This window comes from Colwellia sp. KS18-150 (assembly GCF_057551365.1).
Genome location: NZ_BAAJMC010000003.1, coordinates 57672 through 173014 on the forward strand (window position 1 = coordinate 57672; position 115343 = coordinate 173014).

Sequence of the window (115343 nt, forward strand, 5' to 3'; positions counted from 1 at the left end):
CCAATGAGCTTACAGCAGCTATTTAAAACAGGATCTTCGGCTCTCCGCCAAAGCAGGTGTTTAATTTGCGAGTGAGTGAACTGACTATATTGCTTTGCCAATTCACTACTAGGTATCCAGCTATCAAGCTGAATTATGAGGGGGATTAAGGTTGTATCTATATTGTTGGTCATTAGTTTAGTCTCAGTAATTACGGTGTATTCTGGTTGAGACTTCATAATAAACATAAATTATATTTTAAAAAGATGACATTTGAAGTGTGATTCAAATGTCAGAAAATCTACTCAACTCAGTCAGGATAATAGAGTTGGCATTTCGATTTCCAAATACTTCACCATTGCTTTTATTTGCCTTACGCTTTCTGCATCACAGTTATAAAAAATAGGTGTATTAGACTCAATAACATTATTTATCCATTCTGACTCCGTCTTAGCGATTACTTTCACCTTATGATCAAGAATCTCGATGGACTCCGTGAATCGACTATGTCGATATCTAGGAATCAACTCTCGGGCTTGCTCATCAGAAAGCTTGGTTATGCTCTCAAACCATTTAATGTGACCGTCAATTTCATTCTTAGCATTCTTATATGTTAATTCCAGCGAATCTTTTAAGGATTTCATGACAACCTTGTCTTCTTCTTTTAAACTTATACATAGTTTGTCTATTGAGTTTTCAAGGTGCTTGATATGACTTTTACCTTCAGGATCAAATAATTTAACTATCCTTTGTACATGTCTTTCATTTATAGAAAATACTTTTGCGGTTTGTTTTACCGAGGTATGTTTTCTGTAACAATAAAGCAGCCTAATATATTCCGGAGACAAATTTTTGTTTTGAGCATTTCTTTTAAATGGTTTTCTCATCTGCAAAAGTTCATTTAACCAGAGAAAAACGTCTTCCTCTAGTGAAATATATAGCTCTTTTCTTGCATCGGTTTCACTTCCCGTTAAAACTTTAGAACAAACGTCAATGAGCAACGTCTCTTTGTATTTATTTAACTTCTCGATTTCAACTTCATTGCTATCATATAAATCTTTAATTTTTATTCTATGCACTAACGTATCCCTCCCATTACATCGTTAATAACATTTGCTTTGTGGCCTGTCGATAAATGGATATATCTCTTGGTCACATCTAATGTTTTATGTCCTAATATATCCGCAATTTGACCTATTTGTATATTAGCCATTGCTAGATAGCTTGCAGCTGTATGTCGTAAGTCATGAAACTTAAAATTGTCTATCTTGGCTTCTTTTAAAGCTGTACGCCAATGACAATCAAAGTTTCTGAAATATTCATTAAATTTAGATGGATGATTGAAGACAAATCCTCCACCAATTTCACGATATTTTGACAACTCATTTAAAACATCATTAGTTAATGGGAGTATTCTTGGTTCACCGTTTTTAGTTATACCTACAGAGGCGGTTTTGGCAATAAAATTAATATCTGACCACTTAAGTTTAATTAAATCACCTCGCCTTGCACCTGTCGTGATAGCCAATAACACTAATAAGTAAAGTTTATCCCAATAGGATTTTTTCACGACTTCCAATAAAATAATACGTTCTTCGTCAGAAAGGTAACGACAACGAGCATTATCTTCCTTTTGTTGTTTAACTTGTCTTGCAGGGTTTTGAGTTATTTCATATTCATCAGCTAAATATGTGAATACTGCACTTATGGCAGCTTTGAATCGATTTAATGTAGCAGGAGCGTAACCATCAGTATTTAAGGTAGCCATACCTTGCTTAATGTGTGTACGATTAAATTTACCAATTAAAGTGTCACCGTATGCATCAGACCAAAAGCCTAGCCTTTGTTTCATACTGGAACATTTACCAGAGTACTGTTTTAAATATTCTTTAATTGCTTGCTGGATTGTTAGGGATGTTAAAACATTATCAGTCAAATTATCAGCCAATTGATCATTAACTGTTAGTTGCGCTATATATAATTCAGCTTCTTTTTTACGACAGAATACCTTACCTATGCGCTTTCCATTTTTCATGAATTGCACGCGATAACGCTTGCCAGATTGACGAGTTAATACTTGGATAGATGCCATGTTATTTCCTTAATGCACATATTTGCACATATATAGTTAGAAATAACCGCAATTTTTGAGACTAAATGTTCTAATAATAATCATTTCAGCCCTCGACCAATAAGGGCTGTAATAATTTGGTACCGGAAGACGGACTTGAACCGTCACGCCCGAAGGCAACGGATTTTGAATCCGTCGTGTCTACCAATTCCACCACTCCGGCAACACAATGACTTCTCTGTTAGCACTGAGCTAAAAGAAGTGTTGGCATTATACGAAAAAAATAATGCATAGCAACTGTTTTCTTTATTACAAACAGTGGTTGCACGTAATTCCACCACTAAAGGTTTATATTGTTTAGTCGAGAAACGCTTTAAGCCACTTTTTAGCACTTTCATTGTCGTAAAAAAACTTATTACGAAGGTTATTCTTGTTATAAATTTTTGCAAACATCATTTCGGTGTTTAATGGCGTGTCACATGAGGATAAATTAAAAGCAATTGCTCTAGCGTTACCTGATTGCACATAAGATTCGTGAGTTTTTAAACTTTCGCGTGTAGCAATAGTCTCTCCAATTAGTGTCACTAAAATGGCATAATTATTTATATCAATTTGCTCAATAACTGCGAGTAGCTTTTGATGCATTTCGATAAAGAATTCATCGTTCCAAGGCCCTTCTGCATCCATTAAGATAATATTTCCATCGCAGGTAATATGGCAATGGCCATGTTGTAAAAAAGATTTATCCATTAATGTACCTGTATTGTGCTTAATCTATTTATATCAAACATGCTGTCTTCTTTATTTCAAATAGTAAGCTGTGCTTATCTTTTTATATAGCTTTTGATAGACTATACAAAAAATTTCCTCTGGTATCTAATGTCTTCCTCTTCTATTGAACATTTTCCTCGCGCTGGTTTTAGGCGTCGTTTTGGCTCTTGGGTTTATGATGTCCTCATTGGTATTGCGGTTTATATGCTTGCCGGAGCTGTCTCTTTTTTGATATTTAATCTGCTAATTAAATTTGGCGTGATTGGTATGCAAGGCTTTGAACATGTTATTGATTTACAACGTTCGTCCGTTATTTACAGCATATTAATTTACGGGTGGAATACCGCTTGGGTGAGTTTTTTCTTTGTCTACTTTTGGTCGAAAAGCGGCCAAACCTTAGGTATGAGAGCATGGCGTTTAAGGCTGCAAAACCAAGATGGTACACGTATAAATAAAATAACAGGAATAAAGCGTTTATTACCCACCTTACTTGGTTTAGGTAATTTAACCGTTATTTTTGATAGAAAACACAAACTGAGCCTACAAGACAGGTTAACGCATACCGAAGTTGTTGTGCTTTCTTTGGCGGAAAACAAAGGTCGATTATAAGCGAGTTGAATTTAAAAGTCTTAGAGATAAAAAGTGGCGTTGGTTATCCACACACCACTTATATTCATTTAGCTACTTTTAGGTTACGTTCTTACTCATAAAATACCAAGAAACACTGATAAATAAGATACTAGGTGATATAGCGCCAATTAACGGTGGGAACTGATAAACCAAGCTTAAAGAGCCAAGTACTTCGTTAGTAACAAAGAACAGAATTCCTGTCACTACGCCCATCATAATACGAGCTCCCATAGACACAGAGCGCAATGGTCCAAAAATAAAAGATAGTGCTACTAATAACATCACAGCTAATGTGATGGGCTGCATTATCTTTCGCCAAAAAGCTAATTGATAACGACTTTGATCTTGAGCATTTGCTTCTAGGTAGTCTAAGTAATCAATTAAACCACGGATAGATAGTGACTCAGGTGTTACCGTCACTACACCGAGCTTTTTAGGTGTGAGTGATGATTGCCAAATTTGAGTCTCTGCTTTGCTGGTGGTAATTAAATCATCACTAAGCTGAGTATTTACCACATTTGATAATACCCATAAGTTATCTTGATAACTGGCGCTTTCAGCACTTAACCAACTATCTAATTTTAACTCTTGATTAAAACGATAAATTTGAATCTTTTTTAGTTGCCCTTGCTCTAGCACTTCGCCAATATTTACAAAGTAAGCACCATCTTTAGCCCAAACACCATTTTTAGCTGAAATTAAACTACCACCTGAAATAGCTTGAGCACGAATTTCTCTGGCTCTCGCTTCTCCACTCGGTGCTAACCACTCACCAACAGCCATCGAAACTATGACTAGAACTATAGCGGTTTTCATCACCGACTTAATAATATCTAATCGAGATAAACCAGCAGCTTGCATAACCACCAACTCACTATTGCTCGCTAACATACCGATACCTATTAAGCCGCCAATGAGCGCTGACATAGGAAAAAAAACTTCGATATCTCTAGGTATAGCATAAAGAACATATAGTGCCGCATGGGCTAAATCATAATTACCACGACCAACAGCACGCATTTGTTCAACAAACTTAATAATGCCACTTACGCTAACAAAAACCGCTAAAGTTAAAAAAGTGGTTGAGGCAATGATACGGCCAATATAAGCATCTAAAATTTTCATTATGCTTTGCCTCCAGACTGGTTTTGATTACTGGAGTTAGCACGGCTAAAGTTAGGCAATTTTGCTTTAATCTTTCGGCCACTACTACGCTCTTTCATCAGCAATGTGATACCTAAAAATAATGCACTTAAATGAATCGGCCAAAGTCCGATATTTACCGGTAATGCTTGGCGTTCAACACCTGAACGCATTGCTGTCAATAATAAGAAATAACCGAGGAATAACATTAATGCCGGTAACATTTTAGCGAATTTACCTTGCCTAGGGTTTACTACACTTAAAGGCACAGCAATAAAGGTTAAAATAATACAAGCAATCGGGAAAGCAATACGCCATTGAATTGTTGCGCCATATTCAGCTCTAAGTTCAGGGTCTTGAGCAGAAAATAATTGTGAAGTTGGTAGCGCACTGAGTTTTCTATGTTTTTGTTCAACTTCTTGATCTTGAATTTGTATATAATATTTGTCAAAAGCTACTGATTGAAATTCACCATTTTCTGCATCACTATGATAACGAGTACCATCGGTAAGTACTAATCGTTGTGAGCCAGCTTCTTCTTCAAATACCTGCCCTTGCTTGGCATAGACTAAACTCGCATTGATAATACTGTCTTCAAGATTGTTTTCATCTGGCAACTGCGCCACAAATACCTTATCAAAACCATTATCTTCTCGGTGCTTATCGTGAATAAATATCACCGCTTTATTATTGCCAGTTTTTTGAAAACGGCCAGCAACTAAAGCGCTTAAACCAGAATCAGCTGCTAACTCATCTTTAACTTGATATTGATATTCAGACGCCATGGGCGCTAAATATAAAGTAAAAATACCGGTAAATATAGCGGTAATAACGGCTAATACCAAGGTCACTCTCACCACGTACCACTCACTAACACCACAAGCATGCAATACTGTCATTTCATTATCAGCATAGATACGGCCATAAGCTAACAACACACCTAGAAATAAACTCAGTGGTAGCATCATACCTGCTAAATCAGGAATCTTAAGGCCAATAAAGATCATAACCATCTGCCCAGGTATGCTGCCTTCAGAAGCATCACCTAAAACACGTACAAACTTTTGACTGATAAAAATGGTCATTAACACTAAGAATACTGCTAGCTGTGTTTTAGCCACTTCTTTTAATAAATAACGAAAGATGATCACAAAAAGATCCCATAAAAACTGTGTTTTTTCTGACAATCAGCTAGTTTTTCTAGTAAACTTGCCGTTTTCATAACTAAACTATATAGTCGACTATTATATTAATTTAATTAATGCGGCTATAATTATAGCCCCTAGCGCTATCAGTTGAATAGTCAACAATGCTATTTTTTACTGATTTTAGCAAGTTATAGCAGAATAAATGTTAAAAGGAGAACTCATGGAGTTCAGTATAAAAAGCGGTAGCCCAGAAAAACAACGTAGTGCATGTATTGTTGTTGGTGTGTTTGAACCCCGCCGTCTCAGTGCCACTGCAGAGCAACTTGATGAAATCAGTGAAGGCTACATCAGCAACCTTTTACGCAAAGGTGATTTAGAAGGCAAATCAGGACAGATGTTACTATTACATCATGTTCCAAATATTTTAAGCGAGCGTGTATTACTTGTTGGCTGCGGTAAAGAGCGCGAGTTAGATGAACGTCAGTACCGACAAATCATTAACAAAACCATTAATACCTTAAATGAAACGGGTTCAATGGAAGCAGTATGTTTTTTATCTGAGCTGCATGTTAAAGGTCGTGATACATACTGGAAAGTACGTCAAGCGGTTGAAGCAACTCAAGACGGTTTATACAGTTTTAATAGTTTAAAAACACGTAAAGAAGAGCCACGTAGGCCACTACGTAAAATTGTTTTCAATGTACCTACACGTCGTGAATTACCTATTGGTGAACGTGCAATTGCACACGCTTTAGCTATTTCTGAAGGTATAACCACCTGTAAAAATGTTGCTAATATGCCACCAAATATTTGTAATCCTGCTTATTTAGCTGAGCAAGCTAAAATTTTAGCTAATGATTATGACAAAGTTTCCACCACCATCATTGGTGAGCAAGAAATGGAATCTTTAGGCATGGGCTCATATTTAGCCGTTGGTCGTGGCTCAGAAAATGAATCACTAATGAGTATCATGACTTACAACGGTATTGATGACGATTCAAAACCATTAGTATTAGTGGGTAAAGGATTAACATTTGACAGTGGTGGCATCTCCTTAAAACCTGGTGCTGGCATGGATGAAATGAAATATGACATGGGCGGAGCCGCCGGTGTTTTAGGTGCTATGCATGCGTTAGCAGAGCTCGATTTACCAATAAAAGTGATCGGCGTATTGGCTGGCTGTGAAAACATGCCTAGCAGTAATGCTTATCGTCCTGGTGATATATTAACGACTATGTCAGGACAAACGGTTGAAGTATTAAACACCGATGCTGAAGGTCGACTAGTACTTTGTGACGCCTTAACTTATGTTGAACGATTTGAACCAGAAGCGGTAATTGATGTTGCTACATTAACAGGTGCTTGTGTTGTTGCTTTAGGAAAACACGCTACCGGGTTACTAAGTACTCACAATCCATTAGCACATGAACTATTAAACGCCTCAGAGCAAAGTGGTGATAGAGCATGGCGATTACCTTTATGGGACGATTATCAAGAGCAATTAGAAAGCCCGTTTGCTGATATGACAAATCTTGGCGGTAAAGGAGCAGGCACAATTACTGCTGCATGTTTCTTATCTCGTTTTACTAAGAAATATCATTGGGCACATCTCGATGTTGCAGGTACTGCATGGCGCAGTGGTGGCAAAGATAAAGGCTCTACAGGTCGCCCGGTTAGCATGTTAACGCAATTTTTGCTTAATCGCGCTGGACATGAACAAGGGGAATAATTGTAGGTGAAATCTTAGCTATACTAGCCAAACGCAAAGTATAGCTTTTCAAAAACGTTAGCATAAATGCTCACCTACAAATATTGAGATAATTGCAATGCAAACCCAAGTAATGTTTTACATATTACCTGATGATAAACAAGACGCTGAACCTATCAAGGATAATTCAGCGTCTTATCATGCCTGTTTACAAGCAAGTCACTTCTATCGTCAAAACCAGCGGGTATATATCTATACGCAAGATCAGGCTCAAGCAGAAACAATCGATGAACTACTGTGGGCTTTTGATAGTGATAGCTTTGTTCCTCATAACCTAGTGGGTGAAGGCCCTAAACAAGGTGCTGCCGTTGAAATTGGTAATCAATTCCCTCGCGGTCGACGCTCAGTGCTCATTAACCTAACAAATGAAGTACCTGATTTTGCTAGCCAATTTCAATTTGTTGTTGATTTTGTTCCTAGTGATGAATCACTAAAGCAACAAGCACGCGAACGATTTAAAACATGTCGTCAATGGGGTTTTCAGGTAGAAACGACTAAAGTCTAGCAAACTCAATAACGCAAACAGATAGATAAATTAAGTCACAAGCATCGCCAAACTCGTAACTTGTGCCACAAACTAACAACTTTTTATTTTCGAGAAAATGATGGAAAAAACATTTAACCCAACCGACATAGAACAATCTTTATATACTAGCTGGGAAGAACAAGGTTACTTTAGCCCTACTGGTGAAGGTGACAGCTACAGCATTGCTATACCACCACCTAATGTGACTGGCTCTTTGCATATGGGTCATGCGTTTCAACAAACCATCATGGATACGTTAATTCGTTACCAGCGTATGCAAGGTAAAAATACCTTATGGCAAACGGGCTGTGATCATGCAGGTATCGCTACACAAATGGTAGTTGAACGTAAAATTGCCGCTGAAGAAGACAAAACTCGCCACGATTATGGCCGTGAAGGTTTCATTGATAAAATTTGGCAGTGGAAGGAAGAGTCTGGCGGTACTATTGGTAAGCAAATGCGCCGATTAGGTAACTCTATTGATTGGAGTCGTGAACGTTTCACTATGGACGAAGGCATGTCTGAAGCTGTACAAGAAGTTTTTGTACGCCTTTTTGAAGATGATCTTATATATCGTGGTAAGCGCCTTGTAAACTGGGATCCTAAATTCCATACCGCTATTTCTGATTTAGAAGTTGAGAACAAAGATAAAAAAGGCAACATGTGGCACCTTCGTTACCCATTAGCGGATGGCGCTAAAACAGCTGAAGGTAAAAACTACTTAGTGGTTGCCACCACACGACCTGAAACCATGTTAGGTGATACCGGTGTTGCCGTTAACCCTGAAGATCCACGTTACAAAGATCTTATTGGTAAAAAAGTACTCTTACCCTTAGTAAATCGTTTAATTCCTATCGTTGGTGATGACCATGCCGATATGGAAAAAGGTACTGGTTGTGTGAAAATCACACCTGCCCATGACTTTAATGATAATGAGGTTGGTAAACGCCACGCGCTACCACAAATCAATATATTTGATAAAGATGCCGCCATCTTAGCCAGCGCTGAAGTTTACGATACCAAAGGTGAAAGCTCTGATGCCTATAGCACAGATTTACCGAGCGACTTTGCTGGTATGGACCGATTTGTTGCTCGTAAAGCCATTGTTGCTCAATTTGATGAATTGGGCTTATTAGTAGAAGTAAAAGATCATGATTTAGTTGCCCCATATGGCGATAGATCAGGTGTGATCATTGAGCCATTATTAACGGATCAATGGTATGTAAGAGTTGAAAAACTAGCAGGCCCAGCAGTTGATGCGGTAAAAGACGGGCAAATTGAATTTGTGCCTAAACAATATGAAAATTTATATTTCTCTTGGATGAAAGATATTCAAGATTGGTGTATTTCACGTCAATTATGGTGGGGACACAGAATTCCCGCTTGGTATGACGAAAGTGGCAAAGTCTATGTTGGCCGCACTGAAGAAGAAGTGCGAGCTGCCAATGACCTTGAAGCTGATGTAATCCTTAATCAAGACAATGATGTATTAGACACTTGGTTCTCATCAGCCTTATGGACGTTTTCTACCTTAGGCTGGCCTAAGGATACCGATGATTTAAAAACCTTTCACCCTACCGATGTGTTAGTAACGGGTTTTGATATTATTTTCTTCTGGGTTGCCCGTATGATCATGATGACCATGCACTTTAACAAAGATGAAAATGGCAAGGCCCAAATACCTTTCAAAAAGATATATATGACTGGTCTTATTCGTGATGAAAACGGCGATAAGATGAGTAAATCTAAAGGGAATGTAATTGATCCACTGGATATGATTGATGGTATTTCTTTAGAAGATTTACTACAAAAACGTACTGGCAACATGATGCAGCCAAAGCTTGCCAAGAAAATTGAAAAGCTTACCAAAAAAGAATTTCCTAATGGTATTGAAGCGCACGGAACCGACGCGTTGCGTTTTACTTTAACATCTGTAGCCACAACCGGTCGTGATATCAGCTGGGATATGAAGCGTTTAGAAGGGTACCGTAACTTTACCAATAAATTATGGAATGCTAGCCGTTATGTATTAATGAACACGGAAGAGTTTGATTGCGGTGCAAACTCAGAAGACATGCAACTGTCTCTAGCGGATCGTTGGATAATAGGACAATTTGAACAAACCGTGAAAACTGTTCATGAAGCCTTTGACTCTTTCCGTTTTGATTTAGCTTCACAAGCATTATACGAATTTACTTGGAATCAATTTTGTGACTGGTATTTAGAATTAACTAAACCAGTATTATTCAAAGGTAATGAAGCACAACAACGCGGCACACGTCATACCTTAGTCAATGTATTAGAGGGTTTACTGCGCTTAATGCACCCTATTATGCCATTTATTACAGAAACTATTTGGCAACGTGTTCAACCATTGAGTGGCTTTAGTAAAGTTGATAACTCTATTATGACACAAGCTTTCCCGCAATTTGATGAAAGCAATTGTGATCAACAAGCTATTGATGATTTGGAATGGGTTAAGCAATTCATCGTCGCCATTCGTAATATTCGCGGTGAAATGGATATCGCTCCAAGCAAACCATTACCAGTGCTACTTAAAAATGTCAGTGACAACGATCAACGTCGCTTGAGTGAAAACGAACAGTTTTTAAGTTCGTTGGCCAAACTTGACAGTATTACTGTGCTCAGCGATGACGAGCAAGGCCCTGCCTCTGCTTCAGCCGTTATTGGTGATTTATCAGTATTAATCCCTATGGCGGGCTTAATAGATAAAGAAGCTGAGCTTGCACGTTTAGATAAAGCAATTGATAAGCTAGAAAAAGATGCAGCGAAAACCCGTGGTAAATTAAATAACGAAAATTTTGTTGGTAAAGCCCCTGCTGCTGTTATTGAAAAAGAAAAAGCAAAGTTAGCCGAAGCGGAATCAGCACTTGCTAAAATGCATGAACAAAAAGCTCAAATAGCCGCATTATAAGTGGGTAAACACAGTTATTAAGCCAGAGGACCTCCCCTTACACCTCTAGTTTTGTATACTATATTCAAATAAAAATTGAACTATTTCAATTTTTTATAAAGCATATTAAAAACAACTGTGTTATGCTCCCATTGCGTTGAGTTTTTGCGTTGCGGATGAAGGTTGATACTAACTTTTGTTTTAGATTTATCAGGTACCTATGTATTTGAATATTCTTAACAAACGGATTTAGGCAATGCAGACTGTTTGTTTGTTCCAAATACGCTTTGTTACGAATATGGTTTGTTTCCTTCCTCTTCCTGTACTACTTATGGTAGAGGGCATTTACTCGGGTGAAAACGGTATTGGCTATATTGAGAATATTCTCAATAAGAAAATACCACATTAATATTATTTTATGACTACGGGAAAATGTAAGTATGTCTGATACAGTTACTGGTAAAGTTAAATTTTTCAACGAAACTAAAGGTTTCGGTTTTATTGAGCAAGAAAATGGTCCTGACGTGTTTGTTCACTTCAGCGCAATCACTGGAGACGGTTTCCGTACTCTAGCTGACGGTCAAGCAGTATCGTTCAGTGTTAAACAAGGTCAAAAAGGCCCAGAAGCTGAGAACGTTACAGCACTATAATTTTATAGTCCTTTTGTAATAGTTTTAAATTTTCTTTGTAGGCTTTAGTCATTGACTATTGTTAGTTTAGAAAAAGAATTCTGTAAAAAAGCGAAGTATTAACATAAGTTAATCTTCGCTTTTTTGTTAGCTAAATTTCAATGGATTGTTTCAAAGCTAATACCTATATCATCGCAAATAACGCCCTTTTCTTACTAACGACACCACCCAAGTAGCACCAGTAAAGCAAAACAACAGGGTTAATAACGCAAAAAATATTATTTGCCAATTATTAAAGCTTCCGATATAGCCATAATCCATAAAGTGCAGCATAAAGAAAAAATCGCTAAAACGTTTATTTATATTGCTATGACCAACAAGTCGTCCTGAGCTAGCATCAATATACACACTCGTTTCTAACTCATCAGAAAAGTCAATTTTCCAAACCACATTCTTCTCTTTAGGAAAGTCTGCAATGGGCGGATGTAAAAGAACACTAGAGCTTATTTTACCTTGTCCACTATAAGTACTTTTAGCAATTAATTGAGCCATCAAACTATCGATAACTTGAGTTTTACCGCTAACAGCATGAATTAATGTATGTTCATTAAAAAAGTGCGGATATAAACTTTTTTGGTGATTAAGCAAATAATATGGCTGCGACAATAAATAAATCAACTTGATAGAATGAATTGAGTCAAAGGGTTCATTTACACTTCCCTGCTTAAATTCATTCCGGCTAAGTAGAGTACTTGGCTCAATCAATTCACTATGGTTTATTTTATTTTCTGTAACAGCTTGGATACGATAGGTCTTTCCTCGAGCTTTGTCATGATCCATTAAGTTAAAATATAACCCAGTTGATAGCCATATTAACAACTGCAAGGCAACTAACACCGATAACCATTTATGTAATGATTTAATTAATTTCATCTTGACCGCCCAGCTTTTGCTAACGGCTTAACCTGTTTATTGGTTATGGGCTTTATAACTCGATAATAGCTCAAAGGTAGCCCCAATAAACTTGCCAACAAAGCAATTAAACTAGTAATAAACAGCAACATATTACTCGCATCTTCTTCGATATAATCCATAACATGAAAACTAAACATCCAGTCAAATATACGCCAATAACTATGCCGCTTAGTCACTAACTCCCCTGTATCAACATTGATATAAAAACTAGGGCTATCAAATCGTTCAAAATCAACTCGCCATACAGGTAAGTGTCTGGCATTTAATTCAAATGGTGGATTTTCAGTGATCAAACTCACTTGCCGAATACTACCTTTATCTCCGGTATACAAACTTTGCGCTATTTGTACGGCATGCTCTTTAGTCAGCGGAGATATTAACTGCCCATTAGCAGCATCGAGCATGTATTTATGCTGATTTTGTTCATTTACCACACTAAATCGGTAGATTGCACGACCAAATATTGTAGTTAATGTTAAGTCTTTCGCCTCAGGGTAATCTTGATATATCCTTGCTATGGGGTAGTTAACCTTATCTGCTGTTAATGGCGCCACCTGCTCAGCAACTAAGGTATCCCCATGAATATAGTCGATATCAAGAAGTACCATATACGTGCCTGTTATTGACCAAATAACAAACTGCAAACCAACAACAAGCATTAACCATTTATGATATTTTCGACTAACTCTATGCCAAGACATTACAACTTTTCCTTTAACGACTTAACACGCCACAAATAGAATAAGGCCGGTAAAACAAGTAAGGTGAGTAACACGGCAGAGACCATACCACCTACCATAGGAGCGGCAATACGGCTCATTACTTCACTGCCGGTACCTGTACCATATAAGATAGGTAACAAACCAACAATAATAGCAGCAGCAGTCATCATTACAGGTCTAACACGCTTACCTGCGCCAACCAATACCGCCTCGTATATGGCTGAGGGCTCAATCTTCACTTTATTTGATTGATGTTTTTGTAGCATCTCTTGGTAGGCCTGATTTAAATAAACTAACATAATAACGCCAATTTCAACGGCTACCCCAGCTAACGCAATAAAGCCCACACCGACTGCCACTGAAAAATTATAGCCTTGAAGGTACATTAACCAAATACTTCCTACCATAGCTAATGGTAAGGTGAGCATGATCATGGCAACTTCTGTCATATTTCTAAAGTTCAAATACAAGAGTACGATAATAATAGCCAGCGTCAGTGGCACAACATAGCTTAACTTTTCTTTCGCTCTCTGCATGTATTCGTATTGACCTGCCCATGCAATAGAGTAACCGGCAGGTAAAGTTAATTTATCAAATAATACCTGCTGGGCATTTTCAACGTAATGACCAATATCAATACCAGAATTAAGATCAATATAAGACCAACCATTTAAACGAGCATTTTCAGACTTAATTCCTGGCGGACCATCTTCAATAAAAATGTTCGCGACATCACCTAATGGAATACGCTGACCACTCGGCGTAACTATAGGTAATAAAGCCAACTGTTCAGGTGAATTACGATAATCTTGTGGATAACGAATGTTAACTGGGTAACGCTCTAACCCTTCTATAGTTTGAGTAACATTCATACCACCAATCGCCGTAGCAACTACTTGTTGAATATCACTGATATTTAATCCATAGCGAGCAGCTTTTTCACGTTGTATATCTACTTTAATATACCGACCTCCTACCACACGTTCAGAGTAAACCGATGCTGTACCGGGTACATCAGATAAAATTGTCTCTATTTGCTGACCTATACGTTGAATTTCTATTAATGACGGACCTGAAATTTTAATACCAACAGGCGTTTTAATACCTGTAGCAAGCATGTCTATACGGGTTTTTATCGGCATAACCCAAGCATTGGTTACACCGGGAAATTGCACCAAAGCATCTAATTCTTGCTTTAAGCTCTCAGTAGTAACTCCTTCGCGCCACTGAGATTTTGGTTTTAATTGGATGAAACTTTCAATCATAGTGATGGGTGCAGAATCAGTAGCTGTTTCTGCGCGCCCTACTTTCCCTAAAATAGACTCAACCTCAGGTACAGTATAAATAAGCTTATCGGTTTGCTGGAGTAATTGCCTCGCTTGACCTATTGAGATACCCGGATAAGTGGTGGGCATATACATTAAATCCCCCTCATCCAACGGAGGGATAAACTCACTGCCAATTTTATCTAATGGGTATAGCCCGATGCCAACCATGGCTACAGCCACCACTAAAGTGGTTTTTGGAAAGCTCAATACTTGCCTAAGTACAGGCAAATAAATTGCGCTGAGTAAGCGGTTGACTGGGTTTTTATGCTCAGGCAACACTTTACCTCGAATAAAGTACCCCATCAAAACAGGCACAAGCGTAATAGCTAACGCCGCAGAAGCCGCCATGGCATAAGTTTTGGTAAAGGCTAATGGAGAAAACATGCGCCCTTCTTGCGCCTCTAATGTAAAAACAGGCACAAAGCTAACCGTGATAATTAACAAGCTAAAAAATAATGCCGGCCCTACTTCACAAGCTGAATCGGTCACCACTTGCCAACGATTTTGGTTCGTTAATTTCTGGCCTGAGTTAGATAGTTTTTCCATGTGCTTGTGCATGTTTTCAACCATGACTATCGCACCATCAATCATAGCGCCAATCGCAATCGCAATGCCACCCAGAGACATGATATTGGCATTTAGTCCTTGCCAGTACATGACAATAAAAGCCGTTAAAATACCTACAGGTAAGCTAATGATAGCCACAAGTGAAGAGCGCACATGAAATAAGAACAACACACAAACCAGCGCCACCACAGCAAACTCTTCTAATAATTTAACGCTAAGATTATTCACCGCACGTTCAATTAATGCCGAGCGATCATAGACAGTTACTACCTCTACCCCATCGGGTAACCCTTGTTTAAGCTGTTCAAGCTTTTCTTTTACTCTAACAATCACTTGTTGAGCATTTTCACCGTATCGCATTACCACAATGCCACCAACAGTTTCTCCTTCACCATTTAGCTCAGCAATACCCCTGCGCATTTGAGGACCAATAACTATATCCGCTACATCTTTTAATAATAACGGTGTACCATTTTGGTTGACCCCTAATGGAATATTCTCTAAATCTTGGGCATTTTTAATGTACCCTGTCGCTCTCACCATATATTCAGCTTCAGCCATTTCCACAACAGAAGCGCCAATCTCTTGATTTCCTTGCTTAATGGCTTGTTGAATTAAAGATAATGGAATACCAAAAGCGCGTAACTTATCTGGATTAACCTGTACTTGATATTGCTTAACCATACCTCCTAAGGCACTAACTTGTGAAACACCCGGTACAGTTTGTAATTCATACTTTAAAAACCAGTCTTGAATGCTACGTAATTGGCTAATATCATGCTGACCAGTTCTGTCTACCAGAGCATATAAATATACCCAACCAACACCTGTCGCATCTGGTCCTAGCTGCGCTTTAGCTGAACTAGGTAAATTAGGAGTAACTTGGCTTAAGTATTCTAGAACACGTGATCGAGCCCAATAAAGATCTGTTTTTTCATCGAAAATAACATACACATATGAGTCACCAAAAAAAGAAAAACCGCGCACAGTTTCTGCACCTGGTACCGATAGCATTGCGGTTGTTAGCGGGTAAGTTACTTGGTCTTCTACGACTTGTGGCGCCTGCCCAGGATAACTGGTTTTGATGATAACTTGCACATCAGATAAATCAGGCAAAGCGTCTACAGGAGTATTTTTGACAGAGTACAACCCTATAATAACAAGTATAAAAGTAGCCAATAATACAAAAATGCGATTATGTACAGACCAACGAATAATTGCTGCAATCATATACTACTCCTGCGCTTGACTGTCACGTACAATAAATTCAGTAATAATAAAATCACCGTCTTGTATTTCAAAAGTAAACGCTAGGCTATCCCCGACATTAAAATCAGCTATATCGAGGTTATCAGCAATTAAAAAGTCGAGGGTTGCTGCAGGGCGTTGCCATTTATCGATGGCTTCTCTAGATATATTGACCATGCCATGCCCCGCCATAACTGCATTTATTACCCCAGTTGTTGTTGCTGAGCTTACTTTTGCTGGCATTGTCATAGTATGCTCATCATTCACCTCAGTATTATGATTCATCCGCATAAAGTCAGAAGATTTACTCGACTCAGAATCAAGTAAAAACTGCGAAGAAACCACAACTTCCTCACCTTCTGACAAGCCGGTTAATATTTCTATCGACTCACTATCAAATTGCCCAGCGGTAACGGCAATCGATTTATAACTGCCACCACCCAGTGCTAGTACAACCCTATCTTGGTTGCCAGTTCGAATTAACGCAGCCTTTGGAATGACTAGTGCAGGCTCATCATCACTAGTGTGTATGGTAACTTGCGCAAACATATTTGGCTTAAAGTCACCTGTTTGATTATCAAGGCGTAACCGTACTTTTATCGTACGTGTTTTAGCATCTAAAGTAGGGTAAATAAAATCCACTTCACCACTAAACTTCTTACCCGGTAAGTAATCTAAAGTCATGCTAGCTTTAGTACCAACTTGCACGTCTGCAGCTTGGCGCTCAAACACTTCAGCTTCGACCCATACATTGGATAAATCTCCGATAGACATGAGTGTTGCACCTGGTTTAACAAAAAAACCTTCACGTATTTTCAAATTTTCTACGACACCATTTTGCGGTGCATAAAAAGTAATGCTTTGCTGTACTTTACGAGATTTTTTTAATCCAGCAATAGCCGTTAGAGGTAACTGCAAGGCAATTAACCTATTTTTTGCGGCATTAATTAAACGGGTATTATTTCTGTCTAATGCTAAAACAAACTCTTCTTGAGCATTCACTAATTCCGGAGAATATATATCGTAAAGAGGCTGACCTTTGGTAACTAAAGAGCCAACCGTTTTTACATATAACTTCTCAATCCAACCATCAACACGTGGATGAATATGTACTAGCTTATCTTCATCATAAGTAACATAACCAACTGTATTTATTTGATTATGTAAGGCTCTATATTCAGCTTCAGTCGTTCTCACTCCTAAATTATTAATGACATCGGCTGAAATACGTATCGTACCAACACCTTCATTCACACCTTCATTCACACCTTCATTCACACCTTCATTTACATCCGCATAGACGGGAACTAAATCCATTCCCATTGGTGACTTACCAGGTTGCTCTCTTCTATAATTGTCATCCATGGGGGCTACCCAGTACAAAGGTTGCTTTATTTCTTCATCTTGAGTGTCAGATATTTTATTAGGTACCTTGAAATAAAGTGCGCTGATCACACTTCCTAAAAGCACACCCAAAACCAAAGTGAGCAATAAGGTATTTTTAGATAGTTTTTTTTGTATTGTCATTATGCTTCTCCTATTGCTGACGCTGTTGTAGTGCCAACAAAAAGGTAATTCAATTCTAAAATTAATTTTTGCTCTTGGACATTTAACGCTAAAAAGTCTATTTGAGCATTGAGCTCGGCGATACGTGCACGAACAACTTCTGAAAAATCACCATCGTCATTGGTATAAGCCGTCAAAGAGGCTTGTGCTTGATCATGTATTTGTGGCAACAAACGCTCTTCATACAAAGTTTGCCGTTCGTTTACCCGCTGCAACTGACCTTTTGCACTGCTAAATGCTGACATTAATTGCCTAATTAGTAACAACTTTTCAGTTTTAATCGCTTGAGTATTTGCAACCGCCGCTTTTACTTCGTTATCTTGTTTTTCGCTGGTAAAAAGTGGTACATCGAAGACGACTCCTAGGGTAAATAAATCAGCACGGCTATTTCCCATAGGATCATCATCACGAAAACCATAGCTGGCATTGATCCCCCACTGAGGCTGGTATTTCTGTTGCGCTAAATCGACACCTCGAGAAGTGGCCGCAATACTTTTATCTAAAGAAAGTACTGAAGGGTGCGTAGCTAATAATAAAGCGAGTTGTTCAGGCTTTAAACCCTTATGATTATTGATGGTTTTTTGCTGTAACAGCGTTAACACTGGCAATTTATCACTAATATTTATTCTCATATCGCTATTGATTAAATGAGGCGAAACGGTGGAATCGCCATTAAATGAAAATTGATTTAGCCACTGAGATAATAACCCTTGATAACGACTTTGCTCTAATTTTAACTGATTCAATCTATCTTCAAGGCGGGTAAGCTCTAATTGGGAACGTACTATGTCATACTGGCGTGTCTTGCCAAGTCCACTGCCATAACTTGCTTCAACTAAATCATTTAACTGTTCAAATAAATTGCGGTTTTTTTCAATTAAATTAATACTTTGCTCAACTCTAAATAAATTTAGCCACAAACTACCTACGGTCACTGCAACCTTACTTAACCTATCTTGGCGCTGTAATGGCTGCTGCTGAGATTGAAGTTGTAACTGCTTGTTTTTAATTGCTAGGGAATCACCACGGGCAAACATTTGAGAAACGCCAACTTTGAACTGTGTCATCGCCTCTTGCGAATAATCAAAGCCATCTGTGGGCAAGTTAGCAAAGGCGATTGACATACTTGGATCAGGCTGAGTGTTAACCGATTTACTCATTAGTTCTAATGATTGTTGTCTTTGACGACTTCCCTCTAACCAAGGATCATTTTGTTGCGCCGTTTTAATTACTTGAGCAAACGTTAATGGGGCTTGGTTAGCATAGCTGTTAAAAGTAACAGCAATAGCCAATAAAGCTGTAGACACAGCTAAGTGGTTATTTTTTTTCATACTTCTTTCTCTTTACTTAACTAAATACGAGAATAATTCAATGCCGAAGTTAAAAGCTTCGACAGTTTAAGGAATTTTAGGCACAGCTGTGCCGTGAAGTTATGAAATGGGTGGTCGGTAGAGTGAAGAATTTATCGGAGAGATAACAAATGATGGTAACTGGGCGATTTGTTGCTCAGTAATAACAGCAGAGCTGAAAGTGTTGCTAACTTGTATAAATAAACTAACACAACCACTCATAGGACATTGGCACTGCTCTTGGCAGCAATCCATCATAGTGTTTTGGCTAGTTAGCTCAATAATATGCTTAGTACTATCCTCAGACATCATACCTGCATGATTCATCTTAAGCTCTGAATTTGGGCTGTGCTTCATTGTACTCATATCGGCATGTAAGCAAGACATGCTTACACTTGCCACTGCCTGACCTACAAAGGTAATCAGCATCAGCAAACTAGTGCATATATTGCGTCTTAAGTTTTTCATATTTAAAGGCCGATATCTCTACAGTTCGTAGAACATAATACGGTTAATTACTATAATTAACAATAAAAAAGACCTTGCAAAGTGCAAAGTCTTTTAAAGAATTACACTTATTAAAAATAACCTATTCCGCTATATACTCAACAACTTCTAAGCCGAAGCCTGATAATGAGTGATATTTAGTTTGTGAGCTCAACAAACGCATTTTACTTACGCCTAAGTTAGATAATATTTGTGAGCCAACACCAACATTACGAGAGCCAACATGACGGTTAATTTCTTTAACGGATTCTCCCGCATCAATTTTGGCGTACTTTTCTACTAAGTTAATTAATTCAGCTGGTGATTCGTGTTTACCCAGTAAAACTAATACTCCGCCTTCTTTAGCTATTTTTTCTAATGCGCTAGCCATTGGCCATTTTGCTACACTTTCTCGTTGGCTAAATAATAAATCCCTGAACGTATTTTCTAAATGTACACGCACAAGCGTTGGCTCTTCGGCCTTTATTTCACCTTTGGTTAAAGCAAAGTGTGCTTGACCGTCAATAGTGTCTTTAAATACTGTTAAATCAAAATCACCAAAAGCGGTAGGTAATTTACATTGAGATACACGTTCAATAGTCGTTTCGGTAGCATTTCTAAATTCAATTAAATCAGCAATGGTACCCATTTTAATATCATGCTTTTTAGCAATAATTTCTAAATCTGGGCGACGCGCCATGGTGCCATCTTCATTGAGAATTTCGACAATAACGGCAGCCGGCTCACAGCCCGCCATACGTGCTAAATCAACACCGGCTTCGGTATGCCCGGCACGGTTCAAAACGCCACCGTCTTCAGCAATAAGTGGAAAAATATGTCCCGGCTGAACAATATCAAGATGAGTAGAATCTTTACCTGTGGCAGCTAAAACCGTTTTGGCTCTATCTGCTGCCGAAATACCGGTAGTGACACCAGTTGCCGCTTCAATTGAAACAGTAAAATTAGTACTAAACTGAGCATCGTTTTTATCAACCATTAATGGCAACTTTAAGCGTTGGCCTTGCTCTTGAGTAATAGGCATACAAATCAAGCCACGACCATGAGTTGCCATAAAGTTGATAGCTTCAGGAGTCACTAATTCGGCTGCCATGATGAAGTCACCTTCATTTTCACGGTCTTCATCATCCATTAAAATAACCATTTTACCTAAAGCTATATCGTCGATTATTTCTTGTGGGGTATTTAAATTCATTAGATTCTCTTTGGTTATTTATTCAATTTTTTATGAAAGTTTCAATTACGTTACTTTATAAAGCCAGACTTTTGTAACAATGCTTCGGTGACATTTGATTTAACTGCAGAGTTTTCTGGCTCTTGCTTAGTTAACAAACGCTCGAGGTAGCGAGCAATTAAATCCACTTCTAAATTTACTTTAGTGCCAACTTGATAGTGAGCAAAAATAGTTTCTTTAACTGTGTGAGGTACTATGGTTAATCTAAACTTATCTGCTGCTAAAGCATTAACAGTTAAGCTAGTACCGTCAACGGTTACCGAGCCTTTTTCAGCAATGTAATGTGCCAAATCACTCGGCATAGACAGCCAGTATTCTATACTATTGCCATTATTGGTAATGGACAAAACTTCGCTAATGCCATCAACATGACCAGAGACCATATGTCCACCAAAACGCGTACTCGCTAACATGGCCTTTTCTAAGTTAACTTGCATACCAACACTGTAATTGGCAAAGCCTGTACGTTGTAATGTTTCATTTGATACATCAGCACTATAGCTATGTTGATTAAATTCGATAACAGTTAAACAAATGCCGTTTGTGGCAATAGAGTCGCCAAGTTTAACATCACTCATATCAAGAGCATTAGTATCAATAACTAAACGTGCTCCTTGAGCGTTAATATTAATCGCTTTAATTGTGCCAACAGCTTCGATAATTCCGGTAAACATAATATCTCTTTTTAATTAAGCAGGAAAAAATCCCACCTACAGCTTAGCTGTAATACGTAAATCAGCCCCTACTTTACATACATCAGTAATGGCTAGTGATTTTGCCTGTGATAATGTAGCGACATTAGGCATCTCTACTAAATTTTTTCCATCTCCACCCATTAGTTTAGGTGCTTGATAGAGTATAAGTTCATCAACTAAATCTTGCTCGATAAATGCCCCTGCTAGATTAGCCCCTGACTCTACTAAAATGTCATTTAAGCCACGCTTAGTAAGTAAGCCGAGTAAAGATTTTAAATCTATATGCTCTTTTCCCTGTGCGTTAGTAACACAAGGTAATTCCACTTGCTCTACAAAATGAGGCCATTGTGGTAAGTTTTCAAGGGCTGAATCAGCTAATTGTTTAGTTGAAGAGGTTTTTCTTACTAATAAGATGTCACTATCTTGTTCGAAAAAGGGTAAATCAGCAGTTAAACGGCTCTGACTATCAATAACAATTCGAAGCGGCTGACGCAGATCTTTTTTAGCATAGTGCTCTGTTAATTCACCTAATTCAGACCAACGAACAGTCATTTTAGCGTTATCAAATAAAATCGAGTCCGCACCTGAAATAATTGCGCAACTTTGCGCGCGTAGCCGCTGCACATCCTGTCTAGCTTCTTTCGACGTTATCCATTTGCTCTCTCCTGACTTCATTGCTGTTTTACCGTCAAGGCTAGCCGCCAACTTCACGCGAACATAAGGCTTACCTTCTGTCATTAGTTTTATAAAACCAATATTAAGCGCTTCTGCTTCTTTGGTTAATAACCCGAACTCGGCTTTAATACCGGCTTGCTCAAGTATTTTTAAGCCACGACCTGAAACTTGTGGGTTTGGGTCAACCATAGCAGCAACAACACGACTAACTCCAACGTCAATCAAGCCCTTAGCGCAAGGAGGGGTTCGACCAAAGTGACTGCAAGGCTCAAGAGTCACATAAGCGATGGCTCCTTGAAGATAGTTAGGGAAATTCAGCTTTGCATCGGCAATGGCATTAACTTCAGCATGACCCTGCCCTGCCTTTTGATGGAAACCTTTACCAATGATAGTTGCTATTCCATTAACGTCACTAACGAGTACACAGCCAACTCTAGGGTTTGGAGATGTTGTATAATGACCTTGTTTGGCAAGCTCTATTGCCAATGTCATATATTGATGATCTTGCTCGCTAAACACTTAATGTCCCTAAACTATTTCTTCGCTCGACTATTCTTGCCCCGACTTAGGCTTTCTTTACCAAGTTGAGCAATTTCATCCGCAAATTCACTGATATCTTCAAAAGATAGATAGACTGATGCAAACCGTAGGTAAGCAACTTTGTCTAATTCTTTAAGTTGCGTCATTAATAAATTACCTAGTATTTCACTGGTGATTTCACGCTCACCTGTTGCACGTAATTGTGATTTTAACTTATTGATTGATAACTCAACTTGCTCAGTACTAACAGGGCGTTTTTCTAACGCTCTCATTAAACCTGCACGCATTTTATCTTCGTTGAAAGGCTCTCTTGTACCATCGCGTTTAATAATACGAGGCATTACCAACTCTGCAGACTCAAAAGTGGTATATCGTTCATGACAAACGAGACACTCTCTACGTCGTCTAACTTGATGACCATCTGATACTAAACGGGAATCAATTACTTTAGTCTCTAGTGCACTACAAAATGGACAATACATTACTTACCTTTTAGGTGTCGCTTAACTCGCTTGGTTATCTCAATTTCAGCATTGAGAAAATAAAGCCATTAAGATCAAAAATGGTCGCTTGATGCGACCATTTTAATATAAATTCACTGCTATACCAATGTAATTAATAGTAAATTAATTTTAACCATTCTATTTACTATTCAAATGCATTGATGCCTTAGCATAGTGACTATTTATATACAGGGAAACGTGAACATAGCTCTTTTACGTTAGCTTGAACTTTAGCAATTGTTTCTTCGTTATTAATGTCATCTAAGATGTCACAAATCCAGCCTGTTAACGCGTTAGTTTCTTCAATACCAAAACCACGACGAGAAATTGCTGGCGTACCTAGGCGTAATCCAGAAGTTACAAATGGTGAACGCGGATCATTAGGAACTGAGTTTTTATTAACTGTGATATGAGCTTTACCTAAAGCGGCATCAGCATCTTTACCGGTAATATCTTTATCAATTAAATCAAGTAACAATAAATGGTTTTCAGTACCATTTGAAACCACTTTATAACCACGCTCTTGTAAAACTGCAACCATAGCTTTGGCATTATCAAGTACGTTTTGTTGATAAGCTTTAAACTCTGGCGCTAACGCTTCTTTAAAGGCAACGGCTTTTGCTGCGATAATGTGCATTAATGGTCCACCTTGACCACCAGGGAATACTGCGCTGTTTAGCTTTTTATAAATAGCTTCATCATCACAGGCTGAAACAATTAACCCGCCACGTGGGCCAGCTAATGTTTTATGAGTAGTGGTAGAAACAACATGAGCATGAGGTACAGGGTTAGGGTATAAACCTGCAGCAACAAGACCTGCAACATGAGCCATATCAACGAAAAAGTAAGCACCGACACTGTCAGCAATTTTACGCATACGTGCCCAATCTACAATACCAGAAAACGCAGAGAAACCACCGATTATCATTTCAGGTTTATGCTCATTAGCTAAACGCTCTACTTCATCATAATCGATATCACCTGTTTCAGGGTGAAGTCCATATTGAAATGCTTCGTATGACTTACCAGAAAAGTTAACGTGAGAGCCGTGAGTTAAGTGACCGCCGTGAGCTAAGCTCATACCTAATACTTTACCACCTGGAGTAACAAGCGCTTGAAAAACAGCAGCGTTTGCTTGTGATCCTGCATGTGGTTGTACATTAGCGTAAGTAGCGCCAAATAATTCTTTCGCACGATCAATAGCTAATTGCTCAGCAACATCAACATATTCACAACCACCGTAATAACGCTTACCAGGGTAACCTTCAGCGTATTTATTAGTAAGCTGAGATCCCTGAGCTTCAAGAACACGTGGGCTACAGTAGTTTTCAGAAGCGATTAATTCAATGTGCTCTTCTTGGCGAACAACCTCTTTGGTCATTGCTTCATAAAGTTCTGCATCAAAATCAGCAATATTCATATCACGAGTAAACATGTTTTTTCCTCAAATAAGCTACCATAAATTGGTGGCAAGTTCTGACTATAAATTAATGTCGTGTATTTTGCCTGAACCAGTAAAAAATGTACATGCTAAAACCTGTTAGTTTTAGTTCATTTTGGCTGCTCTTATGCTCAATTTATACTGATTTATGCATTAATACTAAAATCATAAGGCACAAGCATGTATAAACCTTAACAAAACACCGACAAACAAAATATAACCCAACACCAATAACAAAACAACAAATTAAAAACGAGCAAACAACAAAAAAACCACATATAATACAAATAAAAATGACGCATCAAGTGCGCCATTTTTATTTTGCTTGTAACAGTTTGATTAGCTAAGTGCTAAAACAACTTTTTCAGAACGTAATTTTTTAGCAATTAACAATACAAGTAAAACCGTCATACTAATGGTGACTAGACCTGTAAAGCCTAGTAACTCCCAAGAAACGGGCAGGCCTTTAAACAGATCCTCCATGATAAGTGACTGTCCTGAAATAGGTAACCAATCTAACCACTTGGGCTTATCGTCAACAAACATCATGATTACTGGCACCATAGCTGGCAACATAATTATCATAGAAACCATAGATTGTGCTTCTTTAAAGTTTTTGGATTGAAAAGCAACAAATAATTGTAGTGCAGAAGCAAAAAAGCAAATAGGTAATAGTAGTAACAATAAGGCGGTAATAGTAAAAGCATCTAAACTGAAACTAGCACCAATTTTAGTTAAATCGATAAAGCTAACCGAAAATGTGGTTAAGCTTAATGTTAACAAGACTCCAATACAGGCTATTAAGCTTGCACAACACAGCTTAGCTGCGACAATTTTGACGGTATTTACGGGTTGGCATAATAGCATTTCTAAAACATTTCGTTCTCGCTCTCCTGCACTTGCATCAATAGCAACCGGTAAACCTGACATAAAAGCTGCCATTAACAGATACAATCCAAGCATCATCGAAATAATCATGGCATTAGAATTAGGTAAAGATGTGTCCTGCTCAACAATGTTGATCGGCTGTAATAATCTGACATCAATACCACGTACTAACAAACGTTTATAGCCAATCGAACGGGCATAATGATTAATCGTATTCTTGATACGGCGAATCGGTGACATATTCGCTTTTTCACTGTAGTCAGCGGATAAGTATAAATCGATTGTCTTCCCTGCAAGCATGTCTTCATTAAAACTATCAGGAATAACCAAGGTGAGATTTCTGTCGTCCCAAATCACTTTCGTATCATTAGGTACATCTGAAAATAATAGAATATTTTCATCTTCTAGTGCTTTTATCAATTTTGGAGAATATTGCGAACCCGTGACTTTTAAATATATTTTAGGGGTTTCTACCGCTTCTTTAATCATAACTTTTGACATAGCAAAAATCATTACCGGCGCCATAACAGCCATCATCATGGCCATCATCATAGCCCTTTTGTCACGAAAAGCTTCTTTTAACTCTTTAGATAGCAAAGCTTTAAATTGAATCATGCTGCAACTCCTTCATCTGAGCCAATGATCTTCACAAAAGCTTCTTCTAATTGGCTTTCACCGGCTAACTCACATAACTCACTTGGTGTCCCTTCTGCAGCTAACTTACCGTTAGCAACTATAACGACTCGATCACACAAAGCAGCGACTTCTTGCATCACATGAGATGAAAAAAGAATGCAGTGGCCTTTCTCTTTAAATCTTGCTAAATAATTACGTAAGACTCGAGTACTCATAACATCTAAACCACGTGTTGGCTCATCAAGTACGAAGTTTTTAGGCTGGTGAACAAGCGCTTGTGCTAGGGTTACCTTCATTCGTTGTCCCTGAGAAAAACCTAACGTTTTGCGGTGAGCTAACTCTTCCATTTCTAAATCTTTAATGATCGTCTCAATAGCATGATGTTTAGTTTCTCCTTGTAAACCGTGTATGCTTGCAAAGTAATCGATTTGCTCATAAGCAGTTAATCGCTCATATAAACCAAATTTATCTGGGAATATCCCTAATCTCGCCCTTGCATTAAGTGGGTCTTTGACGACATTAATACCATCGATTGTGGCACTACCATCATCAGCCTTAAGTAAGCCATAAAGGGTTCGTAAACATGTGGTTTTCCCTGCGCCATTAGGTCCTAAAATCCCAGTTATTTCGCCATCATTTGCAGTAAATGAAAGGCCATCTAGCGCCACTACACGACTTTGCTCTTTACTATTAAAGTTACCTAAGAAGCCTTTTTTACTACTGCCAAAAGTTTTACGTAAGTTATTAACTTGAATCATTATTCATTACCTCCCTGAGAAATAGACTTCACATCAATATTCCCACCGTTTAAATTAGTCATAAATGATTCATTAGGAATATCTGAGATACACGATTCATCAAGTTCTTTCGGACTAAGACTAGTTAAAAACTCATTTATAATATCGCTAGCACAGGTGGTCATAGCAACAGTGTGAGCAGAATTTTCGATCACAATGTGGTGGTTATTAGGCAGAGTTGCAGCACTATGTTCCCCATTACTTGGTGGAGTTACTGGATCTAAGTTTCCAGATAAAATTAGTGTCGGAATATCGGCCGTTACCGCTTGATAGAATGTCTCATCAGGTCGGTACTGTGGCCATAATGGGCAAACCATTTTAAAGCCGAAATGACTATCGCCGCCCCCAAAATTGTTGTTTGCATCTTTTTCAAAATCAGCGGCAGATATTCTTGGGAAATCTTCATTACAAGTGATATTAAACAATAAGCCTAAATAGATCCCTTGCCCACCTTCAGATCGTGCAACTAATCCAGCTAATGGCATATAGTTACCTAAATATGCTTGATGAATAACTAGCGGCACTAAGGAGCGACTTTCAACTGAGTACAATTGCATACGCAAAGTCCCTATTAATTTCGAGCTACTAATTTTAAATTGAGTTTGAGTGCCTAAACGAGGATGAGCGATACTTACCTCTACTGGCGCTTTTTCTAATCGTTGTATAAGTTCTTTAAATTCTTGCTTTAACTCAGGATAAGCTTGACGACAACTGGATTCTTTATGGCAGTTTTCTAATAGTAAATTAAACGAACGCGCTGAACTTTGACCAAACAAACCAATAGGAACTTCAATCGGCCCAACACTATCAAGTACAACACTTCTTAAAGAATCTGGAAACATACGCATATAAACAAGTCCAGCTCTAGTGCCATAAGAGCCGCCATAAATATTGATCTGTTTATGACCTAAAGCTGCACGAACTGCATCAAAATCACGAATAGCATTTTCGCTATTATACTGACTTAAATCACCTGTAAATGTAGCTAAGCAATCTTTTATATCTTGTGCTGAAAAATCTTCTGGCACAATGGAGTAAACATCTTGCTCTACAGCATCTTCACATTGTAATGGGTGCGACTCTCCTGTTCCGCGCTGATCTACTAAAATCAAGTCTCGTGTTTTACGTACTTCATTAAAAACATGACGTAAAGGGGCTGCCAGTTCAGCTGCAGCTTGTCCGGGGCCACCCGCTAAAAACATTAAAGGTGTTTTATTATCACTATTATCAATGGCTGGTAAAATAACAAAATTGATAATTATGCGCTCCCCATCAAGAGCACTATAGTTTTCAGGCACTTCTAGCTTGCCACATTTTACCTGTGCTTTAACCCCATCCAGATGACAGTTTTCTATTAAAGGTGATTGCGCTGCACTGTAGGTGCTAAAACCTAACATTAAAAGCAAACACAAAAGCCTAATCCCAATTTTTAACATGTTAGTATTCCATTTGATTAATCAATATTATCTTTTTGATCCCTGCATTCTATTTTATTTCACCGGCATTTAAAACGTAGCTATTTGTAAATATTTATAATTAACCATTCCAATAGTCATCTATACAGGATAAAGTTGTTATTCAAGTGATTTCAGGATGAAGCTTGAAAGCCATAGTAGTATTAATTTAAAAGATTAGGTTAAAAGGTAAACGTTATGGAATTAAACCAGTGGGTTGACGAGTTATTTGAAGTATTTGATGAAGATAAAGATGGTGTAATAAGCCGCACTGAATTTGTCGAATTAATAGATGTGTTACTTCAAGATAAAGGCATTCGTATGTGTGAGTCGATTTTCAATCGATTCGATACCAATCATAGTAATTCAATTTCCAAAGATGAATTAAAAGAAATGGTTATTGAGCTAGCACTATAAACTCCCGTTATCCATCTAGATTTACTTGGCTTTTTAATTTAAAAGCTGAGTAAATATCGATTTTTTGCTGTCCTCCCTTCCTCTTTATTCTGTTAATTGCCAATTTTATTTCTTCAAAAATTAAGCGTACACGTGTACACTTAACTTCAACAAATTTAATTTGAAAAGTACCATGACTAATACAGCACCTGCATATAGTGCAAAAGAAGAGCTTGCTAATGCCGTTAGCCATGGGTTAGGCGCTTTATTAAGCGTATTAGCACTGATAATGTTATTAACATACTCAGTTACTAATAATGCTATTACCAATACCCCCAATGATAATGAGTTAATGCGTACTATTAGTTTTAGTGTTTATGGAGCTAGCTTAATTTTACTTTTTCTCGCTTCCACTTTTTATCATGCTATTGTCAATCAACACTTAAAAAAAATATTTAAATTATTAGATCATTGCGCAATTTACTTATTAATTGCTGGCACTTATACACCATTATTATTGTTAAGTTTGCATGGCACTCTAGGCTATAGCCTAATGGTAGTTATTTGGTTTATCGCTATCGCTGGTATTATTTTTAAAATGAAATTTGGTAGTCGATATAAAAAAATATCATTAACAACTTATATTGGTATGGGTTTTATTTCATTTACAATCTTGGGTGAGCTTTATAAAGTTTTACCAATCGAAGCCATTTCATTACTTGCTCTGGGCGGGTTAGTCTACTGTACAGGTGTATTCTTTTACGTGCAGAAAAAAATCCCCTTTAACCATGCTATTTGGCACTTATTTGTGCTTGGTGGTGCTACTTGTCACTTTTTAATGATCTTTTGGTATGTTTAAAGTTTCTTAAATCATATTTATCTCCTATAAAACCTTCAAATAATAACAACCCTCCATGTTTTCTTAAATTTAATGACAGAAACTGTCGGATTATTTTACACTTCACAAAAAATTGTACATTCCCCTAAAATAATAGTATGAAAAATAAGCAACTTAGGCGCAATGGATCTCTTTATGCATACACTTGAATTGTAAAAACTATTTTTAGCAACAAGGAGTTTTATAATGAAAGTAATAACTAAAGCCTTAACCTTTAGTTGTCTATTAACGTTAAGCTTTTTACCATCAGTTCATGCTGGCCCTATGGTAACTGATTGGGGGTTTCAATTAGAATCCGGTTTTAGTAGTTTTAGTGATTCAAGCGATGCAAGTGGCAGTAATATTTCTGGTAGCAATATCAATGCTTATTGGAGTGGTATTAAAGGCTATGATGTATTCAGTACATTATCTTGGGGAACAGGGAACTCAGGCTCCAGCTCTCTCGATATAGCAGGCGGAACATTAGGTTCGACTAATGGTGCGTTATCAACCAATGGCGCTGCAGTTGATACCGTGACTTTTACTCATCAAAACAACCCTATCAATGGAGCCACACTAACAGAGGCAACCTTGGAAGATAAAATATGGTTAACACCAACCGATCCTTCCCCATTTTATGATGGAGCCGTACCGCTTGAGCCGCCCCCATTAACATTTGATATATTATTCAAAGAGACGGTGAACTCTGGCCCAGCAGCTAGCTGTGATGTTATAACTTCGCCAACCCCTTGTAATGATATTTTTGTAATTGATATCGAAGGCGCTGGTTTTAACACTGTTACAAAGGCATTTGAGCAAATATTTCCTTATGCCGGGCATTTATACAGTGCTAACATATTTATGGATGGAATTGATGTATTAGCGGATAATGTATGTACTGTTGCTGGAGCTGCCGCAGGTTGTTTAGGCGTAACAACCGTTGAAGGAGGCGAAAACACGTTTCAGATTTCTTTAAGCATAACCCATTTAAGAGAGCAAATACCAGAGCCATCTACTTTAGCGATTTTTGCTTTAGGCTTATTAGGTTTAGTATATCGTAGACACAATAATAACTAATTTATTTAGCTCTTATTAATTGAGTTTTACATAAAGCACCTTTCTCATTTGACTGGTGCTTTTTTAATGGCATGAAATAATCCCTCATTACTAAAATTCATTTAGAAAAATCATCAATAACCAACTCATGTCAAAGATTTTCATCACTGTCTGTAAGCCCTAAAATAAGCTATATCAGAGAAAGCTTAATCAATACTTATTCTAAAAGCGTCCAATTATTTTACAATTCTATTTGATGGTTTTTTATACAAAAATTAACTTCATGATAATAGTAGCTTTATAAAAAATTGCACAGTAATTGCATTATTGTATGGTGAAGAAAAGATAAACCACCAGAGGAAGCAATTATGAAATTGAAATTTTTTAAATGTGTAACCGTCGGTATTATGCTTTTAACAACCTTCGTATCAAAAGCAGGCTTTATCCCGTTCGGTGTCCAAGATGATATATCGATAAACACTGTAACCAACACTTGGGGTTGGACTTTATGCCACTCAGAAACATACGCTACGTCTGGCACTACAATCACTAACCTATTTGATGACTGTACAGGTGATTATGTCATGCTGGCAGCAGGTATCACTGACTCAGATATATTAGATGTTGCTGCAGCTGCATTATTATCTGACGTGACTACCTATACAGCACACAATGCTACTCATACATCGAATGGCGCTGAATGGTATTTCAATGGTGGCTCTATGGGATTTGCTCCACAAGGTGCTGTAATTAATCAGAATTCTGCCGATGTAAATGCCTCTGGTTTATATGGTGGTACAGCTATTGATGCTACTTCTGATTTTAGATTATCTTGGCATACTGAAGCTGAATTCGGGTTAGGATTCGATTACGGTATTTCCCCAGCAAATCTTGATGGTGGTTGGCGCAGTGGTAGTAACTTTGACCTAAACAATGCTGAAAACTGGAATCGTTATGTGTTTACGGCTAATGCTGATAGACAAATTCCAGAGCCATCAACTTTAGCGATTTTTGCTTTAGCGCTATTGGGTTTAGCCAGTCGCAAATTTAAGAATTCTTGATAGTTTTAAATGCAAGGTAGCTTTTCAAATTAGCAATGTTTAGCCACTGACACATTCTTAAAGTTGTAAAGAGATATTTAGAACGGAGCAAAGATAAAAAAAGCCTGCAATTTATGCAGGCTTTTTTTATCTTTATGGTGCCCCGACCCGGAATTGAACCAGGGACACGAGGATTTTCAATCCTCTGCTCTACCAACTGAGCTATCGGGGCATTCTTTAATCACATAACACAAAACAAGGTATGCTTTAAAGAGCGCGTATAATAGCTATTATATTCTTTGCTAGCAACTGTTTTCTTGTACTTTTTCAAAGGTTAAATAATAGGGAGAGTTATAACTCAAAATCACCAAAATCTAAGTCATTACTTTGAGAAACTGAGGTCTTACTTGGTGGGTCTAATAGTGAAGCTTGTGGATTTAATTCAACTTGCTCAACACCTTGCTTTGAAGGCTCCTCTTCCAAAGCTTTACTACTTTTATTATCTTTACGTTTTTTTCTTTGCAAACAGAGTTTAATTACTTTTTGTTTTTTATCGCTATCAAATTCTTGCCATTTCTGCCTTTCATCACGCGAACGCATGCAACCAAGGCAGTAGCCTTTTACATCACTTTGGCAAACGCCCACACAAGGGCTTGGAACGTCAAAAAACTCTAACTGCATTGCACTCTACTTCCTATGAAAACTATACATTTTGCTTATTTTCCGGTAGTTAATTATTTAACTTTCCATCGCTGCAAAATTGCTTTCATCCTATAAATAAAAAATGCGCGATAAGTTAAGTATAACTTATCAACGCATTTTAATATAACACTAAGCCATAGCGAACTTAGTTTTAATTAAGCTAACTTATCAGTAGCAATATGGTAATCAGGATCTTCCATAATATTTAACTCAACCAATTTATCAGCTTTTTCTAATAACTGCTTACACTCTTGATTAAGATGTCTTAAATGCATTGTTTTACCGCGAGAAATATAACGCTCTGCTAAGGTATCAATTGCTTCAATCGCTGAGTGATCAGCAACGCGTGCATTTTTGAATTCAACAATCACATCATCAGCATCTTCTGCTGGGGTAAATTGCTCTAAAAAATTTGCAATTGAGCCGAAGAATATCGGGCCATTTACTTCATAAACTGTTGAACCCTTTTCGTTGGTAGAGCGAATAACATTGATATGTTTTGCATGCTCCCACGCAAAAATTAATGCAGAAACAATAACACCAACAATAACAGCAATAGCAAGATCCGAATATACAGTCACACCTGAAACAAGAATAATAACAAAGGCATCGCCTTTAGGGACTTTGTTTAGGATACGGAAACTTGACCACTCAAAGGTTCCAATAACAACAATAAACATAACCCCAACTAAAGCAGCAAGTGGAATTTGCTCAATTAGACCTGATGCAAATAATATAAAACCAAGTAATGCCAATGCAGCAGTAATGCCCGATGCTCTACCTCGACCACCTGAATTAACGTTGATCATAGACTGGCCAATCATTGCACAACCACCCATAGCGCCGAAGAAGCCATTCGCCGTATTTGCAGCACCCTGAGCGATACATTCTTTGTTACTGCGCCCGCGAGTACCTGTTAACTCATCAATCAGCGTTAACGTTAATAAAGACTCAATTAAGCCTATCGCAGCAAGAACTAACGCAAATGGTAAAATTATTTTAAATGTTTCCAAAGTAAACGGAACGTCGGGTATAGAAAAGGTTGGTAAACCTCCCGCAATTGACGCTATATCTCCAACAAGCCTAGTATCAAGATTAATTGCAAAAACTAATACAGACACACTAACGATAGCAACTAATGTCGAAGGAATTGCTTTGGTTAACTTAGGAAAGAAATGAATAATAGCCATAGTTAAAAGAATTAAACCTGCCATAGTATAAAGAGCAGAGTCTTGCATCCAAACAAGCTCTCCGGCACTATTTGTTTCTTTAAACTGCCCAAGTTGAGCTAAAAAGATAACAATCGCTAAACCGTTAACAAAGCCAAGCATTACAGGATGCGGAACTAAGCGGATAAACTTTCCTAACTTAAATACCCCGGCGAGAATTTGCAAGACCCCAGTCAAGACCACAGTAGCAAATAAATATTCAACCCCGTGAATCGCAACTAAACTAACCATCACAACGGCCATAGCTCCTGTAGCACCAGAAATCATTCCAGGTCGACCGCCAAAAATAGCAGTAATTAATCCCACCATAAATGCGGCATATAAACCAACTAACGGCTCTACTCCAGCAACAAAAGCAAAAGCAACGGCTTCAGGCACTAATGCTAAGGCAACTGTTAGCCCTGATAGCACATCATTTTTTAGATTAGAGACTTTACTGGCGTGTAATTCAAACATTTCTTTCTCGTTGATTAGTAATGCGAAATAAAATACCTTCGCAAAGTTTGTAAACAATGGCCCTATGAGTATAGGCAATTATTATCAAACACTGAGGATTTAAGGGCGGGGATAGTATAGATTTAAGAGCAAAATGTCAATATTTGTACATTTATGTGATAAGCAAGTCTATGAAAATAAGAAATTTAACTTACTTTTGCTTGAGCTATCTTTTTGTTGTTTTGCTGCTCAATAGGCACTTTAACTTTAAAGCATACTCCTTGTTCTGTTTCCAGAGATTTAATCGTGCCTGATAGCTTGGCATTTACTAAGTTAAAAACGATATTCAAACCTAAGCCTGAGCCTCCTTGACCACGTTTAGTGGTTACAAAAGGGTCAAAGATTCGTTTTTTAAAGTCTTGAGCAATACCTTTGCCGTTATCACAGTATAGTAGCGTTAAATAGCCTTTTGAATGGGTAAACTCTATTGATATTTCACCCTCTCGGCGATCTTCAAAGCCATGAATATGGGAGTTCATTAAGAAGTTAGTAAGGATCTGATTCCAAGCACTTGGATACGTCACCAACGAGAACTCTTCATCAACATCAATATGAATGTGATATTTTTTATGTTTGAACATAGTTTTTACCGTATTAACTACGTCATATACATGTTGATGTAAATTTATATTCACTTCAGGATCGGTATGTTGTTCAACAGCAACAGATTTAAAGCTACGAATTAACTCCACCGATTTATTTAAGCTGCGCTCTATAATTTGCTCATATTCACTTAATAAATTCAGGGTGTCAGATAAAAATGATTTCGTTAACTCTTGTGAGTCTACCGCTTTTTTTAAGCTATCAACTTTTTCTTTTAATGCCGTAATTGAAGTGACGCAAATACCTAAAGGGGTATTTACTTCATGCGCTACACCCGCGACTAATTGTCCTAACGAGGCCATTTTTTCAGATTGTACGAGTTGATCTTGGGCAAGCGTTAAATCATCAAAGCTTTGTTGTAGCTTCTGATTACTCTTTTCTAACTTAGCCGTTCTATCATGAACCTTAACTTCAAGCTCACCGTTTAATGTTAATAAAGCATTTTCAGCACTTTCAAGTTTGACTATCTCATCTTTAAGTTTAATGCGCATGCTATTAATGGCATTAACAAGGTAATCCAGTTCATCTTCTTGCTCTGGACGGTTTGATAAAGACAGTTCATCATCTAAATTATGTGTAGCTAACTGTTGTGCGTAACGAGTAATTTGAAATAAATGACGAGTAATTAATTTATCGACGATAATAATAATAAAAAACGCGATAATAAAAATTTTGATAAATTCAGAGGTTAGAATAAAACCAGCTTGTAACCATAACTGTTGGTAAATATCTTGGTAATCCGCATAAACTTTAAGTTTACCAACATTTTTTCCATCATATACAATTGGAAACTCAACAACCTTTTTTGCATCCATTTCAGCATCGGCATTGCCAACTTGTTGCTGGTAGTCAAAATCATTTTCTACCTTGACTAAGCTAATATCTGGTAAATCAACAATACCTTGGATTTGCTGAGCAACAAGTGGTTTATTGAAGTCCCATAAACTACTTGCAATTGAAGGGATATAGCTTTTTTCTATGTCACCAAATCGTTGTTCTAAAAGAGTAAGATCATCTTCAAATGATGCATATAGTTGCACTAAAGTTGCGCAAACCGATACAAAAGCGCTACATAATAATATATAAAGCAACAATCGCTTTGTTAATTTATCTTTTATTTCAACTGCTTTATTCATTAATGCTACTCATTGAAATTATTAGGGTAATACAAATAAACTACCGTATCATACTGCTCCTTCACTCCCATTTAAGGCGCCTTTTAAGAAAAAGTCAACAGTAATCTTTAATGTTAACAGTTATTTAACAACACTTTTTAACTATTAACAAATTATCATTTCCTAAGTAGGAATTTTAAATATATCATATATTTATCTAATTAATAGAGTAACCACCATGATAAATTTAACTAAGCTTTCAATGTTACTATCGGTAGTTTTTACCTTTAGTGTCCTTTCAGGCTGTAGCAGTAAACCCACCACAAGGATTGACTTTAATCCTGAAACAAATTTTTCTTCTTTTTCTAGCTTTCAATTTACCCCTGCTAAACCAGCAACACTTGATAGTAACCCCATTATGACAAATCGTATTCAAGTTGCTGTTGAGCATGCGCTTATCAAGCATGGACTTGTTAAAATAGACGACTTAACTGAGCAAAATGCTGATTTAACTATTAAGGTGAATTTCAATCAACAAGAAAAGGAAAATAACTCATCGCTTAGTATCGGTTTCGGTACGGGTAGAATGAGTAGCAATGGTGGCGGTAGTTTAGGTGTAAGTACAAATGTTCCAATAGAAAGTGACGCGACATTGATCACCAAAATAATTGTGGATATGAGCCATCAAGACGTTGCCGTTTGGCACGGGACGGATCGTTATGAAGCTAAAGGAGATATAACATCAGAAGAGCTGAATAGTTTAGTCTCAACAACGGTTAATAGGATGCTAGCGAACTTTCCACCTCAAAAACAGCAACAAAGCAAATAGCTAAGGTTGTGCATAAAAATAAAAACGGCAAATTATGTAAATAATTTGCCGTTAACCATTGATGGGGAACTAATCACTTATGGTTAATTTTTTCTTTCAAGCATATATTTAGCTGCGGCTAAACGTGTTTCAGCATCTAAATAATTTTGTGGTGGCATTTCAGGATAATCTTCGCGCTTTTTAGTAGGTGCCGCAATATAATCAGCAATACCTTGTGGGTTATCCATATATAACGCTTGGATTATTTGCACTGGCGGACCAATCATACGGCCAGTGTATGTATGACAGCCTGCACAAATCCCCATATAAACGACTTTACCACGCTCTGAAGGATCGATTTCTCTCGGTGCAACTGGCTCATCTAAAATGTAACTATCAATAGCATTAGTATTGGTGAAATTACATTCATCCCAATCACTGACACCGACAGTGACATAACGATGACGATTGATAATACAACTATCACGAGAAACACCTACACGTAAAATATCAGGATTGCCCTGTTTAAATTCCGTTAACATTAATGCTTTAGCCTCATCAATAGTATCGTAACCATTATTTAGCATAATATTATTTAAAAGCATAACCTTATCTGGAGCTGGGTCTGACTCTGGATCAATTGTAGTATTGGGGGCATTGTCATGATCAGTAATTAAAATACCGGCAGTTTTATTATTCGAGATAATGTTATTTTCTACAATGACTTCATCAGCTGCCATGATAAGAATGCCCGTACCTGCAGGTATACCAGCAACGGTTGAGCCCGGAGCGGCAAAATTCTTATGGTTATTATTATCGATAAAGTTATTTCGAATAATTACATCGAAAGTGGTTTTAATCGGTAAGCCTGGTGTGATAAAGGCTAGAATACCGCCGGTATTATTGTGAACATAGTTATTCTCAACAATCGCATGGCGAGAGTTTTCAATTTCAATACCTGCAACACTGTCAAAAACATCATTATGAGCAACATGAATATTATCACTCATGCCAACATAGATAGCCGCATCTTCAATACCTGAAATAACATTGTATTCAACAATTCCATTTTGGCCAAGCTGTGGAAAAATACCGTAAACCCCAGTATCAACGATGATATTATTACGAATTTCAAAGTTATTACCTGCCTGCCCCATAATGCCATTACCCTTATATTTGGTAATACGCATGTTCTCTATTACAATATTATTGCCCGAATATAATATCGCATCATTCAGTTTACCTTTACCATCTAATGTGGCGTACTTCCCTTCTTTAATAACACCGACAATACGAATATCATCTTTATCGATATAAACAGTTTCAGAATATGTACCGGGCATAATTTGTAATGTATCGCCCGGTTGCGCTTTTTGTACAGCGTCCATAATTTTATCGCCGTCATTAACCACATGAGTTTTACCAGCGACGGTACGCTCAGCAACCGCAGACTTTTTACCTGATGTTGATTGCTGTACTTGCTTAGTTTTATCAAAACCTCCACCATAACTAGCCCCTTTGTCACTTTTTGTTATCACTGGTGTGCCGTTTTGACTATTGCCAAAATATAGACCTCCGGCAAAAGCCCCTACCACAACAATTGCTGTTATTAGTTTATTCATCTTCTTCCCCGTTTTGCTCGTACTTGTTATTGTTTGATTCATTCACGCTTGTTAACTCTGTACTCATTCTTTGACTTTGATACTTTGCATCAACCACAGGTAAACCCGATGGAAGCGACATAGGCATTTCAGGTGTTAAACTTTCATCCGTTAGCGCGCCTAAAAATTCAACGATTAAATGCATTTCTTCTTCCGTTAAATCAGGCTCCCAAATATGCCAATGTAACTGTAAGTTCTCATTCTCAGGTACGGCGTGGCCTCGACCTAATGAATAAAATTCAACCGCATCAAATAACTTATCAAAATTCCCTGCATGCATATAAGGAGCTGTTTTAGTTATATTTCTTAAAGTTGGCACTTTAAAGCCACCGCGCAATTTCTGAGCATTTTTTGTGTCGGCATAGGTTTTTTGAGCACCAATATCAAACGCTCGATCCTTTGCCTCTGGCACGCCAATAACAGCTACTTGGTTGTTGGTAAATAATGGTGGTTGATGACACTCAGCACAACGAGCAACAAATGAACGGAATATATTTAACCCTTTCACTTCATTTTCATTTAACGCTTGATGATAACCGTGGGCATATCTGTCGTAACGACTATTTAACGAAATCAAACTTGTTTGAAATGCGCTTAAGGCGGTATACACTTGAGCAACATCAAGAGATTTCTGCTTTGGAAATGCCTTGTGAAACATGGCAACGTAAGTTGCATTATTTTTAAGCGTTTCTAGTAGCTGCTCTGGCGTATTACCCATCTCTAATGGATCGAAAAGTGGACCTTGTGCTTGCTCTTCTAAGCTATTTGCTCTGACATCCCAAAAAAATCTATCTAAAAAAGCAACATTCCAAAGCGTAGGAGCGCTTCGAGCAACTTTATCACCGGTAATGCCAATACTTCGGTCTAAGTCATCACTAAACCCTTTATCAGGTTGGTGACAGCTAGCACATGATATAGAGCCATCTTTAGACAATAACGGATCAAAAAATAAATATCGTCCTAAATCGATTTGTGCTGGTGTAAAACCATCGCGATGTTTAGGTAGTGAAGTCTGTGTTCCGCCTACTCCTCTACTTTGTACTGAATCATAAAACTGATACAAATTCACCAAGCGACAAACCGACTCCTTGCCTTCAACGGCTACAAGCTCAAAACTCGCTGGACAGTTTTCTGATAGCACAAAGCTCTTTGCTTGAACTATAGCGCAACTAAAAAGAGCAAATATCAATCCGATAATGAGCTTGGTAACAGCACCTTTTTGCTCATATATTTTCATATATACACTCATTACTTAACTGACTGCATAGAGATATAATACAAGATATCAGTAAGCTCTTTGCCTTGGGTGGTATTAGCCATCATTGCCATTTGACGACCTAATTTATCTTCTTTGGCATACCCTCGCTTACCTGCAACAAAGTCTTTCATTTGTTGTTGTAAATATTCAACATTTTGATTAGCCAGTCTAGGCGCTTTAAAACTGGAGTTGCCTTGCGCTTCACCACCATGACAAGCACCGCACTTTGCTTGATAATATCGAGAGCCATTTTTTAAATCTCCCTTTACATCATTGCTAATTGCTTGCACGGGCATCTTTTCAATATAGGCTGCTAAAATAGGTAAATCTGTATTGATATCAATAGTCTTAGCAATAGCAACCATAGGTTTTGCTAATAACGACTTGCCTCTAAGATCGTTAGCATAATGATTAACCTGTCGAACTACATAACTCGCTTTTTGACCTGCTATTGCGGGTGTATTTAAAGCCTTATTACCCTCACCTTTTTCTCCATGACATGCGGAGCACTCTTTATATAAGGTTTCAGCTGCAGTTTGAGATAATGCAAAACAAGACATTAAAGTGCTAAAAACAAGTACCAATATAACTAAGGAGTTAAACTTTACCGACATAGAATTAAGCACCTATTTGAAAATATAATTGAGAAGATGCTTAGACTATAAAACTTATGAAAAATAATGCTTACGTATTCATTGAAAAAGCTGACGAATTATAAAGAAGCCTATTTTTACAGGGCTCTACGAAAGATATTTTTTTCGATATTGAGTTGGAGTTAATTGATGAGTATCTTTAAAAGCCTTATTAAAAGAGCTTAAACTTCTAAAACCACTTTCTAAAGCAAGAGTTAAAACCGGCGTTTGTGCAAAGTCTGTCTGGGTTAACTTATCTGTCACTTCTTTAATGCGATAAAAATTTAAAAAGTCATTAAAATTACGATAATTTAATTCACCATTAATTAACTGTCTTAATTTATATTCATGAATAGCTAGATGCTTAGCAAAACTTGCAATAGTTAGTCCTTCTTGTTGATACAGTAAGTCTTTATTCATGGCATCGAGAATGGACGCTAACTCTTTAGATTGTTTTGATGTGACATTGTTAGTGGCGCTATGCGAGGTGGATTTTTTATTTTCAATGATAAATAAGCTATTAGAGCGCAATTTAAATAACACTAAATTAATCACGGTGATCAGCAGTAATAACAGCAGCGACTTAACTAAATCTATGCCTTGCCATTGCAACTTAAATATCTGCTCGATAACAATGACCACAAAAATATAAAACGCCGATAAACTGATCACTGCACCACGAATATATCGACGCTGCTCAACTAAGTCATCACGCCAAAATTTAATAGCAATGAGCAAAGCATGGCTAATCAACATCAACTCTAACGCCATAGCACCGTATTTCACGATAAAATACAATGTCATAGTTTGGGTTAGATTATAAGAAAATACCCATTGTAATAATAACGAGGTTAACGGAATAATTAAGGTCATTGACGCCACGACGTAATGGCGAATTTTCAGCTCAATATGCTCAGAAAATATCGTTAACGCCACCAACCAAAAAGCACCGGGCAAAGCATTACCGCCAATATGACTTAACCACCAAACAAAAGGACTATTTTCAGCATTAACAAAAATACTCGGGAGTAGATAAAAGGCACTGCAAACCATTAATAAAATAAATAATGCGATTGAGTCATTGCTATTTCCCTCTCTAGCTTTTTTGAACAAATAAGGAAATAACAACATGCTACACATAAGCATTTGTAAAAGAGCAAAAGAAGATAAGAACTGAGAAGTCGTATGCATAATCGCTAATTAAGAAAGGTGAACAGCAGTCAGTCTACCCCATGTTGTAGACTTAAGTAAATTAAGACTTTATTTTCAATTTATTTGCCCAATAAAATAAAAAAGCCTGACATGAGTTCATGTAAGGCTTTAATTTATCTAGTTAAACGTTCAGGGTTAGAACATGTATTTAAAATCAATACCGGCTTCTAGTCCGCGGTTAATATCCGCCGTTGGAGTACCAAAAACACTATCTGCGGCAGTGTAACCACCAACATTACTTACATAACGTTTATCAAGTAAGTTTTTGCCCCAAATACCAATTTCTATGGTGTCATTTTCATTTATCCATGAGAAACGCGCATTTAAGTCTTTGGTATCATAAAAATAGGCATCTATGTCTTTTTTATAATCTTCTAGCCCTGCTTGTTGAGCATTGGTATTTTCAACAAATTGATAGTCAACGTGCAAGTTGGTATTGCCCAAACCAATATCAAGTAACCAGTCAAAAGTAGCGGTGTAATTTAGTGCCGCATCGGTTGTAGTTTTAGTTGCAGCGATTAATGTACCTTCACCATTGTAAAACTCTGGCGAATTCACTTCCATATCTCTCACTTCAGTGACTAGCCCTAAGGTTACATTTTCACTGGCAAACCAGCGAATATCTAACTCAATACCGGTAATATTTCTGTCTTCATTTAAAATAGTTGGAATGGCTTGGCTATAGCCTGGCGGTTTAGAGTCAACAACCGTTTGGAAATTATCTAGCTCCATATAATAAGCACTGATATTCGCCACAACTTCTTGCCATAAAATACCTTTATAACCAAATTCTAAATTAGAGGTTTCTTCTGGTTCAAAGGCTTCTGGGTTAGGCGTTAATGAATCAAATCCACCTGATTTATAACCTGTCGAATACGAGGCAAAGAACATATCATCATCGGTCACTTGATAACTTGTTACTAAGCGGCCAGTAGTTTGGCTCCACTCATCTGATGCCGACATATCAACCATAGGAAAGATTAAGTTACTGACGCCAGGTTTAATTGCTGCAAAGCTATTTTCAGGGATCATCCAAGTAAAATCTTTTTTATCGTTTGAGTAACGTAAACCCGCGATAATATTCCACTTATCCGTTAACGAGTAATCGACATCGCCATAAATCCCCCAGTTAGTAAAATCACCGGTATTGTATACTCGCTCTTCCCAAAAGGTGCCTGTAACACTTGGTCCAAAAATTTCAGCTATGCCCATTTGCTGTGAAACAATATCGTAGGTCAAATCGCCGGTAGCAGTGACAATTTCAGACGTTAATGGAACACCGGGCATTCCAATACCTGTCATTATATCGTCTGCAACACCAAGCACATTTAATGCGCCAGCCCATTCGTCAGGATTCCACATATGATCCATCGGGAAGCCATTGGCGGTATAAAAAGCATCAACTGCACCATCAAATGTAACTCCAGGACCAAAGGCGGCTTCAGCGTGATCATCGGTATCACCACCAATCATGCCCGCAATCTGCTGAGCTACACCATCATGAATAACGCCATTTAATTCACCGGTTATTAACCGTGATGCAGAGTCAGCAATCGCGTTTAGCTCTGTTTTTTGATAAACGTCTTCTTTTGAATAAGAAAAGCCAGCTACTGCACTTATCTTGTCTGTTTCATAGTTAAACTGTAATTCTGTGTAGAAAATATCAGAGTCTTCATAATTGACTGTATCGAAGTAACGAGTAATATCTGCAGTGCCGTCTTCTTCCTGCTTATTATCTGCCACCCACTCACGATAACTAACCACATATTTCATTGATAACTCATCACTGAAGTAATGGTCAAATTTGGCTGTAACCGCACTCATATCACGAGATTCACCACCGCCATTAACATCGTTTTCAGTTTTTGAGGCAAAAGGGTCTTCACCGCCATTATAACCATACTGACTTAAGCCAATGTTGACTTCAGGCGCTTGATCTAATCTGTCTATTTCGTAAGATATTTGGAAATTTGTATCATCTGAAATATCCCACAATAATGCTATTCGACCAGCATCATGGCCTTTTTCACCAATCCCCCAGTTTTTATTATTTGCATTCCAGCTGGGCGTAGCGATATTTTCAACAAAACCATCTTGCCTGTTTGACAAACCATTGGCACGAATATAAACATTATCAGTAATAGGAATGTTAATCATACCTTCATAGCGCTGTAAACTATCAGTGCCTAACGTTGCTTTTACAAAGCCTTCAAAGTCCTCTCCTGGAGCATTAGGCACCATATTAACTACGCCCATTGCCGCATTCCTACCAAACAATGTACCTTGTGGTCCTTTTAATACTTCAATACGAGCCATGTCTGAGAACAGTACGTTTTGTGCGGCTCTAGGCATATAGACATCATCATAAAATGTAGCAGAGGAAGGGTCACCACCAACACTAATACCTGGGCTAGTAATACCACGCATAGTAATGCCAGCTTGTGTCATATTAGAATCGCTAAATTCAAAACCGGGAATAAATTTGTCAATATCAGCTAATAAGGTCGAGCCCGTTTCTTTTATTAAACTGGCTGATACCGTGCCAACAGAAACAGGTACCTTTAAGACATTTTGCACACGCTTTTGCGCCGTAACAGTTAATACTTCTATATCAGACTCTTTCACTTCACTATCTGCTTCTTCTGCGACTACTGATAATGACGATAATATTAAGGCTGAGGCTATCGCATATGCGACTTTATTTTTCTTATACATCTATATTTCCCCTATTCATCTTTAACCTTGCTCTACTGGCAGGATGATTTTTAAAATGTTGTAATTGTATTATTGTTAGTATGTGTTTTTGCCTGTTAAATCTACAACGCTATTTGAGTGCTTAAAGTTTTTTCACTATTCACTATAAGTAAGTGAGTCAAAATAGCTTACGTATTATTAAAAAAGCCTGAGGTATTCTTAAAATAGACTGATTGATTATTGAAAAAGCGCTAAAAAATGGCAGATATAGCTGAGTTATTTATCGTCTTGTAACAAATAACATTCTATTAAATAATGTAACACTGCTTGAAAAAGTGATTATTAAAAAAGCTAATAATCACTCAGATTTATCATTACTTTACTGATGAAACGACACCAGCAAGAAGGGCTTCTATGCCCTTGTCTGCACCTGGGGTAGTAAAACCAAATCTTACTACAACAAGGTCTTTTGATGGGATCATGACAACATACTGCCCTTGGTAACCATTCATAGAGTAGGCATCATTAGGCACACTAGGCCAAGTTCTTTGTAATTCCTTATCATCAGGGTCGCCATTAAGCCAAAATTGAGCGCCATAATGATTTAACGGGTCAGTTGCAGTAGGTTTACTCGCATAGTCGCTCCAACCAATAGGTAAAATACGTTCACCAAACCAATCACCATCTTGAAGCATTAATTGTCCAAGCTTTGCCCAGTCTCTCGCTGTTGCATAGATATATGATGAGCCGATAAATGTCCCTTGGCTGTCAGGCTCTAATTGTGCACTTTTGATATTTAATGGCTTGAAAAGTTTGTTTTGCGTATATTCGTAATACTGCTGAAAGCCTCCCGAGATAGAACGTTTTATAATGGCTGAAATAATATTTGATGTGCCACTAGAATAAGCCCAGAAAGTATCAGGCTTGTGAATAACGGCTTTATTTTCGGCAAAATCACTGGCACTTGGTGCTACCGACAACATATAAGGAGCATCACTAGCACCGCCATAATTTTCGGCGAACTCTAAACCGCTACTCATGCGCAGTAATTGATCTAAAGTAATTTGCTGGTGACTTTGTTTATTCTGCCATAAAGGCACATTAGCTGGCTTATAAATATCAACTAAACCATCCTTTACTAGTAAACCTGTTTGCAAGGTGGTTATGCTTTTCGCCATAGACCAACTCAACAAAGGTGTATTTTGAGTAACATCGCTTGCATAGTACTCGGCGATAAGTTGACCTTTATAGATAACTGCCACAGCTTTTGTACGCCGGCTATCGCTTGGGAGTGGCTCTGAAAATGCCCGTTTTATGACTTCAGATAAGGCTTTATAGTTCACCCCTGCGACTTGTTCATTAACCTTTCCCTCTCCTAGTGGCCATGGTGTAGCGTAGTCGTTTCCTTGGAAAGTAAATGCTAATGGCTTGATTTCTTTTACTGTTGTCTCCTGTTCAATAGAGAGTAACGTACAGCCTATCCCCTGATAATAAACAGCTTCTCGCTCAAATAAACCCAATACATTTGTCTTAATACGTTGGTTTTTACTATCAATATCGACACTAACCAATGAAAAAGCGTCATCAACGGGAGTTAACGCCTCATCGACAATACTTTGTACTTCAAAGCCGCTAATAAAATGCCCTGAGCAAATATTTTTGGCACTAAACCCTGTTGCTGTATATAGCATGTTACTTATCTTAGGGTAAAAAACAGTGGCTAATATCGTTATAATTAACACAAAAGCGGTTATTACAATCTTCTTATTCAAGAGCGTTCCTATAATTTTTATAATGTGAACCAATTTACTGATTTCGGATAGTATTTAAACAAGCGTTTTAATATATAGCAGCCAACTTTGTCATGCAACTTAGCTAAAGCAAAAGCGTCTAGGATTTACAATTGATAAAAAAACACATCAAGCTTTTACAATAAAAAACTTGATGCGTTTAAGAAGTGATTACGAGGAGGGATAAATAATCGATAAATTAGAAACGATCAGACTCAACTTTCCAGTAAACGGTTTTTACTTCTCCTGCCCTTAAGAAAGTAAATGAAATTTCATCACCTTTTTTCACATCAGCCATACGTTGTTTGATCTTTATTGCTGACTCAATGTCGGTAATTTTATGGCCGTTTATTGATAACAAAATATCGCCACCAAGTAACAAAGAAGTATGCCCGATAGTAACGCTAATATTGCCTCCTTTAAAGCCAAGCTTATCAGCTAAAGTACGCGGTACAACATGCTGAATTAACATGCCATGACCAGAAGCATTATTTAGCGCGTAAGACTGTTGCTTATTAAGAAGAAAAGGAATAAAACCAGAAAAAGTACCAGGGTCGCTGTCCATAATGTCATGAATGGTGTCAATTGAAACAACAAAGCCTAAACCGTTGCTACCACCACTTTTTGATAAGATATGACTAACAATACCAATGATTTCACCTTGGCTATTGAACATTGGCCCACCAGAATTACCAACATTAATTGATGCATCAGTTTGCAATAAGCGTGGGGTGATGTCTGTGGCCGGAATTTGTTTACCATCACGAATACCACTTAAATAACCAACAGATAAGCTATGACTAACACCATATGGCGCACCAATAACAACAACTTGCTCACCTATTTGATAATCATTCGACTTAGCTAATTTCAACGGCTGGATATGCTCAGGCACATCAACAGCTTGGATCATCGCTAAATCAATCATAGACTCAACCCAAACAACATGACCGCTAGTTTTAGTACCATCGGCATAGACCACTTCAATTTCAGTAGCTCTATCAACAACATGAGCAGCTGTTAAAATTCGACCTTTGTCATTAATTAATGCGCCTGAGCCTAAAGAGCCAGATACGTTAGCTTTATACGAGGCTTGTCCCGGTTTTGGATCAGCTAATGCTTTAACGTGCAATTCTACCACTGCAGGGTTAACTGATTTATAAAGCTTTTGAATGGTGTTATCTGCACTAGCGCAGGAAGTAATAAAAATGAGACTAGTGAGTAAAATAACTTTCATGATGTGCATAACTTTTGAAAAATCCTTATTTAAAATTGTCGTATACTGTAACGAATATAAAAAAAATAATCAGATATTTTATTAGCAAGAATTGTTATTATCTTTCCATATTCGTTAACAGAGAAAAACAATGCAATTTATCCAAATTATCGCAGTATTGGCATTAAGCGCATTAGCTTGGTTAATTTGGCAGTTAGTTAAAGCCAAACAATTTAACCAATTTAAACAAAAGATTGAAGATGAATTAAAAGATAAAGTGATTAACAAAATCATTGAAGATTTAGAACAAAGCAGATGCGATGTGTTCCCGAATAATGCATGCCATCAAGAGGCAACCATTTTTTATTGGACACAATATAAAAGCCGCATTTTACATGCGGCTTTAGAAAGAGAAATAATTACGGAGCAATGGTTAAAAGACTCAGGTAACCTACGTAATGCTCAGCATTTATTTTATGTCGAAAAAGCGTTTAACTAAGAATTCAAGTTATTGCAATCAACAAAGTTACACTTTAGCAAATTGTAAATCCCAAACACCATGACCTAAACGTTGACCACGATTTTCAAACTTCGTTAACGGACGAGAATCAGGTCGTGGTACATAATCATTGGTCTGTGATAAATTTTTATACCCTTGAGCGCTTTGCATATCTTCTAGCATACATTCAGCGTAATTCTCCCAATCTGTTGCCATATGAAAAACACCAGCAGATTTAAGTTTTTGGCGAATAGTTTCCACAAATTCAGCAGAAACAATACGACGCTTATGATGCTTCTTTTTATGCCATGGATCAGGAAAGAAAAGTTGCACGGTATCTAAACTATTATCAGCGATACAGTCCGCTAAGATCTCAATAGCATCGTGCTCATATACTTTTAAGTTGCTTACACCTTCATCCACTGCCAGAGATATACATGCACCTACGCCCGGCTTATGCACTTCTATGCCAATAAAGTTCACTTCAGGCGCAGATTTAGCCATTTCAACTAATGACTTCCCCATCCCGAAACCAATTTCTAACGTTATCGGGTTGTCATTACCGAACAAGGCTTTAACATCAATTAGGCCTGCTTCATGGGTTAACCCCATCGTAGCCCAATGATCATTCAATGCACGTTCTTGCCCTTTTGTTAACCGACCTTCACGTTTAACAAAACTACGCACTTTACGAATATATTTACCTTCTTGCTCTGCCTGCTCTAAGGTTTTATGTACTTTTTTATTTTCTTCTGTCATAGGTTTTCTTCAATATAACTATTCTTTATTCTCAATAATTTGGGTGTCCCAAAAACTATCAAGATGTTTGTAATCAAGCTTTCTCTGAACAAATACTGCAAAGTACTACTTATGCAAGTTCTTCTAAACAAGTGAGTTTTAGGCAAAGCTGTCAAGGTATTTTTTAGCGGTTTTATTTACTGCTTGAAAATACCACTGAGAGAATTAAAAACAATTTAGGCAAGGCAAGTAAAAGCAGAAATAGTTACTCATATTTCAAATTTACTTAACGTAGTATAAATTGTTTTTAAACACTCAGAATTTATTCAGCCCACCACACATCGTATAGGGGACTTACTGCCACTTGAGTAGCACCGTTATCGGTTAACCAAGACTCAACTGCATTTCTTTGCTCATCGGTACAAGAGCCTAATCTTTGAGTACAGATTAAACCATGCCATAACGTATCACCTTCGCCACCAAAACCTAAACCGTTAGGTTGAATAACCTCAGCGAAGAATTTATCGATAAAAGCATCAAGCTCTTCACTTGTGATCCCATCGTTAAGTTGCCAAGCAACATCAAAACCTAATTCTTTAAACTCATCAACACGAAGTTTTTTTCGCAGACGCATACTGCGGTTTTTGGCATTTAATTTCATCAGGAAACCTTATTAATAATAATTGGCGATATTATACAGAGGATAATAGCCTCAATAAAACTATTTTTGAGTGCTAGTAGCCTTTTGGTTACACTAGCCAAAAAATTTTAAAAAGTAATGACCATTAAAACTCAAATATCAAACCAGTCAGCAAATTATTTTGGTAAGCAAGTCGTCTCTTGGTATCACCAACAAGGCAGAAAACATTTGCCTTGGCAACAAAATAAAACGCCTTATCGTGTATGGATTTCTGAAATCATGTTGCAGCAAACCCAAGTGGCCACTGTGATTCCTTACTACCAAAGATTTATGGATAGCTTCCCTACCATTAAAGATTTGGCTATTGCTGATGAAGACACAGTACTACACCATTGGACGGGCTTAGGTTATTACGCTCGAGCTCGTAACTTACATAAAGCCGCAAAATTAATCGTCAGTGAACATCAAGGCACTTTTCCAGAAAATATAGATGATGTGATCGCGCTGCCTGGCATAGGACGCTCTACTGCCGGCGCAATTTTGTCTTTAGCGTTAAATCAGCACCAACCTATTTTAGATGGTAACGTAAAGCGCGTACTTGCCCGTTGTTATTTAGTCGCAGGTTATAATGGCTTATCTGCTTTTGATAAAAGCTTATGGCAACTTACCGAGCAGTTAACCCCTGCAGTGGAAACAGCTAGCTTCAATCAAGCAATGATGGACTTAGGTGCAACAGTTTGTACTCGCAGCAAGCCTAAGTGCGAACTTTGCCCTATTCAAACAAGCTGTTTAGCGCTTGCAAGTGACGAGCAAAGCAATTATCCCCAGAAAAAGCCTAAGAAAAAGATCCCCGAAAAAAGCACTATTATGGTTATTCCTAAAATGGCAACTGAGAACACAAGCCAAGTATTAATGGAAAAGCGTCCACCAACGGGAATTTGGGGTGGATTATGGTGTTTTTATGAAGTGACAAAACACGCTGAAATAGCAGACTTATTAGCTTCACTACAACTGCAAGAGCAATCAAGAGAAGCCTTGACCTCATTCAGACATACATTTAGTCATTTTCATTTGGATATAGAACCCATTGTCATTAATTGCCAGCCTAGTGCGGTAGCGCAAATAAAACCAGAAATTAACGAACAACAACCACAAAAATGGTATGATTTAGCCATTGAAGCCAACGTTGGTTTGGCAGCATCTACCCAAAAGCTAATAAACCAATTAAAGTATAATTAATCCAAGTAAACGAGAAAACATTATGAGTCGCACAGTATTTTGTCAGAGTTTAAAAAAAGACGCCGAAGGTCTAGGCTTTCAGTTATACCCCGGTGAAGTGGGAAAACGTATTTTTGATAATATTTCAAAAGAAGCTTGGGGACATTGGCAAAAAAAACAAACCATGCTAATTAACGAGAAAAAAATGAATATGATGAACCCTGACGATCGTGCTTTTCTAGAAGCCGCCATGTTAGCGTATTTATTTGAAGGAATAGAGCCAACGATTGATGGTTATGTTCCACCGTCAACATAATACTTAACGAATATTCAATAAGGAAAGAAAATGAAAAAAATAATAATGGTACTAACTCTTGCGCTTGCAACGTTAAGCACAGCGGTATTTAGTCATGGACATACTTCAACAGCTCCTGCCAACGCTAAAGTATATTTTATCTCGCCTTTAGATGGACAAACTGTTTCAACAACATTTACGGTTAAATTCGGTTTAAGTGGTATGGGCGTATCCCCTGCTGGTATTGAAAAAAACAATACCGGTCATCATCACTTGTTAATTGATACGGACACTTTACCTGATATGAGCCTTCCTTTACCGGCAACAGATAAACTTAAACACTTTGGTGGTGGTCAAACTGAAACACAAATAACACTTGCACCAGGAAAACATACGCTACAATTGGTGTTAGGTAATCATTTACATATTCCACATGAAAAGCCTGTTTTGTCAGAAAAGATCACAATTACTGTTAAATAAACAACAATAAGCATAATAAAACAGCAAACAAACCTGTTTTATAAAAAAGTTGTAAAAAAACAGTTGACGAACAAAGTGAAAAACAGTTTAATACGCCCCGTCTTAACGAGGCAGCAAAAACGCTTCGAATAGAGATGCCCCGATAGCTCAGTTGGTAGAGCAGAGGATTGAAAATCCTCGTGTCCCTGGTTCAATTCCGGGTCGGGGCACCATTTAAAGAAATGGTGCTTTTTTTCCCTTAGAAATAAAACATTGTTTCGGTGCCAAGATAGTTAGTTATTACTTAGTAAAAATTGATTATCGCACACAGTTTTGTGTGCCGACTTAGCTCAGTTGGTAGAGCAACTGACTTGTAATCAGTAGGTCGCCAGTTCGACTCCGGCAGTCGGCACCATTCATAACGAAGCCTCAGCATTTATGTTGAGGCTTTTTTATTTGTAAAATTTAAATCTGCTTAGCTACTGATTTATCAGTAGCTAAGCAGATTTAACAGTTCGACTCCGGCAGTCTGTACTATTCATTCTAGCCCACACTTCGGTTAGGGCTTTTTTGTATCTAGCGCTTGGTCGTATTCTATAGTCAATTCACTAGTACCAATAAAACCATCTACCCCACCTATTCTGTAGCCTATACCTGATTTAATCCTGTCATACCAAGAACCTTACTTTTACAAGCTAGGCACGAAATGCACACCATTTAGGATTACCCGTTCCTTAATAAAGAAAGGGGTACTAATCTTACCTAAGGTAAATGAATTAAAATTGATTCACTAATCGTAAACTTATTAAATATTCGATACATCTAACCTAAAAGTAAACCCAAACGGCTTTAGCTTCGTATTAGTTTCAAAAGCTCAGTTATTCTTAGGTGACTTTCGTGTTTATTATTAATGTTATTGGCTTTGATTTAGCTTGGTTTGGTTTAGTGTATTGGGGGAATTTCTTCATACCTGTTGCATTAATAATGCTAGGACTTCACTTCTACTTTATATCTAAAGCCAAGGCTAAAGAGTTTTACTTAATTTGTGCAGTAACGGTTATAGGAATAGTGGTTGATTCTCTGTTGCAATACTTAGGCGTATTTGTTTTCCCACAAGGACAAATGATGCCTTTTTGGTTAATCACTTTATGGTTTTGTTTTGCTTCAACCCTTTGCCATAGCTTGAAGTTTTTACAAAGTTCGAAGTTATTTCAAGGTCTTGCCGGAGCTTTATTGGCCCCTATAAGTTACCTAGCAGGCAACGAGATGAATGCAGTATCTTTCGGCTTTACGGTGACAAACACTTTTGTCATTCTGTCAGTTATTTGGGGGCTACTAATGATCCTGTTCTTCTCGTTGAAATCGTACTTAATTCAAGAGGAGTTACGCTATGTATAAAGCATTTATTAGTATTCTTTTATATTTTTGTATCCATTCATTCGTGTGGGGCGAACCTAATTCACCGTTACAATTAGATGACAGCTTCTCAGGTGAAGCTAGCCTCGAATCAGTTTTGGCTGCCCAACCATTTATTACTACAGGTAGCGCAACCTTTTCTATTTTATTTTGGGATTTATATCAAAGCCAATTAAAAACAACGTCGGGGCACTACCCTATTTCTGTTGAGAGTGATGAGCTGATATTTCAAATTAGTTATTTTGCCGATATATCTAATCAAGACTTAATTATGCGAACTATTGAACAATGGCAGCATCAAGGCGTTCCGCAAAAAGCCTATCAAGATTACATTGAAGCACTAACAGCTATTTGGCCAAACATTAAAAAAGGAGACAATTTAGCCATGTTAATGCAAAAAGATAAAAGTGTGTTTTATTTCAACAACCAATATATCGGTACAATTAACGATGATATTTTTGGTCAGCTATTCGTCGACATTTGGCTTGATGAAAGTACCAGTGAGCCCAAATTGCGAGCGCAATTATTAGGAGGTGATAACCATGAATAATGTTATTAAAATGACTTTAATCGCTATGATGATGTTTTTCCTTTATGGCTGTTCAACGGATATAGAACAATATAAAAAGGTTGAAAAGCCCTTTGATATTAAGACCTATTTTACCGGGCATGTGCTTGCTTGGGGTATTGTACAGAATTACTCCGGTCAAGTTACTCGACGCTTTTGTGTCGAAATTCAAGGAAGTTGGCAAGGTGATGAAGGGTTGCTAGCTGAAAAATTCTACTTTGATGATGGTGAAATCACTTATCGAAACTGGCAACTGGTCAAACTGGCAAATGGCGCTTATCAAGGAACGGCTGAAGATGTTATCGGTACAGCAAGTGGTCAACATGTCGGCTTTGCTTTTCATTGGCAGTATAGTTTAGAGGTACCAGTCGATGATGATGTTTATATACTTCATTTAGATGATTGGATGTATCAACTAAATAGAGATCGCGTGGTAAATAAAACTAAAATGAAAAAGCTAGGCATAACAGTTGCCGATATAACATTATTCTTTGATAAATCTATGCCTGATAAACGTTGCCAAGATTAAAAATATAAACCTTTCTTGCTTCACCTCTTACGTTACTTCATTACTTTAATTTGGGCGCTAAATTATCATTTTATCTCATTAACACGACTTAGGATGTTAATTCATATGTAAAGTTAACATCCTAAAACAAAATAACATCAACCATCAACCAGTGTTTTATAATGCTTTTATACAGTGTGAAAACATCATACATACGAACAATACTCAACTTGAGATCACAATAAAAAATATCTTTTTTTTAATATTAAAAGTGATCAAAATTAATTACCTCCTCGTAAATAATGATGGAAATTAATTAAATTGAGGGGAACACCCGTGAATAAATTCAAACTGTTATGCATAACCTTAGCAAGTGTCGTTTTATTACAAGCATGTAATGATGACGATGATAATACTGTAGCCGTTGCTGATGAACCTATGGTAAGCAAGACTATAGTAGATACAGCAGTTACTGCCGGAAACTTTACCACACTCGTTGCGGCACTAGAGGCTACCGGTCTAGACGCAACACTTAGTGATACCAGTCAAAAATTTACCGTTTTTGCCCCTACAGATGAAGCATTCGCCTTGTTGGGTCAAGAAACTATCGATAGCTTGTTAATGGATACAGACAAGTTATCAGATATCTTAACCTACCATGTGATTAGCGGTGAGGTACCTGCCAGTACAGCAATTTCGCTTGCAGGTACAAAAGTCGCCATGGTCAATGGTGACGAAGTTGGTTTATCTCTTTCTGATGGTAGTTTACTGATTAATACAGTCACAGTAACGAGTACAGATATTGTTGCCGATAATGGTATAATACATGTAATAGATGCTGTGTTACTTCCGCCAGCGGATATGATGGAACCAACAATGAATATTGTTGATACAGCTATTGCCAATGGTAGCTTTACTACCTTAGTTACTGCTTTACAGGCAACTAACTTAGATGCAGTATTAGCTGATGAAAGCACCAATTTTACCGTATTTGCCCCAACAGATGACGCGTTCGCACTCATTGATGAAAAAACCATGAGCACATTGTTAGCTAATCCTGACGTATTATCTAGCATTCTTTTACAACACGTAGTTTCTGGCGTAAAAGTTGATGCCGTGACAGCATTTACTTTAAATGGCACTTCAGTAGAAACCGCATCAATGGCTATGCAACCCTTAATGATTAATACCATGACCGATATGTTAACTTTTGGTGGTGCTAATATTATTATGAAAGACATTCATACAACCAACGGTATCATCCATGTAATAGATGCAGTGATTGTTGGAGAAGTAGAGATTCCTGCTCACATGAGTTTAGTAGAAGTAGCCGTTGCAAATGGCAACTTTACCACGCTAGCATCAGCATTACAGTCAACAGGTTTAGACTCTGTGCTTGGTGATCTTGATAATAATTATACGGTATTCGCACCAACGGATGCTGCATTCGCCAAACTGCCAGCTGGCACCTTGGATAGTTTAACTAACGAACAACTTTCTGATATTCTTTTATATCATGTACTACCTAATAAAGTGATGTCTGATGCGGCTATTTCTTTAGCTCAAACAACCGATAATATGGCAACAACAGCTGAGGGAAGTTCAATTGCATTATCCTTTGCTAATAGCATGCTTTTTGCTAATGGCGCAAAAGTAAGTACTGCTGATGTATTGGCAACTAATGGTGTTATTCATGTAGTAGATACGGTTATCTTACCACCTACTTCCGTTGATATGTCATCTCAAACCATTGTAGATGTTGCGGTAGCAGACCCAGATAACTTTTCAACCTTAGTAACAGCGTTAACTGCTGCTGATTTAGTTACTACATTAGCTGATGAAGAAGCGAATTTCACTGTATTTGCGCCAACCAATGCTGCTTTTGATAAAATTGACTCAGCAGCTTTAACATCACTTCTAGCAGATACCACAGCATTAACTAATGTGTTATTGACACACGTAGTAAGTGATAGTGCAATCACCGCTCTTGATGCTTATGCTGCTAATGGTATGTCATTAACGACAGCTTCAGGTAGTGACGTGGCGGTTAGTATCGACGCAGAAAGCGGGATGCTAATGATTGGCGGTGCTAAAGTAACGATGACTGAAATACAAACCAGTAACGGCATTATTCATGTTATTGATACCGTAATCCTAAACTAACCCGACTTAGCTCCTTGTTGTAAATTTTGCCCCTATATAGGGGCTTTTTTATATTTAGAAACTGAATTTATCTTGATTATCTCTTTGAAATCGCACGACTAGAAATATCATAGAGATAAAAATCACCTTAGGTTGATCGCCTGAGCGAGTTGTAACGTATGAAGTAGTATGAAAAATATAATAGAACAAGATATTAGCTATTTATCGTTACCGATATTTCCCTTATCGGTTTTTATTCTGCCTGAGGGAAGGTTGAGGTTAAGAATATTCGAAGCTAAATACACCAAAATGTTGAGCTTGATATCGGCACATCAAACGTTTGTTATTCAACTTACCTCAACGACTGAAGACATAAAACATAACGATTGGGGCAGCCTTGTAAAAATACAGGATTTCAATCAGGGAGATGATGGTTTGTTAGAGATTGATGTTCACTGTTGCTCACTAGTTCAAATATCAAATATTAAGTTTGATGAAAATAGCTTAGCATTTGCCAAGGTTAAACCTTTGGAGCATTGGTCTCAAAACAATGTCAATGACAGTTTGACTTCTTCAGATTTAGAAAAAGCGCTGAACGAGGTAATCAACAGTAATGCCTTATTAAGTCGTTTATATCAGCATAGACTACTAAAAAGTAGTCACTGGGTCATTGCAAGGTGGTTAGAAATCTTACCCGTTAGCTTAACGGTAAAAAATCAATTTGTTCTGGAAAATAACTTTTCTCAAGCAAAAGGTTTTGTTAATGACGTCATTATTTAAAATAATTTTAAATTTGAGTGATCTTTTACAGCTTACCAACGTATAGGTAATTAAATGATTATTAATTGGTATTTACAGTGATGCAAACTAACTTGCTATACACCAAGACAAATGCTAAATCTATTAAGATGAAGAATGAAATAGATCACTCTCAGCTTTGCTTGAAACTAAACGCTGTCGCACAAAGCAGAGATAAGCAAGCTTTTACAGTTTTGTTTAAGTTCTTTGCACCCAAAATTTTATGTATAGCTCGTGGTAAATTTCCAAACGAAGCACAAGCTAATGAAGTGGTTCAAGAAACCATGAGTAATGTTTGGCGTAAAGCTCACCTTTTTAATGCTGACAAAGGTGCTGCTACCACGTGGGTTTATACAATTATGCGTAATGTCACCTTTGATATGCTGCGTAAAATTAAGGGTAACAAAGAAGATAATCTAAGTGATGACATCTGGCCAATTGCTGAAAATATGGTTAGTGAAGACGACAGCTTTAATGACCACCTAGCTCAAGATAATTTACTCAGTGTTATCGATACACTGCCAGAAGCCCAGCGTGAAGTGGTAAAAGGTTTCTACTTCATGGAAATGTCCCAAGAACAATTAGCTGTTAAATTAAATTTACCTATAGGTACGATTAAATCGAGGTTGCGCTTAGCACTCGCTAAACTCAAAGTGCAGTTAGGAGAAGATCATGATTAAACATCACCCTACATTTGAGTTACTCAAATCATTCGTTGATGGCGACTTACCGGCATCATTATCAGCAGGAATCGCTATTCACGCTGACATGTGTCCAGCTTGCCAGCGTCAAATTGCACAATTAACAGACCAAGTGGCAGAAGCTAGTTTTGAGTTTGAAGAAGCTTATCTTGATCGATTTATTGTTGACAGTAGTGAGGATATTGCAGATATGCCAGTCATCAATTTTGATCAAATGATTGATGATATAACCGCAACAGAAGATCTAGCCAAGAACGTAGTAAAAACGGAAAAGCAGATATCATTTAATGAGCAATCATATATTTTACCACATGCACTTCATAATATGGAACTTGGCAGAACAGCACACATTGGTAAACTATCTCGAGCACGCATTCAGCTTGAAGAAAATGAAATTCATACCAGCTTATTGCACATTGAACCAGGTGGCGGTGTGCCCGAGCATACACACAAAGGGTTCGAGTTAACTTTATTGCTTGACGGTTCTTTTGAAGACGAAAACGGTCACTATGAAAAAGGTGATTTCATTATGTTAAGTGGTGACCATCAACATCATCCAATTTCAACTGAGGGTTGCTTATGTTACACCGTAGCAAACGATGCATTGCATTTCACTCAAGGTATTAACAAATTACTTAATCCAATAGGTTCGTTTATTTATTAAATATACTAAGGAGTTAGCTATGATCCTTAAAGTTGACAAAAAAGATCTACATATTGGTATTAGCGCTTGTTTAATGGGTGAAAACGTACGTTTTGACGCCAGTAATAAGCCTTCAAAATTTTGTATTAACGAACTTTCTCAGCATGTAAGCTTTAAAAGTTTTTGTCCTGAGGTTGCAATAGGTTTACCTATACCAAGAAAAACTATCAGACAAATTAAACAGAATGATTTAATCACTGTTTCTAGGCCAGATGGCAGTGGAGATGTTACTCAATCTTTAATTACTTACGGTAAAAAAGTGGCTGGTTTAACTAAAAACCTTAGTGGCTATATCTTTTGTGCGAAAAGTCCTACCTGCGGGATGGAACGTGTAAAAATTTACAGCCCAGAAGGCAATGCCTTAAAGGCTGACGGGGTTGGAGTTTTTGCGAAAGAAATAATGACGGCAAATCCGTTATTACCATGTGAAGAAAACGGACGCCTCAATGACCCTTTGATTAGGGAAAACTTTATTGCCCGGATATATGCTTATAAACACTGGCAGCAATTAACAGAGTCAGGCTTAACGAAACATAAACTCACCAGTTTTCATAGCCAATATAAGTATACTGTAATGAGTCACGATTTAATTGCTTACAAACAGTTAGGACAATTATTGGCTCGTTCAGATATAGCGTTAGAGCAAATGGCAGAGCAATATATTAGCGGTTTAATGCTAGCCCTTAAAACACTGGCAACAAGAAAAAAACATGCTAATACCTTGGCACATATTCAAGGTTATTTCTCTAAACACCTTAAATGCAATGAGCGTAAAGAATTAACGCAACAAATACATGATTATCGATTAGGTTTGGTACCTTTAATGGCACCACTAACTTTGATAAAGCACTATCTTTTACAATACCCAAAAAATTATTTAGCAAAGCAAGCTTACTTATCGCCTTATCCTGAACAGTTAAGACTAAGGTACGCATACTAAGCCAATTTTCTCAATAAACGCTAAGGAATATCTGTGTTACTTTGGCTCAGAAATGATTTAAGAACCCACGACAACCCAGCCTTACATTACTTTTTAAACCATAAAAAGTCTGAAGATTACGGTAAGGCTATTTTCTTTGTTTCAAAAGCTCAATGGCGACAACATCATTGGTCGGAGATAAAAATAGATTTTATCTTAAGACATGCTTTTTCCCTGGTTAAAGAACTCGCTAATGTAGGTATTGAACTCGACATCGTTCATGTTGATACCTTTGCTGAGCAACAAAAATATATACAAGAGTATTGCCATCAATATGCAATAACCCAAGTGATTGCCAACGCCGAACTTGAGTTTAACGAACAACAACGTGATAAAGCACTTATTGAAAACGGGGTCAATTTAACACTTTTTGAATCTGATGTTATTGTGCCAAAAGGAAAAATACTCACCAAATCGAACACTATGTTTAAAGTGTTTACCCCCTTTAAGCACGCTTGGCTAAAGTATGTACTAATTAATGGTTTTGAATATTTAGGAAAAATTCAAGCAACTGAAAATGCAGAAGTTTATGCTCAAATTAATGGTGACAATGACATTGAAAATTCGCCCTCAAAGCATTGGCCACTTGCCGATGAATTTGAGCAAGAAGTATTAACTCACTTTATTAATCACAAGCATCAACATTATAAAAAGCAAAGAGACATTCCTAGTATAAAAGGAACTTCAGGTATATCTCCTTATTTAGCTGCTGGTGTTATTAGCCCGAGGTATGTTTTAAGACTTCTACTCAATCATTGGCCTGATTTATTATTGGAGAGTGATAGTGAAAATTTCAGCTGGCTCAATGAAATAGTTTGGCGAGAGTTTTATCGCCATTTATTATTTCACCGCCCAGCACTATCGAAACATCATTGCTTCAAAGAAAAATATCAACAGGTTCGCTGGCCTAATAATCCAAAACATTTTGAGGCATGGAAACAAGGGCGAACCGGTTACCCCATTATAGATGCAGCCATGAGACAACTAAACACCAAGGGCTGGATGCATAATAGGCTTCGTATGTTAACGGCAAGCTTTCTCACTAAACATCTTTTAATAGATTGGCGTTGGGGAGAGCAGTATTTTATGGAGCAGCTTATCGATGGGGACTTGGCTGCTAATAATGGCGGCTGGCAATGGTCTGCTAGTACTGGTTGTGATGCTCAACCCTATTTTCGAGTATTTAATCCTATCAGGCAAAGTGAGAAGTTTGATCCTTTTGGTCAATTCATTCGTATTTATTTGCCAGAACTTATCGCTGTGCCAGATAAAGAGATACATTTTCCACACAAGTATCTAAAGAAACATCAACTCGATGTTTATTGGCCAGCGATTGTTGAACATGGTATTGCAAGAATTGATGCCATAACGTTCTACCAATCTATTGAAAGAAGTAATGAAGGAAAGATATGAGTGTGCAATTAAACATTGTTGATAAAGATAAACAGCAACAACTACCTTGGTTAGATAACTTTATCGAAACCTATAGCCAGTTGTCGATTGATAACCTGCATTTATTGGATAAATTATATCACCAAGATATTATCTTTATTGATCCTATGCATTCATTAGAAGGCATAGACAAGTTGAAAGCCTACTTTGAAAATCTTTATAGTAATCTTGTAAGTTGTAAATTTACTATAGTGCAGGTAATTCATGAGGGTAACCAAGCTGCAATTTATTGGCAAATGCAATTTTGCCACCCTAAGTTAAATAAAGGACATGAAATTGAAGTGTCTGGTAGCTCCCAAATCCAAGGGGTTGACGATAAAATCATTTATCACAAAGACTTTGTTGATGTTGGCGCGATGCTTTATGAACACATTCCATTTATTGGTAAATTAATTGCTTTTATAAAGCGTAGAGCAAGTAAACATGAATAAGACCAATTTAAATGCTCAAGGTAAAATAGTACTGATTACAGGTGCTACATCGGGCATCGGTCTAGCTTTATACCAGCACTATAGTAAGTTAGGTTATCAAGTTATCACCTGTGGACGAAATAGGCAGAAGTTAGAGAAATTAACTCCGCATGCCGCAGTACATTTAGTTTTTGATGTTAATGATGTCGGTGCTGTTAAAACTGCCGCCGAAAAAATTGGATATATTGAAATCCTTATTCTTAATGCTGGCACTTGCCTTTATATTGATAACGCTAAGCAATTTGATGGTAAAAGCTTTAGGGAAGTTATCAATACCAACTTAGTCGCCATGGGAGCTCTATTAGAGTGTTTTTTACCTAAGGTGGTTTCAGGTGGTCAACTGGCATTGATCAGTTCAAGCGCAACCATTTTACCTTTTGCTCGTGCAGAAGCTTATGGCGCGTCAAAAGCAGGAATAGACTACTTAGCCAATAGCTTAAGAATTGACCTAACTAGAGAACTCATTGACGTTTGTCTCATTCACCCTGGCTTTATAAAAACCCCATTAACCGATAAAAATAACTTCCCCATGCCATTTTTACTCACAGCAGAACAAGCTGCAGAAAGGATATATCAAGGCATTAAACGAAGAAAGCATTATCTGCACTTTCCAAAACGCTTAACTTTACTTTTAAAGCTGTTAGCTATATTACCGCAGTCATTTAGTAGTTCACTACTGAGCAAGGATTAAATACATGAAAAATATCGCCATTATAGGGTCAGGCATTTCAGGGTTAACCGCGGCATACCTATTATCAAAGAAGCATCATGTTACTGTTTTTGAAAAAAACTCAATCATTGGTGGCCATACTGCTACCGTTGATGTGTCTTTAGAACAACAAAATTATGCCATTGATACCGGATTCATTGTTTTTAATAATAAAACATACCCTAATTTTTTAGCTTTACTGAGCGAAATAGGTATTGATAAACAAGAAACTGAAATGAGTTTTTCAGTGCATAACAGTAAAACAGGCTTAGAGTATAATGGTCATAACCTTGATTCTTTGTTCTCGCAAAGGCGAAATATCTTTAGACCTAGGTTCTGGATGTTAATCAAAGAAATTTTACGTTTTAACAAACTCTGCAAAGAAATTTATCAGAAAAACAACTATAAACCGGAGCTAACCCTAGGTGACTTTTTATCTACTCACCGCTTTAGTTCCTTTTTTTCTGAGCATTATATTCTACCAATGGGCGCGGCAATTTGGTCAAGTTCTCTGGCACAAATGGAAGCATTTGAATTTCAATTTTTTGTCAAATTTTTCTATAACCACGGCTTACTTAACATACAAGATAGGCCACAATGGTACGTTATTCCAAACGGCTCACGTAGCTATTTAACACCATTGTGTCAGCCTTTTTCACACAATATCCATGTAAACGTTAATATTAAAGCCATTACCAGAACAATAAATGGTATCACCGTTCAATTTGATGATTCACCAGAGCAATATTTCGATGAGGTTGTTATTGCTTGCCATTCAGATCAAGCTTTAGCCCTTTTATCTGATGCCAGTGAAGGTGAAAGAAAAATTTTATCCGCGATGCCGTATAAAGCTAACTCAGTAGTGCTGCATACTGATACTAAAATGTTACCTAAACGAAAGAAAGCTTGGGCAAGCTGGAATTATCAATTAAGTAATAATCGCGACGCTGACGCTAGCGTTACTTATAATATGAATATTTTACAAGGTATTAAGTCACCTCATACTTTTTGCGTTACCTTAAACCAAAAGAAAACAATTGACCCCGATAAAATCTTAAAAGAGTTTACTTACCATCATCCTGTTTTCTCATTGCAATCATGCCAAGCACAACAACAAAGGCATTTAATTTGTGGCAAGCGCAATACTCACTTTGCTGGCGCATATTGGCATAACGGTTTTCATGAAGATGGCGTAAAGAGTGCTATTGAAGTCGCTGAACGTTTTGGTTGCGCCCTCAGTTTAGCAACTAAAGGCTAAGCTAATGGCGAACGTTATGAATACTAAAACGATTAATCAAATATATACAGGTAAAATTTATCACCGTAGATTTACACCTAAAAATCACAGCTTTAGTTATCGGTTATTTATGTTGGCCTTAGATGTTGAACAAATGGATCAACAACAGGGTGCAACGGGCGTTTTTGGCTTTTCACGCTTTAACCCCCTTTGGTTTAATGTAAAAGACTACCTAAAGGCGTCGTTTAAGGGTAAAACAAAAAATGATGAAAAAAGTGAACCAAAAACATTATTTGCTCGTATAACAAATAAAGTTCAGCAGCTTGATGGTAAAAGCGATATATCTCGTATCACCATGTTAGCGCAAGTAAGGTGCTTTGGAGTTTACTTTAGTCCCGCGAATTTTTATTTTTGCTACAACGAAAATAATGACTGTGAACAAATGCTCGTTGAGGTGAGTAACACCCCATGGCATGAAAGGCATTATTATTTGGTCGACGTGACAAAAAAAGATATCTGCGAAAAAGAATTCCAAGTATCTCCCTTTATGGACTTAGATATGCGTTATCACTGGCGGGTTAAGCCGCCAGAGCTAACTAATAAACTGCTTATCGAGATTGAAAATTATAAAACCCATGGTGATAATAATAAAGTTTTTGCCGCCGGATTAGCTATGCAGCCTAAACCATTAACGTCACAAAACATTTTCAAAACTTGGTGCAGCTTACCTGTGATGACAATCAAAATAGTCAGCAGTATTTATTGGCAGGCATTAACGTTATTTATTAAGCGCATTCCTTTTATTGGTTATCAAACCTTAGCAGACAAAAAGCGGAGTTAAGCATGGAAAACATTGCATCTATTACCCTAAAAAATAAAATGAGTTGGCTTGAAAATCATTGTCGCAAGCTAGTTTTATCTGTATTTTCAAAAATAAATTATGGCATGTTAGAAGTAGTTGAAGGTACTCAACATAGTTTCTTCCCAGATAAAAATACTAAAGCTAACATTACAGGAAAAATCATTATCCATGACAATAGTGTCTATAAAGATTTTGTTCGCGGCGGTAGTATTGGCGCAGCAGAATCTTTTCTCGAAGGCAAATGGACAAGTCCAGATCTCACCTCGGTAATCCGTATTTTTGCAAAAGCACAACAACAAACCGACCAATTAGAAAAAAAAGGCGCTTGGTTAAACAAACTTAAAAATAAGTTTTTTCATTGGAAAAATCGTAATAATCAGTCTGGATCTAAACGCAATATTCTCGCCCATTATGATTTAGGTAATGAGCTTTACACCCGTTTTCTTGATGACAGCATGATGTATTCATCCGCCATTTACCCATCACCTGAAGCAACATTAGCACAAGCACAACAACATAAATTAAAAACTATTTGTGAACGGTTAGCCTTAACTGAAGATGATCATTTACTAGAGATTGGCACGGGTTGGGGCGGTTTGGCAATTTATGCCGCCAAGCACTATGGCTGTAAAGTCACCACAACAACCATTTCCGATGCACAATATGAGTATGCCCATGACATAGTTAAAGCCAATGGGCTAGAACAGCAAATTACCTTATTAAAAGATGATTACCGTGATCTCAAAGGGCAATTTGATAAATTAGTGTCTATTGAAATGATTGAAGCTGTTGGCTATAAATATTTATCTAGCTTTTTTGAGGTTTGTGATCGCTGCTTAAAGCCGGGGGGAAAACTGTTAATCCAGTCAATCACCATCACCGATCAACGTTTTAATTACTACAAAAACAATGTTGATTTTATTCAGCGGTACATTTTTCCAGGGGGCTTTCTTCCTTCAATCTCAGTGTTATCAAATCACTTAACTAAGCACTCAGATTTAGTGGTCGAAACTATCGACGATATAGGTTTAGATTACGCAAAAACACTCGCTGACTGGCGCACTGCCTTTTTAAACTCTTGGTCAGAATTAACCAACTTCGGTTACGATGAAGAATTTAAACGCTTATGGCTTTATTATTTTGCCTATTGTGAAGGCGCTTTTTTAGAACGTTCTACCAGTACCATTCACTTACTTGCTCGAAAATGAGGTAGCTATGTATCAAGACACTATGTTTAAAGTCATTTTTACATCGATGATAAGCTTGTTATTATCCGCATGTACTAGCATTCCGAAAGGTGTTACACCTGTAGAAAATTTTAATCTTAGTAAATATCAGGGTAAGTGGTATGAAATTGCGCGCCTTGATCATTCATTCGAAAGAGGCTTAGAGCAAATTACTGCTGAGTATCAACTCATGCCAGATGGATACGTAAAAGTCACTAATCGTGGCTATTCTACGGAGGAAAAAATGTGGCGTGAAGCCATAGGTAAAGCAAAATTTGTTGAACGTACTGATATAGGGTTTCTAAAGGTGTCTTTTTTTGGTCCCTTTTACGGCTCCTACGTAATATTCAATCTTGACGAGAAATATCAGCACTCGTTTATTGCTGGCCCTAACACCTCATACCTGTGGCTACTTTCAAGAACACCAACCCCAGATAAAGTCGTTGTAGATGAGTTTATAAAGGTATCCAAAGAATTGGGTTTTGACACTACTAAACTTATTTTCCCTAAGCATTCTGATAACTTATGAGTAGAATGAAGACATAAGCTCATAAGTTAAATTAAGATCTGTTAGGCACATTATTCTATTTCATGGTATTAATTATTTAGTTAAATAGCATCAACTATGAGGCTTTATACTCCAAGTAGTTACCTTATAATAAGTAGCTAAACAGAATTGGCAGTTCGATAGCAGATAGTCAGTACCAATTCCTCATAGGAAACATGTAGGCCTAACTTCGGTTGGGCTTTTTTATACCCTCTGGAACATAACCTCCATCATTAAACCTACCAATAACCCTTCACTTGCTCAACCAGCTGATTTTTCTCTAAATGAGCATAACGGATGGTGGTTGCGATATTTGAATGTCCTAAAATATGTGCAGTTTCCTGAACCGTCATACCATTTTGCACTAATCGACTAGCACACGTATGACGAAAATCATGGACACGGAAATATTCAATACCAGCATTTTGAATTGCTCGACGAATGGACATAGCTTAATACTTACGGGGGTAGCGATTTTATCAGTGAATACAGGTAAATAACTTGGTTTACCAACCACCAGAAACAAAAAAACACCAACCATTACAGTTGATGTTTTCTATAATTTACTAAAAAGAAACTAAATTAAGATTGTTTCTTAAGTCGACGTGATGCTAAACCAATCATTCCTAATGCAAAAATAGCAAGTGTAGATGGCTCTGGTACGTCAACGGCTAGTAGCCCTTGCACATTTGAAATAGAGCCCGCGCTGTAAGAAGTTTCGTCGTGAAGATTACGGACTGCTGCATCATAAAAAACCATCAAGCGAACAGCGTCGAACGTTGTTCCATTATTACCTACAACAGTCAATAAACCACGGTTACTTAAATCCACATCAAATTCAAATCCTGTTGAGAGTCCATTACTAAAAGTCTGCAGCCAAATATATTGTGTACTTGCGTTCCATCCATTTGAAACATTAAACTGCAAGCCTGTTAAATCAATACCACCGTTTGTTGCAATTTCAATATACGCGTTTGCTCCGGAATTTTGATATAGATACTCTGCTGGGTGATTTGCCCAACCTAGACCTGTTCCGATCTCAGTAAATGTATAATTGCTACCTACAAACTGAGTACTTAACAAAAAAGCACTGTTAAATGTACTGTTAGCTTCATCATAATTACTTGTGGCTAATGGAGTAGTAACTATTAAGCCAGCATTAGCTATATTAATTAAACAGTTTAATGATAATGCCAAACCTAAAATTGTTTTTTTCAATAATTTCATTTGATATTCCTTTTTAAGCCTTTCGATTGATTTTGGTGGTAATCGTTCAAATAATAATGAATGAACCATACAAAAAACACACCAACTTTAAAATACTTAAAGTTTACAATGTGATGCGATTTATCGTTAATATTATATTTATTCGTATTGTAAGATAACCTGACACCTAACAACTAACCAATAACCAATAACCAATAACCAATAACCAATAACTAATAACTAATAACTAATCAGATTTATTATCACTAATCTTCCTTACTCTGCCTAATACACGAAAATATTTTACTTAATCCTGCCTCTTGTTCCTCTACTCTCGTTCTTCGCCATTTTCTCAATAATTTTTTTCTCAATATCTATTCCTTGCCAATGGGAAATATCTAATACACGAAGGATGATATCGGCCAGCTCTTCCCCAAATTCATCCGTTGGCTCTTCATTCCGGCACTCATTTATTGCTTCACCAACCTCTGAAGCAACAAGCGCAAGTGCTTCTAGTGTAGTTTTGTTATGCCAACCCATTTTTTCTACCCATAGGTAGTTCTTTTCAGCTATTTCGTTAATATTCATAATTTCATTAAATTAGTGTCAATAAATTTTAATTTACTACTAAATACAGAAAAATTCACTCTAATCATTCAGCTCGAATTTATATAATAGTTCAATGCAGGTTACACTTACCGTATTATAGAAAATAACAGCCCTCACAGACTAAAATACAAGTATCTATCAATGGAAAACCTGAATTTCGTTAACCTAATTCAAGCAGGTATTATTGTCACCGGGGTGCTCGGCGGATTATTGTTATGGCTTACTAAAGCCAAAGAGTTTAGAGGAATTGCAGCTTTACAGATGTTAATTGCATTAGCTGCATGCATCAATATTTTAGAAGAGACGGGGATCACTAAAGATCTTTACCTAATTAGCCCTATTTTTATCTTGTTATTTGGGCCTGCTATCTATTTGGCGACTAAATTACTCATTGACAAGAAGCTAGATAAAACACAGTTTTGGCACCTATTGCCTGCCATTCCCATTCTTCTTTTTACTTCACAGCTACACACTGTCATCGCTATCGGCACAGTTTGGCGTTTGTTTTATGCTGTATTAACCATGTTAATGCTTATGAATTATCAGCGCTCATTGGATGAAGAGCGCTCTGATTCAGATGATTTTTCATTAAGCTGGTTGATATGGGTTTTAGTTATTACCTCGGCATTTAATGCTATTGATCTTATCCGACTTAACTTTCAACAAGCCATCAGTTATGAGCTTAATATCTTAGGCCAAGGTATCAATAATGCCGTGTGGCTTGTTGCAGCTATGATGATTATCATCAAACTGCTGACACAAAAGGAAGTCCCTCTAAATACCAATAAAAGCAATGCAGCTGATAAAAGTAATAATACAGATGAGAGCGACTACAAGTCACTATATGAAGAATTAGATAAGTTATTTGTTAATAATCAATGGTTCCTTACACCTCGCCTGACACTTAATGATGTGAGTAATTTAACTGGGTTACAAACAAGAGATATTTCTAGAGCAATTAACTTAATTACAGGTAAATCCTTTAATGAATATGTGAATAGCTATAGGGTTGATTTTGTTTGTACAACGCTTTTAGAAAATACTCAAAAGTCCCTTACCGACATTGCCGCTGATGCTGGATTTAGCTCCAAGGCGTCATTTAATAAGGTATTCAAGCTTAAAGTTGGTGTAACCCCAACCGAATATAAGTCTCAACATAACGTCTAACATCAAGATACTAGCTTGCTAAAAACCTGATTTTAGACGACCTAACTTGGTTTTCATATTAACTTCTAGCCTTTAACTAAAGGAGTTAACAATGAAAACACTTATATCGCTTTTACTGGTTTTAACAGTGAGCTGCAGTACAAATGAAGTAAAGCTTCAACCATACGAACGCAGTTTTATTTTAAGTAACGTGAATATTGTTGATGTTGAAAACCAAACGATTCTTCCTGCAAAAACACTGGTGATACAAAATGGTAAAATCGACTCAATTAATGATGATTTACCACCATTAACCACTGCTAAGCTAAAAGTCATTGATGGAGGTGGTGGTTACGTTACGCCAGGTCTTATCGATATGCATGTACATACATATGAAAAAGCCGCTTATATCTTAACGTTAAGCCATGGCGTTACCCATGTCAGGGTTATGAATGGTGTACCAAAGCAACTGTTATGGCGAGATAAAATTGCATCAGGTTTGCAACTTGGTAGTACTTCAAGTGTCAGTAGCCCAATCATATCAGGCAATAAAGGCACCTTCCTACATAGAGGCGTTGAAACAGCAGCAGAAGCTAAAAGTGCAGTAAGAGAATATCACTCTTTAGGTTACGATCTAATCAAAGCGTATGGCAGTCTAAACGAAGTAACATTATCCGCTATTGTTGAGGAAAGTCATCGGTTAGGCATCCCGCTAGCAAAGCATGGCCCCCATGCTTCAGGAGACATGCCAATTTCACAGTTAACAGAGATTCAATCTTTTGAACATGTAGAAGATATTTATCAAGGGCCACTTAATTACCAATTTTCACCAAAACGCCTACCAGAAATATTAACAAAGCTTAAAGCAACAAATGTCCCTGTAACACCCACATTGAATATTTACTATCAATTAACCAAATTGAGCATGGAGAAGGAAGATTATTTAGCCACGACTTCAAAGCATTATACTTCTGACATAATAGCGTTTGAAGCCTCTAACAATCAGGTTGAACGCTGGCTACAAGCGTCTAATAAAATGGCTAAACATAACGACAAAACGTTTAAGTTCTTACAGCATATTACCAAGCAAATGCATAACAATAATATTCCTCTACTCGTTGGCTCCGACTCCGGTGTTTTACTATCGCCTCATGGCATAGCTACTCACACTGAAATGCGTTTGTTAGAAGAGTCAGGAATTAACGCTTTTGATGTGTTGACTGCAGCAACATTAACACCAGCCATAACACTTAATTTAGATAATGAAATAGGCAAGATATCAATCAATCATAAAGCTGATTTTATTTTTTCATTATCTAACCCGATTCAAGACTTATCGATACTAAAAGATCCTGAAGCCGTTATAAAAAATGGTCATTGGCACTCAAAAGCGTCACTTAAGCTAATGAGGGCGCAAGCAATTCAAAATCGAAGTATTTGGGAAGAGCTTGGTGTTTTATTTGAAGCTATCTAGAAACAAGACAATAGTAGATGCTTAGCTCTTAAAGATAGCTAACATAATTGACTAGCGAGGCTTGATATATATATGCGTCTAACGAACAGGGTATTAATATCTATGATAGTGATGGCTTACTTTTCTTGGTATCACTATCAGTTAAACATGAAAAGAAATAATAAGTTAATTTATGCAGAAAGCGCATTTATTCTAAATAAGCAATGAGGCCTGCTCCATTAGAAGGAATAAGATTAAAGCGCGTTAATTTGATATGATGATGTTATCACTAGCAGCCTAGTTATTAAGCCAATAGTGTTAACTTATTTATTTCCCGATTGAAAGGTTTGTTGTCGTGTTATTTCGAACTATCTGTTTTGTTTCAACAATGACTTTTATGTCATTTTCTTTTGCCGATGAACTTACAAAGTTCAACCTAGAATTTTCTAAACTAGTTGAAAGCCAACTTCACAAGTACAGTATTCCCGGAGGGGCTTACGTTATTGTTAAAAATAATAAAGTATTTGCTATAGAAACATTCGGCCATACAGATAAAAGTAAAGCACAAAAAGTTAATAATAATACGGTATTTAGATTAGCTTCCGTTTCGAAAACATTTGCCTCTACCATTACGACTATGCTTGCTCAAGAGCAGGTATTAAACTTATCTGACCCTATCACTAAATATGTTCCTCAGTTCACTTTGGCGCAAAATGGTGCTGCAGAAAAGATTCAGATAAAACATTTATTAAGCCATTCAGCAGGCTTAATGCCCAATGCTTATGACAATCTACTCCATGAAAATTGGAGTATAGATAAAATCATAGGACGCTTTGATCGCATAACACCAATTTGTAAGCCCGAGCAATGTTATGGTTATCAGAATATCGCTTATAGCTTGCTACAACCAGCTATTGAGAATAGCCAAGATAAAAGCTACGCAGCTTTACTTGACGAAAGAGTATTTGAACCTTTAAACATGCATAACACGTCTATCGGTTTTAAAGGATATCAACAAGCTAAAATTACGGCAAAGCCTCATGTATTGAGAAAAAAAATTGATACCGGAAAGAAAGATGAAAATGGTAATAAAATTAAGCAGTATATTTGGCGTACCGTTGATGTAGAAAACGATTTTTATAAAGTCGCTCCTGCTGCAGGTGTAAATTCAAGCATTACAGACTTGTCACAATGGCTAATCGCAAATTTAGGCTATAAACCAGCCGTTTTATCAACATCATTATTAACTGAACTCACGACTCCAAGGATTAAAACGAAAAAAGAATTGCGCCGTAGGTACTGGAAGAAGTATTTGAGCGATGCTCATTATGGTTATGGCTGGCGTATATATCAATTTGCTGATACACCAATTATGTATCATTCAGGCTGGGTTAAAGGGTTTCGTGCGGATATAGGCTATTCACCTGAATTAGATATAGGCTTTGCTTTGCTCATAAATGCCGAATCTAACGTCATCAACCAACTATCAAGTCAGTTTTGGGCACAAACTAGCAAATTAATAAAAGAAAATACTAAGCAAAAAATTTAATACTTTCTGCACTCTAGTTTTTGATAGATCCCTTCCCAATAAAAAAGGTCTTAGAAATAAATCTAAGACCTCATAATATGGCGGTGAGCGAGAGATTCGAACTCTCGTTAGGGATTAACCTAAACACACTTTCCAGGCGTGCGCCTTCAGCCACTCAGCCAGCTCACCAAAATTTTTGATAGTGTTTAATGTGTTATCAACACGGTTTTCATTAATGCGATAAAGCTGCGCTATGGTAGTGAAAAAGCATATAGCGCGCAAGTCTAAATGCTTAATTAAATGTATAAAACCAAGGTATTGGTTAAAATAAAACCAACTTTATCAACCTAAGCGTTACCTTTAACTTTTAATTTATTTTCTGCAGCAAAATTTAACATTCTGTGTAATGGAATTAAGGCTTTTTTGGCTAGTTCGGTATCAACTGTTATTTCTTTACCTTCTGGGCTTTCTAGCGCCTCTGCAATCGATTTTAAGCCATTCATCGCCATCCAAGGGCAATTAGCACAGCTACGACATGTTGCACCATTTCCACCTGTTGGAGCAGCTACAAAAGTTTTGTCAGGGTTTGCTTGTTCCATCTTATAAAAGATGCCTTTATCAGTCGCAACAATAAAGTGCTGATTTGGCATATCTTGACTAGCTTTAATTAACTGACTTGTTGAACCAACAGCATCTGCCATTTCCACAACATTAGCTGGTGATTCAGGGTGGACCAATACTGCCGCTTCTGGAAACTGCATTTTTAAATCTCGTAACGCCTTAGCTTTAAACTCATCATGTACTATACAGGCGCCTTGCCACATTAGCATTTCTGCGCCTGTCTCTTTTTCAATGTACGAGCCTAGGTGACGGTCAGGTCCCCATAGAATAGGTTTACCTTCACTCTCAAGCATTTCAACGATTTCTAGTGCAATACTTGACGTTACTACCCAATCAGCACGCGCTTTAACCGCAGCTGAGGTATTAGCATAAACTACAACAGTATGATCAGGATGTTCATCACAAAACGCGGAGAATTCATCAATAGGACAGCCTAAATCTAAAGAGCATGTTGCTTCTAGCTCTGGCATAAGTACTGTTTTCTCAGGGGTCAATATTTTTGCTGTTTCCCCCATAAACTTAACACCTGCCACAATAAGTGTTTCTGCAGGATGTTGGTTACCAAAGCGAGCCATCTCTAATGAGTCAGCTACACAACCACCCGTTTCTTCAGCAAGAGCTTGGATTTCAGGATCAGTATAATAATGAGCGACCAAAACGGCATTCTTTTCAACCAATAGCGCTTTAATTTTGGCTAGGTATTTTGCCTTTTCATCGACACTTAACAACGTAGGCTTAGCTGGAAATTGAAAATCAAAATCAACAGCGGCATTAGATTGGCTCATTATTTATCTCTGTAATTGTAATAACTAATTGTCTTAAAACGCGGTGATTATAAGGGAAATAGAGAAAAATGTGTAGTATAGAGTTACCAATAATAAGTGGCGAGGGAGACTATGTTATTCCAATATTATTAGTTCTTTCTAACTCAGTGTAATTTACCGACTTACTTCTAGTTTAAGCTGTTAAATTACATAAACATGTCGGAATAAATTCGCACATACAATTTACGATATTCTGAATCTTCGAGATAACTTAAATAAACGATTAAAAGCCTTGGCTTGCTATATAACTATCAAAGAAGAAAGAGAAAGTGGTCGACCTTGAAGGATTTGAACCTTCGAGATAACTTGCATAAACGGTTAAAAGCCTTGGCTTGCTAAATAACTATCAGAGAAGAAAGAGAAAGTGGTCGGCCGTGAAGGATTTGAACCTTCGACAAATTGGTTAAAAGCCAACTGCTCTACCAACTGAGCTAACGGCCGACATATTGTGTTGTTAGAAAATATCTAACGTGCCTAGGAGGCATTTACTGCGTTTAACCTGAAGGTTAAACTAAAAAAGTGGTCGGCCGTGAAGGATTTGAACCTTCGACAAATTGGTTAAAAGCCAACTGCTCTACCAACTGAGCTAACGGCCGACGATAATTTATTTTGTTGAGAATTACTCAACCTACAGTTTAACTCTGTAGATTTTTTTAGTTTTAAACATACTTGCTTTAAACTTAAAAAGACGTGGTCTGCATGAATTATAGACCTTCATGCTGACTTGGGTTAATCAGTTTTAAGCCTTAACTTAAAATAACTTAATTAATCCAAAGATAAAGTGGTCGGCCGTGAAGGATTTGAACCTTCGACAAATTGGTTAAAAGCCAACTGCTCTACCAACTGAGCTAACGGCCGACATTGCGATGGGGTTGGTGCCTCAACGCGCCGCATATGATACTGATATAAAAATTTAGTGCAACAACAAATTTCGTTTTTTTTAGCTTTATTTCTCGTTTGCCTAAAAACACAGCAAAGCGCTAGTTTTGTCGGCAATAAAAAGGCGACTTATTGTACTAAATTTTCTAAACGAGGTTTTGCTAGCTGAGCAGATGTTGAATCAGGGTATTCACTTAATAGTTGACGATATAAATTTACCGCTTTGCTATTGTTATTATTCTGTTGAGCAACCATAGCAAGTTTTAATAATGCGTCCGGTCTTTTGCCTGAATCAGTATGTTGCTCGACAACAATTGAAAATTCTTTTTCGGCCTCAACTAATTCACCTTTATTAAATAATAACTGCCCTAACCAATAATGTGCATTAGGTGCATAAGATGATTGCGGATATGTTTCATTGAAACTACGAAAAGCAGGAATTGCTTCCTCATAACGTTTATCTTTAAGCACAAGGTTCAATGCTTTGTCATACGCTTCATTTTCAGTTAAATCGTTACTATAGCTTTGTGATACAGGCGCAGTGTCAACAGCTATTGCACTTGGTACTTGTGCTGTTGGTTTCAACGCTTCTCTTACTCGTCTATCAAGCTCTTGATAAAGCTCTCGTTGACGCTCAAGCACTTGTGAAAGCTGATGCGTATGTAGCTCGGTAACACCTCTCAATTCATTAACCTGAGTTTGCATATCATCAAGCTGACGCTGAACATTCACTTGAGCTCGATTACGGGCGTCAAGCTTTCGTTCTACGCTTGCAAGTTGTTCGGTTAATGAGCCAGGGGCTGGAGAAGATTGATTTGAAGAGCTAACGTCTATAACTGGCGCTTGTGCTGCTAATACTAACGGAGTAGTAGCAGTAAGCATAAGACCAAATAAAGCCGTTCTAGGAGGAAAGGCAAGTTTCATTTTTTGACCTATCTATGACTAAGAAAATCACATTGCATTTTGAAATTAAAATATAGCCACTAAAAAGTGGCTATAGGTAACAGCTAATAAAATTAGCGATTAATATACGATTACAGCACGACGGTTTTTAGCGAAAGCATCTTCAGAGCGATCTTTAACCATAGGCTTTTCTTCTCCGTAGCTTACTACAGATAATTGATCCGCCATAACACCCATGTTTTCTAGGTAAGTCATTACCGCTTTAGCACGACGCTCGCCTAATGCAATATTGTACTCAGGTGTACCACGTTCATCAGCATGACCTTCAATGTTCACTTTAACATCAGTGTTTGCTGTTAAAAATTTAGCATGTGCATCTAAAATGTTAGCGAATTCATCGTTTACATTTGATACATCAAAATCGAAATAGATAATGTGCTCTGCACGTAATTTATCTAATTCTTGACGCTTTTGTTCTTCAATCGCAGCCGCTTTCTTAGCAGCTTGAACTCTTACCGCCTCTTCAGCTTCTGCTTTTTGTTGAGCAATAACTTCAGCATTAGTATCAACAGTTGTTTCATCAGTGCCTTCATCATTTGAGCTACAAGCTGCTAGGGCTAAAAGAGGTAAAGCAATAACTGCATTTTTAAGTGTTTTATTTAAGCGCATTTTTTTTCCTTAATTGCAAAAGTAGTAATTTAAAATTATTTTCATTTTTAGTATAAAAAGCTTTTATAAAAATGGTGACCAAGCGGGTGATTTTACTTGCCCATCCAGTGCTGGTAACCGTGCTTTAAAGCGCCCGTCTACCGACACTAACCCCAATACTTGCCTATTATTATGCAAGGTTGAGTATATTATCATTCCGCCATTAGGTGAAACACTTGGCGATTCATCTAAGCGGGTTTTGGTTAATACTTGAAATAAACCAGAGCCCAACTCTTGCTTAGCAAGACGATACTGGCCACGTGTTCTATTAACCATAATTAGTTGCTTACCATCTGGCGTAACTGACCCACCTAGGTTCATTTCACCGTCAAAAGTTAAACGTCTAATTTTACCGTCGACTAAATTTACGCGATATAGCTGCGGTTTACCACCCCGTTCTGAACTAAATACCAAAGATTTACCATCTGGAGTCCAACTTGGCTCGGTATCTATGGCTCTATTTCGAGTAACTCGACGTAATTTTTGGGTAGCTAACGTCATTACATACAAGTCAGGATTACCATCTTTAGATAAAACCATTGCCATTTGTTTACCGTCTGGTGAAAACCTAGGCGCACTATTTATACCTTTAAAAGAGCTAATTAATTTACGTTGCCCTGTGTAAATATTCATCGTATGGATCTGAGCTTGACGATTTTCAAACGACACATACGCTAGCTGTTCACCATCAGGGTGCCAAGACGGTGACATCAATGGCTCCTTAGAACTTAACAAGACTTGTTCGTTAAAACCATCATAATCAGCAAAAGCTAATTGATATGGGAACTTTCCTTGATCACGAACAATAACGTAAGCAATTTGAGTTAAGAATGCTCCTTTACTGCCGGTTAATGCTTCGTATACCGCATTACTGATAGTGTGGGCGTAACGGCGAAATTGTTCACTGCCAATTTGGGCGCTACTTTGACTTAATATATGATCACGAGTTTGTACCAGCTCGCCATTACTGAGCATAGATGCTTGACCACCCGTAATTTGACCACGGATCACATCAACTAACTGGTAGCTTACTTGATACTTGCCTACGGTAGTTTCTTGAATTTGTCCAATTACAACGGCTTCAACACCTATACTTGCCCAAGCACTGTAATCAATATTTTTCGCTGAGGTTGGTGATTGTGGAAATTTATTAGCATTAACAGGGCTAAATTTACCACTTCGTAATAAATCATCACTGATCACTTTTGAAATACTATCAGGTGGCTCACCAGCTCCTTGCCATTGAAAAGGCAATACAGCAATTGGGCGAGCACTATCTACGCCACCGGTTATCACTATTTCTAGTGTTGCCATAGCCGAAGTAGAAAGTAAGGTTATAAAAAGTCCAAGGAGTAATTTAATTTTCATTGTTCACTTATTATTCTATTTAAAGTTTTAAATTGGTTCAGTTAAAATTCAGGTTTTACGGCTACACTGATATTACGCATCCGCTCAAAGACTTCAGGGTCTTTCGAAACAGGCAAGGTACCCGCTTTGTATACAGCTTGTTTCGCAGCTTCACAGACAACTCGATCACCACTGCCGTTAGTAACAAACTGCACATTACCCGATGGTGCAAGACTTATGGTTAATTTACAAGACTTTCCTTCCATCGTACTACGATCTCTTAACATTCTCTGGGTAATCATACTAGTAATTAAGGCACCATATCGCTGAACTTCAGTCATCATTTGTTGTTGACGCGCTTTATTTCGTGTCGCCATTTCAGCTGCCATTTGTTCAGCTAATATCTTGTCTTGCAATGCTTTTTCAGCGGCTTCTTCGGCTTTACGCTTGCGTTCGGCAGCTTGCTTTTTACGAATTTCATCGGCTTTTTTCGCTGCTGCTTCTGCTTTTAGTCGCTTAGAGCGAGCTAGTGCTGCGGCATCTTCTGCTTTTTGCTGCTCTTGCTCTTTTTGTTTTCTTATCGATTCTGCTTTAGCCGCTTTCGCTGCAGATTCTTTAGCCGCTTTATCAGCACGGTTTTTCTCTTGCTCTTTTTGCTTGCGTTGCTGCTCTAATTTTTTAATACGTGCTTCTTCTTTAGCACGACGCTTTTTAGCATCACTGGCACGCTTTTCAATATCTCTTAAGCGCCTTTTCTCAGCAGCTTTATCATCTGCTTTTTGCTTCTTAATCTTATTAATTGCTTTTTGTAACTTCTCTGCATTAACAACAGTAGCTTCTATGGGCTTAGCTTGTTCAGCAGCTGAGGGAGTTTGCTTAGGTTTCAATTGAGTACTGAAGTCACCCATAAATAATACTGCAACCAAAGCAATATGTAAGATGATACTTAACCAAATGGCTTTAATAAGTGTACTGCGATCATACTTCTGATCCACTTTATTTCTCCAATGAATCAGTCATTAAGCCGACAGAAGGTACGCCCGCAACTGTTTGCAGTAATACCATTAACTGTATAACAGCATCATAAGACACTGCACCATCGCCATTAACAACCACAGGTGTATCAGGATTAACGGCTAAGTGTGCCTTCACTAAAGTTGCGACTTCTTCTGCAGATAACGGCTCTTTGTCATTTGCGCCAAGGGTTATGTAATACAGACCTTGGGCATCAACGGATGCCACTAATGGCGGTTTAGTATCTTTGTCCATCGGCTCTGCTTCTGCCTTAGGCAAATCTACTTTTACCCCTTGAGTAATAAGGGGGGCGGTAACCATAAATATAATGAGTAGTACTAACATAACATCAATGTACGGTACTACATTGATTTCAGCTACTTTGCGGCGTCTAACTCTTTGATACATAGTTCTAGCCTTATATTATGCTTGTGGCTCAATTACGGATTGTCGCTGTAAGATACTTGAAAATTCTTCCATAAAATTACCGTAACTGTTTTCAAGCTTTTCTACTTTATGACTGAAGCGGTTAAAGGCCATTACGGCTGGTATCGCTGCAAACAAGCCCATTGCTGTCGCGATCAGTGCTTCTGCAATACCTGGTGCTACCATAGCTAAAGTCGCTTGTTGTACTGAGCCTAAACCAATAAAAGAGTTCATGATGCCCCATACGGTACCGAATAAACCAATGTAAGGGCTAATAGACCCAACTGTCGCCATAAAAGGTAAATGGGTTTCTAAGCTATCAACTTCACGAGATAACGCTACACGCATAGCACGGTGAGTGCCATCAACAATAGTATGAGGATCGTTTATTTTGCTTTTACGTAAACGGGCAAACTCTTTAAAACCAGCAACGAATAAACTTTCTATCCCTTGAATTTGATTTTTAACTGAGATTTCGTTGTATAACTTACTTAAATCAGCACCACTCCAAAATTTATCTTCAAATTGCTTTAATTGTACTTTAGCTGTGTTCAATGCTTGTCGACGTTGAAAAATCATCGCCCAACAGGCAATAGAAAAGCCAAGTAAAGTTAACATCACAAATTTAACCAATAAGCTGGCTTCTAACACAAGTTCAAATATTGAAAATTCAGCAGACACGTTTAAACGCTCCTAATATAGATTCTGGAATAGCCACAGGTTTTGCTCGTTGAGAGTCATGACTTTGAAAATTTACACAAGCAACACGTACTATAGCTGTACATATTACTTGTTGTGCCTGGTTGGTTATTTGTTGATGAAAAACTAAACTAGCGCGTTTGAGCGTAGCAATTGAAGATTGCACTTCAAGTAAGTCATCTAATTTGGCCGAAGCAACATTGTTCATTTCAACCTTTCTGACCACAAAACCTATATTTTGTTCTAAATATTTTGTTTGATTTATACCAAGCTCTCTTAACCATTCAGTTCGAGCTCGTTCAAAAAATTTCAAATAATTTGCATAATAAACGATACCACCAGCATCGGTATCTTCATAATAAACTCGCACGGAATATTTTTGACTAGTATTAGGCATTTACAGCAAGGTTTTGCAGGGTAACTGAAAGATAATTCTATAGTAATAGATAACCTAGCAGACAAACAAGACGTTAAACATGAATAATTACATTTTCAGACAAAAAATTCATTATTATGGCTGTTATCAATAACTATTTAAAAACACAATTTAACTAATCATAATTATGACTAATAATTCAAAATATAATTATGCAGATTTTCTGATAAAACCCAACAAATACTAACTCAACAAATACTAACTCAACAATGAATAAATATACACATAAACCCAAGCAAAACCACCCCGACTAATGCATTAGTTTTTCTAATGCGAAAAGGTATTTTTTTTAGTTTGTGATAATAATGGCGTACGTCTAAACTGGCTTTGTTTTCTGGTTTAGCTTCTATAGCTAGCGCAAAGATGAGTTTACTTTTCCCCGTATGACCACCTTTAGCCGGAAGACATGATTGGATACATTGCTATCTTTTCTCTCTGACATGTTTCTTGGAGCTTTCTCTTTGAAAAAGACTTCCTTCTATCAGCTTGATATTTAAGTTGGCCCGTAACGAATGTTACGGGCTTTTTTTTGCCTGAAATAAAGCGGATGGCATTTTCATATACGAAGGGGCACAAGCCGAGCTTATTACTCGCTTAACTATAATTGTCCTAATACTTGGGCTGGTTCAATTTTTGTTGCTCGCCATGCGGGATAAATAGTCGCCACAAGAGACATGAACAAAGCCGTACCTACCGTAATGTAGACATCTTGTAACTGTAATTGACTGGGAATATGATCGATAAAATACACATCAGCAGATAACAATTGCATTGAAAAAAGGCGCTCAAAAAACATCACAATATCAGCAAGGTTTAACGATAAATAAACTCCAATAACGCCACCAAGTAGACAGCCCAAAACGCCATTGACTAACCCTTGATAAATAAATGTCAGCATAATCACGCTACTAGGTGCGCCCATCGTTTTCAATATGGCGATATCACCTTGTTTCTCATTAACCGCCATAATTAAAGTAGAGACAATATTGAAACTTGCCACGGCAATCACTAACACTAAAACGATAAACATTACCATGCGAACAAGTTGAATATCATTGTATAAATGTCCTTGGCTGCGTGTCCAATCCATAATATATACATAGTGATCAAAATTATAAGCAACTTTTCTTGCAATATGAGGCGCTGAAAAAACATCAGCCACTTTTATACGTATCCCTTGTGCTTCAAGGGGTTGATATCCTCTGATGCTCGCTGCCTGTGATATTGGTATATAAGCGAGGGTTTCGTCAATAGTACCGCCGAATTTAAAGATTCCCACAATGGTCATATGACGCTTTATCGGCGCAGCAAATACTTGCTGGCTATTACCCTGCTCTTGTGATGCTGAAGATAATAGCAATTGAACTTTATCGCCTACTGTAACCGACAGTTTTTTAGCAACACCCGCGCCAATAACAATACCATCTGATTGCTGCATAGCGTCAGAGTCATTTAATGCTTGCCAACTTCCTGAAATTATATATTTCTCAATATCAGATACTGTGGTTTCAAGCTTAGGCTCAACTCCTCTAATCTCTAATGCTTTTAAGTTGGTTTTGTGCTGCATCATACCCGTTAAACTAATTACAGGAGCAGCGGCTAATACTTGTTGTTCAGTTTGAATTTGTTTAAGACTGGCGGGCCAATTATCTATTGGGCTATTCACTGACATTAATTCAGCATGCGGTACGATAGATAATAACCTTTTCGCTAATTCACGCTCAAAACCATTCATTGTGCTTAGCGCTACAATTAACACTAAAGTCCCTAAAGCAATACCAATAGTCGATGAAGCGGATATAAAACTAGAAAAGCCACGACCATGACGGCTGCGAACATATCGTAATGCGAGAAAAACACTAAAAGGTTTAAACATATTAGCTTTGCTCTGGCTCGGTAATGGGCTCTACTTCTGCATAGGCTTTCTTGGCTATAAATGGTGATAACTTGCCATGATCTAGTTGCAGCTGTCTGTCCATACGCATCGCTAAAGCAATATCGTGAGTCACAATAACAAAACTTGTCTGTACTTTTTCGTTGAGCTCTCTAATCAATTGGTAGATTTGCTCAGCGGTATCACTATCTAAATTCCCAGTAGGCTCATCAGCTAATATAAGTGCAGGTTTTGTCACCAAAGCGCGTGCGATTGCTGTACGCTGACGTTCACCACCAGATAATTGGCTTGGTCTATGACTGCTACGGTGAGCTAAACCTACTTGAGCTAAAACATCGCTAGCCGCTTTCATGGCTGCTTTGGCGCTATCACCACGGATCATTAAAGGCATGGCAACATTTTCAAGGGCTGTGAATTCCATCATCAAATGATGAAATTGATAAATAAAACCAATATTTTTATTGCGAAATGCCGCTCGTTCTTTATCTGATAAGCTGAGTATATTGGTACCATTAATATACACTTCACCCGTGGTTGGTAGATCTAAAGCGCCGGCAAGGTGTAAAAAAGTGCTTTTACCACACCCCGAGCTGCCAACGATTGCTAAAAGCTCACCTTTACTCACACTTAACTCAAGTTTATCTAATACAGGCGTTTCTATTTCACCCTGAGAATAAGATTTAGATAATTGACTACAATGTAAAACTTTACTCATTACGTAACACCTCTGCCGGTTGAGTATTTGACGCTTGGAAAGCTGGATAGAGTGTTGCTATAAAACACATAAGTAAGGCTGAAATAGCAATAACTACAACGTTAATTATTTCAAGTTGCATCGGTAATTGCTGAGCCGCATATGCTGAGCCAAAAATATTAACACCCAGCAGACTTAAGACATCATTCAAGTAATGGCTTATTAAGACACCTAAAATTGTACCTAAACTGACTCCCCATAAACCATTTACCATGCCTTGGGTGATAAAAATTTTAACTACGCCTACTTTAGATAAGCCTAAAGTTTGCAAAATACCTATCTCACCTTGTTTTTCAACCACTACCATTACAAGAGCTGAAACAATATTAAAAGCGGCAACGGCAACAATTAAACTTAGCATCAACCACATCATTTTCTTCTCCATATTGACCGCAGAAAACAGTGCACCTTGGCTATCATTCCAGGTAGTAAATGTTAAGTTTTGCTCGCTAATAGTTGTTTTTAACTGATTGTTATTTTGCAATGCTGCAACGACTTTAGTGGCATTAAAAGCATCATCTAAATATAAACGTAGCTGCTCAATACCATCACCTTTGCGCCTCAAAAGTTTCGCGCCATACTTGCTGTGGATATAAACCATGGCGTCATCTACTTGCGAGCCAACATCAAAAATTCCAGTCACAGTAAAAGTGCGCTGAACGGGGATCCGCCCCATCGGCGTGAAAATGGTTTTATTGGGTAAAACAAGTCGAATAGTATCATGTAAAGATATATTCAATTTATTGGCCAGTGAACGACCTAAAACAATACTATATTTGTGCTCAGTTAAACTGGCTAAACTTCCTGCAACCATATGTTGCTCAATAATGTTGCCTTGCTCATATTCAGGAATAATTCCTTGAAGCATAACTCCACGTAAATTATCTGGCGATTGAATAAGTGCTTCACTACTTAATAAAGGAGTAACTTTATTGACATGTTCTTGCGTTAATAATGTTTGCCTTAACTGTTGCCAATGCGCTAGATTCCCTTGTTCATTAGGCTTATCACTTGTAACAATAATTTGCGGGACAATACCGAGTATTCTTTGCTTTAATGCGCCTTCAAAGCCATTCATCACAGATACAACCGTGATCAATGAAGCTACGCCAAGTAAAATACCGACAGTAGAGAAAAAGGTAATAAAAGAGATAAAGCCAGTACTTTTTTTGCTACGGCTATAACGTAAACCAATAAACAGGCTAACAGGTTGAAACATTTAATTATTGTTACTAAAACGGATAATGAAAAATTAAACGCTAGCATAACACAACCATAACTCTTGTCTGAATTAAAGATACTTAAAAGCCAAGATATCTGCTATAAGTTTGTTATTACGCGATTTTTATATAACTCATTAAGAGCTAACCAAAAGTGACATCAATGAACCACGAAACAACAGAGCAAAAACTTACCAAGTACCATGAGTTTTTTTCAATTGCTCATGAATTTAATATCAATATTTTACCTTTAGATGCTAATAAGGTGACTAGTTTCGAACAGTTTGTAGCCGATATGCCGGCACCATTTAAGATGGCTAGTGACATTTCGACCATAGATCAAGCTGCACTGCGTCCACTACAAGGTTTGTCAGGTGTAGCCAGCCAACTGGTTGATTTTTTGAATCATCAGAGTGAGAAAATCAACTTGCTTATGGGTTATATTTTAAGCCAACAAGATGAAGAGCAGCATAGATATCAAGGTATAGAATTTGGTGGTGGTGGTTTACTATTTATTTCAGAAAATGCCTTTGAGCTAGGACAAATCGCCGAGATGAAAATATTTCTAGCGGCAGAAAGTTGTGCTGTATATTGTTATGGAGAAATTATCGCCGTTGAACAGGTGGGTGATAGCTATCAGCATAAAACTATTTTTCATTTTATTCGAGAAGATGATAGAGAAGTACTGGTTCGTACAAGTTTGCATGAACAGTCTAGACAATTACAGCGCTTAGCAAAACAAAGAGATCAAGACGCTAAAGATTAAGATTTTTAATCCTCTATTTTACATGACCCAAATAGAGGATTATCCGATTTATATTGCTATGGAGAAACGCATAACCATAGCATCAATTATTTAAACACAAATACGATTTAATGTTACATCAACTTCCGCTGAAGTTTGTTGTTGCTGCTGAGCATGATCTGCAACCACCTCCAAACCGTCATTAATTTCTCGAGATAATGAAACTACCGCCATCATATTATCGTTAATAGTGGCCGTAGCACTTTGTTGCTCTTGTGTACCGCTCGCTATTTGAGAAGTTAACATGTCGACTTCATTGAATGCTTGACCTATTTTCTCTAATGCAGAAACCACTTCAGCAGATTGTGACAAACTCGTTTGTGACAATCCTTGCCCTCTTGACACAGCCGCTACTGCATTTGATGTTTTAGCTTGCAAGCCTTCAACCATAGATTGAATTTCAACCGTAGCTTCCTGAGTACGATGGGCTAATGCTCTTACTTCATCCGCAACCACAGCAAAACCACGTCCTTGCTCACCCGCCCTAGCCGCTTCAATGGCTGCGTTTAATGCCAGTAAATTGGTTTGCTCTGCAATACCACGTATTACATCAAGTACCGAGCCAATACGAGCGCTTTCTTCTTGTAAAAGTGCTAAATCATTAGCCATACTTTCCACTTCATTAGCAAATGAAGTAATCGTATCTTTACTTGTACTGGAAGATTCAACGCCATGATTTAAAGTTTTCATCACCACACCAGTTGTTTCACTGACTTGCATCGCACTGTTAGATAATTCAGCAGAAGTTTTAGCTACATTTTCTATAGATTGCGCCATTTGCTCAACTTGGTTAACTGATTCATTAAGAGAGGAAACAGACTCGGTCATTTGCGATGATAAACTATTAGAGCCCTGATTAAGTGTTTCAGATTCATGGCGTATTTCACTGACAATATCTGACAAACCAACAATAAAACTACTTAACTCATTAATGACTTCACTAAGATCGTCTTGGCCATTATCACTCAAAGGCTCAGATGGCGCTTTTTCAGTATTTACGACAAGAGCAAGGTAGTTTTTAAGTGAGGAAATTCGATCGGTTAACAGTTTTGATGAGTAGACATAACTAGCAACAGCTTGAAGCACAACCAGTACCAAGACCAGTGTTATGACACTAAACTTGCTTAAATCATCAGGAGAAAGCAATAGTGCTAAAGTGAAAAGAATACCGACAACCACTGTAGGTGCAAGCAATTTAATACTTAAACGATTATTCATAACGTTATCCGAAAAGAGTTATTATTATTGTTAGTTTTTGACTAAGATAAGTTACCTTTAAATAAACAATTTTGCTATGATTATTTTACACAAATGCACAAAAATATGGTGGCGGTGTTTATGGCAATTTTAGTCTCAATTTTGGCTTTAGGGATTGTTATTGGTGGTGTGCTTCTATTAAAAAAATCCGCTAATAAATTTAATTTAACACCAGAACAACTATCTGAAATTAAAGAAAGAAATAAAGAACTTGATAAAGAGGATGCTGAACAAGATTAGTCCCCTTCCTCCCTAATTAGTTTCGAAATATTAATTTCGATATAGAGTTTTTATTAAATGGTAGCCAAATTTCGTTTTGATAGGTCCATGCACTTTTAATAATTCTTTTTTAAACACTACGTCATCAAAAGCTTTAACCATTTGTCCACGACGAAATTCACCTAAGTCACCGCCCTTCTTCTTTGACGGACATATGGAAAATTTTCTCGCTAGTTGTCCAAAATCTCCCCCTTTATCTAATTTAGATTTCAACTCTAACGCTTGTTTCTCTGTTTTTACCAAAATATGAACGGCTGCTGCACTCGCCATTATTTACCTCAATGTTCTGCTGTGTTCTTATCTGTATTATACCCAGTTATTAAATAACTGGTAATACCATATTTTACTTTGACTAATGGCTTTATTGACATAAAATGTCGCAGTCTACTCTCAAGCCATTGGGATAACAGTTATTAATTAGGTATGAAATATGAGCACAATAAAGCATTTATTTGAAAAAAACAGACAATGGGCCGATAAGGTTAATCAAGAAGATCCCAATTTTTTTAAATCGCTATCAGAACAACAATCTCCTAAATATTTATGGATAGGTTGCTCTGACTCCCGCGTACCAGCTAACGAATTATTAGGTATGCAACCAGGTGAAGTCTTCGTACACCGTAATATTGCTAACCAAGTGATTTACACCGATTTAAACTGCTTATCCGTAATTCAATATGCAGTAGATGTACTAAAAGTGGAAGAAATTATTGTTTGTGGTCATTACGGCTGCGGTGGCGTAATAGCCTCGATGGATAATAATAGCCATGGGCTAATTGATAACTGGTTACACCATATTGAAGATGTGTATCGTTTTCATAAAGATAAAATGGATAGCATTACCGATGAAAAAGAGCGGGTAAATTTAATGTGTGAATTGAATGTTATTGAGCAAGTAGCTAATGTGTGCAAAACAACAACACTTCAAAATGCTTGGCGAAACAACCAAAACGTTACCGTACATGGATTAGTATACAACTTACATGATGGTATTTTAAAAGACTTAAATGTTTCAGTAAATAAGAGTGATAGTTAGTAAAAAATATCTTTAATAATCCCAAGCAACCAAAATAGTTTGGTTGCTTGGGTTAGCAATTATAACTTCCTGTTTGTTTTAACAGTTATCTAACTAGAGTACACCGCGTTCCATTTGGTTTAATTCAATCGATTTGAATAAAGTAGAAAAGTTACCTTCCCCAAAACCTTGATCATTAACACGCTGGATCATTTCAATAAAAATAGGACCAAATAAGTTTTTAGTGAATATTTGCAACAGGTAAGTATTCTCTCCTTGGCTATCTACTAATATTTGATGCTGTTTGATTTTCTCTTTATCTTCTTTAATCCATGGAACGCGATTAAAAATCTCATCATAATATTCTGGCACTATATGCAAGGTATCTACGATATCTCTGTCTAGTTTATCTAAAGAATCAACTAAATCATCGGTAATAAAGGCTAAGTGCTGTACACCTGGGCCATTATATTCATCTAAATACTCATCAATTTGATTATCTTTATTGCCTTTACCTTCATTGATTGGAATACAAAATTTGCCACAAGGTGATTGCAGTGCATAAGAAACTAACGCAGTTTTAACGCCCTTGATGTCAAAATAACGTACTTCTGTAAAACCAAACACACCTTTATAAAAGTCTGCCCATTTCTGCATGGTGCCTTGATAAACATTGTTGGTTAGATGATCAACGGCTAAAAATCCTTTATCTTCGACATTCACAGGCATGTCATGAGCAACAAAGTCGGTATCATAAATAGCGCCTTTGTTTTTACCTTCCTGTTTAAAATTATCTACAAAATAAATTAAGCTATCTCCGATACCGAAAATGGCAGGATAAGGTAATTTATTTTCTTCATTCATCGCTGATTTAGCACCACGTTTAATGGCTTGTTCAAATGCAAAATCAGCATCTTCAACACGCCAGCCCATAGAGCAGATAGCTGGGCCATGGCTTTTAGCGAACTCTTTTGAAAAGCCTGTGGTTTCTCTATTAAGTAAAAAGTGAATATCATTTTGATTAAAGTAATCAATATCACGACCTTTAAACTTTTTAGTTTTTGAAAACCCAAAACCATAAAAAGCTTTTTCCATGAAGTCTGAGTCAGGGCTAGCATACTCAGTAAATTCTATACCACAAAGTTTTAATGGATTAAGTGCTGAAGCGGTAACATCTGTCATGTATCTATCTCTTATTCTAAAATATTCACGACTCAAATAGCTGAGGTCCGTGTTGTAATAACTTCATTATCTAGTGGAATTCATGGAAGAGAAAGTAATGTGAGAATAGCGTTTTAAAAGGGATGTAAATGAAAATGTACGTAAAACATGGATAAAAAATAGCTGAATGGCGGAAACGCCAGATAGTCATTGGCAGCGGTGTGTATGCATTTATTTACAAGTTATCAATGTAGCCTTATCCGCACAGATTTTATGGATACATTCTCTATATTTATCTACGAGAGAGATTAGCTTTATGTTCAAAAATAGTACTGAACATTCAGATGGCAAATACTATACAAGATAAAATAGATTATCGAGGTAAGTTGAAATTGATGTTATTCGCCTTATTGAGCGATCACCATATTAGGCTTTTGATGGGTTTAGCAAAGTTAATAAAAAAAGCCTGAATAAACTAAATTATTCAGGCTTTTTCTTTCGTCAAATTGTGCTTTAAGAATCTTACTTCTTAGCCAATTTCTCTTTAATACGTGCAGAACGGCCAGAGCGTTCGCGCAAGTAGTAAAGTTTAGATTGACGAACATCACCGCGACGTTTCACTTCAATTGAATCAACAATTGGGCTATGTGTCTGGAATACACGCTCAACACCTACACCGTTCGAAATTTTACGAACAGTGAAAGCTGAATGTAAGCCACGATTTTTAACAGCAATAACAACACCTTCAAATGCTTGAAGACGTGATTTATCACCTTCTGTAACTTTTACTTGAACTACAACAGTATCACCTGCGGCGTATACTGGTAGGTCTTTTTTTAATTGCTCTTGCTCGAGCATTTCAATAATTTTACTCATAATACCTTCTTCCTAGTGTTCACAGTCTAAGTGGAAGGTGTTTGCTTCTTTATCGAGGCTAACACTTTTTCCTGCTCAGCTGTCAGAGCTAGGTTTGTTAATAATTCTGGTCTTCTAGTCCATGTTCTTAATAGAGATTGTTCTTGGCGCCATAAGCGTATATGTTCATGATTACCACTAAGTAACACTTTCGGTACTGACACTTCATCCCCTGTAGAGGTGGTCAGAACTTCTGGCCTAGTATAATGAGGACAATCTAATAAACCGTTAGAGAAGGAGTCCTGCTCTGCTGATTCTTTATGTCCTAATACACCCGGCACTAAACGTGCTACGGCATCGATTACATTCATCGCAGGGAGTTCACCACCACTTAAAATATAATCTCCAACCGACCATTCTTCGTCAATATCTGACGCGATTAGTCGCTCGTCTATGCCTTCATAACGACCTGCTATAAATATCAGGCAGTCATCTTGCGCTAATTCACTTACACCCACTTGGTCCAATTTTCGTCCCTGAGGCGACAAATAAATAACTCGAGCTTTTCTACCACTTGCTTCGGCAGCTTTACGCGCTTCGCTAATAGCATCTTTTAGTGGTTGAACCATCATCAACATGCCTGGACCACCGCCATAAGGACGATCATCAACAGTACGATGTCGATCATGAGTAAAGTCTCTTGGGTTCCACTTATGAAACTCAATTAACCCACTTCGGATCGCTCGGCCAGTCACCCCATACTCGGTAATAGCGTCAAACATTTCGGGAAAAAGGCTTATCACCCCAATCCACATTTTGCTCTTTTCTTTCATTGTAGGATTAGTACAAGAATCGACACTAGTCACAAGTTAAAAACCTGGGTCCCAGTCAACACAAATTTGTTTATTTTCAATGCTTACCGAATCAATTACTTCTTCAAAAAGATAAGGAATTAACCGCTCTTTTTTACTAAAGCCATCGTTTAGGTTTGCTTTTACAACCAGTACATCGTTAGCGCCAGTTTCCATCATATCGGAAACTACCCCTAGGTCGTAACCTTGGGTGGTAACTACACTCATGCCGATCAAATCACGCCAGTAAAATTCACCTTGAGGTAAATCTGGTAATGATTTTTCATTGGTTAATATTTCTGAGCCGACTAATGCTTGCGCTTCATCTCTGTCATCAATACCACCCACTTTTACGATCAGGCCTTTGTTATGTTTGCGCCAATCAGTAACTTCTACTGCTTGCTTGTTATTTCCTAATTTTAATGACCAAGGAAAATAGTCAAGTATGGCATCGAGTTCATCAGTGAATGAATGAATTTTCAACCAACCTTTGATACCGTAAACTGAGCCTACTTTACCTAAGATGATTTCTTTATCTTTACTCACAATTACCTCTACTACCTACTAAGTTCTTAAAGATACAATTAAGCAGCTGCTTGAGCGTCTTTAACTAACTTAGCCACACGATCAGATACACCAGCACCTTGACCAACCCAATGGTTGATACGGTCTAGATCTAAGCGTAATTTCTCTGCTTGACCTTGTGCTGTTGGGTTGAAGAAACCAACTTTCTCGATGAAACGACCATCGCGAGAGTTACGGCTATCTGCAACAACAACCTGATAGAATGGACGCTTCTTAGCGCCACCACGAGCTAAACGAATGGTAACCATATCGTCCTCTTATATTTTAGTGTTAAAACGAATTTCCAGACACTTCCTGTCGTTAGGGACAGAAAAGCTCGCGTATTCTACGCTTTTAAGGAGGAAAAGCAAGTATTGTTTTACCTCTTGTGCCCGGGTTATTAAAAGAAAAAGCCCAAACAAACTTGCTCGGGCTTTATAATTTTTATTGTGGTTGTATTGAAGTGTGCTTTACTTAACGGCCGAACATTCCGCCGCCACCGCCCATACCGCCCATTCCGCCTGGTGGCATCATTCCTTGCATGCTTCTCATCATTTTCTTCATGCCACCTTTACCTGACATTTTTTTCATCATTTTCTGCATTTGAGTAAATTGTTTAAGCAATTTATTCACATCTTGAATTTGTGTTCCTGAGCCGGCTGCTATTCGACGTTTTCGTGAGCCTTTAATGATATCTGGACGTTCACGCTCTCCAGGAGTCATAGAGTTAATGATAGCTTCCATTCTAACGGTAAGCTTATCATCCATTTGATCTTTAATTTTATCAGACATGTTACCCATACCAGGTAGTTTATCCATCATGCCCATCATGCCACCCATACTTTTCATTTGTACAAGTTGGTCACGAAAATCTTCTAAACTAAAACCTTTGCCACTTTTAACTTTTTTAGCTAGTTTTTCAGCTTGTTTTCTATCAACCTTTTGCTCTACCTCTTCGATAAGAGAAAGCACATCGCCCATTCCTAAGATACGAGAAGCAATTCGATCTGGATGAAATGGCTCTAACGCTTCAATTTTCTCACCAACACCCATAAATTTAATAGGTTTGCCGGTAATATGACGAATTGATAATGCTGCACCACCACGGGCATCACCATCGGTTTTCGTTAAGATGACACCTGTTAATGGTAGCGCATCATTAAACGCTTTAGCCGTATTGGCAGCATCTTGACCTGTCATTGCATCAACGGTGAATAAAGTCTCTACAGGGTTGATTGCCCCATGTAGGTCTTTAATTTCATCCATCATGCTTTCATCGACATGTAAACGACCTGCAGTATCAACAATCAAAACATCAAAGAAATTCTTTTTAGCATGCTCAATTGCCGCAGTAGCGATATCGATAGGTTTTTGTTTTATGTCACTTGGGAAAAAACCAACATTTATTTCTGTGGCTAAGGTTTCTAATTGCTTAATTGCTGCTGGGCGATAAACATCAGCACTAACCACAAGTACTTTTTTCTTTTCTCGTTCAGTTAGAAATTTTGCTAATTTAGCAACAGAGGTCGTTTTACCTGCACCTTGCAAACCTGCCATTAATACAATGGCGGGAGGCGCTGCTTTTAAATCTAAAGATTCGTTAATTCCGCCCATGGCGGCTTCAAGTTCTTTTTGAACTATTTTAACAAAGACTTGCCCTGGCGTTAGGCTTTTAGAGACATCAGTGCCAACGGCTTGCTCTTTTACTTTGGCAACAAATTCACGAATAACGGGTAAAGCAACATCAGCTTCAAGTAATGCCATACGAACTTCACGTAAGGTATCTTTGATATTGTCTTCAGTTAAGCGACCTCGGCCACTGATATTTTTTAGGGTTTTACCTAATCGATCGGAAAGATTTTCAAACATGAATAACTCTACATAGCGCTCTTGATAGCGAAAAGTTGTGAATATTAATGCCGCTATTATACCTGTGATAATACCATTGTCGAGACAGGATAGTCGTCATAATAGATTATCAAATATGTTCCCCCCGCTATAAAAAAATCCATGGTATGATACAAAGGTAAATTTGGCTGTCACTTTTCTGGGTATTTATGTGGAACATTTAAGCTATTTTATTAATAATTTTATTGACCTAAGCGCTGAAGCAAGTCCGTGGTTGCTATTAGGTCTTCTTATTGCCGGTTTAATGAAAGCTTGGGTACCGAGTAAAATTCTCAGTGATCATTTAGGGCAAGGAAAATCAGCAGTAATTAAAGCGGCTCTAATTGGCGCCCCGCTACCTTTATGCTCTTGTGGTGTAATTCCTGTAGCTACTGAGCTTAGGCGCAGTGGTGCTTCTGCGCCAGCAACAGCATCTTTTTTAGTGGCAACGCCAGAAACGGGAGTTGACTCAGTTTCAGTATCTTACGCGCTGCTTGGGCCTTTAATGGCTATATATCGTCCTTTTGCTGCCATCATGTCAGCTATTATTACCGGCTTGCTAGTTAGTACCGTTGAGCAAGATAAAATAAAATCACCGGTTAATAATGCATCAAGCGAAACGAGTTCTTGCTGTAATACTACGTCTGAAAAGTCTCAACCGGTAGAAACAACAAAAACAAGCGCTTGTTGTAGCCCTAAAGAAGTTACGCCTGAAGTTACCTCATGTTGTGCTACAACTGACACAGCAACAACTTCAAAGGCTGAAAAGCTAATCACTTCATTTATCAGTACTTCTTTAAACAAAACTCGCATGGGTGTCCGTTACGCTGCAACTCAATTAATTGATGATATTATTATTTGGTTAGCAATCGGGCTAGTATTCGCCGCTATTGTGCGAACCTTTATGCCAGAAGAGTTTTTACTAAGTTATGGTAGTGGGTTACCTGCAATGCTAATCATGATTGCAATTTCTATCCCTATGTATATTTGTGCCACAGCTTCAACTCCTATTGCTGCTGGTTTTATCATGGCGGGTTTGTCTCCGGGTACTGCGCTGGTATTTATGATGGCTGGGCCTGCAACCAATATATCTACTTTAGGAGTGATTAGAAATGAAATGGGCGCGAGTGTATTAATCCGTTATTTAGTCGGTGTTGTATTGTCGGCTATAGGTTTTGCGATGTTGCTTGATTTAGGTTTAAACTTTTATCAAATCAATATTAATGAACAAATGCAACATGCCCATGAATTACTTCCTCATTGGTTTGGTGTGTTTTGTGCCGCTTTAATTGCTTTATTGTCAATAAAGCCTTTACGTAAGCTGGTGCTTTAATCTATATCAAGCAAAAAGATATTTGTCATGGTACTTATAAGGTTATCTGGTAGAATCAGTAAAGTTTTTACCCTGGTACATTAGGAGTTTTTTAAGTGGATTTTTTGGTTTTCGGCTCTAGCATTGCTTTTGTTGCCTATTTACTTGCAACCATTGCAATAGTATCGCGCTTTTTTCATCCTCAAGGCCCAAACCTAAAGTTAGTATTAGTGTTTGCTTTTATAGCCATCATTACTCACTTATTTAATGAAGCTCAATTACTGTTTAGTCAAAGAATAATCAACTTTAGTTTGCCTAATGTTATTTCTTTAGTCAGTTTAATAATTACCATTACTATTTCTATCGTTGCTCTGCGTAGTAAAGTTAATCTATTATTACCAGTAATTTATGGGTTTGCTGGTTTATGGCAACTCGTGATGATTTTTATTCCTAAAGCTGACTCTATCCCACTTGTCGCTGAAAAAATTATTCTTGTTAGTCATATTAGTCTTGCGCTTATTGCTTATTGTATTTTAATCATAGCCACTTTATATGCGTTTCAAGTTGCTTATATCAACGTAAAATTAAAAAATAAAAACCTTACCGCGGTAGTGCATTTACCTCCTTTAATGCAAGTTGAAAAACAGTTATTTAGTATTTTAACTGTCGGTACAATTACACTTTTTACTAGCCAATTGATTGGTTTATTTTTTCTTGATGGTTTTTTTGCCACAGAAAATATCCATAAAACCGTTCTTTCTTTAATAGCATTATTACTTTACGGCATTATTTTACTTGGGCACTTTAAACAAGGTTGGCGAGGTCATAGAGTATTAGTGCTTACAATAACAGCTAGTGCGATACTCACATTGTCATATTTTGGCAGTCGATTCGTTCAAGAGTTTCTGCTATCTTAAAATGGCTAAACCATAAGGTTACTCTAGCTTTCATACTATCAATACAACGAAAGGATCCCCTTTTTGGATAACATATCAACCCAGATGCTCTTTATTATTTTAGGCATACTGCTACTTATTTCTGCTTATTTTTCTGGCTCAGAAACCGGCATGATGTCTTTAAACCGCTATAGGTTACGACACCTTGAAAAAGAAAAACATAAAGGCGCCAAACGAGTTAGTAAACTACTGAGCCGTCCCGATCGACTAATTGGCTTGATATTAATAGGAAATAACTTAGTTAATATAGCAGCCTCTTCTATCGCAACCATTATCGCGATACGACTGTCAGTAGATTTAGGAGTATCTAAAGATTTAGCGCTACTTATTGCGACCATAGTATTAACCTTAGTGGTTCTTATTTTTGCCGAAGTAACACCAAAAACATTAGCAGCCTTATACCCTGAAAAAATAGCCTTCCCTAGTTCAATTATATTATCGTTATTACTTAAAATATTGCTTCCCTTTGTTATGGCCGTCAATTGGATTACCAATGGCATTTTGATGCTGATAGGTATCAGCTCTGAACAAAGAGAGCAACATAGCTTAAGCTCTGAAGAATTGCGCACGGTTGTGAATGAATCTGGTGCGTTATTACATGAGCAAGATCAAAGCATGCTAATGAGTATTCTAGATTTAGAAAAAGTCAGTGTTGAAGATATTATGATCCCTCGAAGTGAGTTAGTAGGTATTGATATCAATGATGATTGGAAAAGAATCCAGAAACAATTAACTCAAGCAAACCATACACGCGTATTACTGTATCGAGACAATATTGATGATGTTGTTGGCTATATGCATGCCCGTGATGCTTTAAAACTACTTTCAAAGAGCCAATTTACCAAAGCGACACTATTACGCGCGGTTCGTGAATTGTATTTCATTCCTGAAGGTACACCGCTAAATATTCAATTATTAAAGTTTCAACATGCAAAAGAGCGTCTAGGTTTAGTGGTAGATGAATACGGTGATATACAGGGTTTAGTGACGTTAGAAGATATTTTAGAAGAAATTGTGGGTGACTTTACTACCACCATGACACCAACAGCGAGTGATGAAGTAACTTTACAGCCCGATGGTAGTTATTTAGTTGATGGTAGTGCCACGATTAGGGACATTAATAAAGAAATGTCTTGGCACTTACCAACAGATGGCCCTAAAACACTAAATGGATTAATTATTGAGTATTTAGAAGATATTCCGCAGAACAAATTAAGTGTTCGTATTGCCGGTTACCCCGTTGAGATAGTCGATGTGACGGGCAACATGATTAAAACGGTACGAATTATGCCAGAATATTTTATCAATGAAGAAACTGAAGAGGAATGATCAGCTTACATAATAAGCAACAAAGTTAATAACAAAGTTATCCACAGGCTGATTTATAAAATAAGCTTTCCACAATTTCTGTGGATAACAAGGTCAACCCCCATCAGTTACAGCTTTTAACTATTTCAACAGTTTTTTAACAAAAAAGTCATCTTTTTTCAGCGAAAAAAAGATGACTTTAGCTACCCTTTTATTTACTTGCCTTACGGGCTAATAATAATAATTTCATAATAAAATTAACAAAGTGGCAAGATTTATGCCTCAAGGTTATTCACTGTTTAGTAATCAAACAAACACTTTGTTATTCGAAAAACAATCGCCATAACCAACCGTGATCTAAATCTGATTCACAACTTTTTAACTGCGAAGAATATCGTTTAGCTCGATTATCCACTTTTCTAGCTACTTTAACGAGCCATGCCTTTTTCTTATAGGTTTTACGCTTATAACCACCCCAACCCTCGTGGTAATTTAAGTACTGGCTATAAGCATCCCATTTAGAAACACCATTAATTTTTTGAGTTTTATAAATAAACCAACCCATAAAATCGATTGCATCATCAAAGTCATCTCTATCAGCACCTGAATTACCTGTTTCTCGCACATAGTCATCCCAGGTCATGGTTTTAGCTTGCGAATAACCGTAAGCACTACTTACCCTACCCCAAGGAATAAAACCTAATAGGTAATCTCTCGGTGGTAAAGCGTCATGCCTAAATGAGCTTTCTTGATACATCATACTCATAGGAACATGAATAGGTACTCCCCAGCGCTCTCTTGCATCTTTAGCAGCAAAATACCAATCTCTATGTTCACGGAAGATCTCACAAATATTTTCAGGATTTTTCGGTGGCGGGGTGGCACAACTTGCCAAAACTAAAACAGAGAATGTTGTAACTAGCAAAGGTTTAACAGAAAACATAAAAATACATTATCGAAAAGAGTATGAATAATAATAATGCCAGAGTTTTCAATTAATTTGCAGTAATTATATGAAAGTAATGTGAAGAAATTCATTAAATTACTTTTTTATAAATTATTTAAGATTAATTTGAACTTATTCTTAAAAGAGCACTCTTACTTAACAGTAATGTTATTCCCTTAGTGTTTCATGTTTTTATACCCTTATTTATATGAGGGTATTTTTTTGCCTAAAATTCAACTAACTGAATATGTAAGGAATATATTCCCTCTCTCTATTAGTGACGTTTAATGTTTTATACACTTATTTATATGAGGGTATTTTTTTGCTTAAAATTCAATATTCGAAATGGTGAAGGGAAGTTTATTAGCTCTTTTTCAGTGAAACTTCATACTTTGAAAAATAATTGATCCAGCGCTTGAAGGTATTTGATAAGTATATGAAATTAATTTTGAACTAATATAGGAATGTGCACTCATACTTTATGAATACTTTCCCTTAGTGTTTCATGTTTTTTGCGCTTATTTTTATAAGCGCATTTTTTTTGCCAAAATTTTGTTGAGCTATAACAAGTAACAAAACTAAATCGATATAAATCAAGCAAGTATAAAAACACAAAAAAGATGGTTGTTTTTTGAACTATTCACGATTTTTTAAGTCTTAATTATTGAAAGCAACACTCCCTGGACTGCTTTCGTATTGTTTTATTTTATAGAGTTATCTGGAGTTTTGTAGACGAGTCGAGTGACTCTATCCATAGCGCGTTGCCCTAACGCGCTTTTTTTTGTCTTAATTTTATCGATAGCTATTGTTGAAAATAGTCTGCCAAAAAATCATCAAAACTTAATTGGTCACTTTCTTCTATCTCAGCCTGAGCTTGATGAGATCTCTGTGTTTCTTCATTAAAGTATTGCTCTGAATAGAATTGATAATCACGTGCTAGCGCTTCCTCTCTATATTGAGCTGCCATATTTAATGAATATTGAGAGAGACTTTCATCTTTATCAAGAATAACAGATAAAATCTCAGCTGACGGAGTTAACTTAGCATCATTAATTTTTGCCCTTTCTCGAGCAATTGATTTAGTATAATTATCACTACCGTAAGCTTTATCTAATAACTTAGCTACTTGCTCCATATTATCAAAAAGCTCATTTCCCCATTGCTTAACCGACTTGAGAGTTACCTCGCCTTGGCAATTCGCATCAGACAATAGTAATTCAGGATCTCGACCACGCATAACAACATCATTCATATTATTTTCATGATGCTTTTGTGAGTCACAGTCTAATTCATTATTATCAATAAACGAGCAATAAGTAAGAAAGATATCTAAAAAGTGGATCTGTTCAAGATTAATGCCCGTATCAGCAAAAGGGTTAACATCTAATGCACGTACTTCAATATATTCTACGCCACGTTCTCGTAAAGCCTGTGAAGGTTTCTCGCCTGACTTTATTACTTGTTTAGGTCGAATAGGTGCGTACAATTCATTTTCAATTTGTAATACATTGGTATTTAATTGTTGATACTCGCCATTCACTTTAACGCCTATATCAGCGAACTTATCAGATTTTAATGCGATAGCTTTTTGTACACCATCTACATAATCATTTAAGTTGTTATAACAGATTCTCAAACTTGATTGTTCACTGCTTGTATAACCTAAATCACTCATACGTAATGACGTTGCATACTCTAGGTACAGTGCACCTTTAGGTGATTCTTTGAAAGGTAACTTGTGATCTTTTCCTTGTAAAAAAGAACTACATAATGCTGGGGAGCTGCCGTACAGATACGGAATTAACCAACAGTAACGTTTATAATTACGTAAAATCGAGAAGTAACGCTCGGATATAAAATCGGTTAAAGGCTCTTTATTATTGTGTAGTTCTTGCTGAACTTGCCAAAAATCCGTCGAAAAAGAGAAGTTAAAGTGGATACCAGCTATTACCTGCATCATCGAACCATAACGGTTCTTTAAGCCTTGGCGGTAGACTGTTTTCATTTTACCGATATTAGAGTGACCATATTGTGCCAATGGAACCTGCTCTTCTTCCTCGATAAAACATGGCATACTCATCGGCCACAGCAGCTCACCGTCGATATTAGCAAAAGTATACTTTTGTATATCCTGTAATTGTGCAATGGCTTGCTCTGGAGAGTGACTTACAGGGGTAATAAACTCAAGTAGAGTCTCTGAGTAATCAGTGGTGATTTGATTATGAGTTAATGCCGAGCCAAGTTGATGGTAATGTCCTTGCTCAGACAAACTCCCTTCAGGTAGAACACGTAAAGTTTCTCGTTCAATCCCTCGTCCAATACCTGCGATAGCAGCTAAGTTACTTTCTTGATTAAATGCCGTGATGTAATCGTTAAATGATAATGTCAAAATTATTCCTGCGCATAGGAGAATATAAGGTAAAGACCCTTATCTATAATTTTATAAATGAGGGGCTTTTATTGCTTTTCAATAGTTAATGCAATTAAATTTATTTTGCTAGCTGCAATTCAATTATCTCTAAATTCAGTTTTTCTAATTGCGGCTTAACTATTTGACCGTCTCCAACAACAATCCATTGCATCGGTTTGCTTAATTCTTTTTTAGCAATCTCATTCAATTTGGCTAACGAAATATTTTGAATAATATCACTTTGTTGTTCGCCATAATTTTCAGGTAAACCAAACTGTAATAACTGCCTTAAAAAACCACTTTTTTGACTTGGGGTTTCATAGCTTAATGCTTCATTTTGAGAAATGGCTTGGCGCATAAAGTGTACTTCTGCATCTGTCATTCCATCTTCTTTATAATGATTTAGCTCATTTTCAATTTCAACCATAGCATCAAAGGTATGCTCTTTTTTAACACTTGCTCCAGCAGTAAATCGCCCTAACGTTTTACCGGCAGAAAAATAACTTGAAGCACCGTAGGTATAACCTTTATCTTCACGTAAATTTAAATTAATACGACTATTAAAAGCACTACCTAATGGGTAATTCATTAGCGTTGCCTTGAAGTGCTCACCTGTTGCATCATAAGTCATGGCACGGCGAACGTATTTGATCACTGATTGGCTAGCATTAGGTAAATCAACAAAGTAAATTTTATCTGGTGTTACATCAGGAAAAGTTTGATATTGAGGAATAGAATACTCACCACCTTGCCATGATTTTAAGTAACTCAGTTTAGGCATAATTTCTTTTTTACTAATATCTCCGACTATCACTAAAGAGGCGTGTTTAGGAGAGAAATACTGCTTATAAAACCCTTTAATATCATCAAGAGTGATTGCCTTGACCGTGGCGATTGTGCCGCTATTTGGTAAGCCAACTCGATTATTTTCACCATAAGTAACTTGACTTAAAGCTCTACTTGATAGAGTTTGCGCATCTTTACTACCTTGTTCTAAGCTTTGAATTAATTGATTTTTAACACGATTAAAATCAGCTTCTTCAAAGGCTGGGTTAAGCATCATGTCTAACATTAATAACAAAGTTGCATCAAGGTTTTTGACTAAAGAACTCACTTGAATATAAGTGTTTCGTCCAGAGGCTCCAATAGAGATATCACTACCAAGCTTAGCCAACTCATTTGAGAGCTCTTCTTTTATATAATTTGTCGTGCCTTCATTCATTAAACTGGCCGTTAATGAAGCAAGACCAGCTTTCTCAATGGGATCTAATAAAGTACCACCTTCTATGCTCAACAATAAACTTACCGTAGGTGTTTCACTATTTTCAGTGGCAATTATTTCTAAACCATTTTTAAAGCTGTCACGCCACAATTTAGGTACTTCTATTTGTGGATTTTCGCCGGCTTTGGGCATTACTGAACGATCAAAGCTGCTGGTATTTTTCATTATCGGTGTATCAAGCACAGCTAATTCAGGTGGGTTACTCACATCAGATAAAACAAAATTGTCTTCTTTGGCAATGACTTGTTGTTGACCTTGTGGGTAAATTGACAATATTGCCGCACCTTTACCTTTGATATATTCTTTATAGACGCGCATAACATCGGCTTTAGTGACATTGTTATAGCGAGCAACTTGCGCTTGTGTATAATCTGCATCACCTAAAATGGTTTGAAAATGAGCCAAAGTAGAAACTTTACCTGACACACTTTGTAAGCCATAAATGGTCCCCGTTTCAATATTCACTTTCGTTTTAAGTAAATCGTCATCGTTAACACCACGTTGCTCAAACTCAACTAAAGTATCGTTAATAACTTGTTCTATTTTCGCTAATTCCATCCCTTGTTGTGGGTTTGGCAAAGCATAAAAGCTCATTTGACAACTCAACTCTTTACAAGGGTGGCTCGCCCCCGCTTGTACAGCAACACCAGACTTAACTAAATTTTTATATAAAAGTGATGTTGGGCCATTTCCTATAATATTTGAAAACACATCCAATGCGGCTTCGTCTTCGTGCATGCCATAAACAGTTGGAAAGCTAATATAAAGTAATGGTAAAGAAACATTATCACTAAAAGAGTAGTAACGATTTTCTGCTAATGTCGTTAATTGCTTATCGATATTTTCAACATCCGGCCCAGATTTTAATTCACCAAAATACTTGTTAACCCAAGCTAAAGTCTGCGCTTCATCAATATCGCCACCAATGGTTAATACCGCATTATTAGGACCATACCAACGACTAAAAAACTCTTTTAAGTCGGTTACTGTGCCTCGGTCTAAGTCAGACATATAACCAATGACAGGCCAAGAATACGGATGCTCTCTGGGATACATCATCTGATTGATGGTTTCAGTTAAACGGCCATAAGGTCGATTATCTACATTCTGACCTCGTTCATTTTTTACCGTGGCTCGTTGTATTTCAAACTTTTCTTCAGTAATAGTTTCTAATAAGAACCCCATTCGATCTGATTCAAGCCAAAGCATTTTCTCTAATTGGTTTTTGGGGACGGTTTCATAGTAATTAGTTCTATCGGTATTGGTTGTACCGTTTAAGTTACCACCACTTTGCGTAACTATTTTAAAGTGCTGCTCATCAGCAACATTTTTTGAACCTTGAAACATCATATGCTCGAAAAAATGAGCAAAACCTGACTTTCCTAATTGTTCTCGAGCAGAGCCAACATGATAAGTTACATCAACATGAACAAGAGGATCAGAATTATCTTGGTGTAGAATTACCGTTAAGCCGTTGTCTAATTTATATTTCTTAAATGGGATAGCTAAACGCTCTTCAGATAAGGTAACCGCTTTTACTAAGCTCACACCAGAAGGAAGTGGAGTAACTGGTGTCGATAAGGCACTCTTCTCATTACTTGTACAAGAAAACAATAACGATGTAGTTAGAAAAATTGCGCTAAGACTAAAAATTAAATGAGAGGATTTTTTCAAAATAACATCCTGTAATGAGGGTAAAAATAATGTGTTTGAATTATCATAGCATGTAAGAACTAGCTAAGTAGAACTAATAAATGTTTAAAATTATTACACAAACTCCTGACTTCGTGGTTGTGTCCAAAAGTGCTAATGTTAATTTTCATGATGAGGGAGAGCATGGTTGTGGCTTGTTTTCTCAAGTCAAAGGGCACCTTAAACAAATAAAAGCTGATACTGAGTTATATCCTGTTCATCGCTTAGATAAAATGACATCAGGATTAATAATTTTCGCTAAAACCTTGAGTGCTGCTCAGGAGTTTTCGACCCTCTTTGAAAGCCATTTAGTTGATAAGTATTATTTAGCTATTAGCGATCAAAAGCCCAGTAAAAAACAAGGACTGATCAAGGGAGATATGCAAAAAAGCCGCCGTGGTATGTATAAATTAGCCCGCAGCATGAAAAACCCAGCAATTACCCAGTTTTTTTCCTATGGTCTAGGAGAAGGAAAAAGGTTGTTTTTATTAAAACCTCACTCAGGTAAAACCCATCAATTAAGAGTTGCACTCAACAGTGTAGGTGCGCCAATACTTGGTGATAGTTTGTATTGTTCCGCTACCTCAAAGTCATCAGGCATAGCTGTTGATAGAGGTTATTTACACGCTTATGCATTACGATTTACTTTTTCAGGGCAGCTATATGAATTTACATTACCTGCCGATGAAGGGGAGCTTTATTTAGCTGAGAGTACTCAAGAAAAATTAAAAGAAATGGGCCAACCTTGGTTATTAAATTGGCCCACACTATGAATTATTGAGTGATAAAAAATTTATAGTGAATGCCAAAAAACAATGGCGATAGCACTTGGACAAATAAATTTAGTGTACCAAGGCCACACTTTCCAAAACAAGCTGTGCTCTACGCTGTCATGTCCCTGCTTTAATTCAGTTAAAATCTCATTTCGATGCCATATCCAACCAACAAACACACAACACAACATAGCTATAAGTGGTTGCCCGTAAACGGTAGATATTGAAATAACTAAACCAAATAGCACATCAAAATTTAACACAATGATGGTGCTTATTACGAAAATTCCCAAGCCGATTAAAGTAGTAGCTTTTTTACGCTCCACTTTATGACGCTCAACCACAAATGAAACTGGCCCTTCTAGCATTGAAATTGACGAAGTAAGTGCCGCGATAGACATTAAAACAAAGAAGCCAAATGCCACAAATAAACCAATCGCTCCCATACCTGAAAATAAGCTAGGCAAAACGTCAAAGACTAAATTAGGCCCTGAAATTAAGCTGCCATCATCAGCAAAGATCACGACGCCTTGAGACTGCGCTACGTACATAGATGGGATAATTAATAAGCCGGCTAAAAATGCTATAGATACATCAATTAAGGTTACCTGAGCACCAAGGGAAACTAAGTTCTCACTTTTCGAAATATAAGAGCCATAAATCACCATAACACTGGTACCCAGTGATAAAGAGAAAAAGGCCTGACCTAATGCACTAATCAGTAAATCAGGCTCAAATACACGAGAAATATCTGGGTTCAAATAAGCCGCAAAGCCTTCACGAGAGCCATCAAGAGTAAAAACATAAATGATCATTAAAATAAGTAAACCTATTAGCATAGGCATTAAACGCTTTGACCACTTCTCTATACCTTGCTCTACTCCGCGGCGAATAATAGCAATAGTTAGTATCATAAATAAGGCATTGAAAACAATATCACGAGCAATCGTTTGTGAGGTTAACCAAGTTGATGCTTCTGTAAAGCCTAACAAACTTGTCACCGGCTCTATAGCATATGACATCATCCAACCTGCCAGTATCCCATAAAAACTCAGAATAAGTGCAGCACAGATAATACCGCCAAAGCCGACAATAAATGCAAATCGCTTTTGGCCATTATTACGTGACATTTTTTCCATTGAGCTAACAGCATTTGCTTGCCCAAAGCGGCCAATTAATAGCTCAGCCATAAATGCAGGGTAAGCTAAGCAAAATGCCAAGACTAGATAAACCAATACAAAAGCTGCACCACCATTACTGGCCGTTTGTGTTGGAAAGCCCCAAATATTTCCTAAACCAACTGCCGATCCAGCTGCCGCTAGAATAAACCCCATACGCGAGCTAAAGCCGCCTCTTGCTGCACCCATTGATAATTCTCTTTGTTATTATTTATTGTTAATTACGACTCTCAATCTAACTTTGAGTCTGCTGTAATTGCTATCGTAAGTTTGAAGAATTCAATTTACTTAAAACTAAGCGATATTAATAGGGTTTAAGGATAAAAAATTAAAAATGCCAAGTAAGTTTTTGTAAACTTACTTGGCATTTATTGTCAGTATTTTCATTATCAAAATTAATTGATGCAATTCATTTTCACGGTAAAAACTTCACTATATAAGATAAACCTTTATTCTTTATGAAGTTAAGACTTTAGAAGATTGAACGAAATGACGAGCCTCTTCTTCGTGAAGAACGTCGATTTCTCATTCGGCTATGAAGCTCTCTACGCTTGGAGCCTAACCATTCTTCACGTGTAATGTTGCTGTCTCCTGAACGCTCTTCTTCACGTTCTCGGTATTTACAAAACTCTTCAAAGGCATCGATATCATCTTTAAATTCACCAGCGACTAATTCAATCATAATGGCATCATCTAAAAAGCCTAGTACTGGAATATGATCAGGCACTAAGTCTTCTGATTCACTAAAATAAGCCAGTGCACTGATTATTTCTGTACGCTCCTCATCTGGAACTTGCCATTCACTATCTTCAATAATAGCCACCATTGTTTCTAGCTTTTGCAATCGCTCACTAACAAACTCGGGGACAGTGCCTTTAACATCGCCACTCAACTTCTTGGCATGGCTTAAAATATCACTTTCATTAAGGTTTTTAACATTCCCCTGCGCCTGTTTCATTACATCACGAAAGTGCTCTAAATCGGCATCGCTTAGGGTAAACTTAACTTCAATTGACATGCTTTAACTCCATTTCTTATAATTAATATCAATTTACTATAGATTAAATTTTCATTTATTTATACTAGCTTTTCTTAGAAATAATTAAATAAAAAAAAGCACCTAAAGGTGCTTTTTATCTTCATAAAGAAATTTTAATAACTATTCTACTTCTGGTCGCATATGCGGGAATAAAATTACATCTTTAATGGTAGGTGAGTCAGTAAACAACATCACTAAGCGATCAATTCCAATACCTTCGCCCGCTGTTGGTGGTAAACCGTATTCTAAGGCATTGATATAATCAGCATCATAATGCATAGCTTCATCATCGCCAGCATCTTTTTCTGATACTTGTTTTTGGAAACGCTCAGCTTGGTCTTCTGCATCATTCAACTCAGAGAAGCCATTAGCTAATTCACGGCCACCTACAAAGAACTCAAAACGGTCGGTGATAAATGGATTTTCATCATTACGACGTGCCAGTGGTGATACTTCCCATGGGTATTCAGTGATAAACGTTGGTTGATCTAATAAATGCTCTGCCACTTCTTCGAAGATTTCACAGATGTATTTACCTGGACCCCAAACTTTAGATGCATCACTTTCTTTAACACCAACGGCTTTCGCCATGGCTTTAATCGCATCAAAGTTGTTTTCTGGATCACGCAATGCTGCTTCATCAAAACTTTCAGCGCCACGATGGTCTTTACCATATTCTAAAATAGCATCAACCATAGATAAACGCGCAAATGGCTTACCAAGGTCATAAAACTTCTCTTCAATCACTTCGCCATCTGCGTTTTTAACGGTATTACGAATAGTTGTTGTACCTAATACGTCTTGTGCAATCGTACGTAACATTTCTTCCGTGGTGTTCATTAAATCATGGTAATCAGCGTACGCTTGGTAGAATTCAATCATGGTGAACTCGGGGTTATGACGTGTTGAAATACCTTCGTTACGGAAACTTCTATTGATTTCAAATACACGATCAAAACCACCAACCACTAAGCGCTTTAAGTTAAGTTCAGGCGCTATACGTAAGTACATATCAAGATCAAAGGTATTATGATGCGTCATAAAAGGTTTAGCCGTTGCGCCACCTGGTATGATTTGCAGCATAGGTGTTTCCACTTCCATAAAATCACGTTGCGTTAAGAAATTACGGATACCAGCAACAATTTTTGAGCGGATTTTAAAAGTATTACGGGTATCTTCATTGATAATTAAATCAACATAACGTTGACGGTACTTCATTTCTTGATCAGATAAACCGTGGAATTTTTCTGGCAGCGGACGCAATGACTTAGTAAGCAATGAGTATTCATCCATGTTTACATAAAGATCACCTTTACCTGATTTATGTAAAATACCTTTTATGCCAACGATATCACCAATATCTAGCGAGCCCCATTTAGCACGAATTTCTTTTTGTACTGTTTTTTCAGCATAGCCTTGAATACGACCAGATGAATCTTGAATCACTAAAAATGGCCCACGTTTAGCCATTACTCGACCTGCGATAGCATACGTTACTTGTAGCTCTTCAAGCTCTTCTTTGGTTTTTTCACCATGTTCCGCTTGAATATCAGCGGCTAAATGTTCACGGTTAAAATCGTTTGGAAAACCATTAGCAGTACTGTTAGAGCGAATTTTTTCAAGTTTTACACGTCGCTCAGCAATCAGCTTATTTTCATCTTGTGCTGATGATTGGTTGTTTTGGCTATTCTTTGTATTGTCAGTCATTTTACATTCTCTACTAATATTGTAGGTCACCCTTGGGGTGATTTCGTCGGTTTAAAAACCGGTCTACACTTTAAAATTACAAACCAGACTTTAAACTGGCTTCAATAAACCTATCTAAATCACCGTCTAATACGGCTTGAGTATTTCGGTTTTCAACACCCGTTCTTAAATCTTTTATCCGACTATCATCAAGTACATATGAGCGAATTTGACTACCCCAACCTATATCTGACTTGCCATCTTCTAAATTTTGTTTGTCTTTATTTTGCTTTTGTATTTCTAATTCAAATAATTTGGCCTTGAGCATTTTCATCGCACTAGCACGGTTTTTATGCTGAGATCTATCACTTTGACACTGTACTACTACACCTGTTGGTTCATGAGTAATACGAATAGCCGAATCTGTTTTATTTACATGTTGACCACCAGCACCAGAGGCTCTGAAGGTATCAGTGCGTAAATCAGCCGGATTAATATCTATTTCGATATTGTCATCAATTTCAGGGTAAATAAACGCTGATGCAAATGAAGTATGACGACGCCCTGATGAGTCAAAAGGTGACTTTCTCACCAAACGATGCACGCCTGTCTCAGTACGTAACCAACCATAAGCATATTCGCCCGTGTATTTAATCGTACAGCCTTTAATACCAGCAACATCACCACCAGTGGTTTCTACCACTTCAGTTTTAAAGCCGTGTGCTTCACCCCAACGTAAATACATACGCATTAGCATTTCGGCCCAATCTTGAGCTTCTGTGCCACCCGATCCTGATTGAATATCTAAGTAGCAATTATTGGCGTCTTGCTCACCTGAAAACATACGTCTAAATTCAAGCTTTACTAATAAGGTATCCAGCGCATCAGCTTCTGTTTGCGCCTCATCAAAGGTGTCTTGATCTTCTTCTTCAACGGCTAGCTCAACTAAACCTTCAATATCTTCACAACCAGTTTCTAGCTCAACAATAGTATTAACTACCGCTTCTAAATCGCTCCGCTCTTTGCCTAATGCTTGCGCCCGCTCAGGCTCATTCCACACATCCGGCAACTCTAATTCACGACTAACTTCGACTAAACGTTCTGCTTTAACGTCGTAGTCAAAGGTACCCCCGAAGTAGCTCTGCACGTTCACGAATTTCTTTTAATTTATTTAAGATTGGGTTAGTTTCAAACATGCTATTTAAACGAGTTCTCTCGTTAGTGATAATTAAAAAAATAGTCGCGCATTGTAGCTTAATTGGGCGGGCAAATAAACGACTTTTTAGGAGAGTTCTCTGCAGTTTATCATAACGTTAACTAAGCGCTGTAATGTGCTTCACCATCAGTTGCACATTACGTTTACCACGAAATTCATTAATGTCTAAATGATAAGCTAAATGTACTTTTTCAGCTTTCGAATTAGGCCAAGCTTTAATATCAACATTAAACGCGATACCGTCAAACACTTGCCCTGATTTTTGTACAACCATTTTTAAATGCTTTTCACCAACAATACGCTGCTGCACTAGCGTAAATTCATCATCAAATAAAGGCTCAGGAAAGTTCTGCCCCCATGGTCCAGCATTTCTTAATTGATCAGCAAATACTAACGTCATGTCTTGAAGTGGTAGATCACCATCACTAAGCAGTACTGACTGGAGAAGTTCTTTGGTAAGCCATTTTTGTGCGACATTATCAAATATTTTCTGGAATTGACTAAAGTCTTTGACTCGAATTGATAGCCCTGCCGCCATGGCATGACCGCCAAACTTTATGATTAATTCTGGGTGCTGACTTGAAATATGTTCAAGTAAATCACGAATGTGTAATCCTGGTATAGAGCGTGCTGAGCCTTTAATTTCACTATATTCATGCTCATCATCGCTGCCATTTGCAAACACAATACATGGTCGATGAAATTTTTCTTTTAAGCGACCAGCCACTATGCCAATAACACCTTGGTGCCAATCTTTTTGATACAGGGCAATAGCACTGGGTAAGGTTGTGTTATCAAAATTTAAAGACTTAAATATTGTTTCCGCTTCAGCTTGCATGCCCTGCTCTATTTCACGCCGAGCTTTATTTAAATCATCTAAATCTCTCGCCATCACGCGGGCGCTTGCTAAATCAGGTGCAAGCAAACAATTAATCCCATAGGCCATATCATCTAAACGACCTGCGGCATTTATTCTTGGCCCTAGCGCAAAACCAAAATCACTCGCGACCAGTTGACTTTGATCTCGATTAGCAATATCAATGAGGGCTTGAATACCAGGGCGAGTTTGTCCAGCGCGAATCCGCTTTAATCCTTGAGCAACCAAAATACGATTATTAGCATCTAAAGACACTACATCGGCAACGGTCCCTAACGCCACCAAATCTAGCAATTGGGCTATATTAGGCTCAGCTAAAGCATGTTTAGTAAAATAGCCTTGTTCGCGACCATATTTTCTTAAGGCAAGCATCACATAAAAAGCGACCCCGACACCCGCTAAGGCTTTACTTTGAAATGAGCAGCCTTCTTGATTAGGGTTAACAATAGCATCTGCATTTGGGGTTATTTTTCCGGGCAAGTGATGATCTGTTATAACCACCTGTAAGCCAAGCTCTTTGGCACGATTGACACCAGCAATACAACTAATGCCATTATCAACGGTCACCAAGATTTTAGCCCCTTGATTCGCAGCTATATCAACTATCTCAGGGGTTAAACCATAACCGTACTCAAATCGGTTTGGCACCAAAAAACTATGGTTTTGACTACCAAACATACTAAGTGCTGACATCATCAAAGCCGTACTTGTTGCACCGTCAGCATCAAAGTCACCAATAATGACAATAGCCTTATTATTCTCAATAGCCAGCAATAATATTTCACATGCTTGACTCAGGCCCTTCAACTGAGCACTGTCTTCACTTAAGCCAAGTAAATTGACTACCTGATGGTCAAGCTCTTTTGGACTACCAACACCGCGACTAGCATAGATTTGCTTAATGATTTTAGGCAATTCATCAGGTAAATGACTATCACTAACTGTGGGTCTTCGAGAAATGGTTATACTCATAACTATTGGCTATTCGTACTTATAAGCTCATTAATAATTGCTTTAATTTCTTTGGTGGTTGATAACCAGGCACCATCATACCGTTTGATAGCATAATTGCCGGAGTACCATTTACGCCAACTTGACGACCAAAATCAAACTGACCTTCAATTGGAATATCACACACTCGATAAGCAACTGCTTGACTGTTTTTAGCCGATGTCATCGCCGCTTTTGGATCGTCCGCACACCATACTGAGCGTAAGTCTTTATAACCTTGGCTTAAATTACCTGCTCTGTCTTTAATACCTGAGCGCGGGTAAGCTAAATAGCGAAAAGTAATACCCAAGTCATTGTATTCAGTCATTTGCTTGTGCATTTTACGACAATAACCACAGGTGATATCGGTGAAGACAGTCACGACATGCTCTTCTTCTTTCGCTTTAAATACGATCATATCGTCTTTAAACTTGTCCATGCCTTCAATGCGCATTTTTGCCAAACTTGCTTCGGCTAGATCAGTCACTTCGGCAGCAATACTGTACACTTTACCTTGGATAAAATAGTCGCCATTGTAGCTAGAATAAAATAAACCTTGATTGGTAATTAGTAAGGCAATACCCGGTACAGGGGTTGTTTCAACCCTTTCTACGTCTAAACCTAATTTAGTTTTAATTTTTGTTTTTAAAAGTTCAGCATTTAATTGCGCAGGATCTTGCTTTGCAGGTATTGCAATACTACTTGGTACTGACGCACCATCAGCCACCGCCGATTCATTAAACGAAAAAAACACACCTGCCGAAATTACAGCTAAGCCACCAGCAACTAATGCTTTATTTAACATATTTATTTCCTAAATTAATTTCTTAATAGTCTTTCATCAGCGAAGTAGACCGCTTTATTGCCAATGAAATTACAGTCGTTATCATAACTTTGCAACAATAAATTGAATTGTACTAAATGCTTTTGTTAAAATCGCCCCAATCTCAGCTATTATTGTATTAATTAGGTAAACTTCATGAAAATCGGCTTATTTTACGGTTCAACAACGTGTTACACAGAAATAGCTGCGGAAAAAATCCAAGAAACCATTGGCGATGATTTAATAGAGCTACATAATATCAAAGATGAGCCGCTCGCTAACTGCCTTGATTATGATTTCATCATTTTTGGTATTTCTACGTGGGATTATGGCGAATTACAAGAAGACTGGGAATCATGTTGGCAAGATATTTCCAATCTTGACCTTAGTGGTAAAACCGTTGCCTTATATGGTATGGGAGATCAAATCGGTTATACTGATTGGTTTCAAGATGCTCTAGGAATGTTGCATGATCAGGTTATTTTGCAAGAAGCTAATTTGATCGGGTATTGGCCAAATAGTGGTTACGATTTTGCGGCCTCAAAAGCACTTAGTGACGATAAAAAAACCTTTGTTGGTTTATCGCTTGATGAAGACAACCAATATGATTTAAGCGAACAACGAATAGAACAATGGTGCGAGCAAATTCTAATAGAGTATGCCCAGTAAAAGCTTTCAACATAAAACTACAAGTTAGTAAGAAAAAGCTCTATAATTGCGCCATTATTGATATTCCCCAACTTTAGTGAACTCCTGTATGTTTGAGCAATTTGATCTCGACTCTGAATTACTAGCCTCCGTTAAAGAATTAGGCTACAAAAAACCAACTTCTATTCAAGACTTGGTCATTCCTCAAGCTATGTCTGGCAAAGACATACTGGCTTCTGCGCCAACAGGAACAGGTAAAACTGCCGCGTTCTTATTGCCTATAGCCCAACATTTGCTTGATTATCCTCGTACTCAACCTGGTTTCCCTCGCGTATTGATTTTAACGCCGACGCGTGAATTAGCGATTCAAATTGGCGATGACAGTGAAAAACTTTCAAAGTTAACCAAAATAAAAACAGGCGTGATCACCGGTGGTGTAAATTACGGTAGTCATAATGATATTCTTAACAGCACCACCGATATACTGGTTGCCACACCAGGACGCTTATTAGAATATATTGAAAACGAGCAATTCGATGCTCGTGAAATTGAAATATTGGTGCTTGATGAAGCCGATCGTATGTTAGATATGGGCTTTCGTGAAACCATAAACCGCATAGTAGGTGAAGCTCGCTGGCGTAAACAAACCATGCTATTTTCAGCAACCCTGGAAGGCGCGGGTGTTATTCGTTTTGCCAAAGACGTTTTGACCGAACCAGCCTTTTTAGAGTCGAACCCTTCTCGCAAAGAAAAAGCTAAAATTCATCAATGGTTACACTTAGCAGATAGCGCACCCCACAAGCTAAATTTACTGGTAAACATTCTTAAACAAGAAGGTGTTGAACGTACCGTGGTATTCGCCAACAAACGCGAAACAGTTCAATACTTATCAGGTAAGTTATATGCAGAAGAACTGCCTTGCGTTTGGCTTGAAGGCAAGATGCCTCAAGACAAGAGAAATAAAGCCATTGAGCGTTTCAAAAGTGGCGAAATAAAAGTACTGGTTGCTACCGATGTTGCCGCACGAGGTTTAGATATTGATGATATTAGCCATGTAATTAACTTTGATATGCCAAGAAAAGTAGATATTCATGTTCACCGTATTGGTCGTACGGGGCGTGCCGGCTCTAAGGGTACAGCCATATCTTTAGTTGAAGCCCATGACATGGCCGTTATTGGAAAAATTGAGCGTTATCAAAATGAACGATTACAACGCCGAGTAATTGATGAACTTCGTCCAAAAAACAAAGAATCACGTGTTGCCAACAAAAAAGCAAAAGTGAAATTAACCACATCTCAGAAAAAAGCAAAAGCCAAAAAACAAGCCAAGAAAAAAGCAAAAAAAATCAAGTCAAAATAGACCTGCCTTCCTTTTCCAAATGGCCTGTTGTGAATAACAACAGGTCATTTTTTTACAAATCACAAACCTCTACTACACTATAGATTGAGCCTTCTCTTCTTAAGTAGGGATACTGAGTGTCACACCTATTCTTTATAGGCACATTGTCTGTGCTAAATTATCTTAATATCAATATATTGATAGCTTTATTATTGCTCAGCCAAATGAGTAAATTAATATTAGCAGTCACTGATAAATATTCGGCTAACGATACAGTCATACACGATTCCCAAAAAGCAGAACAAACAATCAAATCGATTAAAAAAATTGCTGAAGCAGCATTAACACATGTTGTTATTATGATTAGGAAGCTCATTTATTTAAATAATGTGGTACCAAGTCAATAGCCCAACGAGTAATGGAATACTAATATGATGTATGAGCAAAAAAATACAGTTGAAAAAACATCTTTACAGCACCTGTTGATTCGTTGGTTTTTATTATTAACCTTAATACCATTAATCCTTATTTCCTCGTTAAACTATTTGCAAAGTAGAGATAGCTTAATTAAACGAGCCACGGATGAATTAGGCCTTTCTGCTCAAGAAAGTAAAAACTTCATCGATAACTGGTTTCACTATCGCATGATGGATATTTCTAACCTTGCTAAAAGTCACGAAATAGCTAAAAACTTAGAAGGATTAAACCAAGATTTCCAAAAATCTCAACACAAGCTCGATGATTATGTAAAAAGCGCTTCTTGGAGGGGGAAAGTAGACTCGTTACAACAAAGTTTAGTTAATATGCAGCGAAGTTATGATTATATTCATGATATTTTTCTCATAGATAGCTCTACAAATATAGTATTCAATTTAACTAAAAATGAGGATTTAGGTACTAATTTACAAACAGGTAAATATAAATCTTCCAACTTTTCCACCGCAGTACTCTCTAGCTTAACAACAGGACAGACTGAGCTTTCAGCCATTGAACGTTATGCTCCATCTAATAATATGCTCACCGCATTTATAAGCGCGCCACTTACCAATGAGTTGGGTGAATTGGTTGGCGTTATTGCGCTACAAATTAAATTAGATACCATTTATAACTCAATGAAGGATAACACCAATGGCATAGGTAAACTTGTTCATTACCTAATTGACGAGAAAGGTATCTTACAAACACCAATAAATAATGATTGGCAAACGGTTTTAAACGAAAAGATACAGCTACCCGCATACAAGATATGGCAACAACAAATTTATAATGTTCAAAAGGCCACTCAAACACATAAAGAATATCTTAATGTAGATAACAATAATGTTATTGGTGTTTTTCAGACAATCAATGTCGCCAACATTAACTGGGTTCTGGTTACGGAAATTCCTTTAAATAATGTATTAGCTGACGCAAATTGGCTTGCTGTCAGTACATTTTTACTCGTATTATCCTCAGCTCTTATCATCATCATAGTGAGCATCTACTTAAGTAAAAGCATCACTAAACCGCTGGAAAAATTAGCAAACGCTAGTTTACGTGTGGCCTCAGGAGAAACAGACCTTCAAGTTAAACAAAGATCTACTGACGAAATTGGCCAACTAACCGCTGCCTTTAACTATATGGTGGATAAACGTAATAAACATCATAATGAACTTGAGAAAAGTAACGAGCTTGCTCAACATAACGCTTATAAACTGTCATTAGTTGTCAATAATACCGGTGTTGGCTTCTGGGATTGGGAACTATCCACAGGGGTGGTTGAGTGTAATCCTAGGTGGTATGAAATTACCGGTTATACTGCCCAAGAGCTTTTCCCTTTTACCGTAGAGAAGTTTGCCTCCTTATTACACCCTGAAGATTCACCTTCAGTACTAAAACTGTTAGAGCAACATTTGGCTGATGAAAGCATTCAATACGAGATTGAATTCAGGATTAAACATTATTTAGGTCATTGGTTGTGGCTACACGATAGTGGCAAGGTTGTGACTCACGATGAACAAAATAATCCCACCCGTGTTATTGGTACTATTTTAGATATAAGTGAGCGTAAAAAACAAAATTCTTTAGTAGAGTTAGATCATTTAGCAACGCAAACCAAACTAGCTATAAGCAAAATATTAACTCAACCCATCTCTTTACTAGAGAAAGTTAACTTAGCACTGGATGAATGCTTATCCTTAAAAATATTCCCTGATATTGATAAAACTGGCATGTATTTATTTGATAAAGCCAACTCATCTCTAGCTTTGTATACCTTGCAAGGTGACATAAAAGAAGGTGATGCATATGCTAAGTTAGCTCAGCAACTGTGTGATAAATCATTACAAAATAATGAAATGATTATCAACATTCATAATACCAACCACAACAATTTAGAAAACGTTAGCTCATTATCAACAACCTATGGTCATTATATCGTCCCTTTACTACATACTTCTAAAAATGGAGTGGTAGCTGTCGGTGTACTCTTTCTATTCACTAAAAAAACGCCAGATAAAAGTGAACAGGCAATGAGGTTACTAACTGACATTGGCGCTCTGTTCACCTCGGCAATTGAACAGGAGCAAACTAAGACTTTGTTAGAACAAGCGAAAGAGGTTGCAGAGCAAAACAGTCAATTAAAAAGTGAATTTCTAGCCAGTATGAGTCACGAAATCAGGACTCCAATGAATGGTGTCTTAGGCATGCTAGGTTTACTAATCGATACTGAGCTTAACCCAGAGCAATCTCATAAGGCAAAATTAGCCCAATCTAGCGCACAGTCTTTATTAGTACTAATTAACGATATTTTAGATTTCTCTAAAATTGAAGCGGGAAAAATGACATTAGAGTATTGTGATTTTGACTTGCGTGGCATGCTTGGCGATGTAGCTGA

105 protein-coding genes and 8 tRNA genes (2 of these 113 cut by a window edge) are annotated in these 115343 nt (G+C 37.4%); 44 read left to right on the plus strand and 69 right to left on the minus strand.

The features are described 5' to 3' along the window. From AC27IF_RS05785 to AC27IF_RS05805, 5 genes are all read right to left on the minus strand, one after another. Nucleotides 1-218: the 5' portion of a hypothetical protein gene (locus AC27IF_RS05785; RefSeq protein ID WP_487052840.1), read on the minus strand. Its footprint begins 79 nt before the window's first position; the window shows 218 of its 297 coding nt (coding positions 1-218); its start codon is at nucleotides 216-218; its stop codon lies off the left edge, out of view. Nucleotides 219-293: 75 nt separating this feature from the next. Further along, nucleotides 294-1058 (minus strand): hypothetical protein, encoded by a 765-nt coding sequence (locus AC27IF_RS05790; RefSeq protein ID WP_487052842.1) that lies wholly within the window; start codon nucleotides 1056-1058, stop codon nucleotides 294-296. Then, nucleotides 1058-2071: a tyrosine-type recombinase/integrase gene (locus AC27IF_RS05795; RefSeq protein ID WP_487052844.1), complete on the minus strand. Its 1014-nt coding sequence runs from the start codon at nucleotides 2069-2071 to the stop codon at nucleotides 1058-1060. The genes AC27IF_RS05790 and AC27IF_RS05795 overlap by 1 nt, the downstream gene beginning before the upstream one ends. Before the next feature lie 117 nt (nucleotides 2072-2188). Further along, a tRNA-Leu gene (locus tag AC27IF_RS05800) sits at nucleotides 2189-2273 on the minus strand. A gap of 134 nt (nucleotides 2274-2407) precedes the next feature. Beyond that, nucleotides 2408-2800 (minus strand): hypothetical protein, encoded by a 393-nt coding sequence (locus AC27IF_RS05805; protein WP_487052846.1) that lies wholly within the window; start codon nucleotides 2798-2800, stop codon nucleotides 2408-2410. A 129-nt stretch (nucleotides 2801-2929) separates the two neighbouring features. On the opposite strand from AC27IF_RS05805, the gene AC27IF_RS05810 reads away from it, so the two are divergent. After that, complete coding sequence (locus tag AC27IF_RS05810) at nucleotides 2930-3430, plus strand: RDD family protein (protein WP_487052848.1); 501 nt, start codon at nucleotides 2930-2932, stop codon at nucleotides 3428-3430. A 78-nt stretch (nucleotides 3431-3508) separates the two neighbouring features. Here AC27IF_RS05810 and lptG read toward each other — a convergent pair whose 3' ends face one another. Then, on the minus strand, nucleotides 3509-4579 hold the full coding sequence (gene lptG / locus AC27IF_RS05815) for an LPS export ABC transporter permease LptG (protein WP_487053323.1): 1071 nt from the start codon (nucleotides 4577-4579) through the stop codon (nucleotides 3509-3511). Next, nucleotides 4576-5745: an LPS export ABC transporter permease LptF gene (gene lptF, locus AC27IF_RS05820; RefSeq protein ID WP_487052849.1), complete on the minus strand. Its 1170-nt coding sequence runs from the start codon at nucleotides 5743-5745 to the stop codon at nucleotides 4576-4578. Before lptF ends, lptG begins: the two co-directional genes overlap by 4 nt. 217 nt (nucleotides 5746-5962) lie before the next feature. Here lptF and pepA point away from each other — a divergent pair, with 217 nt between their 5' ends. The 4 genes from pepA to AC27IF_RS05840 all read left to right on the plus strand — a co-directional run bounded on the left by pepA (nucleotide 5963) and on the right by AC27IF_RS05840 (nucleotide 11600). Then, a complete protein-coding gene (pepA, locus tag AC27IF_RS05825; RefSeq protein ID WP_487052851.1) occupies nucleotides 5963-7471 on the plus strand; it encodes a leucyl aminopeptidase in 1509 nt (502 codons plus the stop codon). Nucleotides 7472-7568: 97 nt separating this feature from the next. Next, the gene (locus AC27IF_RS05830; RefSeq protein ID WP_487052853.1) at nucleotides 7569-8015 is read left to right on the plus strand and encodes a DNA polymerase III subunit chi; all 447 of its coding nucleotides are present in this window, start codon (nucleotides 7569-7571) and stop codon (nucleotides 8013-8015) included. A 100-nt stretch (nucleotides 8016-8115) separates the two neighbouring features. Beyond that, nucleotides 8116-10971, plus strand: a complete 2856-nt coding sequence (locus AC27IF_RS05835; RefSeq protein ID WP_487052854.1) for a valine--tRNA ligase — start codon at nucleotides 8116-8118, stop codon at nucleotides 10969-10971. Between the two features lie 419 nt (nucleotides 10972-11390). After that, entirely contained in the window at nucleotides 11391-11600 is a 210-nt protein-coding gene (locus AC27IF_RS05840; protein ID WP_487052856.1) for a cold-shock protein, read from the plus strand. Nucleotides 11601-11768: 168 nt separating this feature from the next. On the opposite strand, the gene AC27IF_RS05845 is transcribed toward AC27IF_RS05840, so the two are convergent. The 14 genes from AC27IF_RS05845 to AC27IF_RS05910 all read right to left on the minus strand — a co-directional run bounded on the left by AC27IF_RS05845 (nucleotide 11769) and on the right by AC27IF_RS05910 (nucleotide 28644). After that, the gene (locus AC27IF_RS05845; RefSeq protein ID WP_487052858.1) at nucleotides 11769-12512 is read right to left on the minus strand and encodes a PepSY domain-containing protein; all 744 of its coding nucleotides are present in this window, start codon (nucleotides 12510-12512) and stop codon (nucleotides 11769-11771) included. Beyond that, nucleotides 12509-13255 (minus strand): PepSY domain-containing protein, encoded by a 747-nt coding sequence (locus AC27IF_RS05850; protein WP_487052860.1) that lies wholly within the window; start codon nucleotides 13253-13255, stop codon nucleotides 12509-12511. The genes AC27IF_RS05845 and AC27IF_RS05850 overlap by 4 nt, the downstream gene beginning before the upstream one ends. Next, complete coding sequence (locus AC27IF_RS05855) at nucleotides 13255-16401, minus strand: efflux RND transporter permease subunit (protein ID WP_487052862.1); 3147 nt, start codon at nucleotides 16399-16401, stop codon at nucleotides 13255-13257. The genes AC27IF_RS05850 and AC27IF_RS05855 overlap by 1 nt, the downstream gene beginning before the upstream one ends. Before the next feature lie 3 nt (nucleotides 16402-16404). Beyond that, nucleotides 16405-17946 carry an efflux RND transporter periplasmic adaptor subunit gene (locus AC27IF_RS05860; protein WP_487052864.1) on the minus strand — a complete coding sequence of 514 codons (1542 nt, stop codon included), beginning with the start codon at nucleotides 17944-17946 and terminating at the stop codon, nucleotides 16405-16407. Continuing rightward, nucleotides 17946-19316, minus strand: a complete 1371-nt coding sequence (locus AC27IF_RS05865; RefSeq protein WP_487052866.1) for a TolC family protein — start codon at nucleotides 19314-19316, stop codon at nucleotides 17946-17948. Before AC27IF_RS05865 ends, AC27IF_RS05860 begins: the two co-directional genes overlap by 1 nt. 99 nt (nucleotides 19317-19415) lie before the next feature. Beyond that, nucleotides 19416-19721: a hypothetical protein gene (locus AC27IF_RS05870; protein WP_487052868.1), complete on the minus strand. Its 306-nt coding sequence runs from the start codon at nucleotides 19719-19721 to the stop codon at nucleotides 19416-19418. Nucleotides 19722-19923: 202 nt separating this feature from the next. Further along, nucleotides 19924-21033 (minus strand): 3,4-dihydroxy-2-butanone-4-phosphate synthase, encoded by a 1110-nt coding sequence (gene ribB / locus AC27IF_RS05875; RefSeq protein WP_487052869.1) that lies wholly within the window; start codon nucleotides 21031-21033, stop codon nucleotides 19924-19926. A 50-nt stretch (nucleotides 21034-21083) separates the two neighbouring features. After that, nucleotides 21084-21746, minus strand: a complete 663-nt coding sequence (locus AC27IF_RS05880; RefSeq protein WP_487052870.1) for a riboflavin synthase — start codon at nucleotides 21744-21746, stop codon at nucleotides 21084-21086. Between the two features lie 36 nt (nucleotides 21747-21782). Continuing rightward, nucleotides 21783-22961, minus strand: coding sequence for a bifunctional diaminohydroxyphosphoribosylaminopyrimidine deaminase/5-amino-6-(5-phosphoribosylamino)uracil reductase RibD (ribD, locus tag AC27IF_RS05885; RefSeq protein ID WP_487052872.1), 1179 nt, complete (start codon nucleotides 22959-22961; stop codon nucleotides 21783-21785). A gap of 14 nt (nucleotides 22962-22975) precedes the next feature. Continuing rightward, entirely contained in the window at nucleotides 22976-23464 is a 489-nt protein-coding gene (nrdR, locus tag AC27IF_RS05890) for a transcriptional regulator NrdR (protein WP_487052874.1), read from the minus strand. A gap of 199 nt (nucleotides 23465-23663) precedes the next feature. Then, complete coding sequence (gene glyA, locus AC27IF_RS05895; protein ID WP_487052875.1) at nucleotides 23664-24920, minus strand: serine hydroxymethyltransferase; 1257 nt, start codon at nucleotides 24918-24920, stop codon at nucleotides 23664-23666. 345 nt (nucleotides 24921-25265) lie between these two features. Next, complete coding sequence (locus AC27IF_RS05900) at nucleotides 25266-26429, minus strand: ABC transporter permease (RefSeq protein ID WP_487052876.1); 1164 nt, start codon at nucleotides 26427-26429, stop codon at nucleotides 25266-25268. Then, complete coding sequence (locus tag AC27IF_RS05905; RefSeq protein WP_487052878.1) at nucleotides 26426-27208, minus strand: ABC transporter ATP-binding protein; 783 nt, start codon at nucleotides 27206-27208, stop codon at nucleotides 26426-26428. The genes AC27IF_RS05900 and AC27IF_RS05905 overlap by 4 nt, the downstream gene beginning before the upstream one ends. Continuing rightward, the gene (locus AC27IF_RS05910; RefSeq protein ID WP_487052879.1) at nucleotides 27208-28644 is read right to left on the minus strand and encodes an alpha/beta hydrolase; all 1437 of its coding nucleotides are present in this window, start codon (nucleotides 28642-28644) and stop codon (nucleotides 27208-27210) included. Before AC27IF_RS05910 ends, AC27IF_RS05905 begins: the two co-directional genes overlap by 1 nt. A 255-nt stretch (nucleotides 28645-28899) precedes the next feature. On the opposite strand from AC27IF_RS05910, the gene AC27IF_RS05915 reads away from it, so the two are divergent. From AC27IF_RS05915 to AC27IF_RS05930, 4 genes are all read left to right on the plus strand, one after another. After that, complete coding sequence (locus tag AC27IF_RS05915; protein WP_487052881.1) at nucleotides 28900-29118, plus strand: EF-hand domain-containing protein; 219 nt, start codon at nucleotides 28900-28902, stop codon at nucleotides 29116-29118. A gap of 172 nt (nucleotides 29119-29290) precedes the next feature. Further along, nucleotides 29291-29956, plus strand: a complete 666-nt coding sequence (gene trhA, locus AC27IF_RS05920; RefSeq protein ID WP_487052882.1) for a PAQR family membrane homeostasis protein TrhA — start codon at nucleotides 29291-29293, stop codon at nucleotides 29954-29956. A gap of 225 nt (nucleotides 29957-30181) precedes the next feature. Then, a complete protein-coding gene (locus tag AC27IF_RS05925) occupies nucleotides 30182-31051 on the plus strand; it encodes a THxN family PEP-CTERM protein (protein WP_487052883.1) in 870 nt (289 codons plus the stop codon). A gap of 347 nt (nucleotides 31052-31398) precedes the next feature. Continuing rightward, nucleotides 31399-32091, plus strand: a complete 693-nt coding sequence (locus AC27IF_RS05930; RefSeq protein ID WP_487052885.1) for a PEP-CTERM sorting domain-containing protein — start codon at nucleotides 31399-31401, stop codon at nucleotides 32089-32091. A 135-nt stretch (nucleotides 32092-32226) separates the two neighbouring features. On the opposite strand, the gene AC27IF_RS05935 is transcribed toward AC27IF_RS05930, so the two are convergent. The 4 genes from AC27IF_RS05935 to AC27IF_RS05950 form a co-directional block, all read right to left on the minus strand. Beyond that, nucleotides 32227-32302 (minus strand) — tRNA-Phe (locus tag AC27IF_RS05935). Nucleotides 32303-32421: 119 nt separating this feature from the next. Continuing rightward, entirely contained in the window at nucleotides 32422-32751 is a 330-nt protein-coding gene (locus tag AC27IF_RS05940) for a DUF1289 domain-containing protein (protein WP_487052887.1), read from the minus strand. Between the two features lie 176 nt (nucleotides 32752-32927). Beyond that, a complete protein-coding gene (locus tag AC27IF_RS05945) occupies nucleotides 32928-34457 on the minus strand; it encodes a SulP family inorganic anion transporter (protein WP_487052889.1) in 1530 nt (509 codons plus the stop codon). A gap of 185 nt (nucleotides 34458-34642) precedes the next feature. Beyond that, on the minus strand, nucleotides 34643-36235 hold the full coding sequence (locus tag AC27IF_RS05950) for an ATP-binding protein (protein WP_487052891.1): 1593 nt from the start codon (nucleotides 36233-36235) through the stop codon (nucleotides 34643-34645). Nucleotides 36236-36452: 217 nt separating this feature from the next. Here AC27IF_RS05950 and AC27IF_RS05955 point away from each other — a divergent pair, with 217 nt between their 5' ends. Beyond that, nucleotides 36453-37043: a DUF4136 domain-containing protein gene (locus tag AC27IF_RS05955; RefSeq protein WP_487052892.1), complete on the plus strand. Its 591-nt coding sequence runs from the start codon at nucleotides 36453-36455 to the stop codon at nucleotides 37041-37043. Between the two features lie 83 nt (nucleotides 37044-37126). Here the strand turns inward: AC27IF_RS05955 and AC27IF_RS05960 are convergent, their stop codons facing one another. The 7 genes from AC27IF_RS05960 to AC27IF_RS05990 all read right to left on the minus strand — a co-directional run bounded on the left by AC27IF_RS05960 (nucleotide 37127) and on the right by AC27IF_RS05990 (nucleotide 47515). Continuing rightward, nucleotides 37127-38644, minus strand: coding sequence for a parallel beta-helix domain-containing protein (locus AC27IF_RS05960; protein WP_487052894.1), 1518 nt, complete (start codon nucleotides 38642-38644; stop codon nucleotides 37127-37129). Then, entirely contained in the window at nucleotides 38637-39920 is a 1284-nt protein-coding gene (locus AC27IF_RS05965; RefSeq protein WP_487052895.1) for a cytochrome-c peroxidase, read from the minus strand. The genes AC27IF_RS05960 and AC27IF_RS05965 overlap by 8 nt, the downstream gene beginning before the upstream one ends. An 11-nt stretch (nucleotides 39921-39931) precedes the next feature. Beyond that, on the minus strand, nucleotides 39932-40555 hold the full coding sequence (locus AC27IF_RS05970; protein WP_487052896.1) for a c-type cytochrome: 624 nt from the start codon (nucleotides 40553-40555) through the stop codon (nucleotides 39932-39934). A 126-nt stretch (nucleotides 40556-40681) separates the two neighbouring features. Beyond that, entirely contained in the window at nucleotides 40682-41764 is a 1083-nt protein-coding gene (locus AC27IF_RS05975; RefSeq protein ID WP_487052897.1) for a helix-turn-helix domain-containing protein, read from the minus strand. A 156-nt stretch (nucleotides 41765-41920) separates the two neighbouring features. Then, nucleotides 41921-44500, minus strand: a complete 2580-nt coding sequence (locus AC27IF_RS05980; RefSeq protein ID WP_487052898.1) for a TonB-dependent receptor — start codon at nucleotides 44498-44500, stop codon at nucleotides 41921-41923. A 353-nt stretch (nucleotides 44501-44853) separates the two neighbouring features. Continuing rightward, nucleotides 44854-46251, minus strand: a complete 1398-nt coding sequence (locus AC27IF_RS05985; protein ID WP_487052899.1) for a serine hydrolase domain-containing protein — start codon at nucleotides 46249-46251, stop codon at nucleotides 44854-44856. A gap of 217 nt (nucleotides 46252-46468) precedes the next feature. After that, nucleotides 46469-47515, minus strand: a complete 1047-nt coding sequence (locus tag AC27IF_RS05990) for a S1C family serine protease (RefSeq protein ID WP_487052900.1) — start codon at nucleotides 47513-47515, stop codon at nucleotides 46469-46471. A 121-nt stretch (nucleotides 47516-47636) separates the two neighbouring features. On the opposite strand from AC27IF_RS05990, the gene AC27IF_RS05995 reads away from it, so the two are divergent. Continuing rightward, the gene (locus AC27IF_RS05995; RefSeq protein WP_487052901.1) at nucleotides 47637-47984 is read left to right on the plus strand and encodes a hypothetical protein; all 348 of its coding nucleotides are present in this window, start codon (nucleotides 47637-47639) and stop codon (nucleotides 47982-47984) included. A 27-nt stretch (nucleotides 47985-48011) separates the two neighbouring features. On the opposite strand, the gene trmB is transcribed toward AC27IF_RS05995, so the two are convergent. Both trmB and AC27IF_RS06005 read right to left on the minus strand, forming a co-directional pair. Further along, nucleotides 48012-48743 (minus strand): tRNA (guanosine(46)-N7)-methyltransferase TrmB, encoded by a 732-nt coding sequence (trmB, locus tag AC27IF_RS06000; protein ID WP_487052903.1) that lies wholly within the window; start codon nucleotides 48741-48743, stop codon nucleotides 48012-48014. A gap of 301 nt (nucleotides 48744-49044) precedes the next feature. Further along, nucleotides 49045-49383, minus strand: a complete 339-nt coding sequence (locus AC27IF_RS06005; RefSeq protein ID WP_487052904.1) for a YggL family protein — start codon at nucleotides 49381-49383, stop codon at nucleotides 49045-49047. A 117-nt stretch (nucleotides 49384-49500) separates the two neighbouring features. On the opposite strand from AC27IF_RS06005, the gene mutY reads away from it, so the two are divergent. From mutY to AC27IF_RS06105, 20 genes are all read left to right on the plus strand, one after another. Next, complete coding sequence (mutY, locus tag AC27IF_RS06010) at nucleotides 49501-50601, plus strand: A/G-specific adenine glycosylase (protein ID WP_487052905.1); 1101 nt, start codon at nucleotides 49501-49503, stop codon at nucleotides 50599-50601. Nucleotides 50602-50623: 22 nt separating this feature from the next. After that, nucleotides 50624-50896, plus strand: coding sequence for an oxidative damage protection protein (locus tag AC27IF_RS06015; RefSeq protein WP_487052906.1), 273 nt, complete (start codon nucleotides 50624-50626; stop codon nucleotides 50894-50896). Between the two features lie 30 nt (nucleotides 50897-50926). Continuing rightward, nucleotides 50927-51355, plus strand: coding sequence for a DUF4399 domain-containing protein (locus tag AC27IF_RS06020; protein WP_487052907.1), 429 nt, complete (start codon nucleotides 50927-50929; stop codon nucleotides 51353-51355). A 136-nt stretch (nucleotides 51356-51491) separates the two neighbouring features. Beyond that, nucleotides 51492-51567: transfer RNA gene (locus tag AC27IF_RS06025), tRNA-Phe, on the plus strand. A 106-nt stretch (nucleotides 51568-51673) separates the two neighbouring features. Beyond that, a tRNA-Thr gene (locus AC27IF_RS06030) sits at nucleotides 51674-51749 on the plus strand. 482 nt (nucleotides 51750-52231) lie between these two features. Then, a complete protein-coding gene (locus AC27IF_RS06035) occupies nucleotides 52232-52732 on the plus strand; it encodes a DUF2878 domain-containing protein (protein ID WP_487052909.1) in 501 nt (166 codons plus the stop codon). Beyond that, a complete protein-coding gene (locus tag AC27IF_RS06040; protein ID WP_487052910.1) occupies nucleotides 52725-53300 on the plus strand; it encodes a chalcone isomerase family protein in 576 nt (191 codons plus the stop codon). Before AC27IF_RS06035 ends, AC27IF_RS06040 begins: the two co-directional genes overlap by 8 nt. After that, entirely contained in the window at nucleotides 53293-53847 is a 555-nt protein-coding gene (locus AC27IF_RS06045; protein WP_487052912.1) for a DUF3833 domain-containing protein, read from the plus strand. Before AC27IF_RS06040 ends, AC27IF_RS06045 begins: the two co-directional genes overlap by 8 nt. A 315-nt stretch (nucleotides 53848-54162) precedes the next feature. Beyond that, nucleotides 54163-55989, plus strand: coding sequence for a fasciclin domain-containing protein (locus AC27IF_RS06050; protein ID WP_487052913.1), 1827 nt, complete (start codon nucleotides 54163-54165; stop codon nucleotides 55987-55989). A 168-nt stretch (nucleotides 55990-56157) separates the two neighbouring features. Beyond that, entirely contained in the window at nucleotides 56158-56748 is a 591-nt protein-coding gene (locus AC27IF_RS06055; RefSeq protein ID WP_487052914.1) for an LON peptidase substrate-binding domain-containing protein, read from the plus strand. 80 nt (nucleotides 56749-56828) lie between these two features. Beyond that, the gene (locus AC27IF_RS06060; RefSeq protein WP_487053325.1) at nucleotides 56829-57446 is read left to right on the plus strand and encodes a sigma-70 family RNA polymerase sigma factor; all 618 of its coding nucleotides are present in this window, start codon (nucleotides 56829-56831) and stop codon (nucleotides 57444-57446) included. After that, nucleotides 57439-58131 carry a ChrR family anti-sigma-E factor gene (locus tag AC27IF_RS06065; RefSeq protein ID WP_487052915.1) on the plus strand — a complete coding sequence of 231 codons (693 nt, stop codon included), beginning with the start codon at nucleotides 57439-57441 and terminating at the stop codon, nucleotides 58129-58131. The genes AC27IF_RS06060 and AC27IF_RS06065 overlap by 8 nt, the downstream gene beginning before the upstream one ends. Before the next feature lie 19 nt (nucleotides 58132-58150). Beyond that, the gene (locus AC27IF_RS06070) at nucleotides 58151-59110 is read left to right on the plus strand and encodes a YbgA family protein (RefSeq protein WP_487052916.1); all 960 of its coding nucleotides are present in this window, start codon (nucleotides 58151-58153) and stop codon (nucleotides 59108-59110) included. Between the two features lie 33 nt (nucleotides 59111-59143). After that, nucleotides 59144-60562, plus strand: coding sequence for a deoxyribodipyrimidine photo-lyase (gene phrB, locus AC27IF_RS06075; RefSeq protein WP_487052917.1), 1419 nt, complete (start codon nucleotides 59144-59146; stop codon nucleotides 60560-60562). Then, nucleotides 60559-61032 (plus strand): nuclear transport factor 2 family protein, encoded by a 474-nt coding sequence (locus AC27IF_RS06080; protein WP_487052918.1) that lies wholly within the window; start codon nucleotides 60559-60561, stop codon nucleotides 61030-61032. The genes phrB and AC27IF_RS06080 overlap by 4 nt, the downstream gene beginning before the upstream one ends. Then, entirely contained in the window at nucleotides 61025-61762 is a 738-nt protein-coding gene (locus AC27IF_RS06085) for an SDR family NAD(P)-dependent oxidoreductase (RefSeq protein ID WP_487052919.1), read from the plus strand. Before AC27IF_RS06080 ends, AC27IF_RS06085 begins: the two co-directional genes overlap by 8 nt. Before the next feature lie 4 nt (nucleotides 61763-61766). Continuing rightward, nucleotides 61767-63038: an NAD(P)/FAD-dependent oxidoreductase gene (locus tag AC27IF_RS06090; protein ID WP_487052920.1), complete on the plus strand. Its 1272-nt coding sequence runs from the start codon at nucleotides 61767-61769 to the stop codon at nucleotides 63036-63038. 16 nt (nucleotides 63039-63054) lie between these two features. Continuing rightward, nucleotides 63055-63858: a DUF1365 domain-containing protein gene (locus AC27IF_RS06095; RefSeq protein WP_487052921.1), complete on the plus strand. Its 804-nt coding sequence runs from the start codon at nucleotides 63055-63057 to the stop codon at nucleotides 63856-63858. Nucleotides 63859-63860: 2 nt separating this feature from the next. Beyond that, a complete protein-coding gene (locus tag AC27IF_RS06100) occupies nucleotides 63861-65087 on the plus strand; it encodes a class I SAM-dependent methyltransferase (protein WP_487052922.1) in 1227 nt (408 codons plus the stop codon). Between the two features lie 7 nt (nucleotides 65088-65094). After that, on the plus strand, nucleotides 65095-65634 hold the full coding sequence (locus AC27IF_RS06105; RefSeq protein ID WP_487052923.1) for a lipocalin family protein: 540 nt from the start codon (nucleotides 65095-65097) through the stop codon (nucleotides 65632-65634). Nucleotides 65635-65891: 257 nt separating this feature from the next. Here the strand turns inward: AC27IF_RS06105 and AC27IF_RS06110 are convergent, their stop codons facing one another. The 3 genes from AC27IF_RS06110 to AC27IF_RS06120 all read right to left on the minus strand — a co-directional run bounded on the left by AC27IF_RS06110 (nucleotide 65892) and on the right by AC27IF_RS06120 (nucleotide 67446). Next, nucleotides 65892-66101, minus strand: a complete 210-nt coding sequence (locus AC27IF_RS06110) for a tyrosine-type recombinase/integrase (RefSeq protein ID WP_487052925.1) — start codon at nucleotides 66099-66101, stop codon at nucleotides 65892-65894. 133 nt (nucleotides 66102-66234) lie between these two features. Further along, nucleotides 66235-66879, minus strand: a complete 645-nt coding sequence (locus AC27IF_RS06115) for a PEP-CTERM sorting domain-containing protein (protein ID WP_487052926.1) — start codon at nucleotides 66877-66879, stop codon at nucleotides 66235-66237. A gap of 282 nt (nucleotides 66880-67161) precedes the next feature. After that, nucleotides 67162-67446: a MazG nucleotide pyrophosphohydrolase domain-containing protein gene (locus tag AC27IF_RS06120; RefSeq protein ID WP_487052928.1), complete on the minus strand. Its 285-nt coding sequence runs from the start codon at nucleotides 67444-67446 to the stop codon at nucleotides 67162-67164. A 162-nt stretch (nucleotides 67447-67608) separates the two neighbouring features. Between AC27IF_RS06120 and AC27IF_RS06125 the strand changes: the two genes are divergently transcribed. The 3 genes from AC27IF_RS06125 (at nucleotide 67609) to AC27IF_RS06135 (ending at nucleotide 71615) form a co-directional block, all read left to right on the plus strand. Then, nucleotides 67609-68634, plus strand: a complete 1026-nt coding sequence (locus AC27IF_RS06125) for a helix-turn-helix domain-containing protein (RefSeq protein ID WP_487052930.1) — start codon at nucleotides 67609-67611, stop codon at nucleotides 68632-68634. 91 nt (nucleotides 68635-68725) lie between these two features. Continuing rightward, nucleotides 68726-70087, plus strand: a complete 1362-nt coding sequence (locus AC27IF_RS06130) for an amidohydrolase family protein (protein WP_487052932.1) — start codon at nucleotides 68726-68728, stop codon at nucleotides 70085-70087. A 376-nt stretch (nucleotides 70088-70463) separates the two neighbouring features. Beyond that, complete coding sequence (locus tag AC27IF_RS06135; protein ID WP_487052933.1) at nucleotides 70464-71615, plus strand: serine hydrolase domain-containing protein; 1152 nt, start codon at nucleotides 70464-70466, stop codon at nucleotides 71613-71615. Nucleotides 71616-71693: 78 nt separating this feature from the next. Here the strand turns inward: AC27IF_RS06135 and AC27IF_RS06140 are convergent. The 15 genes from AC27IF_RS06140 to AC27IF_RS06210 all read right to left on the minus strand — a co-directional run bounded on the left by AC27IF_RS06140 (nucleotide 71694) and on the right by AC27IF_RS06210 (nucleotide 83318). Further along, nucleotides 71694-71783 (minus strand) — tRNA-Ser (locus tag AC27IF_RS06140). A 158-nt stretch (nucleotides 71784-71941) separates the two neighbouring features. Continuing rightward, nucleotides 71942-73000, minus strand: coding sequence for a quinolinate synthase NadA (gene nadA / locus AC27IF_RS06145; protein ID WP_487052934.1), 1059 nt, complete (start codon nucleotides 72998-73000; stop codon nucleotides 71942-71944). 404 nt (nucleotides 73001-73404) lie between these two features. After that, a tRNA-Lys gene (locus AC27IF_RS06150) sits at nucleotides 73405-73480 on the minus strand. A 79-nt stretch (nucleotides 73481-73559) separates the two neighbouring features. Beyond that, nucleotides 73560-73635: transfer RNA gene (locus AC27IF_RS06155), tRNA-Lys, on the minus strand. A 186-nt stretch (nucleotides 73636-73821) separates the two neighbouring features. Further along, nucleotides 73822-73897: transfer RNA gene (locus AC27IF_RS06160), tRNA-Lys, on the minus strand. Between the two features lie 150 nt (nucleotides 73898-74047). Then, nucleotides 74048-74842, minus strand: coding sequence for a tol-pal system protein YbgF (gene ybgF / locus AC27IF_RS06165; RefSeq protein ID WP_487052935.1), 795 nt, complete (start codon nucleotides 74840-74842; stop codon nucleotides 74048-74050). Between the two features lie 99 nt (nucleotides 74843-74941). Beyond that, the gene (gene pal / locus AC27IF_RS06170) at nucleotides 74942-75490 is read right to left on the minus strand and encodes a peptidoglycan-associated lipoprotein Pal (RefSeq protein ID WP_487052936.1); all 549 of its coding nucleotides are present in this window, start codon (nucleotides 75488-75490) and stop codon (nucleotides 74942-74944) included. 63 nt (nucleotides 75491-75553) lie between these two features. Next, on the minus strand, nucleotides 75554-76897 hold the full coding sequence (tolB, locus tag AC27IF_RS06175; protein WP_487052938.1) for a Tol-Pal system beta propeller repeat protein TolB: 1344 nt from the start codon (nucleotides 76895-76897) through the stop codon (nucleotides 75554-75556). Nucleotides 76898-76938: 41 nt separating this feature from the next. After that, complete coding sequence (gene tolA / locus AC27IF_RS06180) at nucleotides 76939-77871, minus strand: cell envelope integrity protein TolA (RefSeq protein WP_487052939.1); 933 nt, start codon at nucleotides 77869-77871, stop codon at nucleotides 76939-76941. A gap of 1 nt (nucleotide 77872) precedes the next feature. Continuing rightward, the gene (gene tolR / locus AC27IF_RS06185) at nucleotides 77873-78298 is read right to left on the minus strand and encodes a protein TolR (RefSeq protein WP_487052940.1); all 426 of its coding nucleotides are present in this window, start codon (nucleotides 78296-78298) and stop codon (nucleotides 77873-77875) included. 15 nt (nucleotides 78299-78313) lie between these two features. Continuing rightward, a complete protein-coding gene (tolQ, locus tag AC27IF_RS06190) occupies nucleotides 78314-78997 on the minus strand; it encodes a protein TolQ (RefSeq protein WP_487052942.1) in 684 nt (227 codons plus the stop codon). Continuing rightward, nucleotides 78987-79412 carry a tol-pal system-associated acyl-CoA thioesterase gene (gene ybgC, locus AC27IF_RS06195; RefSeq protein ID WP_487052944.1) on the minus strand — a complete coding sequence of 142 codons (426 nt, stop codon included), beginning with the start codon at nucleotides 79410-79412 and terminating at the stop codon, nucleotides 78987-78989. Before ybgC ends, tolQ begins: the two co-directional genes overlap by 11 nt. A 637-nt stretch (nucleotides 79413-80049) precedes the next feature. Further along, nucleotides 80050-81327 carry a lipoprotein-releasing ABC transporter permease subunit LolE gene (lolE, locus tag AC27IF_RS06200; protein ID WP_487052946.1) on the minus strand — a complete coding sequence of 426 codons (1278 nt, stop codon included), beginning with the start codon at nucleotides 81325-81327 and terminating at the stop codon, nucleotides 80050-80052. A gap of 1 nt (nucleotide 81328) precedes the next feature. Beyond that, complete coding sequence (lolD, locus tag AC27IF_RS06205) at nucleotides 81329-82060, minus strand: lipoprotein-releasing ABC transporter ATP-binding protein LolD (RefSeq protein WP_487052948.1); 732 nt, start codon at nucleotides 82058-82060, stop codon at nucleotides 81329-81331. Then, a complete protein-coding gene (locus AC27IF_RS06210) occupies nucleotides 82053-83318 on the minus strand; it encodes a lipoprotein-releasing ABC transporter permease subunit (RefSeq protein ID WP_487052950.1) in 1266 nt (421 codons plus the stop codon). The genes lolD and AC27IF_RS06210 overlap by 8 nt, the downstream gene beginning before the upstream one ends. Nucleotides 83319-83482: 164 nt before the next feature. On the opposite strand from AC27IF_RS06210, the gene AC27IF_RS06215 reads away from it, so the two are divergent. Beyond that, nucleotides 83483-84085, plus strand: a complete 603-nt coding sequence (locus AC27IF_RS06215; protein ID WP_487052952.1) for a PilZ domain-containing protein — start codon at nucleotides 83483-83485, stop codon at nucleotides 84083-84085. Between the two features lie 90 nt (nucleotides 84086-84175). On the opposite strand, the gene AC27IF_RS06220 is transcribed toward AC27IF_RS06215, so the two are convergent. Further along, nucleotides 84176-85342, minus strand: coding sequence for a methyl-accepting chemotaxis protein (locus AC27IF_RS06220; RefSeq protein WP_487052953.1), 1167 nt, complete (start codon nucleotides 85340-85342; stop codon nucleotides 84176-84178). Nucleotides 85343-85462: 120 nt separating this feature from the next. On the opposite strand from AC27IF_RS06220, the gene AC27IF_RS06225 reads away from it, so the two are divergent. Next, nucleotides 85463-85621, plus strand: coding sequence for a DUF2897 family protein (locus tag AC27IF_RS06225; RefSeq protein WP_487052955.1), 159 nt, complete (start codon nucleotides 85463-85465; stop codon nucleotides 85619-85621). Nucleotides 85622-85651: 30 nt separating this feature from the next. On the opposite strand, the gene ppiC is transcribed toward AC27IF_RS06225, so the two are convergent. Beyond that, entirely contained in the window at nucleotides 85652-85930 is a 279-nt protein-coding gene (gene ppiC / locus AC27IF_RS06230; RefSeq protein WP_487052957.1) for a peptidylprolyl isomerase PpiC, read from the minus strand. Between the two features lie 160 nt (nucleotides 85931-86090). Here ppiC and can point away from each other — a divergent pair, with 160 nt between their 5' ends. Next, the gene (can, locus tag AC27IF_RS06235) at nucleotides 86091-86696 is read left to right on the plus strand and encodes a carbonate dehydratase (RefSeq protein WP_487052959.1); all 606 of its coding nucleotides are present in this window, start codon (nucleotides 86091-86093) and stop codon (nucleotides 86694-86696) included. Between the two features lie 93 nt (nucleotides 86697-86789). Here the strand turns inward: can and hppD are convergent, their stop codons facing one another. The 6 genes from hppD to ffh form a co-directional block, all read right to left on the minus strand. Then, nucleotides 86790-87857 carry a 4-hydroxyphenylpyruvate dioxygenase gene (gene hppD / locus AC27IF_RS06240; RefSeq protein WP_487052960.1) on the minus strand — a complete coding sequence of 356 codons (1068 nt, stop codon included), beginning with the start codon at nucleotides 87855-87857 and terminating at the stop codon, nucleotides 86790-86792. A 501-nt stretch (nucleotides 87858-88358) separates the two neighbouring features. After that, a complete protein-coding gene (gene rplS, locus AC27IF_RS06245) occupies nucleotides 88359-88712 on the minus strand; it encodes a 50S ribosomal protein L19 (RefSeq protein WP_487052962.1) in 354 nt (117 codons plus the stop codon). Between the two features lie 26 nt (nucleotides 88713-88738). Further along, nucleotides 88739-89506, minus strand: coding sequence for a tRNA (guanosine(37)-N1)-methyltransferase TrmD (trmD, locus tag AC27IF_RS06250; RefSeq protein WP_487053326.1), 768 nt, complete (start codon nucleotides 89504-89506; stop codon nucleotides 88739-88741). 54 nt (nucleotides 89507-89560) lie between these two features. Continuing rightward, entirely contained in the window at nucleotides 89561-90088 is a 528-nt protein-coding gene (rimM, locus tag AC27IF_RS06255) for a ribosome maturation factor RimM (RefSeq protein WP_487052963.1), read from the minus strand. A gap of 38 nt (nucleotides 90089-90126) precedes the next feature. Continuing rightward, nucleotides 90127-90375, minus strand: coding sequence for a 30S ribosomal protein S16 (rpsP, locus tag AC27IF_RS06260; protein WP_118960885.1), 249 nt, complete (start codon nucleotides 90373-90375; stop codon nucleotides 90127-90129). A gap of 205 nt (nucleotides 90376-90580) precedes the next feature. Next, the gene (gene ffh / locus AC27IF_RS06265; RefSeq protein ID WP_487052964.1) at nucleotides 90581-91975 is read right to left on the minus strand and encodes a signal recognition particle protein; all 1395 of its coding nucleotides are present in this window, start codon (nucleotides 91973-91975) and stop codon (nucleotides 90581-90583) included. A gap of 190 nt (nucleotides 91976-92165) precedes the next feature. Here ffh and AC27IF_RS06270 point away from each other — a divergent pair, with 190 nt between their 5' ends. From AC27IF_RS06270 to AC27IF_RS06280, 3 genes are all read left to right on the plus strand, one after another. Continuing rightward, nucleotides 92166-93326 carry an SO_0444 family Cu/Zn efflux transporter gene (locus AC27IF_RS06270; RefSeq protein WP_487052965.1) on the plus strand — a complete coding sequence of 387 codons (1161 nt, stop codon included), beginning with the start codon at nucleotides 92166-92168 and terminating at the stop codon, nucleotides 93324-93326. A 95-nt stretch (nucleotides 93327-93421) separates the two neighbouring features. After that, a complete protein-coding gene (locus AC27IF_RS06275) occupies nucleotides 93422-94222 on the plus strand; it encodes a cytochrome C assembly family protein (RefSeq protein ID WP_487052966.1) in 801 nt (266 codons plus the stop codon). 63 nt (nucleotides 94223-94285) lie between these two features. After that, nucleotides 94286-95590: an HlyC/CorC family transporter gene (locus AC27IF_RS06280; protein ID WP_487052967.1), complete on the plus strand. Its 1305-nt coding sequence runs from the start codon at nucleotides 94286-94288 to the stop codon at nucleotides 95588-95590. 301 nt (nucleotides 95591-95891) lie between these two features. Here AC27IF_RS06280 and AC27IF_RS06285 read toward each other — a convergent pair whose 3' ends face one another. The 3 genes from AC27IF_RS06285 to AC27IF_RS06295 form a co-directional block, all read right to left on the minus strand. After that, entirely contained in the window at nucleotides 95892-96512 is a 621-nt protein-coding gene (locus AC27IF_RS06285; protein ID WP_487052968.1) for a transglycosylase SLT domain-containing protein, read from the minus strand. Nucleotides 96513-97317: 805 nt separating this feature from the next. Continuing rightward, nucleotides 97318-98904: a glutamate--cysteine ligase gene (gene gshA / locus AC27IF_RS06290; RefSeq protein ID WP_487052969.1), complete on the minus strand. Its 1587-nt coding sequence runs from the start codon at nucleotides 98902-98904 to the stop codon at nucleotides 97318-97320. Nucleotides 98905-99004: 100 nt separating this feature from the next. Further along, nucleotides 99005-101881, minus strand: a complete 2877-nt coding sequence (locus AC27IF_RS06295; protein WP_487052971.1) for a M16 family metallopeptidase — start codon at nucleotides 101879-101881, stop codon at nucleotides 99005-99007. A gap of 80 nt (nucleotides 101882-101961) precedes the next feature. Between AC27IF_RS06295 and AC27IF_RS06300 the strand changes: the two genes are divergently transcribed. Next, a complete protein-coding gene (locus tag AC27IF_RS06300; protein ID WP_487052972.1) occupies nucleotides 101962-102672 on the plus strand; it encodes a TIGR01621 family pseudouridine synthase in 711 nt (236 codons plus the stop codon). 20 nt (nucleotides 102673-102692) lie between these two features. Here the strand turns inward: AC27IF_RS06300 and AC27IF_RS06305 are convergent, their stop codons facing one another. The 6 genes from AC27IF_RS06305 to dsbC all read right to left on the minus strand — a co-directional run bounded on the left by AC27IF_RS06305 (nucleotide 102693) and on the right by dsbC (nucleotide 110463). Then, nucleotides 102693-104039: a sodium-dependent transporter gene (locus tag AC27IF_RS06305; protein WP_487052973.1), complete on the minus strand. Its 1347-nt coding sequence runs from the start codon at nucleotides 104037-104039 to the stop codon at nucleotides 102693-102695. Between the two features lie 283 nt (nucleotides 104040-104322). Further along, a complete protein-coding gene (locus AC27IF_RS06310; RefSeq protein WP_487052974.1) occupies nucleotides 104323-104868 on the minus strand; it encodes a YkvA family protein in 546 nt (181 codons plus the stop codon). Nucleotides 104869-105009: 141 nt separating this feature from the next. Beyond that, nucleotides 105010-106596: a lysine--tRNA ligase gene (lysS, locus tag AC27IF_RS06315; RefSeq protein WP_487052976.1), complete on the minus strand. Its 1587-nt coding sequence runs from the start codon at nucleotides 106594-106596 to the stop codon at nucleotides 105010-105012. Between the two features lie 76 nt (nucleotides 106597-106672). Continuing rightward, nucleotides 106673-107771, minus strand: a protein-coding gene (gene prfB, locus AC27IF_RS06320) for a peptide chain release factor 2 (protein ID WP_487052977.1) whose coding sequence is annotated in 2 segments (ribosomal slippage) — nucleotides 106673-107695 and nucleotides 107697-107771 — 1098 coding nt in all. Because the reading frame shifts where the segments join, the coding sequence is not laid out codon by codon here. Between the two features lie 117 nt (nucleotides 107772-107888). Next, nucleotides 107889-109640: a single-stranded-DNA-specific exonuclease RecJ gene (recJ, locus tag AC27IF_RS06325; RefSeq protein WP_487052978.1), complete on the minus strand. Its 1752-nt coding sequence runs from the start codon at nucleotides 109638-109640 to the stop codon at nucleotides 107889-107891. Between the two features lie 19 nt (nucleotides 109641-109659). Then, nucleotides 109660-110463: a bifunctional protein-disulfide isomerase/oxidoreductase DsbC gene (gene dsbC / locus AC27IF_RS06330; protein WP_487052980.1), complete on the minus strand. Its 804-nt coding sequence runs from the start codon at nucleotides 110461-110463 to the stop codon at nucleotides 109660-109662. Nucleotides 110464-110637: 174 nt separating this feature from the next. Here dsbC and fldB point away from each other — a divergent pair, with 174 nt between their 5' ends. The 3 genes from fldB to AC27IF_RS06345 all read left to right on the plus strand — a co-directional run. Then, nucleotides 110638-111150 (plus strand): flavodoxin FldB, encoded by a 513-nt coding sequence (gene fldB / locus AC27IF_RS06335; RefSeq protein WP_487052982.1) that lies wholly within the window; start codon nucleotides 110638-110640, stop codon nucleotides 111148-111150. Between the two features lie 88 nt (nucleotides 111151-111238). Next, nucleotides 111239-112489, plus strand: coding sequence for an ATP-dependent RNA helicase SrmB (gene srmB / locus AC27IF_RS06340; RefSeq protein WP_487052983.1), 1251 nt, complete (start codon nucleotides 111239-111241; stop codon nucleotides 112487-112489). 410 nt (nucleotides 112490-112899) lie between these two features. Further along, nucleotides 112900-115343 carry the 5' portion of a response regulator gene (locus tag AC27IF_RS06345; protein ID WP_487052985.1) on the plus strand. The gene runs 1861 nt beyond the window's last position, so only the first 2444 of its 4305 coding nucleotides appear in the window; the start codon lies at nucleotides 112900-112902; its stop codon lies beyond the right edge, outside the window.

Coding starts and splice junctions, on each gene's coding strand:
- AC27IF_RS05960 (WP_487052894.1), bottom strand. CDS start 38,644: ATGAATAAACTAATAACAGCAATTGTTGTGGTAGGGGCTTTTGCCGGA.
- AC27IF_RS05945 (WP_487052889.1), bottom strand. CDS start 34,457: ATGTTTGAATTACACGCCAGTAAAGTCTCTAATCTAAAAAATGATGTG.
- AC27IF_RS05910 (WP_487052879.1), bottom strand. CDS start 28,644: ATGTTAGGTTTTAGCACCTACAGTGCAGCGCAATCACCTTTAATAGAA.
- lolE (WP_487052946.1), bottom strand. CDS start 81,327: ATGTTTAAACCTTTTAGTGTTTTTCTCGCATTACGATATGTTCGCAGC.
- AC27IF_RS06105 (WP_487052923.1), top strand. CDS start 65,095: ATGTATCAAGACACTATGTTTAAAGTCATTTTTACATCGATGATAAGC.
- AC27IF_RS05900 (WP_487052876.1), bottom strand. CDS start 26,429: ATGATTCAATTTAAAGCTTTGCTATCTAAAGAGTTAAAAGAAGCTTTT.
- AC27IF_RS05835 (WP_487052854.1), top strand. CDS start 8,116: ATGGAAAAAACATTTAACCCAACCGACATAGAACAATCTTTATATACT.
- AC27IF_RS05970 (WP_487052896.1), bottom strand. CDS start 40,555: ATGTCGGTAAAGTTTAACTCCTTAGTTATATTGGTACTTGTTTTTAGC.
- AC27IF_RS06130 (WP_487052932.1), top strand. CDS start 68,726: ATGAAAACACTTATATCGCTTTTACTGGTTTTAACAGTGAGCTGCAGT.
- AC27IF_RS05810 (WP_487052848.1), top strand. CDS start 2,930: ATGTCTTCCTCTTCTATTGAACATTTTCCTCGCGCTGGTTTTAGGCGT.
- AC27IF_RS06210 (WP_487052950.1), bottom strand. CDS start 83,318: ATGTTTCAACCTGTTAGCCTGTTTATTGGTTTACGTTATAGCCGTAGC.
- AC27IF_RS06100 (WP_487052922.1), top strand. CDS start 63,861: ATGGAAAACATTGCATCTATTACCCTAAAAAATAAAATGAGTTGGCTT.
- fldB (WP_487052982.1), top strand. CDS start 110,638: ATGAAAATCGGCTTATTTTACGGTTCAACAACGTGTTACACAGAAATA.
- AC27IF_RS05795 (WP_487052844.1), bottom strand. CDS start 2,071: ATGGCATCTATCCAAGTATTAACTCGTCAATCTGGCAAGCGTTATCGC.
- tolB (WP_487052938.1), bottom strand. CDS start 76,897: ATGAAAATTAAATTACTCCTTGGACTTTTTATAACCTTACTTTCTACT.
- AC27IF_RS05845 (WP_487052858.1), bottom strand. CDS start 12,512: ATGAAATTAATTAAATCATTACATAAATGGTTATCGGTGTTAGTTGCC.
- AC27IF_RS05955 (WP_487052892.1), top strand. CDS start 36,453: ATGATAAATTTAACTAAGCTTTCAATGTTACTATCGGTAGTTTTTACC.
- AC27IF_RS05975 (WP_487052897.1), bottom strand. CDS start 41,764: ATGCATACGACTTCTCAGTTCTTATCTTCTTTTGCTCTTTTACAAATG.
- can (WP_487052959.1), top strand. CDS start 86,091: ATGAGCACAATAAAGCATTTATTTGAAAAAAACAGACAATGGGCCGAT.
- tolR (WP_487052940.1), bottom strand. CDS start 78,298: ATGTATCAAAGAGTTAGACGCCGCAAAGTAGCTGAAATCAATGTAGTA.
- AC27IF_RS06310 (WP_487052974.1), bottom strand. CDS start 104,868: ATGTCAATTGAAGTTAAGTTTACCCTAAGCGATGCCGATTTAGAGCAC.
- AC27IF_RS06135 (WP_487052933.1), top strand. CDS start 70,464: ATGTCATTTTCTTTTGCCGATGAACTTACAAAGTTCAACCTAGAATTT.
- AC27IF_RS05840 (WP_487052856.1), top strand. CDS start 11,391: ATGTCTGATACAGTTACTGGTAAAGTTAAATTTTTCAACGAAACTAAA.
- AC27IF_RS06115 (WP_487052926.1), bottom strand. CDS start 66,879: ATGAAATTATTGAAAAAAACAATTTTAGGTTTGGCATTATCATTAAAC.
- ppiC (WP_487052957.1), bottom strand. CDS start 85,930: ATGGCGAGTGCAGCAGCCGTTCATATTTTGGTAAAAACAGAGAAACAA.
- AC27IF_RS06220 (WP_487052953.1), bottom strand. CDS start 85,342: ATGAATAATCGTTTAAGTATTAAATTGCTTGCACCTACAGTGGTTGTC.
- AC27IF_RS06305 (WP_487052973.1), bottom strand. CDS start 104,039: ATGGGTGCAGCAAGAGGCGGCTTTAGCTCGCGTATGGGGTTTATTCTA.
- trhA (WP_487052882.1), top strand. CDS start 29,291: ATGACTAATACAGCACCTGCATATAGTGCAAAAGAAGAGCTTGCTAAT.
- AC27IF_RS06080 (WP_487052918.1), top strand. CDS start 60,559: ATGAGTGTGCAATTAAACATTGTTGATAAAGATAAACAGCAACAACTA.
- rpsP (WP_118960885.1), bottom strand. CDS start 90,375: ATGGTTACCATTCGTTTAGCTCGTGGTGGCGCTAAGAAGCGTCCATTC.
- AC27IF_RS06015 (WP_487052906.1), top strand. CDS start 50,624: ATGAGTCGCACAGTATTTTGTCAGAGTTTAAAAAAAGACGCCGAAGGT.
- AC27IF_RS05980 (WP_487052898.1), bottom strand. CDS start 44,500: ATGTATAAGAAAAATAAAGTCGCATATGCGATAGCCTCAGCCTTAATA.
- AC27IF_RS05940 (WP_487052887.1), bottom strand. CDS start 32,751: ATGCAGTTAGAGTTTTTTGACGTTCCAAGCCCTTGTGTGGGCGTTTGC.
- trmB (WP_487052903.1), bottom strand. CDS start 48,743: ATGACAGAAGAAAATAAAAAAGTACATAAAACCTTAGAGCAGGCAGAG.
- AC27IF_RS05880 (WP_487052870.1), bottom strand. CDS start 21,746: ATGTTTACCGGAATTATCGAAGCTGTTGGCACAATTAAAGCGATTAAT.
- ribB (WP_487052869.1), bottom strand. CDS start 21,033: ATGAATTTAAATACCCCACAAGAAATAATCGACGATATAGCTTTAGGT.
- AC27IF_RS05865 (WP_487052866.1), bottom strand. CDS start 19,316: ATGAAAAAAAATAACCACTTAGCTGTGTCTACAGCTTTATTGGCTATT.
- AC27IF_RS06040 (WP_487052910.1), top strand. CDS start 52,725: ATGTATAAAGCATTTATTAGTATTCTTTTATATTTTTGTATCCATTCA.
- AC27IF_RS06300 (WP_487052972.1), top strand. CDS start 101,962: ATGTTTAAAATTATTACACAAACTCCTGACTTCGTGGTTGTGTCCAAA.
- ybgF (WP_487052935.1), bottom strand. CDS start 74,842: ATGAAACTTGCCTTTCCTCCTAGAACGGCTTTATTTGGTCTTATGCTT.
- AC27IF_RS06125 (WP_487052930.1), top strand. CDS start 67,609: ATGGAAAACCTGAATTTCGTTAACCTAATTCAAGCAGGTATTATTGTC.
- AC27IF_RS05930 (WP_487052885.1), top strand. CDS start 31,399: ATGAAATTGAAATTTTTTAAATGTGTAACCGTCGGTATTATGCTTTTA.
- AC27IF_RS05995 (WP_487052901.1), top strand. CDS start 47,637: ATGCAATTTATCCAAATTATCGCAGTATTGGCATTAAGCGCATTAGCT.
- AC27IF_RS06285 (WP_487052968.1), bottom strand. CDS start 96,512: ATGTTTTCTGTTAAACCTTTGCTAGTTACAACATTCTCTGTTTTAGTT.
- srmB (WP_487052983.1), top strand. CDS start 111,239: ATGTTTGAGCAATTTGATCTCGACTCTGAATTACTAGCCTCCGTTAAA.
- hppD (WP_487052960.1), bottom strand. CDS start 87,857: ATGACAGATGTTACCGCTTCAGCACTTAATCCATTAAAACTTTGTGGT.
- AC27IF_RS06225 (WP_487052955.1), top strand. CDS start 85,463: ATGGCAATTTTAGTCTCAATTTTGGCTTTAGGGATTGTTATTGGTGGT.
- AC27IF_RS05805 (WP_487052846.1), bottom strand. CDS start 2,800: ATGGATAAATCTTTTTTACAACATGGCCATTGCCATATTACCTGCGAT.
- AC27IF_RS06085 (WP_487052919.1), top strand. CDS start 61,025: ATGAATAAGACCAATTTAAATGCTCAAGGTAAAATAGTACTGATTACA.
- pal (WP_487052936.1), bottom strand. CDS start 75,490: ATGCGCTTAAATAAAACACTTAAAAATGCAGTTATTGCTTTACCTCTT.
- AC27IF_RS05860 (WP_487052864.1), bottom strand. CDS start 17,946: ATGACAATACAAAAAAAACTATCTAAAAATACCTTATTGCTCACTTTG.
- glyA (WP_487052875.1), bottom strand. CDS start 24,920: ATGTTTACTCGTGATATGAATATTGCTGATTTTGATGCAGAACTTTAT.
- lysS (WP_487052976.1), bottom strand. CDS start 106,596: ATGACTGACAATACAAAGAATAGCCAAAACAACCAATCATCAGCACAA.
- AC27IF_RS06215 (WP_487052952.1), top strand. CDS start 83,483: ATGAACCACGAAACAACAGAGCAAAAACTTACCAAGTACCATGAGTTT.
- AC27IF_RS05925 (WP_487052883.1), top strand. CDS start 30,182: ATGAAAGTAATAACTAAAGCCTTAACCTTTAGTTGTCTATTAACGTTA.
- AC27IF_RS06045 (WP_487052912.1), top strand. CDS start 53,293: ATGAATAATGTTATTAAAATGACTTTAATCGCTATGATGATGTTTTTC.
- AC27IF_RS05850 (WP_487052860.1), bottom strand. CDS start 13,255: ATGTCTTGGCATAGAGTTAGTCGAAAATATCATAAATGGTTAATGCTT.
- AC27IF_RS06070 (WP_487052916.1), top strand. CDS start 58,151: ATGATCCTTAAAGTTGACAAAAAAGATCTACATATTGGTATTAGCGCT.
- AC27IF_RS06005 (WP_487052904.1), bottom strand. CDS start 49,383: ATGAAATTAAATGCCAAAAACCGCAGTATGCGTCTGCGAAAAAAACTT.
- recJ (WP_487052978.1), bottom strand. CDS start 109,640: ATGAGTATAACCATTTCTCGAAGACCCACAGTTAGTGATAGTCATTTA.
- AC27IF_RS05830 (WP_487052853.1), top strand. CDS start 7,569: ATGCAAACCCAAGTAATGTTTTACATATTACCTGATGATAAACAAGAC.
- AC27IF_RS06110 (WP_487052925.1), bottom strand. CDS start 66,101: ATGTCCATTCGTCGAGCAATTCAAAATGCTGGTATTGAATATTTCCGT.
- nrdR (WP_487052874.1), bottom strand. CDS start 23,464: ATGTATTGTCCATTTTGTAGTGCACTAGAGACTAAAGTAATTGATTCC.
- AC27IF_RS06090 (WP_487052920.1), top strand. CDS start 61,767: ATGAAAAATATCGCCATTATAGGGTCAGGCATTTCAGGGTTAACCGCG.
- AC27IF_RS06095 (WP_487052921.1), top strand. CDS start 63,055: ATGAATACTAAAACGATTAATCAAATATATACAGGTAAAATTTATCAC.
- AC27IF_RS06060 (WP_487053325.1), top strand. CDS start 56,829: ATGCAAACTAACTTGCTATACACCAAGACAAATGCTAAATCTATTAAG.
- AC27IF_RS06055 (WP_487052914.1), top strand. CDS start 56,158: ATGAAAAATATAATAGAACAAGATATTAGCTATTTATCGTTACCGATA.
- AC27IF_RS05905 (WP_487052878.1), bottom strand. CDS start 27,208: ATGATTCAAGTTAATAACTTACGTAAAACTTTTGGCAGTAGTAAAAAA.
- trmD (WP_487053326.1), bottom strand. CDS start 89,506: ATGTGGATTGGGGTGATAAGCCTTTTTCCCGAAATGTTTGACGCTATT.
- AC27IF_RS06065 (WP_487052915.1), top strand. CDS start 57,439: ATGATTAAACATCACCCTACATTTGAGTTACTCAAATCATTCGTTGAT.
- ffh (WP_487052964.1), bottom strand. CDS start 91,975: ATGTTTGAAAATCTTTCCGATCGATTAGGTAAAACCCTAAAAAATATC.
- AC27IF_RS05855 (WP_487052862.1), bottom strand. CDS start 16,401: ATGATTGCAGCAATTATTCGTTGGTCTGTACATAATCGCATTTTTGTA.
- AC27IF_RS05965 (WP_487052895.1), bottom strand. CDS start 39,920: ATGAAAATATATGAGCAAAAAGGTGCTGTTACCAAGCTCATTATCGGA.
- pepA (WP_487052851.1), top strand. CDS start 5,963: ATGGAGTTCAGTATAAAAAGCGGTAGCCCAGAAAAACAACGTAGTGCA.
- AC27IF_RS05950 (WP_487052891.1), bottom strand. CDS start 36,235: ATGAATAAAGCAGTTGAAATAAAAGATAAATTAACAAAGCGATTGTTG.
- mutY (WP_487052905.1), top strand. CDS start 49,501: ATGACCATTAAAACTCAAATATCAAACCAGTCAGCAAATTATTTTGGT.
- ybgC (WP_487052944.1), bottom strand. CDS start 79,412: ATGCCTAATACTAGTCAAAAATATTCCGTGCGAGTTTATTATGAAGAT.
- AC27IF_RS06020 (WP_487052907.1), top strand. CDS start 50,927: ATGAAAAAAATAATAATGGTACTAACTCTTGCGCTTGCAACGTTAAGC.
- AC27IF_RS05990 (WP_487052900.1), bottom strand. CDS start 47,515: ATGCACATCATGAAAGTTATTTTACTCACTAGTCTCATTTTTATTACT.
- lolD (WP_487052948.1), bottom strand. CDS start 82,060: ATGAGTAAAGTTTTACATTGTAGTCAATTATCTAAATCTTATTCTCAG.
- dsbC (WP_487052980.1), bottom strand. CDS start 110,463: ATGTTAAATAAAGCATTAGTTGCTGGTGGCTTAGCTGTAATTTCGGCA.
- rplS (WP_487052962.1), bottom strand. CDS start 88,712: ATGAGTAAAATTATTGAAATGCTCGAGCAAGAGCAATTAAAAAAAGAC.
- AC27IF_RS06120 (WP_487052928.1), bottom strand. CDS start 67,446: ATGAATATTAACGAAATAGCTGAAAAGAACTACCTATGGGTAGAAAAA.
- AC27IF_RS05915 (WP_487052881.1), top strand. CDS start 28,900: ATGGAATTAAACCAGTGGGTTGACGAGTTATTTGAAGTATTTGATGAA.
- AC27IF_RS05870 (WP_487052868.1), bottom strand. CDS start 19,721: ATGTCTTGCTTACATGCCGATATGAGTACAATGAAGCACAGCCCAAAT.
- nadA (WP_487052934.1), bottom strand. CDS start 73,000: ATGAGCCAATCTAATGCCGCTGTTGATTTTGATTTTCAATTTCCAGCT.